104 protein-coding genes (2 of these 104 only partly in view) are annotated in these 112,136 nt (G+C 70.6%); 49 read left to right on the top strand and 55 right to left on the bottom strand.

Annotation, left to right across the window (positions count from 1 at the left end; translation table 11 throughout):
- On the top strand, nt 1-233 hold the 3' portion of the coding sequence (locus ACWD0F_RS03340; protein WP_449872273.1) for a response regulator. Its footprint begins 229 nt before the window's first position; 233 of the gene's 462 nt are visible here — the last part of the coding sequence; its start codon lies beyond the left edge, outside the window; it ends in the stop codon at nt 231-233.
- Here ACWD0F_RS03340 and ACWD0F_RS03335 read toward each other — a convergent pair.
- The 10 genes from ACWD0F_RS03335 to ACWD0F_RS03290 form a co-directional block, all read right to left on the bottom strand.
- A complete protein-coding gene (locus ACWD0F_RS03335) occupies nt 190-1,707 on the bottom strand; it encodes a hypothetical protein (protein WP_449872272.1) in 1,518 nt (505 codons plus the stop codon). The two genes, ACWD0F_RS03340 and ACWD0F_RS03335, sit on opposite strands and share 44 nt — an antisense overlap.
- 28 nt (nt 1,708-1,735) lie before the next feature.
- Complete coding sequence (locus tag ACWD0F_RS03330; protein WP_449872271.1) at nt 1,736-2,425, bottom strand: polysaccharide deacetylase family protein; 690 nt, start codon at nt 2,423-2,425, stop codon at nt 1,736-1,738.
- Nucleotides 2,426-2,493: 68 nt separating this feature from the next.
- A complete protein-coding gene (locus tag ACWD0F_RS03325) occupies nt 2,494-3,192 on the bottom strand; it encodes a class I SAM-dependent methyltransferase (RefSeq protein ID WP_449872270.1) in 699 nt (232 codons plus the stop codon).
- A gap of 3 nt (nt 3,193-3,195) precedes the next feature.
- Nucleotides 3,196-4,401 (bottom strand): glycosyltransferase, encoded by a 1,206-nt coding sequence (locus tag ACWD0F_RS03320; RefSeq protein ID WP_449872269.1) that lies wholly within the window; start codon nt 4,399-4,401, stop codon nt 3,196-3,198.
- A 112-nt stretch (nt 4,402-4,513) separates the two neighbouring features.
- Nucleotides 4,514-6,565, bottom strand: a complete 2,052-nt coding sequence (locus tag ACWD0F_RS03315; RefSeq protein ID WP_449872268.1) for a hypothetical protein — start codon at nt 6,563-6,565, stop codon at nt 4,514-4,516.
- Between the two features lie 158 nt (nt 6,566-6,723).
- Nucleotides 6,724-8,022, bottom strand: a complete 1,299-nt coding sequence (locus tag ACWD0F_RS03310) for an acyl-CoA reductase (protein ID WP_449872267.1) — start codon at nt 8,020-8,022, stop codon at nt 6,724-6,726.
- Nucleotides 8,022-9,047 carry a LuxE/PaaK family acyltransferase gene (locus ACWD0F_RS03305; RefSeq protein ID WP_449872266.1) on the bottom strand — a complete coding sequence of 342 codons (1,026 nt, stop codon included), beginning with the start codon at nt 9,045-9,047 and terminating at the stop codon, nt 8,022-8,024. The genes ACWD0F_RS03310 and ACWD0F_RS03305 overlap by 1 nt, the downstream gene beginning before the upstream one ends.
- Nucleotides 9,044-10,354 carry an AMP-binding protein gene (locus ACWD0F_RS03300; RefSeq protein WP_449872265.1) on the bottom strand — a complete coding sequence of 437 codons (1,311 nt, stop codon included), beginning with the start codon at nt 10,352-10,354 and terminating at the stop codon, nt 9,044-9,046. The genes ACWD0F_RS03305 and ACWD0F_RS03300 overlap by 4 nt, the downstream gene beginning before the upstream one ends.
- Nucleotides 10,351-11,208, bottom strand: coding sequence for an SDR family oxidoreductase (locus ACWD0F_RS03295; protein ID WP_449872264.1), 858 nt, complete (start codon nt 11,206-11,208; stop codon nt 10,351-10,353). Before ACWD0F_RS03295 ends, ACWD0F_RS03300 begins: the two co-directional genes overlap by 4 nt.
- On the bottom strand, nt 11,183-11,431 hold the full coding sequence (locus tag ACWD0F_RS03290) for an acyl carrier protein (RefSeq protein ID WP_449872263.1): 249 nt from the start codon (nt 11,429-11,431) through the stop codon (nt 11,183-11,185). Before ACWD0F_RS03290 ends, ACWD0F_RS03295 begins: the two co-directional genes overlap by 26 nt.
- Nucleotides 11,432-11,593: 162 nt before the next feature.
- Between ACWD0F_RS03290 and ACWD0F_RS03285 the strand changes: the two genes are divergently transcribed.
- The 3 genes from ACWD0F_RS03285 to ACWD0F_RS03275 are packed head-to-tail and all read left to right on the top strand — an operon-like array spanning nt 11,594 to nt 16,050.
- Nucleotides 11,594-12,430, top strand: a complete 837-nt coding sequence (locus tag ACWD0F_RS03285) for a hypothetical protein (RefSeq protein ID WP_449872262.1) — start codon at nt 11,594-11,596, stop codon at nt 12,428-12,430.
- Nucleotides 12,421-14,148: a hypothetical protein gene (locus ACWD0F_RS03280; RefSeq protein ID WP_449872261.1), complete on the top strand. Its 1,728-nt coding sequence runs from the start codon at nt 12,421-12,423 to the stop codon at nt 14,146-14,148. Before ACWD0F_RS03285 ends, ACWD0F_RS03280 begins: the two co-directional genes overlap by 10 nt.
- A 15-nt stretch (nt 14,149-14,163) precedes the next feature.
- Nucleotides 14,164-16,050: a glycosyltransferase family 2 protein gene (locus ACWD0F_RS03275; RefSeq protein ID WP_449872260.1), complete on the top strand. Its 1,887-nt coding sequence runs from the start codon at nt 14,164-14,166 to the stop codon at nt 16,048-16,050.
- A 35-nt stretch (nt 16,051-16,085) separates the two neighbouring features.
- Here ACWD0F_RS03275 and ACWD0F_RS03270 read toward each other — a convergent pair whose 3' ends face one another.
- Together ACWD0F_RS03270 and pseB are read right to left on the bottom strand one after the other, a co-directional pair.
- On the bottom strand, nt 16,086-17,210 hold the full coding sequence (locus ACWD0F_RS03270; protein WP_449872259.1) for a DegT/DnrJ/EryC1/StrS family aminotransferase: 1,125 nt from the start codon (nt 17,208-17,210) through the stop codon (nt 16,086-16,088).
- Entirely contained in the window at nt 17,210-18,187 is a 978-nt protein-coding gene (gene pseB / locus ACWD0F_RS03265) for a UDP-N-acetylglucosamine 4,6-dehydratase (inverting) (protein ID WP_449872258.1), read from the bottom strand. The genes ACWD0F_RS03270 and pseB overlap by 1 nt, the downstream gene beginning before the upstream one ends.
- A 102-nt stretch (nt 18,188-18,289) precedes the next feature.
- Here pseB and ACWD0F_RS03260 point away from each other — a divergent pair, with 102 nt between their 5' ends.
- Nucleotides 18,290-19,021, top strand: a complete 732-nt coding sequence (locus ACWD0F_RS03260; protein ID WP_449872257.1) for a cytidylyltransferase domain-containing protein — start codon at nt 18,290-18,292, stop codon at nt 19,019-19,021.
- Complete coding sequence (locus tag ACWD0F_RS03255) at nt 19,018-19,995, top strand: PseG/SpsG family protein (protein ID WP_449872256.1); 978 nt, start codon at nt 19,018-19,020, stop codon at nt 19,993-19,995. Before ACWD0F_RS03260 ends, ACWD0F_RS03255 begins: the two co-directional genes overlap by 4 nt.
- Here ACWD0F_RS03255 and pseI read toward each other — a convergent pair.
- Both pseI and ACWD0F_RS03245 read right to left on the bottom strand, forming a co-directional pair.
- Nucleotides 19,992-21,035, bottom strand: coding sequence for a pseudaminic acid synthase (pseI, locus tag ACWD0F_RS03250; RefSeq protein WP_449872255.1), 1,044 nt, complete (start codon nt 21,033-21,035; stop codon nt 19,992-19,994). The two genes, ACWD0F_RS03255 and pseI, sit on opposite strands and share 4 nt — an antisense overlap.
- The gene (locus ACWD0F_RS03245; RefSeq protein WP_449872254.1) at nt 21,032-21,553 is read right to left on the bottom strand and encodes a GNAT family N-acetyltransferase; all 522 of its coding nucleotides are present in this window, start codon (nt 21,551-21,553) and stop codon (nt 21,032-21,034) included. Before ACWD0F_RS03245 ends, pseI begins: the two co-directional genes overlap by 4 nt.
- 118 nt (nt 21,554-21,671) lie before the next feature.
- Here ACWD0F_RS03245 and ACWD0F_RS03240 point away from each other — a divergent pair, with 118 nt between their 5' ends.
- From ACWD0F_RS03240 to ACWD0F_RS03230, 3 genes are read left to right on the top strand one after another with little or no spacing between them, the layout of a single operon-like run.
- Nucleotides 21,672-23,105 (top strand): glycosyltransferase family 2 protein, encoded by a 1,434-nt coding sequence (locus tag ACWD0F_RS03240; protein ID WP_449872253.1) that lies wholly within the window; start codon nt 21,672-21,674, stop codon nt 23,103-23,105.
- A 48-nt stretch (nt 23,106-23,153) separates the two neighbouring features.
- Nucleotides 23,154-23,945: a CDP-alcohol phosphatidyltransferase family protein gene (locus ACWD0F_RS03235; RefSeq protein ID WP_449872252.1), complete on the top strand. Its 792-nt coding sequence runs from the start codon at nt 23,154-23,156 to the stop codon at nt 23,943-23,945.
- Nucleotides 23,946-23,966: 21 nt separating this feature from the next.
- Nucleotides 23,967-25,007, top strand: a complete 1,041-nt coding sequence (locus tag ACWD0F_RS03230; RefSeq protein ID WP_449872251.1) for a sulfotransferase family protein — start codon at nt 23,967-23,969, stop codon at nt 25,005-25,007.
- A 30-nt stretch (nt 25,008-25,037) separates the two neighbouring features.
- Here ACWD0F_RS03230 and ACWD0F_RS03225 read toward each other — a convergent pair whose 3' ends face one another.
- The 8 genes from ACWD0F_RS03225 to ACWD0F_RS03190 all read right to left on the bottom strand — a co-directional run bounded on the left by ACWD0F_RS03225 (nt 25,038) and on the right by ACWD0F_RS03190 (nt 35,361).
- Complete coding sequence (locus ACWD0F_RS03225) at nt 25,038-26,102, bottom strand: glycosyltransferase (protein WP_449872250.1); 1,065 nt, start codon at nt 26,100-26,102, stop codon at nt 25,038-25,040.
- Nucleotides 26,099-28,741, bottom strand: coding sequence for a bifunctional glycosyltransferase/CDP-glycerol:glycerophosphate glycerophosphotransferase (locus ACWD0F_RS03220; RefSeq protein WP_449872249.1), 2,643 nt, complete (start codon nt 28,739-28,741; stop codon nt 26,099-26,101). Before ACWD0F_RS03220 ends, ACWD0F_RS03225 begins: the two co-directional genes overlap by 4 nt.
- A 141-nt stretch (nt 28,742-28,882) precedes the next feature.
- A complete protein-coding gene (locus tag ACWD0F_RS03215) occupies nt 28,883-29,596 on the bottom strand; it encodes an SRPBCC family protein (protein ID WP_449872248.1) in 714 nt (237 codons plus the stop codon).
- Between the two features lie 82 nt (nt 29,597-29,678).
- The gene (locus tag ACWD0F_RS03210; protein ID WP_449872247.1) at nt 29,679-30,533 is read right to left on the bottom strand and encodes an FAD binding domain-containing protein; all 855 of its coding nucleotides are present in this window, start codon (nt 30,531-30,533) and stop codon (nt 29,679-29,681) included.
- Nucleotides 30,530-32,959: a xanthine dehydrogenase family protein molybdopterin-binding subunit gene (locus ACWD0F_RS03205; protein ID WP_449872246.1), complete on the bottom strand. Its 2,430-nt coding sequence runs from the start codon at nt 32,957-32,959 to the stop codon at nt 30,530-30,532. The genes ACWD0F_RS03210 and ACWD0F_RS03205 overlap by 4 nt, the downstream gene beginning before the upstream one ends.
- On the bottom strand, nt 32,956-33,438 hold the full coding sequence (locus tag ACWD0F_RS03200; RefSeq protein ID WP_449872245.1) for a (2Fe-2S)-binding protein: 483 nt from the start codon (nt 33,436-33,438) through the stop codon (nt 32,956-32,958). Before ACWD0F_RS03200 ends, ACWD0F_RS03205 begins: the two co-directional genes overlap by 4 nt.
- A 71-nt stretch (nt 33,439-33,509) precedes the next feature.
- Nucleotides 33,510-33,713 carry a hypothetical protein gene (locus tag ACWD0F_RS03195; RefSeq protein ID WP_449872244.1) on the bottom strand — a complete coding sequence of 68 codons (204 nt, stop codon included), beginning with the start codon at nt 33,711-33,713 and terminating at the stop codon, nt 33,510-33,512.
- Nucleotides 33,703-35,361 carry a PspC domain-containing protein gene (locus tag ACWD0F_RS03190; protein ID WP_449872243.1) on the bottom strand — a complete coding sequence of 553 codons (1,659 nt, stop codon included), beginning with the start codon at nt 35,359-35,361 and terminating at the stop codon, nt 33,703-33,705. Before ACWD0F_RS03190 ends, ACWD0F_RS03195 begins: the two co-directional genes overlap by 11 nt.
- Before the next feature lie 113 nt (nt 35,362-35,474).
- Between ACWD0F_RS03190 and ACWD0F_RS03185 the strand changes: the two genes are divergently transcribed.
- The 3 genes from ACWD0F_RS03185 (at nt 35,475) to ACWD0F_RS03175 (ending at nt 38,402) form a co-directional block, all read left to right on the top strand.
- Nucleotides 35,475-36,683, top strand: a complete 1,209-nt coding sequence (locus ACWD0F_RS03185) for an ATP-binding protein (protein ID WP_449872242.1) — start codon at nt 35,475-35,477, stop codon at nt 36,681-36,683.
- The gene (locus ACWD0F_RS03180) at nt 36,680-37,312 is read left to right on the top strand and encodes a response regulator (RefSeq protein WP_449872241.1); all 633 of its coding nucleotides are present in this window, start codon (nt 36,680-36,682) and stop codon (nt 37,310-37,312) included. The genes ACWD0F_RS03185 and ACWD0F_RS03180 overlap by 4 nt, the downstream gene beginning before the upstream one ends.
- Before the next feature lie 136 nt (nt 37,313-37,448).
- Nucleotides 37,449-38,402, top strand: a complete 954-nt coding sequence (locus tag ACWD0F_RS03175; RefSeq protein ID WP_449872240.1) for a L,D-transpeptidase — start codon at nt 37,449-37,451, stop codon at nt 38,400-38,402.
- A 165-nt stretch (nt 38,403-38,567) separates the two neighbouring features.
- On the opposite strand, the gene pcrA is transcribed toward ACWD0F_RS03175, so the two are convergent.
- Nucleotides 38,568-40,790 carry a DNA helicase PcrA gene (gene pcrA, locus ACWD0F_RS03170; protein ID WP_449872380.1) on the bottom strand — a complete coding sequence of 741 codons (2,223 nt, stop codon included), beginning with the start codon at nt 40,788-40,790 and terminating at the stop codon, nt 38,568-38,570.
- A 124-nt stretch (nt 40,791-40,914) separates the two neighbouring features.
- On the opposite strand from pcrA, the gene ACWD0F_RS03165 reads away from it, so the two are divergent.
- Nucleotides 40,915-41,634, top strand: a complete 720-nt coding sequence (locus tag ACWD0F_RS03165) for a PIG-L deacetylase family protein (protein WP_449872239.1) — start codon at nt 40,915-40,917, stop codon at nt 41,632-41,634.
- A gap of 82 nt (nt 41,635-41,716) precedes the next feature.
- Here ACWD0F_RS03165 and ACWD0F_RS03160 read toward each other — a convergent pair whose 3' ends face one another.
- From ACWD0F_RS03160 to ACWD0F_RS03135, 6 genes are all read right to left on the bottom strand, one after another.
- Nucleotides 41,717-42,145 (bottom strand): PIN domain-containing protein, encoded by a 429-nt coding sequence (locus ACWD0F_RS03160; RefSeq protein ID WP_449872238.1) that lies wholly within the window; start codon nt 42,143-42,145, stop codon nt 41,717-41,719.
- The gene (locus ACWD0F_RS03155) at nt 42,127-42,351 is read right to left on the bottom strand and encodes a type II toxin-antitoxin system VapB family antitoxin (RefSeq protein WP_449872237.1); all 225 of its coding nucleotides are present in this window, start codon (nt 42,349-42,351) and stop codon (nt 42,127-42,129) included. Before ACWD0F_RS03155 ends, ACWD0F_RS03160 begins: the two co-directional genes overlap by 19 nt.
- A 224-nt stretch (nt 42,352-42,575) precedes the next feature.
- Nucleotides 42,576-43,259 carry a CPBP family intramembrane glutamic endopeptidase gene (locus ACWD0F_RS03150; protein WP_449872236.1) on the bottom strand — a complete coding sequence of 228 codons (684 nt, stop codon included), beginning with the start codon at nt 43,257-43,259 and terminating at the stop codon, nt 42,576-42,578.
- Nucleotides 43,260-43,415: 156 nt separating this feature from the next.
- The gene (locus ACWD0F_RS03145; protein ID WP_449872235.1) at nt 43,416-43,673 is read right to left on the bottom strand and encodes a WhiB family transcriptional regulator; all 258 of its coding nucleotides are present in this window, start codon (nt 43,671-43,673) and stop codon (nt 43,416-43,418) included.
- Between the two features lie 98 nt (nt 43,674-43,771).
- Nucleotides 43,772-44,407: a neutral zinc metallopeptidase gene (locus ACWD0F_RS03140; protein ID WP_449872234.1), complete on the bottom strand. Its 636-nt coding sequence runs from the start codon at nt 44,405-44,407 to the stop codon at nt 43,772-43,774.
- A gap of 5 nt (nt 44,408-44,412) precedes the next feature.
- Nucleotides 44,413-45,783, bottom strand: coding sequence for a glutamate--cysteine ligase (locus ACWD0F_RS03135; RefSeq protein WP_449872233.1), 1,371 nt, complete (start codon nt 45,781-45,783; stop codon nt 44,413-44,415).
- A gap of 312 nt (nt 45,784-46,095) precedes the next feature.
- On the opposite strand from ACWD0F_RS03135, the gene galE (ACWD0F_RS03130) reads away from it, so the two are divergent.
- A complete protein-coding gene (gene galE, locus ACWD0F_RS03130) occupies nt 46,096-47,073 on the top strand; it encodes a UDP-glucose 4-epimerase GalE (RefSeq protein ID WP_449872232.1) in 978 nt (325 codons plus the stop codon).
- 319 nt (nt 47,074-47,392) lie between these two features.
- On the opposite strand, the gene ACWD0F_RS03125 is transcribed toward galE (ACWD0F_RS03130), so the two are convergent.
- Nucleotides 47,393-48,256, bottom strand: a complete 864-nt coding sequence (locus ACWD0F_RS03125) for a hypothetical protein (RefSeq protein ID WP_449872231.1) — start codon at nt 48,254-48,256, stop codon at nt 47,393-47,395.
- Between the two features lie 81 nt (nt 48,257-48,337).
- A complete protein-coding gene (locus ACWD0F_RS03120; RefSeq protein ID WP_449872230.1) occupies nt 48,338-49,153 on the bottom strand; it encodes a hypothetical protein in 816 nt (271 codons plus the stop codon).
- 273 nt (nt 49,154-49,426) lie between these two features.
- Here ACWD0F_RS03120 and sucC point away from each other — a divergent pair, with 273 nt between their 5' ends.
- From sucC to ACWD0F_RS03100, 4 genes are all read left to right on the top strand, one after another.
- Nucleotides 49,427-50,608 carry an ADP-forming succinate--CoA ligase subunit beta gene (sucC, locus tag ACWD0F_RS03115; protein WP_449872229.1) on the top strand — a complete coding sequence of 394 codons (1,182 nt, stop codon included), beginning with the start codon at nt 49,427-49,429 and terminating at the stop codon, nt 50,606-50,608.
- Between the two features lie 3 nt (nt 50,609-50,611).
- On the top strand, nt 50,612-51,487 hold the full coding sequence (gene sucD / locus ACWD0F_RS03110; protein WP_449872228.1) for a succinate--CoA ligase subunit alpha: 876 nt from the start codon (nt 50,612-50,614) through the stop codon (nt 51,485-51,487).
- A 189-nt stretch (nt 51,488-51,676) separates the two neighbouring features.
- Nucleotides 51,677-53,311 carry a cell division protein PerM gene (locus tag ACWD0F_RS03105; RefSeq protein WP_449872227.1) on the top strand — a complete coding sequence of 545 codons (1,635 nt, stop codon included), beginning with the start codon at nt 51,677-51,679 and terminating at the stop codon, nt 53,309-53,311.
- A gap of 67 nt (nt 53,312-53,378) precedes the next feature.
- Complete coding sequence (locus ACWD0F_RS03100; protein WP_449872226.1) at nt 53,379-54,611, top strand: cytochrome P450 family protein; 1,233 nt, start codon at nt 53,379-53,381, stop codon at nt 54,609-54,611.
- On the opposite strand, the gene ACWD0F_RS03095 is transcribed toward ACWD0F_RS03100, so the two are convergent.
- Nucleotides 54,608-55,027, bottom strand: coding sequence for a hypothetical protein (locus ACWD0F_RS03095; RefSeq protein ID WP_449872225.1), 420 nt, complete (start codon nt 55,025-55,027; stop codon nt 54,608-54,610). The two genes, ACWD0F_RS03100 and ACWD0F_RS03095, sit on opposite strands and share 4 nt — an antisense overlap.
- Nucleotides 55,028-55,103: 76 nt before the next feature.
- On the opposite strand from ACWD0F_RS03095, the gene purN reads away from it, so the two are divergent.
- From purN to ACWD0F_RS03080, 3 genes are all read left to right on the top strand, one after another.
- A complete protein-coding gene (gene purN / locus ACWD0F_RS03090; RefSeq protein ID WP_449872224.1) occupies nt 55,104-55,733 on the top strand; it encodes a phosphoribosylglycinamide formyltransferase in 630 nt (209 codons plus the stop codon).
- Nucleotides 55,730-57,271, top strand: coding sequence for a bifunctional phosphoribosylaminoimidazolecarboxamide formyltransferase/IMP cyclohydrolase (purH, locus tag ACWD0F_RS03085; protein WP_449872223.1), 1,542 nt, complete (start codon nt 55,730-55,732; stop codon nt 57,269-57,271). The genes purN and purH overlap by 4 nt, the downstream gene beginning before the upstream one ends.
- A gap of 120 nt (nt 57,272-57,391) precedes the next feature.
- Nucleotides 57,392-57,568: a hypothetical protein gene (locus ACWD0F_RS03080; RefSeq protein WP_449872222.1), complete on the top strand. Its 177-nt coding sequence runs from the start codon at nt 57,392-57,394 to the stop codon at nt 57,566-57,568.
- Here the strand turns inward: ACWD0F_RS03080 and ACWD0F_RS03075 are convergent.
- On the bottom strand, nt 57,528-58,490 hold the full coding sequence (locus tag ACWD0F_RS03075) for an ROK family protein (RefSeq protein WP_449872221.1): 963 nt from the start codon (nt 58,488-58,490) through the stop codon (nt 57,528-57,530). The genes ACWD0F_RS03080 and ACWD0F_RS03075 overlap by 41 nt on opposite strands.
- A 344-nt stretch (nt 58,491-58,834) precedes the next feature.
- Here ACWD0F_RS03075 and ACWD0F_RS03070 point away from each other — a divergent pair, with 344 nt between their 5' ends.
- From ACWD0F_RS03070 to ACWD0F_RS03045, 6 genes are all read left to right on the top strand, one after another.
- On the top strand, nt 58,835-59,683 hold the full coding sequence (locus ACWD0F_RS03070; protein ID WP_449872220.1) for a bifunctional methylenetetrahydrofolate dehydrogenase/methenyltetrahydrofolate cyclohydrolase: 849 nt from the start codon (nt 58,835-58,837) through the stop codon (nt 59,681-59,683).
- A gap of 116 nt (nt 59,684-59,799) precedes the next feature.
- Nucleotides 59,800-60,537: an SDR family NAD(P)-dependent oxidoreductase gene (locus ACWD0F_RS03065; RefSeq protein WP_449872219.1), complete on the top strand. Its 738-nt coding sequence runs from the start codon at nt 59,800-59,802 to the stop codon at nt 60,535-60,537.
- 25 nt (nt 60,538-60,562) lie between these two features.
- Nucleotides 60,563-61,849 (top strand): MFS transporter, encoded by a 1,287-nt coding sequence (locus ACWD0F_RS03060; RefSeq protein ID WP_449872218.1) that lies wholly within the window; start codon nt 60,563-60,565, stop codon nt 61,847-61,849.
- Nucleotides 61,850-61,860: 11 nt separating this feature from the next.
- Nucleotides 61,861-62,979 carry a C45 family autoproteolytic acyltransferase/hydolase gene (locus ACWD0F_RS03055; RefSeq protein WP_449872217.1) on the top strand — a complete coding sequence of 373 codons (1,119 nt, stop codon included), beginning with the start codon at nt 61,861-61,863 and terminating at the stop codon, nt 62,977-62,979.
- The gene (locus ACWD0F_RS03050) at nt 62,972-63,796 is read left to right on the top strand and encodes a polysaccharide deacetylase family protein (RefSeq protein ID WP_449872216.1); all 825 of its coding nucleotides are present in this window, start codon (nt 62,972-62,974) and stop codon (nt 63,794-63,796) included. Before ACWD0F_RS03055 ends, ACWD0F_RS03050 begins: the two co-directional genes overlap by 8 nt.
- Nucleotides 63,796-64,533 carry an SDR family NAD(P)-dependent oxidoreductase gene (locus ACWD0F_RS03045; protein WP_449872215.1) on the top strand — a complete coding sequence of 246 codons (738 nt, stop codon included), beginning with the start codon at nt 63,796-63,798 and terminating at the stop codon, nt 64,531-64,533. Before ACWD0F_RS03050 ends, ACWD0F_RS03045 begins: the two co-directional genes overlap by 1 nt.
- A gap of 73 nt (nt 64,534-64,606) precedes the next feature.
- Here the strand turns inward: ACWD0F_RS03045 and ACWD0F_RS03040 are convergent, their stop codons facing one another.
- The 6 genes from ACWD0F_RS03040 to ACWD0F_RS03015 are packed head-to-tail and all read right to left on the bottom strand — an operon-like array spanning nt 64,607 to nt 71,422.
- Complete coding sequence (locus tag ACWD0F_RS03040) at nt 64,607-66,400, bottom strand: ABC transporter substrate-binding protein (protein WP_449872214.1); 1,794 nt, start codon at nt 66,398-66,400, stop codon at nt 64,607-64,609.
- A 57-nt stretch (nt 66,401-66,457) separates the two neighbouring features.
- Entirely contained in the window at nt 66,458-68,128 is a 1,671-nt protein-coding gene (locus tag ACWD0F_RS03035; RefSeq protein ID WP_449872213.1) for a thiamine pyrophosphate-dependent enzyme, read from the bottom strand.
- A complete protein-coding gene (locus ACWD0F_RS03030; protein ID WP_449872212.1) occupies nt 68,125-68,895 on the bottom strand; it encodes an ABC transporter ATP-binding protein in 771 nt (256 codons plus the stop codon). Before ACWD0F_RS03030 ends, ACWD0F_RS03035 begins: the two co-directional genes overlap by 4 nt.
- Nucleotides 68,888-69,637, bottom strand: a complete 750-nt coding sequence (locus tag ACWD0F_RS03025; protein WP_449872211.1) for an ABC transporter permease — start codon at nt 69,635-69,637, stop codon at nt 68,888-68,890. The genes ACWD0F_RS03030 and ACWD0F_RS03025 overlap by 8 nt, the downstream gene beginning before the upstream one ends.
- Before the next feature lie 55 nt (nt 69,638-69,692).
- Nucleotides 69,693-70,484 carry an ABC transporter permease gene (locus ACWD0F_RS03020; protein WP_449872210.1) on the bottom strand — a complete coding sequence of 264 codons (792 nt, stop codon included), beginning with the start codon at nt 70,482-70,484 and terminating at the stop codon, nt 69,693-69,695.
- Nucleotides 70,481-71,422 carry an ABC transporter substrate-binding protein gene (locus tag ACWD0F_RS03015; RefSeq protein ID WP_449872209.1) on the bottom strand — a complete coding sequence of 314 codons (942 nt, stop codon included), beginning with the start codon at nt 71,420-71,422 and terminating at the stop codon, nt 70,481-70,483. The genes ACWD0F_RS03020 and ACWD0F_RS03015 overlap by 4 nt, the downstream gene beginning before the upstream one ends.
- A gap of 100 nt (nt 71,423-71,522) precedes the next feature.
- On the opposite strand from ACWD0F_RS03015, the gene ACWD0F_RS03010 reads away from it, so the two are divergent.
- Complete coding sequence (locus tag ACWD0F_RS03010; protein WP_449872208.1) at nt 71,523-72,293, top strand: IclR family transcriptional regulator domain-containing protein; 771 nt, start codon at nt 71,523-71,525, stop codon at nt 72,291-72,293.
- A 5-nt stretch (nt 72,294-72,298) separates the two neighbouring features.
- Here ACWD0F_RS03010 and ACWD0F_RS03005 read toward each other — a convergent pair whose 3' ends face one another.
- Entirely contained in the window at nt 72,299-73,171 is an 873-nt protein-coding gene (locus tag ACWD0F_RS03005; RefSeq protein WP_449872207.1) for a MurR/RpiR family transcriptional regulator, read from the bottom strand.
- On the bottom strand, nt 73,156-74,559 hold the full coding sequence (locus ACWD0F_RS03000) for a glycoside hydrolase family 3 protein (RefSeq protein ID WP_449872206.1): 1,404 nt from the start codon (nt 74,557-74,559) through the stop codon (nt 73,156-73,158). The genes ACWD0F_RS03005 and ACWD0F_RS03000 overlap by 16 nt, the downstream gene beginning before the upstream one ends.
- Before the next feature lie 117 nt (nt 74,560-74,676).
- Between ACWD0F_RS03000 and ACWD0F_RS02995 the strand changes: the two genes are divergently transcribed.
- Nucleotides 74,677-76,206, top strand: a complete 1,530-nt coding sequence (locus tag ACWD0F_RS02995; protein WP_449872205.1) for a glycoside hydrolase family 10 protein — start codon at nt 74,677-74,679, stop codon at nt 76,204-76,206.
- A gap of 297 nt (nt 76,207-76,503) precedes the next feature.
- Here the strand turns inward: ACWD0F_RS02995 and ACWD0F_RS02990 are convergent, their stop codons facing one another.
- The gene (locus ACWD0F_RS02990; RefSeq protein WP_449872204.1) at nt 76,504-77,151 is read right to left on the bottom strand and encodes an FHA domain-containing protein; all 648 of its coding nucleotides are present in this window, start codon (nt 77,149-77,151) and stop codon (nt 76,504-76,506) included.
- A gap of 181 nt (nt 77,152-77,332) precedes the next feature.
- On the opposite strand from ACWD0F_RS02990, the gene ACWD0F_RS02985 reads away from it, so the two are divergent.
- The 4 genes from ACWD0F_RS02985 (at nt 77,333) to ACWD0F_RS02970 (ending at nt 81,185) form a co-directional block, all read left to right on the top strand.
- Nucleotides 77,333-78,454: a citrate/2-methylcitrate synthase gene (locus ACWD0F_RS02985; RefSeq protein WP_449872203.1), complete on the top strand. Its 1,122-nt coding sequence runs from the start codon at nt 77,333-77,335 to the stop codon at nt 78,452-78,454.
- A complete protein-coding gene (locus tag ACWD0F_RS02980) occupies nt 78,451-78,750 on the top strand; it encodes a DUF3017 domain-containing protein (RefSeq protein ID WP_449872202.1) in 300 nt (99 codons plus the stop codon). Before ACWD0F_RS02985 ends, ACWD0F_RS02980 begins: the two co-directional genes overlap by 4 nt.
- Before the next feature lie 52 nt (nt 78,751-78,802).
- Nucleotides 78,803-80,017: an NADP-dependent isocitrate dehydrogenase gene (locus tag ACWD0F_RS02975; protein ID WP_449872201.1), complete on the top strand. Its 1,215-nt coding sequence runs from the start codon at nt 78,803-78,805 to the stop codon at nt 80,015-80,017.
- A 139-nt stretch (nt 80,018-80,156) separates the two neighbouring features.
- The gene (locus ACWD0F_RS02970) at nt 80,157-81,185 is read left to right on the top strand and encodes a polysaccharide deacetylase family protein (RefSeq protein ID WP_449872200.1); all 1,029 of its coding nucleotides are present in this window, start codon (nt 80,157-80,159) and stop codon (nt 81,183-81,185) included.
- Here the strand turns inward: ACWD0F_RS02970 and ACWD0F_RS02965 are convergent.
- Together ACWD0F_RS02965 and ACWD0F_RS02960 are read right to left on the bottom strand one after the other, a co-directional pair.
- Nucleotides 81,182-82,225 (bottom strand): hypothetical protein, encoded by a 1,044-nt coding sequence (locus tag ACWD0F_RS02965; RefSeq protein WP_449872199.1) that lies wholly within the window; start codon nt 82,223-82,225, stop codon nt 81,182-81,184. The genes ACWD0F_RS02970 and ACWD0F_RS02965 overlap by 4 nt on opposite strands.
- Nucleotides 82,222-83,685, bottom strand: coding sequence for a hypothetical protein (locus ACWD0F_RS02960; protein WP_449872198.1), 1,464 nt, complete (start codon nt 83,683-83,685; stop codon nt 82,222-82,224). The genes ACWD0F_RS02965 and ACWD0F_RS02960 overlap by 4 nt, the downstream gene beginning before the upstream one ends.
- Nucleotides 83,686-83,931: 246 nt before the next feature.
- Here ACWD0F_RS02960 and ACWD0F_RS02955 point away from each other — a divergent pair, with 246 nt between their 5' ends.
- Nucleotides 83,932-84,462 (top strand): hypothetical protein, encoded by a 531-nt coding sequence (locus ACWD0F_RS02955; RefSeq protein ID WP_449872197.1) that lies wholly within the window; start codon nt 83,932-83,934, stop codon nt 84,460-84,462.
- Here ACWD0F_RS02955 and ACWD0F_RS02950 read toward each other — a convergent pair.
- Nucleotides 84,459-85,589 carry a saccharopine dehydrogenase family protein gene (locus ACWD0F_RS02950; protein WP_449872196.1) on the bottom strand — a complete coding sequence of 377 codons (1,131 nt, stop codon included), beginning with the start codon at nt 85,587-85,589 and terminating at the stop codon, nt 84,459-84,461. The genes ACWD0F_RS02955 and ACWD0F_RS02950 overlap by 4 nt on opposite strands.
- A 152-nt stretch (nt 85,590-85,741) precedes the next feature.
- Between ACWD0F_RS02950 and ACWD0F_RS02945 the strand changes: the two genes are divergently transcribed.
- Both ACWD0F_RS02945 and ACWD0F_RS02940 read left to right on the top strand, forming a co-directional pair.
- Nucleotides 85,742-87,883 (top strand): serine/threonine-protein kinase, encoded by a 2,142-nt coding sequence (locus tag ACWD0F_RS02945; protein WP_449872195.1) that lies wholly within the window; start codon nt 85,742-85,744, stop codon nt 87,881-87,883.
- A gap of 57 nt (nt 87,884-87,940) precedes the next feature.
- Nucleotides 87,941-88,927 carry a malate dehydrogenase gene (locus tag ACWD0F_RS02940; RefSeq protein ID WP_449872194.1) on the top strand — a complete coding sequence of 329 codons (987 nt, stop codon included), beginning with the start codon at nt 87,941-87,943 and terminating at the stop codon, nt 88,925-88,927.
- A 282-nt stretch (nt 88,928-89,209) separates the two neighbouring features.
- Here ACWD0F_RS02940 and galE (ACWD0F_RS02935) read toward each other — a convergent pair whose 3' ends face one another.
- A complete protein-coding gene (gene galE / locus ACWD0F_RS02935) occupies nt 89,210-90,160 on the bottom strand; it encodes a UDP-glucose 4-epimerase GalE (protein WP_449872193.1) in 951 nt (316 codons plus the stop codon).
- An 86-nt stretch (nt 90,161-90,246) separates the two neighbouring features.
- Between galE (ACWD0F_RS02935) and ACWD0F_RS02930 the strand changes: the two genes are divergently transcribed.
- Nucleotides 90,247-91,560: a hemolysin family protein gene (locus ACWD0F_RS02930; protein ID WP_449872192.1), complete on the top strand. Its 1,314-nt coding sequence runs from the start codon at nt 90,247-90,249 to the stop codon at nt 91,558-91,560.
- A gap of 14 nt (nt 91,561-91,574) precedes the next feature.
- A complete protein-coding gene (trpS, locus tag ACWD0F_RS02925) occupies nt 91,575-92,579 on the top strand; it encodes a tryptophan--tRNA ligase (protein WP_449872191.1) in 1,005 nt (334 codons plus the stop codon).
- Nucleotides 92,580-92,617: 38 nt separating this feature from the next.
- Here trpS and ACWD0F_RS02920 read toward each other — a convergent pair whose 3' ends face one another.
- Nucleotides 92,618-93,361: a bleomycin resistance protein gene (locus ACWD0F_RS02920; RefSeq protein ID WP_449872190.1), complete on the bottom strand. Its 744-nt coding sequence runs from the start codon at nt 93,359-93,361 to the stop codon at nt 92,618-92,620.
- A gap of 49 nt (nt 93,362-93,410) precedes the next feature.
- Here ACWD0F_RS02920 and ACWD0F_RS02915 point away from each other — a divergent pair, with 49 nt between their 5' ends.
- A complete protein-coding gene (locus ACWD0F_RS02915) occupies nt 93,411-94,184 on the top strand; it encodes a TetR/AcrR family transcriptional regulator C-terminal domain-containing protein (RefSeq protein WP_449872188.1) in 774 nt (257 codons plus the stop codon).
- Nucleotides 94,185-94,345: 161 nt separating this feature from the next.
- Complete coding sequence (locus ACWD0F_RS02910) at nt 94,346-94,975, top strand: alpha/beta fold hydrolase (RefSeq protein ID WP_449872186.1); 630 nt, start codon at nt 94,346-94,348, stop codon at nt 94,973-94,975.
- A gap of 74 nt (nt 94,976-95,049) precedes the next feature.
- On the opposite strand, the gene ACWD0F_RS02905 is transcribed toward ACWD0F_RS02910, so the two are convergent.
- The 4 genes from ACWD0F_RS02905 to ACWD0F_RS02890 form a co-directional block, all read right to left on the bottom strand.
- A complete protein-coding gene (locus ACWD0F_RS02905; RefSeq protein WP_449872184.1) occupies nt 95,050-95,334 on the bottom strand; it encodes a hypothetical protein in 285 nt (94 codons plus the stop codon).
- Nucleotides 95,331-95,525: a hypothetical protein gene (locus ACWD0F_RS02900; RefSeq protein WP_449872182.1), complete on the bottom strand. Its 195-nt coding sequence runs from the start codon at nt 95,523-95,525 to the stop codon at nt 95,331-95,333. The genes ACWD0F_RS02905 and ACWD0F_RS02900 overlap by 4 nt, the downstream gene beginning before the upstream one ends.
- Nucleotides 95,526-95,644: 119 nt before the next feature.
- A complete protein-coding gene (locus ACWD0F_RS02895) occupies nt 95,645-96,811 on the bottom strand; it encodes a helix-turn-helix domain-containing protein (protein WP_449872180.1) in 1,167 nt (388 codons plus the stop codon).
- Between the two features lie 106 nt (nt 96,812-96,917).
- Nucleotides 96,918-97,385 carry a MarR family winged helix-turn-helix transcriptional regulator gene (locus tag ACWD0F_RS02890; protein WP_449872178.1) on the bottom strand — a complete coding sequence of 156 codons (468 nt, stop codon included), beginning with the start codon at nt 97,383-97,385 and terminating at the stop codon, nt 96,918-96,920.
- Between the two features lie 51 nt (nt 97,386-97,436).
- Between ACWD0F_RS02890 and ACWD0F_RS02885 the strand changes: the two genes are divergently transcribed.
- The gene (locus ACWD0F_RS02885) at nt 97,437-98,330 is read left to right on the top strand and encodes a haloalkane dehalogenase (protein WP_449872176.1); all 894 of its coding nucleotides are present in this window, start codon (nt 97,437-97,439) and stop codon (nt 98,328-98,330) included.
- Between the two features lie 99 nt (nt 98,331-98,429).
- On the opposite strand, the gene ACWD0F_RS02880 is transcribed toward ACWD0F_RS02885, so the two are convergent.
- A complete protein-coding gene (locus tag ACWD0F_RS02880; protein WP_449872174.1) occupies nt 98,430-98,822 on the bottom strand; it encodes a MarR family winged helix-turn-helix transcriptional regulator in 393 nt (130 codons plus the stop codon).
- 88 nt (nt 98,823-98,910) lie between these two features.
- Here ACWD0F_RS02880 and ACWD0F_RS02875 point away from each other — a divergent pair, with 88 nt between their 5' ends.
- Nucleotides 98,911-100,032 carry a YhjD/YihY/BrkB family envelope integrity protein gene (locus ACWD0F_RS02875; protein ID WP_449872172.1) on the top strand — a complete coding sequence of 374 codons (1,122 nt, stop codon included), beginning with the start codon at nt 98,911-98,913 and terminating at the stop codon, nt 100,030-100,032.
- Here the strand turns inward: ACWD0F_RS02875 and ACWD0F_RS02870 are convergent.
- Nucleotides 100,021-101,133: a D-alanyl-D-alanine carboxypeptidase family protein gene (locus ACWD0F_RS02870; protein ID WP_449872170.1), complete on the bottom strand. Its 1,113-nt coding sequence runs from the start codon at nt 101,131-101,133 to the stop codon at nt 100,021-100,023. The genes ACWD0F_RS02875 and ACWD0F_RS02870 overlap by 12 nt on opposite strands.
- An 83-nt stretch (nt 101,134-101,216) precedes the next feature.
- Between ACWD0F_RS02870 and ACWD0F_RS02865 the strand changes: the two genes are divergently transcribed.
- A complete protein-coding gene (locus ACWD0F_RS02865; RefSeq protein WP_449872168.1) occupies nt 101,217-101,435 on the top strand; it encodes an SCO4848 family membrane protein in 219 nt (72 codons plus the stop codon).
- Here ACWD0F_RS02865 and ACWD0F_RS02860 read toward each other — a convergent pair whose 3' ends face one another.
- The gene (locus ACWD0F_RS02860) at nt 101,436-102,764 is read right to left on the bottom strand and encodes a peptide ligase PGM1-related protein (RefSeq protein ID WP_449872166.1); all 1,329 of its coding nucleotides are present in this window, start codon (nt 102,762-102,764) and stop codon (nt 101,436-101,438) included.
- Between the two features lie 565 nt (nt 102,765-103,329).
- Here ACWD0F_RS02860 and ACWD0F_RS02855 point away from each other — a divergent pair.
- On the top strand, nt 103,330-104,553 hold the full coding sequence (locus tag ACWD0F_RS02855; RefSeq protein WP_449872164.1) for a M20 family metallopeptidase: 1,224 nt from the start codon (nt 103,330-103,332) through the stop codon (nt 104,551-104,553).
- Here the strand turns inward: ACWD0F_RS02855 and ACWD0F_RS02850 are convergent.
- Nucleotides 104,550-106,430 (bottom strand): Xaa-Pro dipeptidyl-peptidase, encoded by a 1,881-nt coding sequence (locus ACWD0F_RS02850; protein WP_449872162.1) that lies wholly within the window; start codon nt 106,428-106,430, stop codon nt 104,550-104,552. The genes ACWD0F_RS02855 and ACWD0F_RS02850 overlap by 4 nt on opposite strands.
- Before the next feature lie 300 nt (nt 106,431-106,730).
- Between ACWD0F_RS02850 and ACWD0F_RS02845 the strand changes: the two genes are divergently transcribed.
- The 5 genes from ACWD0F_RS02845 to ACWD0F_RS02825 form a co-directional block, all read left to right on the top strand.
- The gene (locus tag ACWD0F_RS02845; protein ID WP_449872160.1) at nt 106,731-107,801 is read left to right on the top strand and encodes a BMP family lipoprotein; all 1,071 of its coding nucleotides are present in this window, start codon (nt 106,731-106,733) and stop codon (nt 107,799-107,801) included.
- 86 nt (nt 107,802-107,887) lie between these two features.
- On the top strand, nt 107,888-109,495 hold the full coding sequence (locus ACWD0F_RS02840) for an ABC transporter ATP-binding protein (RefSeq protein ID WP_449872158.1): 1,608 nt from the start codon (nt 107,888-107,890) through the stop codon (nt 109,493-109,495).
- Nucleotides 109,495-110,637 (top strand): ABC transporter permease, encoded by a 1,143-nt coding sequence (locus ACWD0F_RS02835; protein WP_449872156.1) that lies wholly within the window; start codon nt 109,495-109,497, stop codon nt 110,635-110,637. The genes ACWD0F_RS02840 and ACWD0F_RS02835 overlap by 1 nt, the downstream gene beginning before the upstream one ends.
- The gene (locus ACWD0F_RS02830; protein ID WP_449872154.1) at nt 110,634-111,914 is read left to right on the top strand and encodes an ABC transporter permease; all 1,281 of its coding nucleotides are present in this window, start codon (nt 110,634-110,636) and stop codon (nt 111,912-111,914) included. The genes ACWD0F_RS02835 and ACWD0F_RS02830 overlap by 4 nt, the downstream gene beginning before the upstream one ends.
- Nucleotides 111,911-112,136: the 5' portion of a cytidine deaminase gene (locus tag ACWD0F_RS02825; RefSeq protein ID WP_449872152.1), read on the top strand. It continues 170 nt past the right edge of the window; 226 of the gene's 396 nt are visible here — the first part of the coding sequence; the start codon lies at nt 111,911-111,913; the stop codon falls past the right edge of the window. The genes ACWD0F_RS02830 and ACWD0F_RS02825 overlap by 4 nt, the downstream gene beginning before the upstream one ends.

The raw sequence follows: 112,136 nt of genomic DNA, 5'->3' as shown, positions 1-112,136 counted from the left end.
TGCTGGAGCAGGTCAAGGGCGATCCCGAGCTGCGGGCGATCCCCGTCGTCGTCCTCACGACCTCCTCGGCCGAGGAGGACATCCTGCGCAGCTACAAGCTGTTCGCCAACGCCTACGTGACCAAGCCCGTGGACCTGGAGCGGTTCCTGGCCGTCATCCGCCAGATAGACGAGTTCTTCGTCACCGTGGTCAGGCTGCCGGGCCGGACCCGGACTCCGGGCTCGACGAACTAGCGCGCCGGAGTCGCCGCACCAGCGCGCGCGGGAGCCGCCACCTGCCGGCGCGCCGGACCCGCCGCACCAGCGCGCGCAGCAGCCGCCAGACGCTCCCCAGGAGCAGCGGCACGAGCAGCGCCCCTGCGAAGATCGGGGTGGCCATGTAGCGGAAGTCCTGGGCCGAGATGTTGGCCAGGACGGTGAGCTGCTGCCCGGCCACCACCGCCACCACGGCCACCGCATACCGGTTGCGCAGGGCCCACGCCGCCAGCCCCGCGGCCAGGTAACACAGGTAGGACCACAGGGCCCCGCGCCACAACACCCAGTCGTACTCGGGGGCCAGCGCGGAGGTGAGCCAGGGGTCGGCCACCTGGTTCAGCTCCCAGGACAGCGGCCGGAGCGAGAAGACCCACCGCCCGGCGAAGTCCGGCACCTTCTCAGGCCCCACGTAGGTGTCGGCGTTGGGCCGGCGCGACAGCCGGTACGTCATCCCGCCGACGTCCAGGTCGTCCTGCACGGGCCGCCAGGCGATGGACCCCCGGCAGAGCCGGGTATCCACGACCATGCGCGGCTCGGCCAGCAGGAGCCGCCGCCACAGGTCGAGCAGTTCGGTGGCGTGCGCGTCGGCCTGCGCCCAGCTGAAGTCGTTCCGCCAGATCAGCGGGTTGATCGTGTAGCAGGTCCCGCCCCACCACCATCGGTCCAGCGGCGCCACGGTGGCCAGCAACGCCCTGTCCCGGGCGTCGAAGAGCTCGGGATGCTCCTTGAACGCCACGGCGATGTCCCCGAAGGCCGTGTGGTAGACGTACGTCCTGGCCGGGGGCACGATCCCGTACTGGGGGAAGACCAGGTTGGTCAGCGTGAGCGGCAGGGCGGCGGCGAACACGCCGACGAGCAGCAGCCGTACCCGCATGCTCGTGACGATCACCAGCAGCACGACGACGGCGACGCCCACGACGAGGAAGCCGTTCGCGCGGAAGAGCCCGAGCGCCGTCATCAGCAGCCCGAGGCCGATGAGCGCGGGCACGCCGACGGCACGCCTGGCCGCGATCCGCGCGCACACCCCGGCGATGGCGACCGCGCAGACGGTGAACGGCACGTCCTTCCACAACGTCACCGTGAACGCGCCGACAGGCGGCGCCAGCGGCAGCAGCACGGCCACCACGGTGGTCGGCCACCGCGGGGCCCCCAGCGCCTTCAACCCCTGCGCCAGGTACGTGAGCGCCCCGGCCATGGCCGTCGTCTGCGCGAACGTGACGGCCCCCAGGTCGCCCGTCCTGGCATAACTCAGCCACAGCAGCGCGTCGTAGGCCACCGAATGATCGCTCACCCAGGGCCCCACGACGGTGTGGCTGAGGTAAAGAACGGAATCGCGGCTGAACAGGCCAGGGTAGAAGGCCGCCCACCAGCATCCGAGAACCGCCTGGATGATCAGGAAGGTGCCGAGCGCGACCCATGGCCTGGGCCTGCCGACAATGGTGTCGCTCCCCATGGCTCCCAATCCCGCACGTGCCGGGAGGCTATTTGAAGTAGCTGACCCCGGCCGCCGGACCCTTGCCCTGGAGCAGGGTCGGCACTGTCACGAGATGGTAGCCGCGCCGCTTGAGCTCCTGGAGGATCCCGGGCATGGCCCGCACGGTCGCGGGGACCACGTCGTGCATGAGGATCACGCCGTCGCGCTTGGCCAGCCGCAACACCGCCGCCTTGATCTTCTTGGCGTCGCGCGACTTCCAGTCGAGCGTCGTGCCCGTCCACAGGATCTGCGCGAGCTCCGTCTGGTCGGCCAGCCCCAGCACCCGCTCGTCGGTCTGCCCGTAGGGCGGCCGGTACATCGTCGGCCGCAGGCCCGTGGCCTTCCCGATCACGTCCTGCGTCACCTTGAGCTGGTCGAGGATCTCGTCGTCGCGCAGCGACGGCAGCGACGGGTGGGAGTAGGTGTGGTTGCCGATCGCGTGCCCCTCGGCCAGCGTCTGCCTGGCCACCTCAGGCCGCAGCTCCACCTGCCTGCCCACCAGGAAGAAGGTGGCCTTGGCGCCTTCCTTCCGCAGCGTCTTCAGCAGCGCGGGTGTGCGCTCGCCCGGCCCGTCGTCGAACGTCAGCGCCAGGCACTTGACCTTGGCGCAGTCGATCGAGGCGGAGGCCGCGGCCGAGGCGGGGGCGGAAAGAGGCGTCAGAAGCAGAGAGGCCGCGATAAAGGCATGAAGCACCACAGATCACAGCCTAGAGCCATTGCCTGGCGACAGTGCCAAGCCTTTGTCTCGGTCCGAACACGAGCCAATCACTTCCCGAGCCGGGCTCGCAGAAACAGTGTCACACCCTTCAGCGACCGCACCGGCAGATACCGCTCCGCGCGCACGACCGCCGACAGGCCCGCGTTGACCAGCAGGGGCATCCGATGCAGGTCACTGCCCTGGGAACGACGCCGGTGCCGGGCCACCAGCGGGCGCAGGAGCACGTTCCAGCTCCAGACGCGGTCGATCCGGAACCCGGCCTTCTCCACCACCACGGTCAGCGACTCGCGGCCGTAGCGCCGCACGTGGCCGACGGCGTCGTCGTGGGCCGACCACAGCGCCATGTCGCACGGCACCGCGATCAACGCGTGCCCGCCGGGCGCCAGCACCCGGGCGATCTCCTCGACGACCAGGTGATCCTCGCGAACGTGCTCCAGCACGTCGAACGCCGTCACCAGATCGACGCTCCCCGGCTCGAACGGCAACGCCCGCGCGTCCGCGCGGACGGTCCTCAGCCCGCGCCCCCTGGCCAGCCGCACCGCCGTCTCGGAGAAGTCGGTCGCCGTCGCGTCCCAGCCCGCCTCGACCAGCACCCGGGTGTTCCCGCCGCCCGCGGCGCCGACGTCCAGCGCCCGCCCGGGGCGGCCCAGGTCGCGCAACTCCCGCCGCAGGATGGCCCGGCGCTCGCGATACCACCAGTGGGTGTCCTCAAGGGCGATCAGGCGGCGGAGCTCAGTGGTTTCCATCGATCAGTTCCTTGTACGGGAGAAGACCCAGCGGTCCAGCGCCGCGAAGCGGATCAGAGTGAGCAGGCAGTACGCGCCGGCGATCGCGCCCACCTCGGCCGGCAGCCCGGCGCCGGGGGGCACCGAGAGCACGGCCACGGTGGTGAGGGCGTAGTTCGCCAGGAAGAGCACGGCCGCGCGAACGTGCATGGTGGTGCGCCGGACGCGGTGGAACGTCCATCGGCGATTGGCCTCGATGTTCACGAAACCGGTCAGGGCGAGGGCGCAGAGATTCGTCAGGGCCGGCGACCAGAACCCACGCAGGGGCAGGTAGATGAGCGCATACAGGATTCCGGACACCATGCCTATGGTGGCGAAAGAGAGGAATTTCGCCGCCGTCACCGCGCGCGGGCGGGCGACGACCGCGTCCGGATGCGTGGGCGTCGGCTCGGAGCGCCGCACCTCGACCGCGGCCCGGCCCATGGACATCGACCAGGCGACCCTGGCCAGCCCTTTCAGGTCGTCGATCGCGGTCTTGACCACGCGTACGCGGGAGTCGATGTCCTCGATCCAGTCGACCGGCACCTCGTGCACGCGCAGCCCGTTGTGCTCGGCCAGCAACAGCAACTCGGTGTCGAAGAACCAGGCGTTGTCCTCGATCTTGTCCATCAGCGGCCGTACCACGGCGGTCCTGGCCGCCTTGAAGCCGCACTGGGCATCGCTGAACCCGACGCCGAAGCCGTACCTGAGCAGGGCGTTGTAACCCCGCGACACCACCTCGCGCCGCAGCGACCTGCGGGTGCGCGCGCTGTGCGCCAGCCGGGTGCCGATCGCGACCTCGGAATGCCCGCTGGCCACCGCGGCGACCAGCGGGAACAGCGCGCCGAGGTCGGTGGACAGGTCGACGTCCATGTAGGCGACGATGTCGGCCGGGCTGTCCCGCCAGGCCGCGCGCAGCGCCGCGCCCCGCCCCCGGATGTCCAGCCTGCGCGCGTGCACACGCTCGAACTCACCGGCCAGGGCCGTCGCGACCGGCCACGTGCCGTCGGTGCTGCCGTTGTCCACGATCGTGATGCGCCACGGCAGCGGGAAGCCGTCATCGAGGAAGGCGGCCAGCGTACGGACGCAGCCCGGCAGGGCGCGCTCCTCGTTGAGCACGGGGATGACGATGTCCACGCTCGCCAACCGGGTCGCGGTGTCGAGGAGGCGGGGCTCGGCACGCGTGTCCATACAAATCCCCTGGTCGTTTCCCTGGTGGCATGACGTACATAGGGATGTTGCAAGGGACGTCCAGCGGGGCGCGTGCGGTTTCTCCGCACCATTCCATGAACGGGTGAGAGTTTTACCCCGTGGCCAGCTCGTAGACCGAGGAAGTCGCATTTGCGAAGCGCAGTTTGGCGATTGTCCCCAATTGCGGATTGATCCCGGTGAAAAGCCACCGGACGCCGTACTGCCGGGCCAGGCGCCGGGCGTTCGCCGCCGAAGGCGCCACGAACACCGCGTCGTTCGCCGCCAGCCGCGCCTGGTCGGCGAAGGGAACCAGCAGGTAGGGCGTGTTCGTCGCCCGTGACAGCGTGCTCTCGGCGTACCCCCAGCCCTCCACCAGGACCCGCCGCTCGCTGAACCCCGACACCCAGAAATGCCGGCTGTCGCAGGCGATCCAGCCGAGCGGACGGCAGTGCAGATCAGTGGCCACCACGTCGCCGGGCGATGAGTGGTCCCGCAACCACCGCCCCGCCTCCATGGCCCCCTCGGGGATCAGCGGCGCGCGTGTCTCGTCGCCGGGCGCGACGTGCGCGACCACCTCACGGACGGAGGCCGGCACCGCGTACCCGGCCAGCAGCGCGACCACCGCCGGCACGAACCCGCGCCGCCACAACAACACCGCGCCGGACGCGAGCATCAGGTACGGCACCACCACCCGCGCCAACGCGTCACCGGGCACCTCGATCACGGAGGCCGCCACCGCCGCAACGGCCCCCAAAACCACCCAGCCTCCCCGCGCCGCCCATGCCCGCGGCGCCGCCATCACCCCGCACACGGCGGCGATCGACAGATAGGGCCGCGCACCTTCAAGAAAGTAGAGCTGGGAGTGCGAAGGATGCCCGAGCACCAGAGCCGCGCCGATCCCCGCCGCCCCGATCCCCAGCAACAGCAGCAGGGACGGCTCCAGCAACCGCCGCCCCAGCGCCGCCACCCCGCCCCACACACAGACCAGGCAGAACAGGTGCACGGCGCCCAGCACCAGCAGGGTCGCCAGGGAAGCTGCCACGCCCACGCCCGCCGCCGCCTCCCACGCGCCGCGCTCCAGCGAGAGGGGCGCGACCGCCATGCCCTGGGCGCCCCGCCCGAACACCACGAACTGCGCGATCAGCAGGCACACCAGCGTCATCCCCGCCGGCACGGCCCACTCGGCCCGCACCCGTCGCTCCACCATCCCGCGTCCGGCCAGCACGACCAGCAGCCCGGCGAGCAACAACGGCAGGAACGTCGCCTTGGCCCCGGTGAGCGCCAGCAGCAGCAGCCCCAGCACCGCCCACGCCTGGCGACGGCCGGTGAGCAGCAGGATGACGGGAGCGAACAACAACGCCCCCAGCGTCTGCGTCGGGCTCGCCCAGGCGGTGAACATCGACCGCGCCGAGAAGACCACACCCTCCTGAAGAACCGGACTGAACAGGAAGTACGTCACCCCGACCGCCGCGGCGCCGACGCCCCACCGCCCGCCGAGCCGCCGCCCGAGCAGCGCGACCAGCACCACCGTCGCCGCCGTCATCGGCAGCGTGGACAGCCGGTAGACCAGCGTGGCGGGCTCGATGCCGGTGACCCAGCTCGTCGCCGCCATGTCGGCGTAGACGAACCAGTGGTAGGAGAGCCGCTCACCCAGCACGGACGGGAGCGTGGGCGGCAGATGATGCCTGACCTCGCCGACCAGCGACAGGTGGTAGGGCATGTCCACGTACGCGCTCTCGATCGGCACGCGATACAGGGACAGCGTGCTCCACGCGATCAGGTAGGCCACCACCGCCGCGAGCGCCCACGCCAGCCACGCGGGCATACGCTCCTTGACCGCCGCCCCTCGCCAGTGCCGCCGCAACCGGGGCACGCAGAGGAACACGCCGACGGTGGCCACGGGCGGGACCAGCACGAGCAGCGGCGCCCCGGCCGCGCGGGCCGGGAGGTAGGCCAGGACCTCGATCGCATACCCGAGCGCCAGCCCGGCCGTGACGTCCTCGGCCGCCGATCTGCCGCCGCCGGCCAGCGCCCGCCACAGCAGCGTGCCGGGCAGCGCCACCCCGAGCGCCAGATAGACCGCGAAGGCGGCCAGGTCACGGCCGGAGACCCCGCACCACAGGAGCACGACCACCGCCCCGGCGCCGACCACCCCGGCAGGCACCCACCCGGACCCCGGCCGCCGCCGCGCGGGGACCGCCGGACCGGCGAGCGCACTCCCAGCCGCGGCAACCGTCACCTGCTCACCGCCTTCTGGCCCACCCGATCACCGTCACCGGACGAACCATCACCGTCACTGGACGACCCGTCATCTGATCGCCGTCATCTGATCACCGTCACCAGTCGGGTGAACTCGGCCGGCAGATCGACGCCGTCCCACACCCGGTGGAAACTCAGCGCGCTCCCGACAGGCACCATCCGATCGACCCCGCGCCCGGCCAGCCCTCTGGCGAGCTCTTCCAGCTCCCCCCGCCCGAACCCGAAGTGCGTCATCGTCTGATCCCGCCGCTCGACCAGCGAGGCCAGCTCCGCCAGCGACCCCAGCCTGGCGTGCGCGAACGTCCCTGCCCCCAGCCACCGGCGCGGCGCGGCGGCAGCGGCAGCCAAGGTCACGTTCGCCAGCGCGTTGCCCCGGAACTCCACCGCCTCCGCCAGCCCGTCGGCCGCCAGCCCGTAGGTGGAGACCCGCTTCTCCACGGCCATCGCCGCGTCGACCCCCCACCCGCGGACCGCGACCACCCGCGACACGTGCTCGCAGAAGTCGGCTCGGGCAGCGTCACAGTCGCCCCGCGTGCCCACCCAGAAGACGGTCTGCGGCGAGGAGCAGGCGGCCTGGTCGAACCAGTAGGTGTCGTTGACGAACCCCTCGGCGATCGTGACCCGCGCTGCCCGCGGCGCGCACAACCACGCCGTCGAGGACACCACGGCGAACGAAGACCGATCGGGAAAGGCCAGGTCACGGGCGTGCGGTGGCAGCGCGTGGCGGCGCATCTCCAGCACGGTGCGGTCGCCGCCCCACACCACGCGCAGGTCGCAGGCGGCCGACAACGCGGCGGTGACGGTGTCGGAGCGGTCGTAGGAGACGATCCGCTGCGTGGCGCCCACCACGGGATCGGCGTCGGCCAGCGCCTCGTGCAGCGTCTCCAGGATCACCTCGGCGACCACGCCGGAGCGCGGCGAGAGGCGTACGACGTTGCGGTTGCCCATGAGCGCCGACAGGGCCCAGGAGTAGACGAAGACGGTGTCGACGTTGGCGGGCGGGATGTGGAAGACCAGGCCGCGCGGCACGCGTACGTGCTCGCCGGCCAGGCTGTCGAGGGTGCGGCTCAGCTCGCTGGGCCGCAGGAAGAAACCGAGCGAGCCGAGCTCGGGATGCCGCCGCGCCAGCGCCGGCCGCAGCAGCCGCCTGCCGAACGCCGCGAGAAACGCCCGCACCCGCTCATCGCCCATCTCCAGCGGACTGTGCGCGTGCATCTCCAGCGGGCCGCGCACCTGGCCGAGCAGTGTGTCGACGGGTACGTCGGGCGCGGCCGGGAACCTGACCCGCACCATCGCCTCGGAGGCGGGATGGTCGAGCGCCGCCGAGGTGCCGAGGTCGTTCAGCTTCGGGTTGTCCAGCATCAGCCCTGCCCAAAGGTGTCACTGCAGCCGCGCGCCTCAGCTCGCGGCAACCTGCCGAGGACCTCGAACCGCTTACCAGGCCAAGCCCCGTCATCGACACCGCGCACCACGCCCAGATCCTCGGTCAGCAGCACGTGACCGGGATAGGACGTCGGCAGCGTGCTGACCACCTCGATCAGCCCCGGCACGCCGGTCGGCGCCTCCAGCCAGGTCTCCGGATCGCGGATCACGACATTGGCGAAATCGGGGCAGTAAAGCCCATCTCCATCCGGCCCTTCCAGGAAGATGGTCCCGATCTGCTCGACCATCCCGTAGAAGTTGTGCACGCTGCTCAGCCCGCACTCATCGGCCAGCCGCCGCCGGAACTCGGCATTGCCCACTGCCTGCTCGGCCAGCCGCTTCCAGCCGCCGGAGTGGATCAGCACCCCCTGTGACAGGTCGGCGCCCAGGTCGCGCAGATAGAGCCAGGCCATGAACGTGAACCCGAAGATCAGGAACCGCTCGCTCCCATACCTGGACAGGAAGCCCTTGACCGCTTCCGCGTCCACCCGCCCGTGCTCGTCGAGCACGAACGTGTGGTCCCTGCCGAAGTTCATCATTCCGAGCACGCCCGCGCCGCGCGCGCTCAGTGTCGGGTCGCGCACCACGGACCGGCTGTCGACGATCAGCATCGGCAGCCGCCGCTCGCCCAGCACCGCCTGCACGGTGGCCGACAACATGCGCGGCTGGGCCGCCGCGGCCTCGCGATCGAGATGGATCCGGCTCGGCCGCTGCCCGGTGGTGCCGCTGGAGGTCAGCACCCGGAACACCTGGTCCTCCGGCACGCTGCGCAGCTCGTGCGTCTTGAACAGCCGCACCGGCAACCACGGCAGATCCACCACCCGCTCGTAGGGCGGCGCCGCGCCGATGGCGTCGAGGATCCTGCGGTAGGGCGCGCACGCCTGCCGGTGTCGCTCGGTCAGCGCCGCCAGCTCGGTGGCCAGCGCGGCCTCGCGCCGGGCCTCCGTCAGAGTGAAGACGCTCATCCGCGCGACTCCAGCGCCCGGTAGTCGACCTTGCCCGTGGCCAGCAGCGGCAGCCGCTCCACGCTCCGCACGTCGAACCCGCTCCAGTGCACCCGCATCTCGGCCCCCAGCCGCCGCGCCAGACCGGCGCAGCCGGCCGCGTCGAGCCCTTCGGCCCACACCGTCACCCGATCGTCCCCGCTCGTCGCCGCCATCGGGACCGCGCCGCGCAGCAGCCCCTCGACGTCGTCGAGGTTGACCCGCACGCCGAAGATCTTGGCGATGCGCTTCATCCGGCCGGTGAGATAGAGGAACCCGTCGTCGTCGAGCCGGCCGAGGTCGCCGGTGTGCAGCACGCCGCCGAGCTGGTCGCCGAGTGCCAGGTCCGCGGCCGTCTCCGCGTAACCCATCATGACGTTGGGGCCGTGGTAGACGACCTCGCCGTCCTCGACGGTCAGCCGCCCCCCGGGAACGGCCGGGCCCACGGATCCGGGCTTGTCGGCCAGCCGGTCGGGCGGCAGGACGGCGATGCGCGCGGTGGCCTCGGTCTGGCCGTACATGACGAAGAACCGGTCGGCCTGTCCGGCGAACTCCGTGACGAGCTCCGGGTCGAGCCGCCCGCCCGCCTGCGTGAGCGTGGTGAGCGCCGGATGCTCGGCGCGGTCGAAGCGGAGCCTGCGCAGCATCTCGTACTGGTAGGGGACGGCGGCCAGGGACGTGCACCGATGCTCGTCCAGATGTGCCCAGAACGAGCGCTCCAGCAGCCCGGCCTCGGTCAGCACGACGGTCGCGCCCGCGGCCAGATGGCTGTTGAGCACCGACAACCCATAGCTGTAGTGCAGCGGCAGGCTCGTGGGCGCGATGTCGCCGGGCCCGATGGACAGCGCGCCGGCGATGGCCGCGGCGTTGGCCTGAACGGCTTGGCGTGACAGGCGGACGAGCTTGGGGTTGCCGGTGGAGCCCGAGGTGGCGAGAAGGATCGCCAGGTCGGGATGTGGCGCCAGAACCTCGTGCCGCGCCGGTGGAGAGCCGTCGGCCGCGTGCGTGAACCCGAGCAGCGCCGCCGGCCTGAACCGGCCGCTCAGATCGGCCAGCGCGCCGGCGGACAGGTCGGGATCGAGCAGCGCGATCGGCCGGCCGGCCTGCCAGGCGGCCAGATAGCGCAGCACCGACGCGAGATTGTTGCGCATGCCGCAGAACAGCGGCCCCGGCCGCAACCGGCCCAGGGCGTCAGCGGCGCGCGCGATGCGGTGGATCAGCTCGTCGCCGGTGAGGCCGGTCGGCTCGCCAGCGACGACGATCCGGGCGTGCGAGTGCGGGAACCTCACGGCACCAGCCCGCCGTCCACGCCGATGACCTGGCCGGTGATGAAACACGCGTCGGACGAGAGCAGGAACGCGACCGCGCGGGCGACGTCGCCCGGCTCGCCGAGGCGGCCGAGGGGTGTGGCCGCGACCGTGGCCGCGCGGGCCTGATCGTCGAGCGTGGCGAGCAGGTCGGTACGGATGAAGCCGGGGGCCACCGCGTTGACCCTGACCCCGCTGGGCCCGAGCTCCTTGGCCGCGGCCAGGGTGAGACCGATGACCGCCGCCTTGGTGGCGGAGTAGACGGCCTGTCCCGCGCCGCCGGCACGGCCCATCACCGAGGAGACGAGCACGACGGCGGGGTCGCCGCCCCGGCGCAGCAGCCGCAGGGCGGCCTGCAGGGTGTGGGTGGCGCCCATGGCGTTGACCTCGAAGAGCCGGCTGATCGTGTCGTGGCTGACCATGCCGAGCAGCCCCGCCGCGTGGATGCCCGCGTTGACGACGAGGGCGTCGAGCCGGCCGTGCCGCCGGTAGATCTGCCGCATCATGGCCGCCACGAGCGCGGGGTCGGCCACGTCGCCGTGGACCGAGTCGGTCAGGCCGCCGGTCTCGGCCGCCACCTCGGCGGCGGCCTTGCCGGCCCGCTCCTCGTCGCGACCGTGCAGCACGACGACGTGGCCGCTCGCGGCCAGCGTGGCGGCTACAGCCCGGCCGATGCCCTTCGTCGAGCCGGTGACCAGGGCGACCTTGGTTTCAGACGGCGGTGGTGCTGATGCCGTGCCGGTGGCCAGAGCGACCCTGGTCTCAGACTGCGGCGCTGATGCCGTGCCGGTGTCCAGGGCGGCCCTGGTCTCAGACTGCGGCGGCGCCGATGCCATGCTTCTCCAGCAGCGCCGTCGCCTCGGTGAACGAGCTCATGTCGATCATTTCGTCCGTGTCGATCATGACGGAGAACTCGTCCTCCATCGCGGCGATCAACGCCATGTGCGCCAGCGAGTCCCACTGCGGGATGGCACGGTATTCAAGGCCGTCGACGTCGGCGTCGGCCGGAAGGTTGAGCGCCTGGCGGAAGACGGCCCGCAGGCGATCGAGATGACTCATGATCACTCACTCCCTGTTCTCAAGCCACGACGCAGTGTAGCGGGAATTGGGCGGCTAGGAAAAACCAAGCCCCCGTCCCGGGTAATGGAACCGTATAACGGCGCGTGGCGCACCCTGTCGGCTGGGAATGTCGGATGGGGCACGCCAACCGCTACGGGGGGAATGATGGACGAATCCAATCACTGGTACGGGCATTCCCGCATACTCGGCGGATATTGCGGCCTGACCGACGAGGCGCCGAAGCGCATCCAAGGATTCCTCCAGCACGGCTGGAACTATCTGCACGGATTTCCACCGAATGATCACTGGTGTAGCCCGGGTTATCCCCGTTTCGTGTGGTCAGAGGTGCTGCGCAACCGAGGCTGGTCGATGGGCCGCAGAGGTCACTATCTGATCGGCGCTCCCTGGATCTACCTCCTCTATCAGGAGCCCGAACTGGGCGTGGTGCCCGAGCGCAAGGGCACGATCTGGTATCCCTTTCACGGATGGGAAAAACATTCCGTGACCGGCGACCACGCCCGACTTGCCGACGAAATCCGAAATATCGAGAATGATCAGGTCACGGTCTGTCTTTATTGGCTGGAATTCGCAAATCCGGACATTCGGCAGGCGTACGAGTCGAGAGGATTTCGGGTCATCTGCCATGGCGAGCGCGGCTCGCGATGGGAGGGGAAGGGGCGCGACTTCCTGCGCAAGCAGCTCGTCCAGTTGCGGCGCCACCGCAGGGTGGCCTCCAACCGGCTCGGCAGCGCCCTGTTCTACGGCGCCTCGGTGGGCTGCGAGGTGGCCGTGTACGGGGATCCGATGCAGTTGGAGGACGAGCGCCCCGAGTACGGCGGCACGGCGCGCCGCAAGCGCCTCTGGCCCGAGCTGCACGGCACGCACGTCGATCCCGGACTGGCGGCGGAGGTGGCGCGGCGCGAGCTGGGATTCGAGTATCAGGCGACACCTGAGGAGCTACGGCGAATGTTCGGATGGAAGCGGGTGCGATGCGCATGACGGACGCGCGCAAGACCGAGGCGCGAACGTCCGGCGCACGCACGACCGAACCGCCCACGAGCGAGGCGCGCAAGGCCGAGGCGCGCAAGACCGAGGCGCGGACGTCCGGCGTGCGCATGACCGAGGTTCCCGGGAACGTCCGGTTGATCGGCGGGGAGATGCTGCTGTGGTCCGACATGTCCAACATGGCGGGCATCACGGACTGGCGCGGCGCGGCCCTGGAGCTGATCAGGCGGATGATCCCGGAGAGCGGCCGGGTCCTGCTGGTCGGGCCGCATCCGCAGGTGCTGGTGGACGACGTGGCGGCACGGGCCCCTTCGGCCGCCGTGCTGCTGCGCTCCTACCCTGACGCCTGCGCGCTCGGCGAACGGCATCCGGGCCTGGAGGTCTCGTGCGGCCGGCTGGAGGTGTTCGCCGCTGACGAGCCGTACGACCTGGTCCTGGCCCTCGACGGGCTGCTGCGCACCCACTCGGCCGAGGCTCCGGCGGCGGCCTGGAGCGAGTCGCTCGGCGCGCTGGCCGGCCTGGTCGCGCCCGGCGGGCGGCTGGTCCTCGGCGTCCGCAACGACCTGGGCGTCGACCGCTTCCTGGAGGCCCGGCCCGCCGACCGTGCGCGCGGCGACGACCAGTGGGCGCCGCACGGCTTCGACCCGAGTTACCCCGGCGGCCCGGCAGCCCTGGACGGCGGCCTGGAGGCGGCGGGGCTGAGCGTGCAGCGGTGTTACGCGGCCTATCCCGACCGGCAGGCGCCCAGGGCCCTGCTGGCCCGCGAGACGCTGGCCTTCGACCTGCCCGACGCGCTCACGTTCCCGCTGAGCGCCAGGGACGGCGACCGGATGCTGGTGGCCGATCCGCTGCGGCTGACGCGGCTGATGTTCCGGCACCGGCTGGGGGAGGAGCTGGCCCCGCTGTGGCTGGCGGTGGCGACCCGCCCGCCGGGCACGGCGGGGACGACGGCGCTGCCGTTCGGGCTCGTCGAGGAGGGGTCGGCGGTGCACGAGCTCACCCACGTGGGCCTGCGGCGGCTGCCCGACGGCGACGAGCGGCCGATCCCGGCGGGCCGGGTGGTCGAGGAGATCCTGGTCGAGGCGTGCGCCCGCGAGGACGTGCGGGTCGTGCGGAAGCTGCTCGGCGAGCTGGCCGCGTGGGTGGAGGCGGGCGGCGACGTGCCGGCCGCGACCGACAGCCTGGTCTACGACGGCGAGCGTTTCGAGGCCATCAGCCCCGGCGCGAGCCCGTCCATACCGCCCGCGCCGCGCATCGTGCTCTGCCGGATCCTGTGGCGGTTCGCGGTCCGGCTGCTGGCGGCGGGTCACCACCATCCGTGGCCGTGGCCGCTGGAGGCCGACCAGCTCACGCTGACCCTCTGCGGCATGGCCGGGCGCCCCTGCGACCCCGGTGACCTGGACCTGGCCCGCAAGTTCGACGCCGAGCTCGGCCGGCCGGCGGAGCTGGCCGAGCAGGCGCCGACCTACCGCGACCTGCTCGGCGCCCGCGACCGACTGGCCGACCAGCTCACCGCCGCCCTGGCCAGGATCGCGCGCCTGGAGACCAAGCTCTCCTACCGCGAGCGTGAGCTGGTCAGGAGCAAGGCCAAGCTGAAGAAGACCCAGCGCAAGACCACGGCCTACCGCCGGACCCTCGGCTACCGGCTCTCCCGCCGCCTGGCTCGCCCGCGCAGGGTCGCTCGCCGGGTCATCCGCTTGTTGTCCGGCTGAGAAAGAGGAGTGCCTGTGCCGGTTCTTTCGGTGATCGTCCCGTTCTACAACGTCGAGAAGTACATCGGGCCCTGCCTCGACTCCATCGCCGCCCAGAAGACGGAGGACATGGAGGTGATCTGCGTGGACGACGGCAGCGACGACGGCGGCCCCGCCGTCGTCCGGGCCAGGCAGGACGGCGACAGCCGGATCCGGCTCGTCCGGCAGGACAACACCGGGGTCGGACGCGCCCGCAACGTCGGCGTGGCCCTGGCGAGCGGCCGCTACCTGGCCTTCGTCGACGGCGACGACACCGTGCCGCCCGACGCGTTCGCCCGCCTGGTGTCCTCGCTCGAATCCACCGGCTCCGACCTGGCCTGCGGCAACGTCATGCGGCTCTACAACAACCTGCTCGTCCCGTCGTGGGCGCACCGGGAGGCGTTCGCCCGGCCGATCAAGCGCACCCACATCACCCGCCACCCGCTGCTGATCCGCGACCGCATGTTGTGGAACAAGGTCTACCGCCGCTCCTTCTGGGACCGGCTCGGCCTGAGCTTCCCCGAGCGCATGTACGAGGACCAGCCCGTCGCGATGGCCGCCCACGTGGGCGCGACCTCGGTGGACGTACTGGCCAGGATCGTCTACCACTGGCGGCAGCGCGACGAGCCCGGCGCCTCGATCACCCAGCGCCGCCTGGAGCCGGGCAACCTGCGCGACCGGCTCCTGTCGGTGCTGGAGACCGCCGACCTGCTCGCTCGCTGCGCGCCCAAGCTCAAGACCGACTTCGACCGCGACACGCTGGACATCGACATGGGCGTCGCCGTCGAGGCCATGGCCGCCATGGGCTCGGCGGCGGATCCGGAGCTGGCCGGCCTGATCGTCCGCTATCTCGACGGCGTGTCCAAGGAGGCCTGGCAGAGCATCCCGTACGCGCACCGCCTCCAGGTCCACCTGATGCACCGGCGCCGCCTGGACGAGCTGGCCCAGGTCTTCTGCCAGGACCGCTGCGGGCGGTTGCAGCCCCAGGTCGGCTCGGCCGGGATCCTGCGCCGCCGCTGGTACGGCCGGCACCCCGCGATGCCAGGACACCTGTCGGACGTCTCCGACGAGCTGGGCCTGCAGGCCAGGCTGGTGAGCCTCGACTGGCGCGACGGCGTGCTCAGCGGCGCGGGCCGGGTGGCCGTCGGCAGGTTCGACCTCGGCGAGCTGCGGCGGACGCGGGTGCGCCTGTGGATGGAGGAGCGCAGGACGGGGGAGGTCGTCCGGCTCTCCGACATGGAGACCGCGCCGACCTGGGAGACCGTGGTGCAGGAGGACGGCGGCGCGCTGCCCGAGCACGCGTTCCCGTTCACGTTCGCCTTCGATCCGGCCACGCTGACGCCGGCGCGGCTGGCCAGGCGCGGCCACTGGGACCTGTGCGTGCAGCTCCGCGGCCAGGGGCTGCGGCTGGACGGCAGGGTCGCGGGGCCGCGCTGGTTGCCGCCGCTGATCCCCGCGCCGCGGCGCAGGTCGGGCGTGTGGCTGGTGCCGGTGCGCAATGCCAAGGGCGCCTGGGGCCTGCGGTTGCGCCTGGCGCAGGCGGTCATCGGCGAGTGCCGGGTGGACGGCGGCGACCTGCTGTTCTCGGGGGAGCTGTCGGACGTCGGCGACGGCGAGCCGGTGGTGCGGCTGCGGCGCAAGAGCGACGGCGAGGAGATGTACTTCCCCGTGGCGCTGGCCGGCCAGGACTTCCACGCGCGCGTGCCGCTGGCCGACATCGACCGGCGCGTCGGCCACGAGTCGTGGTGGGAGGTCGTCATCGACCAGGGCAAGGCCATCCGCCCGCTGGTACGGACCCGGGAACATCCCATGGCGACCGTCGCGGACCGCCGCTTCCTCATCGACAGGGCAGAGGACGGCTGCCTGCTGCTCGCGGAGCGCTGATCAGGACAAAATGCCGGTCAGCGTTGCCACGACGTTCAGGACAGGATGCCCGCCAGCGTCGCCACGACGCGGTCCTGCTGGGTGTCGGAGAGGCCGGGGAAGAGCGGCAGCGACAGTTGCCCGGCGTAGTACGCCTCGGCCTCCGGGCACATCCCGCGCCGGTAGCCGAGGTCCTCGAACACCGGATGCCAGTAGACCGGCACGTAGTTGACCTGCACGCCGATGCCGGCCGCCCGCATGCGCTCGTACACCTCGCGCCGGCGTCCGTCGCGGATCCTGACCGGGTAGAGGTGCCAGCTCGGCCGCACGTATGCCCGCTGGGCGGGCAGCGTCAGCCCCGGCACGTCGCGCAGGAGCGTGTCGTATCGGGCGACCAGCTCGGACCTGCGCGCGCGGAAGTGCGCCAGCCGCCGGAGCTGGCTGGTGCCGAGCGCGCAGAGCACGTCGGGCAACCGGTAGTTGAGGCCGAACGCGTGCACCTCCTGGTGCCAGCCGCCCTCGCCGGGATGCCGCTGCTCGGCCGGCTCCCTGACCAGGCCGTGGTTCCTGAAGGCGGCGGCCCGCCGCAGCAGGCCGGGGTCGGCCGCCGCCACCGCCCCGCCCTCGGCCGTCGTCACGGTCTTGGTCGGGAAGAAGGAGAACGTCGTCAGGTCCGCCAGCGCCCCGACCGGCCGGTCCTTGTACGCCGCGCCGATCGAGTGGGCCGCGTCGGCCATCAGCGTCGCCCCGGCCCGGTCGGCGACCGTCCGCAGCTCGTCGTAGTCGGCGGGATGGCCGGCGTAGTCGACCGCCGTGATCACCCGGGTCCCCGGCGTGACCAGCGCCGCGACGGCGTCGGGGTCGATGTTGCCCGTGTCGGGCCGCACGTCGGCGAAGACCACCCGCGCGCCGAGCAGCGCGGCCGTGGCGGCGGTGGCCGCGAACGTCAGCGGCGACGTGACGACCTCGTCGCCCGCCCGCACCCCGGCCGCCACGTACGCGACGTGCAGCGCGGCGGTGCCCGAGGTGACCGACACGCACGGCACGCCGCCCGTCCAGCGGGCCAGCTCGGCCTCGAAGCCGGCGACGGCGGGCCCGGTGGTCAGCCAGTCGCCGCGCAGCACCTCGGTCACCGCCTCGACGTCGGAGTCGGCGATCGACTGACGTCCGTAGGGGAGCATCAGCCGGCCACCATGCCCCGCAGGTCGTCGACCGAGAGCCACTGCTCGTTGGTGTCGGAGCGGTAGGCGAAGCCCTCCGGCAGCAGCTCGCCGGTCTGCGGCGGCGCGTAGCCCCAGGTCGCGATCGTGGGCTGGACCACGTAGCGGTCGGTCAGGCACAACGTCCTGCGGCCGTCGTCGGGGCCGATCATCTCCTCGTGCAGTTTCTCGCCCGGCCGGATGCCGATCTCGTAGATCGAGCTGTGCGGCGCCAGCGCCTCGGCCAGGTCGGTGATGCGCATGCTGGGGATGCGCGGCACGTAGAGCTCGCCGCCCTGCATCAGGTCGAAGGAGTCGACCACGAACCTGACGGCCTGGTCGAGCGTGATCCAGAACCTGGTCATGCGCTTGTCGGTGATCGGCAGGCTGCCGCCCTGCTCGGCCAGCCGCTGGAAGAACGGCACCACCGAGCCCCTGCTGCCGACGACGTTGCCGTAGCGGACGACGGCGAAGCGGGTCTCGTGCGCGGCGGCGTAGTGGTTGGCCGAGACGAACAACTTGTCGGCGACCAGTTTCGTGGCGCCGTACAGGTTGATCGGGCTCGACGCCTTGTCGGTGGAGAGGGCGACCACCTTGCGCACGCCGCAGTCGATGGCCGCCTCGACGACGTTCTGGGAGCCGGCGACGTTGGTGCGGACGTACTCGAACGGGTTGTACTCGGCGGTGTCCACCTGCTTCAGCGCGGCCGCGTGGACCACGTGGTCGATGCCGTGCATGGCCCGGGTCAGCCGGTCGCGGTCGCGGACGTCGCCGATGAACCAGCGCAGCCGCTCGTCGTCGGCGAAGAGCTGCCTGGTCTCGTACTGCTTGAGCTCGTCGCGGGAGAACACCACCAGCCGCCGGACGCCGAGCGAGTCGAGAGCGTGGCGGATGAACGCCTTGCCGAAGGACCCCGTTCCTCCGGTGACCAGAATGGACGATCCACTGAGAATGCTCATGTGGCCCCCTGAAATCTGCTTACGCACGGTAGTCGTCACGCCGGGCTGTAGCATAACGCGATCGATCGATGACGCACTGTCACACGGGGGAATGGGGCTTCTGTGCGTATTGTCGGGATTATTCAGGCCCGAATGGGCTCGACACGGCTGCCGGGCAAGGTGCTGCGCGAGCTCGGCGACCACTCCGTGCTGGGCTGGGTGGTCCGCGCCGCCCGCGAGGCGCACGTCCTCGACGACCTCGTGGTCGCGACCACGACGGAGGCGGCCGACGACGCGGTGGCCGCCGAATGCCGCGAGCTCGGCGTGGCCTGCCACCGGGGGCCCGTGGACGACGTGCTGACGCGGTTCATGGAGGCGATGGCGGGGCGGCGCGCGGACGCCGTGATGCGGTTCACGGCCGACTGCCCGCTGCTCGACCCCGCCGTGATCAGGGAGGCGGCGCTGGTCTTCCGTGCCGTGCGCCGGCTCGACTACCTGAGCACCGGCCTGGCGCGCACGCTGCCGCGCGGGCTCGACGTGGAGATCGCGAGCAGGCCCGCGCTGGAGCGGGCGGACGCGGAGGCCACCGGGTTCCACCGCACCCACGTGACCTCCTACCTCTACGAGCACCCCGGTGACGCGCGGCTGCTCGGGCTGGCCTACCAGCCGGTCGCCGCCGACCTGCGGGTCACGCTGGACACCGAGGACGACTGGCGGGTCATCTCCCGCGTGGTGGCGGACCTCGGCGGCGACCGGTGCCTGCCCGTCAGGACCCTGGTGAGCTGGTTGCGGCTGCGGCCCGAGGTCAGCGGCCTCAACGCCCACGTACGCCAGAAGGCCCTGCAGGACGCGTGACGGCGGACGTGCGCCGGGTGGGTTTCCGCTGCGACGCCGGGGTCCGGAGCGGGGTCGGGCATCTGGTGCGCTGCGTGGCGCTGGCCGAGGAGTTGTGCTCCAGAGGGGTCGAGGTGGTCTTCCTCGGCGAGGTGTACGGCTCGGAGTGGGCGCGGGCGCAACTGCGCGAACGCGGGTTCACGCTGGTGGCCGCCCCCCAGGAGCCGCCGCGACTGGCGGCCCTGGCCCGCGGCCTCCGGCTGGACGCCGTGGTGCTCGACTCCTACGACCTGCCGGAGCGGACGGGCGCGGTCCTGCGCGAGGCGGGCCTGGTGGTGCTGGCCATCGTGGACGGCGATCCGCTCGGCCAGGAGGCCGACCTCTACCTGGACCAGAACCTGGGCGCGGACCGAAGCCCCGAGCCCCCGGGCCGGCGGCTGGCCGGAGCGCGTTACGTGTTGTTGCGCGACAGCGTGCGGCGCCGCCGGCGGGTGGTGCGCCGGGAGCCGGTGCCGCGGGTGTTGTGCTTCTTCGGCGGCACCGACAGCGCCGGCGTCGCTCCCGCGTGGGCGCGGGCGCTGCGCGCGACCGGGGTGCCGTTCGAGGGCACGGTCGTCAGCCCGGAGCCGTTCGACCCCGGCGGCCCGATCACCGTCATCCCGCCCACCGACCGGCTGCCGGAGCTCATGGCCGGCGCCGACCTCGTGGTCACCGCGGCGGGCTCGGCCATCTGGGAGCTGCTCTACCTCGGCGTGCCCACGGCGCTGAGCTGGGTGGCCGGCAACCAGCTCATCGGCTACCGGGAGCTCGTGGGCCGGGGCGTCGCGGCCGGGCTCGGCCGCGACGCCGACGCGGCGGCCGTCGGCGCGCTGGCCCGCCTGCTCGCCGACCCCGGCGCGCGTGAGGAGCACGGCAGGCGGGGCCGCGGCCTGGTGGACGGCAAGGGCAGGGAACGCGTCGCCGCCGCGTTGTTGTCGCTGCCCCGCCGCGACTAGATCAGGTCCCAGCTCAGGGGCGTGCCGGAGGAGGTGTCCCGGGCGAAACGCCGGCCCATCACCTCGCGCGCCGCCTCGGGAGGCAGGCCGCCCGCCGGCCGGATCGAGCGCACGTTCTCCGGGGTCACGGGCTCGCCCGCGCGCACGTCGCGCACCACGTACAGGGATCGGCGGAAGCGCAGCCCCTCACGCTCGGAGGGGCGCGGCCCGATCACCGGCAACCCCAGCGCCGCCCAGGCGCGCTCGCTCTCCACCACCAGCGCCGCCAGCTCGTGCGGCTCCAGCGAGAAGGCCGCGTCCACGCCGCCGTCGGCCCGCGACAGGGTGACGTGCTTCTCGATCAGGCAGGCCCCCATCGCGACGGCGGCCAGCGCGGCCCCCAGGCCCGGCGTGTGGTCGGACAGGCCCACCACGTGCCCCGTGAGCGCCGACAGCAGCGGCAGCGCCCGCAGGTTGCTCTCGGACGGGTCGGCGGGGTAGGAGGCCGTGCACGCCAGCACGGCGAGCTGGGCGCACCCCGCGTCGCGGGCGGCCGCCACGGCGCTGTCGATCTCCGCGATCGACGCCATGCCCGTGGAGATGATCAGCGGCTTGCCGGTGGACGCCGCGAGCCGGATCAGCGGCAGGTCCACGATCTCCGAAGAGGCGATCTTGTACGCCGGCGCGTCCAGCTTCTCCAGCAGCTCGACGGCCGTCGGATCGAAGGGCGAGGAGAAAGCGGTGATCCCGTGCTCGCGGGCCCGCTCGAAGATCGGCTCGTGCCACTCCCAGGGTGTGTGGGCACGTTCGAAGAGCCGCCAGAGGGTCTCGCCGCCCCACAGCGCGTGATCGTCGCCCAGCCGGAACGCGGGCCCGTCGTCGTCGATGGTCAGCGTGCCGGGCCGGTAGGTCTGCAGCTTCAGCGCGTGCGCGCCGGCGGCGGCCGCCGCGTCCACGATGGCCAGCGCCCGCTCCAGGCTCCCGTTGTGGTTGCCGGACAGCTCGGCGACGACGTACGGCGGATGCGCGGCCCCGATCGGCCGCCCGGCGATGGAGATCATGCCGTTTCCCTTCTGAGCTGGATGGCCACGACGTCGCGCGGCGCGCCGTCCACGTCCCGCCGGCGCACGCCCACCTCGGCGAACCCGAACCGCCTGTGCAGCAGCCGGACCGGCTCGTTCTCGGCCAGCACCTCACCGTGCAGCTCCGACAACCCGAGCGGCCCGAAGGCGTGGTCGATGGCCGCCCGCTCCAGCCCGAGCCAGGCCCGCAGCAGGGACCCCGACTGCTCCAGCCCGTCCAGGTCCAGGTAGAAGCCCCAGGACGGGTGCGCCGACGACAGGCCCGTGTAGGACACCACGCCGGCGGCGACGCCCTGGTGGTCGTAGATCAGCACGAGCCGGCCCTTGTCGGTGCGGGTGGCCGCCCACCAGCGGGCGTGCTCCTCCTCCGCGATCTCGTGGGTGGTGAAGCTGGCGGCGCGCACGCGCGGGTGGTTCCGCCATCGGCGCATTACCGGCAGATCATCGTCCCGGACCCCTCTCAGCACCACGCCCCCTACTATTCGTGCTCGATCCATTGCACAACGTAGCGGATTCCACGTCCGGTAAAGAGCTCATCAGGGACAGACATCGGAAGCGGACCGCACGGCATGCTGCCCCCGAGAGCCAGACCCACGAACTTAGGAGCGATCCGGCATGATCCCCCTGCTCAGCGTCGTCGTCCCGGTCCACAACGTGGAGCCGTACATCACGGAATGCCTGAAGTCGCTGGCCGCCCAGACCCTGGACGACATCGAGGTCATCCTGGTCGACGACGGCTCCACCGACGGCAGCAGGCGCACGGCCGAGGACTTCGCCGCGCGAGATCCCCGGTTCGCCCTGATCGAACAGCGGAACGCGGGGCCGGGCCCGGCGCGGAACGCGGGGGTGCGGCAGGCGCGCGGCACCTATCTGGCCTTCGCGGACAGCGATGACGTCGTGCCGCCCGAGGCGTACGAGCGGCTGGTCGGCAAGCTGGCCGAGACGGGGTCCGACCTCGCGTGCGGCGCGGTGGGGCGGCTGGTCGACGGCGCGCTGGAGGAGTCGACGCTGCACGAGAAGGTGTTCAGGCGGCCGGAGTTGTGCACCCACATCACCGACAAGCCGGTCCTGGTCAGGGACCGCACGGTGTGGAACAAGGTCTACCGGCGCGACTTCTGGGAGCGCAGCGGCCTGGCCTTCCCCGCGGGGATCTACGAGGACGTGCCCGTCGCCATGCAGGCGCACGTGCTGGCCACCAGCGTGGACATGCTGGGCGAGGTGGTCTACCACTGGCGCAGACGCGAATCCTCGATCACGCAGCGCCGTTCGGAGCTGCCGAACCTGCACGAGCGGCTGGTCGCCATCCGGGCGGTGCGGGCCTTCCTCGACGAGCGGGCCCCCGAGCTGCTCGACGGCTTCGACGCGCTGGTCCTGGAGAAGGACATCGTCTTCCTGTTCCAGGCGCTGGAGGGCGAGGAGGGGGGCGGGGCGCTGCTGGCGCTGGCGGGCGCCTGGCTGAGCGAGCTGAGCCCGCAGGTGCTGGCCACCGCGCCCTCGCTGCGCCGCCTGGAGCTGCACCTGCTCAGGCGCGGCCTGGTGGCGGAGCTGCGCGAGGTGCGCGACTTCCGGCGTACCCGCGAGAACGGCACGCGCATCGTCCCGCGCGGGCTGCGCACCACCGGCTGGTACGGCGACTACCCCTTCTTCCGCGACCGGCGGCTCCGGATCCCGGACGAGGTCTTCGACGCCAGGGACGAGCTCAAACTGGTCGCCAGGGTCGGGGAGTGCGAGTGGACCGGCGCCGAGTTCCGCCTGCGCGGAGAGGTGGCGATCCACCGCGTGGACCGCAAGGTCGGCAAGCTCGACGTGTGGCTCAGCGACGGCCGCCACCGGGTGCCCCTGGACGTGCGGCGCTCCGGCCGGTACGGCGTGGTCGCCACCATCGATCCGGGGCGGCTCGAAGGCGGGGGCCCTAGCTGGCGGCTGCAGGCCCGCACCGAGACGCGCGGCCTCGTGCTCAAGGGCTGGTTCAGGGACGGGGACGCGAATTCCGCGTGGCGCTTTTCCGTGCCGGGTTGGTCAAGAAGCGGCATGGACATGCCCCAGTAGTTCCAGACAGTAATCGCGCGGACGCGAGCCGTGTCCATGCTGGAATCCATGAGGACCTATTCGCTCGATGACGTCCACGAGACACGCAAGCGGAGAGATTCCTGGTGGACCGTGTATTTCGTGGACCCGGTCGCCTGCCGGGTCGCCCTTCCCGTCGCCAACCACACTCGCCTCACGCCCAATGGGCTCACGGTGTTCTCGCTGGTCCTCGGCATGATGTCGGCCGCCTTTTTCGCGGTGAACATGCTCATAGCGGGCGCCTGTGTCTTCTATCTGAGCTTCATGATCGACTGCGTGGACGGCAAAATAGCCCGTCTCAAGGGCACGGGGACGCCCTTCGGGCTCTGGCTGGACTACGTGGGGGACCGGATCAGGGTGGTCCTGTGTGCCGGGGGGCTGGCACTCGGGCAGTACGCCGTGACCGGGGATGTCCGCTTCGTCGTGCTCGGCGCGGCGGTGGCGGTGCTCGACCTGTTCAGGTATGTCAACGCGCCGCAGATGAAGCGGGTGCGCGAGGCCGTCAGGGAGGAATGCGGGCTGCCGGACCCGGACGAGGAGCCCGGGCTGCGGCTGCCACGGGGACGCAGTTTCCCCAAGCGGCTCAACCGGTATCTGGCCCGGCGCCGGGTCCGGTCCCATCTGGTCAGCGGCATCGAGTTCCACGCCGCGGTGTTCGTGATCGCGCCCTTCGCGGGGGCATGGGCGCTGATCCCGGTCGCCGTGCTGGCGGGGGGCCTGCTGATCGCCAACGAGGTCTTCCTTGTGTACCGGATGTGGCGGTTCACGCGCAGGCACAGCGTGGCCGTGTCTCAGGAGGAACGAGAGCACGTTCTCGTCTAGTTTTTCGGGGGTTAGTACAACATGTCAGACCGGCCAGTCTTCGTCATCGGATGCCCGCGGTCCGGCACCACGATGCTCCAGCTCATGCTTCACTCGCACCCGCGCATAGCGGTGCCGCCCGAGACGCGCTTCCTCGTTCCCGCTTATTACCGGCGTCGCACCTGGGGCGACCTGCGGGCGCCCCAGCGCCGCCGAGCCCTGGCGCAGTGGATCGCGACCGACCGCAGCACGAAGTTCCGCGAGCTCAAGATCGACAAGGACGAGTTCATCGACCAGGCGGTGGCGGGGCCGGGCTCGCTGGGCTCGGTGATCGGCACGGCCTTCCGCATGTACGCAGAACGCTTCGACAAGGCCCGCTGGGGCGACAAGCGGCCCAGCTACGTCAAGCAGGTGGACCTGCTGCTCAGGCTCTTCCCCGACGCCCAGTTCGTGCACCTCATCAGGGACGGCCGCGACTGCGTGGCCTCGCTGAAGGAGATGCCCTGGTACACGCTGGACTCCTTCCACGCCGTCTCCACCTGGGCCGAGGCCATCGACGCCGGCGGCCGGCTGAAGCGCACGCTGGACCAGGACACCTACTACGAGCTGCGCTACGAGGACCTCACCGACGACCCGATGACCGAGCTCAAGAAGCTCTGCCACTTCCTGGAGGAGGACTTCTCGGCCTCCATGGTCTCCCCGCGCGAGGCGGCCAGCGTGGCGGTGCCGCAGCACAAGGTCTGGCACAGCAACACGCACGGCGAGGTCATCCGTAGCCGGGTGGGGAGCTGGGCGAGCCGGCTCGACGACTGGGAGATCGCCCTCTGCGAGCACATGCTCGGCGACCGCCTGGAGTCCATGGGGTACGAGCTCACCGGGGCGCCCAAACCGGCCAAGGAGCACGTGACGGCCTGCCAGAAGACCATGCAGAAGCGCAAGGCCAGCCGCATGCGCAAGGGCATGCGCGACCGGCTGAACCGGCTGCGCGAGCCGAGCCCCGTGGGCGCGATGCTGACCGCCCGGCAGCGGTCCATGGCCGGCATGCCGCAACAGCGGGTGGCGGAGCTCACAGAGCCCGTCTAAGAGCCTCTGAGAGCACGTTCAGAGCGTTCTCTAACGCTCGATGTGCGCGAACATCGACTCCCAGCGGTCCAGCACGTGGTCGAGGCGGAAGGCCTCGGCCCGTGCGCGGGCGTCGGCCCCCAGCCGCCGCCGCTCCGCCACGGAGCCGGCCAGCCCGGCCAGCGCGGCCCCGAACGCCGCCACGTCCCCCGGCGGCATCAGCACGGGCCCCGCGGAGCGCACGCCCCCGGACACGTCGAACGCCACCGACGGCACCCCGTGCGCGGCCGACTCCAGCAGCACGACGGGCAACCCCTCGTGCTCGCTGGTCAGGCCCAGGATCGAGGCGCCCAGGTACTCCTCGGGCATCCGCGCGGCGGGCACCAGCCCCCGGAAGACCACGCGGTCGGCGACGCCCTCCCCGGCCGCGTGCGCGCGCAGCCGCTCGCGCTCGGCGCCGTCGCCGATCAGATGCAGCTCCCACGGCGGCGGCGCGCCCGAGCGGGCGAACGCGCTGATCAGCCGGTCGAACCGCTTGACGCCCTCCAGCCGGCCCACGCCGAGCACGCGGGGGGCGTCCAGCGCGGACATCCGCTCGGGCCAGCCGTTGAGCGGGTTCGGCAACGTCCAGGCGTTGGGCAGCAGCGCGTGCTCGGAGAACAGCCGGGCGTCGTCCTCGCTGAGGAAGACCGCCTGGTCCAGGCGGGCGTAGTGCTTCCTGATGGAGCCGAGGTGCCAGCAGCCGCGGGCGTGGTCGTACGAGCCGTGATACTGCCCGATCGGCCGGAACCCGCCGGGCAGCGACTTCGACAGCCGGGCGACCACCGACGGCGAGGTCATGATCGCGTAACCGGGCTCGATGCCGGCCAGCAGCTCACGCAGGCGCCGGTCGGCCCGCCCGCTCGCCAGGCGGCCCTGCGTGCCCGCGGGCGCCCGGCTGATGACGTGGTGGTGGTAGCGCGGGAGGTCCACGTACCGGAACGGCGTGACGGCCCGGTGCAGCCCGATCACGTGCACCTCGTGCCCGCGCTCGGCCAGGCCCTGGGCCAGGGTGTGGGTCACCTGCTGGATGCCGCCGAGCGTGTCGGCGTCCAGGCAGGTGAAGACGACGCTCATCGGAGCGCCGCCTCGGCGAAGAAGTCGGCCACGATCCGCGCCGCCGCGTCCCCGTGCTCGTCGGCGCACCACAGGTCGCGGAAGGCCGCGTAGCGCTCGGCGAAGGCCGCGTGCGCGGCCGGCAGGTTCCGCAGCGCGGCGACCAGCTCCGGGGTCGTCGTCACGCACGGCCCCGGCGCGATGGCCGGCAGGTCGTGGTAGACGCCGCGCTCCGACAGCCGGTAGTCGTCCCAGTCGTCGATGAAGAAGAGCATCGGCTTGCCGGTGAGCGCGTAGTCGCACATCACCGAGGAGTAGTCCGTCAGCAGCGCGTCGGAGGCCAGCATCAGGTCGTTGACGTCGGGATAGGACCCGGCGGACCGGACGAAGTGCAGCAGGTGCTCGGGCGGGTGGTAACGCTCGACCGGATGCGTCCGCAGGAGCAGCACCCACTCGCCGGCCAGCTCCTCGGCCAGGAGCTCCAGATTCACTCGTACGGACTGGCCGCTGCCTTTCATGCGATCCCGGTAAGTAGGCGCATAAAGCAGCACCTTTCGCCCGGGAGGGACCTCCAGCCGCCGCAGGACCTCCGCCGCCCGGTCGCCCTCGGCCTTGACGAGCGCGTCGCACCGGGGCGTCCCGCACCGGTAGACCTTGCCCGTGTAGCCGTTCGACGGCAGGAACACCCGCGAGAACTCCGCGCTCGGCGACACCAGCGCGTCCCAGCGCGCCACGGCCGCCCGCCACTGCGCCCGCGGCTGGTCGAAGTCGCCGCGCAGGTCGGGCGCGTCGAACCCGATCGACTTGATCCCCTGCCCGTGCCAGGTCTGCAGGTAGCGGGTGCCCGGCGGCTTCGGATAGTCCAGCGGGAACCCGTGGCTGTCCACCCAGATCCCGGCGCGGGCCATCGCGAAGAGGTAGCGCCAGCTTCCCCGGCGGACGAGCCGCACGTCAGAGGGGAAGTTCTTGCGACCCTTGGCCACCGACCAGACCACCTCGACCGGCAGCGAACGACGCCGCAGCTCCTCGTAGATGGCCCGGGGGCTGCCGCTGTAGCCCTTGCCGACGTCGGACTCGAACAAGGCCAGGTTCCGGCGCCGGGGCAGCACCCTGATCAGCAGCTTGTAGACCCGCAGCTTGGCCGCCGGGGTGTTGAACCGTCGCATCAGCGCCCGCTTGACCCGCCGCGCCGGCGATTTCGGCGTGGGGTCGGGACGCACGCACAGATACCCGGCGTGGCCCTCGACCCGCAGCGTGCACCCGGGCAGCTCGACCGGCTCGGTGCGCGGATCGGCGATCAGCCGGTCGGTCGTGGTGTGCCCGTCGGAGGTCCTGGTGAAGCCGATGCGCGGCTCGCACTTGCGCGCGGGCGTGAAGACGATGTCGCTGACGTAGCCGCCCTCGCCCGACGGCTCCGGCTGGATGGGGATCCGCTCCTTGCCGGCCTGCAGGAACGCCGTCCAGTCCACCGGCAGCGCCCCGAACGGATCGTAGGTCCGCACGGTCATGCGCACCCGCTCGCCGTCGGAGTCGAGGTGGCGGACCTCGTGCCGCAGCCTGGAGGCGGTGTAGGGCAGCTCGGCCAGCCGCAACCGGGTGATGTCCAGGCCGGGCTCGACGGAGGTGCCCCAGTACGTCCGCCCGTCGAGCTGCACGGCCGCCCGCGGCGGCGCCTTCGGCCCGGTGAGCGAACTGGCGGCCACCCGCAGGTCCTCGATGCGGTCGTCGAGGATGAGCTGACAGCAGACCCGGTCCATCGGCTCGATCCCGGCCAGCGCCTCTTCGGACATCTCCGCCAGATAGGGGCGCACCACCGAGGCGAACTCCTTGGCCCACACCAGGTCGTGCGCCGGCAGCGGGTTGAGATAGACCCGCAGGTCCTGCCGCAGGAACCGGATCTGCCGGTACGGCACCAGGTCGCCGGCCCCGTGCTCCCGCAGGATGTCGTCGCTCAGCCGGGCCGCGATGACGCGCTGGCGGGCGTTCTCCACGTCGTCGATGCTGAGCGAGATCGACTCGTTCGTCGGCGCCCGGTGCCAGTGGTAGACCACCCACGGCACGATCGCGAACCTGCGCGAGAGCGCGTACAGCTCGGTCGCGAAGACGTGGTCCTCGTAGTGGATGTCCTCGGGGAAGCGCAGCACCTTGGCGCGCAGCCAGCCCACGTCGTAGATCTTGTTGGTGCTGAAGGAGTCGAGGAAGAGCTCCGGCTCCTCGCGGATGCCCTCGACCACCCGCCGCTGGGCGAACAGCGTGGGATAGTACGGGCGCAACCGCCCGTTCGCCTCGAACAGCCGTGAGATCTGCCCCGACACGAAGTCGGCCCCGGTCCGCTCGATCTCGGTGAGTAGGCTCTTGCAGGCGTGTCTCGGCAGCTCGTCGTCGCTGTCGAGGAACATCACGTACGGCGCCGCCGCCGCGTCGATCCCGTCGTTCCGCGGCGCCCCGCAACCGCCGCTGTTGTGTCGCCTGCGCAGATAGCGCACCCGCGGATCGCCCGCCACGAGCCGGGCCGCCACCTCGGGCGTGCCGTCCGTGCTGGCGTCGTCGGCGATGATCACCTCGACGTCGCGCAACGACTGGCGCAGCACCGACCGCACGGCTCTGGGCAGGCGGGCCGCGTCGTTGTACGTGATCACGACAACGGTGCAGTCCGGCATACCCGCATCCCCCCATTAGCCCTGCGGGAATGGCACTGCCCCTTACCAGGGGGAAGGATCCGGACTTGATCGAGTATTTGCCGAAAATCAGCGCGTAAGCCGACAAATCACCGGACAAGGATCAGCGTGTGACCCGACGAATCACCCGGACGAGGATCGGCGGGTGAGCCGACGAATCACCCAGACGAGGAGCAGCAGCGCCGCGATCGCGCCCGCGACGGGCGCCAGCCGCTTGAGCAGCGGCTGCCCGGCGAGCTCCAGCAGGTCGAGCGCCTCCTCGTCGGGCGTGCGCGAGGTGCGCAGCGTGCCCACCGGATGCGCGTCCTGCTCCGGCACCGGCGGCACCGCGCTCAGATGCCGCTCGTCCTCGTCCTCCGCCGGTGCCGCCATCGGCTCCACGGTCGGCTCCGACAGCAGCGCCGCCAGGTTGCCCGCGAACTTGTCGATCAGCTTGCCGCCGACCTCGGCCATCACGCCCCGGCCGAACTGGGCCGGCCGCCCGGTCACGTTGAACGTCGTCTCCACGACCACCGTGGTCGTGCTCTCACCGGCGGCCGCCATCCGCGCCTTGACGGTGGCCGCGGCCGTGCCCGAGCCCCTGGCCTCCTTGCCCGTCGCCTGGATGGTGAGCGTGTTGGAGTCCTTGTCCACGTCCTCGAACTTGGCGGAGCCCTTGTAGGTCACCACGATCGGGCCGACCTTGACCTTCATCCGGCCGGTGAACTCGTCACCCTCGAAGATGTCGAGCGTCGCCCCTGGCAGGCACGGCGCCACCCGCTCCACGTCGAGCAGCACGGCCCACGCCTGCTCGACCGGAACGGGAACAGTGAACTCGTGCTCGAACCGCATGGCCATCGATCCGCTCCTTCTCCCGGTGGCCCCGACACTACGTCGGAGCGGGGGCGCCCCGGAAGAGGGCGCCCCCAGGGTTGGACGGTCAGGGTGCGCCGGACGCCGTGCGTACCGCACGGTGGGTCAGGACCCTGGCCAGATGCCGGCGGTAGTCCGGCTGCGCGTGCAGGTCGGGCGCCGGCGAGGTGCCCGCCGCCGCCTCCGCGCACGCCGGCCGCAGTTGGTCGCCGAGCTCCATGCCCTGCAACGCGTCCTCCGTCGCGCGGGCGCGCAGCGGTGTCGGGCCCATGTTCGTCAGCCCGATCCTGGCCTCGGCGATCGAGCCGTTGGAGCGCTTGACGGCCGCGGCCACGCCGACGATCGCCCACGCCTGCGCGGTCCGGTGGAACTTCTCGTAGTGGAAGCCCCAGCCCGGACCGAGCTTCGGGATCTTCACCCCGACCAGGAGCTCGCCCGCCCCCAGCGAGGACTCCAGGTAGTCGACGAAGAACTCGCGGGCCGGGATCTCCCGCTCGCCCTGCTCCGACCTGGCCACGAACACGGCGTCGAGGGCCAGTGCGACGGCCGGCAGGTCGCCCGCCGGATCCGCGTGGGCCAGCGAGCCGCCGAACGTGCCCCGGTGCCGGATCGCCGGGTCGGCCACCGTGGCGACGGCGATCGACACCAGCGGGCAGGCGTCCTTGACCACGCTGGAGCGCATGACCTCGTCGTGCGTGGCCATCGCGCCGATGAAGACGTGGTCGCCGCGGTCGTGCACGCCCTTCAGCTCGGCCAGCCTGCCGACGTCCACCAGCGTCGACGGGTACGCCAGCCGCAACCGCAACAGCGGCAGCAGCGACTGGCCCCCCGCCAGCACCTTGGCGTCCTCGTCGGAGCCGAGCGCCCGGCAGGCGTCGGCCAGTGAGTCCGGCCGCACGTACTCGAACTGCGCGGGGATCATCGCCGCACTCCTTCCGGCGCCCGCTCCTGGGGCGACCGCTCTTCCAGGGCCCGCCAGATGCGCTCCGGCGTGCACGGCATCTGGACGTCGTCGACGCCGCGCGGGCGCAGGGCGTCCACGATGGCGTTCACGACGGCCGGGGTCGAGGCGATCGTGCCCGCCTCGCCGACGCCCTTGGCCCCCAGCGGGTTGCTGGTCGCGGGGGACTCGGTCCTGTCGAGGGTGAAGTTCGGCAGATCCGCAGCCGAGGGCAGCAGGTAGTCGGCCATCGTGGTGGTCAGCAGGTTGCCCTCGGAGTCGTACACGGCCTCCTCGAACAGCGCCTGCGCGATGCCCTGGGCGATGCCGCCCTGCACCTGGCCCTCGACGATCAGCGGGTTGACGACCTTGCCGACGTCGTCGACCGCCACGTACGAGCGGATCTTCACCATGCCCGTCTCGGTGTCCACCTCCACCGCGCACAGGTGGGTGCCGTGCGGGAAGGAGTAGTTGTCCGGGTCGAACGTGGCGTCGGAGTCGAGCCGCGCCTCCACGCCGTCCGGCAGATCGTGCGCCGTGAACGCGGCGTAGGCCAGCTCCTGGATGGTCTTCTGGGTGTCCGTGCCCCGCACCTTGAACGCCCCCGCCGCGAACTCCAGGTCCTCGGGTGAGCACTCCATCAGGTGCGCGGCCAGCTTGCGCGCCTTGTCCTTCACCTTGTCGCACGCCTTGAGCACGGCCACGCCGCCGACGACCAGCGAGCGCGAGCCGTAGGTGTCCATGCCCTTGTGCGCGATAGCCGTGTCGCCGTGCAGCACCGTGATGTCGTCGAACGGCACGCCGAGCGCGTCGGCCGCGATCTGGCTCCACGACGTCACGTGTCCCTGCCCGTGCGGCGAGGTGCCGGTGATGACCTCGACCTTGCCCGTGGGCAGCATGCGCACCGCGCCGTGCTCCCAGCCGCCGGCGCCGTAGTTGGCGGCGCCGAGCATCCTGGACGGGGCCAGACCGCACATCTCCGTGTACGTGCTGACGCCGATCCCGAGCTGCACCGGGTCGCCCCTGTCACGCCGGTCGGCCTGCTCGGCCCGCAGCTTGTCGTAGCCGAACAGGGACATCGCCTTGTCCGTGGCCGCCTCATAGTTGCCGGAGTCGTACGTCAGCCCCGAGATCGTGGTGAACGGGAACTCCTCGTGCTTGATCCAGTTGCGCCTGCGCACCTCCAGCGGATCCATGTTCAGCTCGGCGGCCAGCTCGTCCATCATGCGCTCGATGCCGAACGTCGCCTCCGGCCGCCCCGCGCCGCGGTAGGCGTCGGTGGGCATCTTGGTGGTGAACACGCCCGTGCAGCCGAACTCGTAGGCGTCCATCTTGTAGATCGCGTTGAACATGGACGCGCCCAGCATCGGCACGCCCGGTGTCACCAGCATCAGGTAGGCGCCCATGTCGGCCAGCAGCTTGACCTGCAGCCCCCGGAGCCGCCCGTCGGCGTCCGCGGCCAGCCGCAGGTGCTGGATCTGGTCGCGGCCGTGATGCACGGTGAGGTTGCCCTCGGAGCGGGACTCCGTCCACTTGACCGGCTTGCCGAGCTTGCGGGCGAGCAGCAGGCAGAGCACCTCCTCCGCGGTCACCTGCAACTTCGAGCCGAACCCGCCGCCCACGTCAGGGGCGATCACCCGGATCCGGTGCTCGGGGATGCCGGTCACCACGGCCAGCATGACCCGCAGGACGTGCGGGATCTGCGTGGCCGACCAGAGCGTGAACGACTCGCCGTCGGTGTCGGCCAGGACCGCCCGCGGCTCCATGGCGCTCGGGATGAGCCGCTGCTGGACGAAGGTCCGGTCGATGACGACGGGGGCGTCCCTGAACGCGGCGTCGAGGTCACCGGCGTTGATCGTCACGCTGAACGCCTTGTTGCCCGCCTCGTGCACCTTCGGGCTGTCCGCCGTGAGTGCCGCGTTCATGTCGAGAACCGCGGGCAGCGGCGCGTACTCGATGTCGATGGCCTCCAGGGCGTCCGCCGCGCGGTAGCGGTCGGTCGCGATCACGCAGGCCACGGCCTCGCCGACGTAGCGCACCTCGGACACGGCCATCGGCGGGTGGTCGGGGATGACGATGTCCTCGCTCACCGGCCACGCGCACGGCAGACTGCCCTGCTCGGCCGCGAAATCCTGGCCGCTGAACGCCGCCACGACCCCCGGCAGGTCACGGGCCCCCGACACGTCGACCCGGGTGATCCTGGCGTGCGCCATCGGGCTGCGCAGGAACATCACGTGCAGGACCCCGGGACGCGTGAGGTTGTCGGTCCACTGCGTGCGCCCCGTCAGCAGCCGCGCGTCCTCCTTGCGCCGCCGCGGCCTGCCCACCTCGGAGGTCCCCGTCGGCTCGTTGATCTGGTCGCTCTGCGCTATCTGCTCGGCGACCAGGCCGGCGTCGATCTCGCTCATGGGGTGCTCACCGCCTGGCCCATCTCCTGCGCGCCCCGCCGTACGGCGCGGACGATGTTGCAGTAGCCGGTGCACCGGCAGAGATTGCCCTCCAGGCCCTGCCTGATGGTCTCCTCCGACGGATCCGGATCCTCCCTGAGCAGGTCGATCGCGGCCATGACCATGCCGGGCGTGCAGTAGCCGCACTGCAACGCGTGCTCTTCGTGGAAGGCCTGCTGCATCGGGTGCATCGACCCGCTCGCGCCCAGGCCCTCGATGGTGACGATGTCACAACCATCGGCCTGGACCGCGAGCACGGAGCAACTCTTCGCGCTCTTGCCGTCGAGCATGACCGTGCAGGCGCCGCAGTTGCTGGTGTCGCAGCCGACAGGGGTGCCGGTCTTTCCCAGCCGTTCTCGTAGCAGATGGACGAGCAGGAGTCGCGGCTCGACGTCCTCCTCGTACTTGATCCCGTCGACCGTGACGGCGATTCGGGGCATGCGTCCTCCCTCAGGAGCAGGGGAAAGGCGGACACACGCAAACCTACGCCGGTGTTTTTCCCGGTCAAGGGTTACTTACCGCGGACCGCCCTGGCGATGATCGCCACCAGTCCCGCGAACGCCAATCCCAGCACCATCACACCCGCGAGGACCAGCGGATCCCGAACCGCGCGTGTCACGATCAAAATGCCCAAGACGACGAAGAGAACACCGCTGAGCAGGGCCATCCAGTCCGTCCTGTGCAGCCGCCGGGGCCGCTCGACCTCACGCGGCACGCCGCACCTCCATGTCGCCGACGCCGCCCTTCAGGTTGAGGACGATGGTGGAAATCTTGCCCTTGGGGGTCAGCTCCGGCTCCAGCACCTTGTCCAGCCGGATGTCCACACCGCCCTTGAGGGTCTGCTCCAGCGTGATGTCGCCGACCTTGTTGGTGGCGTGCACCTCGACCCTGGCCGTCGGCGGCACGATCACCGTCAGCTCCCCGACGGAGACGGCGGCGTTGAACGTCACCGTCGAACCCGGCGTCAGCGTCAGCTCGGACAGGTCCAGCCGGCCGTCGCCGATGCCCACGTCGTAACGTGTGGCGGCCTCCGCGACGCTGGTCGGGGTCCAGTCCGAGGTGCCGATGTTCCTCGGGAGGCCGCCCAGCATGAATCCCATGGCCACGACCAGCGTGATCATGGTGCCTACGGCCACCAGGCCGGCGCCGCGGCCCCACCAGGCGGCGATCAGCAGACCCGCGCCGACGGTGATGAGCATGGCGCCGCCGACGATGGTCGGACTCACTCCGGCGGCCGAACTGGCTTGGACCGCCACGACGATCCCTCCCGTGATGATTGCCAGCAAGAACGTGATGACGCCGATGAACGACTTCGGACGCCGCTTGCGCTCCCGCTGCTGCTGCGGGGGAAGCGTGCGGCCGAAGTGGGCCGGGTCGTAGGGCGAGTAGCCGCCTGGTCTCCTGGCCGGGTCGAGCGGCTGGTAGGGGCCCTTCGGGGCGAAGGGCTCGCCGTAGGCGGTGTAGTCGACGGCGGTCCTGGGCTCGGGGCCGTAGGCGGAGGGACGGTGTTCAGGGACGGGGTGGGCGGCGGTCACCGCGGCGTCGTCCGCGAAGGCGGGCTGAGGCGCCGGCTCCTGCGCGCGGGGCGGCTGCGCGACCGTCGACGGCGCCGCGGCGGTGTCGCCCGCTGCCGCTGCGCCGGCTGCCGTGCTCGCTGCTGTCACGTCTGCGGGCGTGCCGTCTGCTGCGGGCGTTTCGCCGGGCTTTGTGATGACCGGCGGTGTTTCGTGCGGCGGGACGGCTTCCTTGGCGTGGGCCGTCTCGGCAGGCCCTTCCGCGACGGGTGTCAGAGTCGCCTCCTCGGCCCGGGGCCGCGCCGGCTCCGCCGCAGGCCAGGCCGGGGGCGCGGAGCGTACCGGAGGGGTGGGCTCTGGGCTGTTGTAGGACGGCGCGGCCCATTCGCCGGACCGCCGCCTGGTCAGCCGCTCCGGCATCGACCGGGCCAGCGCGAGCAGGTCCACCCCGCTGTTGTGGGCGGCGAGCAGCGAGATGGCCAGGACGACGCCCACCACGAGGGTGCCCGTGTCGAGCCACACGGTCGCCAGGTTGAGCGCCAGCCCGAACGCCAGCACCGCCGTCAGCAGCGCCATCACGGCGTCGGCGTCCAGGTCGCGGCGGGTCCACTGCTCGACGATGCCCGGCTTGCCGTTCGGCTCCTTCATCAGCAGGAACGCCGCCAGATAGAGGAACAGGCCGATGCCGGAGCCGAGCAGGAGCACCGCGAAGCCCACGCGGAACACCACGGGGTCCATGCCCGTGTGCCGCCCGAGACCGGCGCAGACACCCATGAGGAAGCGTCCCTCACTGCTGCGTCGCAGCACTCTGGGAGGGGCGGCCGGTTCCCTGGGCGGAGCTTCTGTCATGCGACCATCGTGGACCTGCCCGCGGCGCGTTCGCATCCGGGACACCCCTGACCCGACCCGGGGGTTGTTCCCTGATGCCGGGGATGCCCCCGTCATGTGACTATGGCCATGTTATGGCTGACCAGAAGACACTTGCCGAGCCCAGCGGCGACCTGCCCTATCGCCGGATGATGCGCCCCATGGAAGGCCGCCTGCTCGGCGGCGTGGCCCACGGGCTGGCTGCGCAGCTCTCGCTTGACCCCGTGGTGGTCAGGCTCATGTTCGTGCTGCTCAGCGTCGTGGACGGGGTCGGCATGGTGGCCTACGCCGTGCTGTGGATGATCACGCCGCGGCAGCCGTACGAGGGGCAGCCGCCGCAGCGCGACTGGAGCCAGCTCGCCGCGTTCAGCGCGATCGGGGTGGCGCTGTTCGCGTTCGGCTGGCTGACGGGGGCCTCCCAAGGAGGTATCGGCATGCTGCCGTTCGCCGTGGGCGGGATCGGCGCGCTGATCCTCTGGCAGCAGGCGGATCCCGAACGGCGCCGTACCTGGATGAGCGGCGCGGCGCTCAGCATCAGGAAGAACCGGGTGCGCACGTTGCTCGGTGTGGCGCTCGTCGTCATCGGCGCGATCGGCTTCCTGGCCGCGGAGGGGGAGCTCGCCCAGGCCAGGCCGGGGCTGCTGTTCACCGTCGTGGTGGTCGGCGGGCTGGCCGTCATCGCCGCGCCCTGGCTCGCCGGCCTGTGGAAAGAGCTGCAACTGGAGCGGCGCGAGCGCATCAGGCAGGAGGAGCGGGCCGAGGTGGCCGCCATGGTGCACGACTCGGTGCTGCACACGCTCACCCTGATCCAGCGCGTGGCGCACGACCAGCGCGAGGTCACCCGGCTGGCCCGGGCCCAGGAGCGCGACCTGCGCAACTGGCTCTATCAGCCCGCCCAGGACGCCGACGCCACGCTGGCGGCCGCCGTCCGCCGGATCGCGGCCGAGGAGGAGGACGCGCACGGCGTGCCCATCGAGGTCGTCTGCGTCGGGGACGTCGCCCTCGACGCGACGGGCCGGCTGGCGGCGATGCTCAAGGCGTCCAGGCAGGCGATGGTCAACGCGGCCAAATACTCTGAGAGTCCCTCTATTTCCGTTTACGCCGAAGTAGAGGGTGAAGAGGCGACGATTTTCGTGAAGGATCGGGGCAAGGGGTTCGACATTGAGTCGGTGCCGCTCGACAGGATGGGGATCAGGGAGTCCATCATCGGGAGAATGGAACGTCATGGCGGCACGGCCAGGATGCGGACCTCCGTCGGTGAGGGCACGGAAGTGATGTTGACGATGAAGGTGGAGAAGGCATGACGCGCGTACTGATCGTCGATGATCATCGTCTGTTCCGCTCCGGTGTTCGGGCCGAGCTGGGCGACTCGATCGAGGTGGTGGGCGAGGCCGAGGACGTCGAGACGGCCGTCAAGGCGATCGCCGAGCACCAGCCCGACGTGGTGCTGCTCGACGTGCACATGCCCGGGGGCGGCGGCCAGGAGGTGCTGCGCCGGGTGCTCGGGTCGGGCTCGCAGGTCCGTTTCCTCGCCCTGTCGGTGTCCGACGCCGCCGAGGACGTCATCGGCGTGATCAGGGGCGGGGCCCGTGGCTACGTCACCAAGAACATCAGCGGCAAGGAGCTGACGGACGCCATCCGGCGGGTGGCGGACGGGGACGCGGTCTTCTCGCCGCGGCTGGCCGGGTTCGTGCTGGACGCGTTCGCCTCGTCGGAGGCGCCGTCGATCGATCCGGAGCTCGACTCGCTGACGCAGCGGGAGCGGGAGGTGCTGCGGTTGATCGCGCGGGGGTACGCGTACAAGGAGATCGCCAAGGAGCTGTTCATCTCGGTCAAGACCGTGGAGACGCACGTGTCGTCGGTCCTGCGCAAGCTCCAGCTCTCCAACCGGCACGAGCTGTCCCGCTGGGCCACCGCCCGCCGCCTGGTCTGAACGGTCCCCGTGCCCAGCCGCACGTCGTGGGCATTTTGGACCGTTACACGAAAGTTATCACTTATCTGCTCACGAAACACCCGACTCGGTTGTCACACATGGAGGAGATGAACCACATAGTCCAGGAGTAACCCCTTTGAATCGCGTCCCCCGGATGCTGCCGGCCCTCATCGCGCTGGTCACCGTGACGGCCTGTGCGGCGGAAACCGTCCCTGCCCCTCAGGTCCCGGCGATCAAGCCGGTGGTCCCCGTTGCCGCCGCCGCCGCGGTCGCGGCCCCGGCGAAGAAGGCCAAGCTCGACATCGCCGACATCACCCCCATGGGGGAGAAGGAGGAGAAGGTCGGCGTCGGCTTCCCGATCATCGTCACGTTCGACCGTGACGTGAAAGACCAGGCCGCCGTGGAGGCGTTGCTGGAGGTGCAGGCGGACAGGCCGGTCGACGGCGCCTGGCGCTGGGTGTCGAAGCGCAAGGTCATCTATCGCACCAAGACGTACTGGAAGCCGCACCAGAAGGTGCTCTTCACCGCCCGGCTGTCAGAGCTTCCCGGCAACACCGCCGCCAAGGACGTGTCCCGCCGCTTCGCCGTGGGCACCTCGAACATCTCCGTGGTCGACACCCGCAAGCACGTCATGAAGGTCTACCGCGACGGCAAGGTCACCAAGAAGATCCCGATCAGCGCCGGCCGGGGCGGCCTGCCGCGCAACGGCGTGGACGTCTACCTCACCACCAGCGGCGTGCACCTCACCATGGGCAAGAAGGCCGTGGAGACCATGACCTCCTCCTGGATGGGCGTGACGGATCCCAAGGATCCGCGCTACTACAAGGAGGAGATCCCGTGGGCGGTGCGCATCTCCGACAGCGGCGAGTACGTCCACCAGAGCGCCGGCTACTACCAGTATCTCGGCCGCTCCAACCAGAGCCACGGCTGCGTCCGGGCGACTCCGGCGGGGGCGAAGTGGTTCTACACGATCGCCCAGCGCGGGGACGTCGTCAAGATCACCGGCACGAAGCGCAAGCTGGACTGGCGTAACGGCTGGAGCTACTGGCAGCTCAACTGGACCCAGTGGAAGCAGGGCAGCGCCCTCTAACCTCCAGCGCCCCTCCGGCTCGGGCCCTCCGGCGGACCTTCCGGCTCGGGCCCTCCGGCGGCCCTCCGCCCGGATGTCCATCACCCGGCCCCGCGCTCCCCGCCGCAACTCTCGGCTTGGGGAGCGACGGGGCCGGTCACGCCCGCGTCTCGTTGTCGCGCGCGGTTACAACTTGTCCAGCGGCGCGTACGCCAGCAGCAGCGTCTTCTCCCCGCCCGTACCGAAATCGATCTTGACCTTGGTCTTCTCCGCCACTCCGTCGACGGACACCACCGTGCCCAGCCCGAACGCGTCATGCGTGACCCGATCGCCGGGCGTCAGCGACGGCACCTTCCGCCCGCCGCTCTTGGCCGGCGCCGGTCGCGCGGCGGGCTCCCGCCGCGTGGCCGCGCTCCAGGCGGACTTCTCCGGGTCGGAACGCCAGTCGATGAGCGGCTGGGGCACCTCGCTCACGAACCGCGAGGCCGGGTTGAACGACGGCGCGCCCCACGAGCTGCGCACGGCCGCCCGCGTGAGGTAGAGCCGCTTCTGGGCCCGCGTGATGCCCACGTAGGCCAGCCGCCGCTCCTCCTCCAGCTCCTTCGGCTCGCCCAGCGACCGGATGTGCGGGAACACCCCGTCCTCCAGGGCCGTCAGGAAGACGACGGGGAACTCCAGCCCCTTGGCGGTGTGCAGGGTCATCAGCGTGACGACCCCCTGCCCGCCGTCGGCGTCGGGGATCTGGTCGGCGTCGGCCACCAGCGACACCTGCTCCAGGAACTCCACGAGAGTCCCGTCCGGATTGGCCTCCTCGAACTCGGAGGCCACGGAGATGAGCTCGTTGAGGTTTTCCAGGCGCGACTCGTCCTGCGGGTCCTCGGAGGCCTCCAGCTCGGCCCGGTAGCCGGTGGCGACCAGGATCTCCTCGGCCAGGGCCGACGGCGGCATGCCCGCCGCCTTGGCGATCAGCTCGTCGATGAGCGCGACGAACTCGCGTACGGCGTTGAGCGAGCGCGTGGCCATCCCGTACGCCTCGTCGGCGCGGCGCAACGCCTCCCAGAACGGGATGCGCTCGCGCGACGACAGCGCCTCGATCATGGCCTCGGCCCGCTCGCCGATGCCGCGCTTGGGCACGTTGAGGATGCGGCGCATCGACACCACGTCGACCGGGTTGGCGAGCACGCGCAGGTAGGCCAGCAGGTCCTTGACCTCCTTGCGCTCGTAGAAGCGCACGCCCCCGACCACCTTGTAGGGCAGCCCGGTGCGGATGAAGATCTCCTCGAACACGCGGGAGGCCGCGTTGGTCCGGTAGAAGACGGCGACGTCGCCCGCCTTGACGTCCTCCTCGTCGCTGAGCCGGTCGACCTCCTGGGCCACGAACATGGCCTCGTCGTGCTCGTTGTCGGCGACGTAGCCGACGATCTTGGAGCCGTCGCCCTGGTCGGACCAGAGGTTCTTCGGCTTGCGCGACTCGTTGCGCGAGATCACCGCGTTGGCGGCGGCGAGGATGTTCTGGGTGGAGCGGTAGTTCTGCTCCAGCAGGATGGTCCGCGCGTCGGGATAGTCGCGCTCGAACTCCATGATGTTGCGGATCGTCGCGCCACGGAAGGCGTAGATGGACTGGTCGGCGTCGCCCACCACGCACAGCTCGGACTGGTCGGCGCCGGACCGCACGACGTCGCCGTCCGCCGTCCGCAGCTCGGGCCGCCCGACCAGCTCCCTGATCAGGATGTATTGGGCGTGGTTGGTGTCCTGGTATTCGTCCACCATCACGTGCCTGAACCGCATCCGATAGTGCTCGGCCACCTCGGGGAAGATCTGGAACAACGTCACCGTGTTCATGATGATGTCGTCGAAGTCCATCGCGCCGGCCTCGGTCAGCTTGAGCTGATAGGCCTTGTACGCCTGCGCGAGCGTCTTCTCCAGATGCGACCCCGCCCGGTCGATCGCCGTCTCGTAGTCGATCAGCTCGTTCTTGAAGTTGCTGACCTGCGCCGAGAACGAACGGGGCGGATAGCGCTTCGGATCGAGCTCCATCTCCCTGCAGACCATCGCCATGAGCCGCTGCGAGTCGGCCTGGTCGTAGATCGAGAAACTGGACGGGAACCCGAGCCGCTTGGCCTCCCGCCGCAGGATGCGCATGCAGGCGCTGTGGAACGTCAGCACCCACATCGCCTTGGAACGCGGCCCGACCAGCTTGTCGACGCGCTCCTTCATCTCACGGGCGGCCTTGTTGGTGAACGTGATCGCCAGGATCTCGCCCGGATGCACCTTCCGCTCGGCCAGCAGATAGGCGATGCGATGGGTCAGCACCCGCGTCTTGCCCGAACCCGCCCCCGCGACGATGAGCAGCGGACTGCCATGATGGATCACGGCCTCGCGCTGCTGGGGGTTGAGGCCGTCGAGCAAGGGATGGTCAACAGAGACTTGGGTCGGCACGCACCTAGGTTAAGACGCTCCACCGACAGTCGGCGCCTGGAATGCCCTCTGCGGGGTGACGGTTGTCCTCCATGAGCCATCCGGAAGGGGAGCCATGCTGGCGGAATCCGAGATCAACAGGGTGCTGGTGGTGACCGCCCATCCGGACGACGCCGATTTCGGTTCTGCCGGAAGCGTGGCGTTGTTCGCCGACCGGGGGGTGGAGGTCACCTATCTGGTGGTCACGGACGGTGACGCCGGCGGCAACGAGCGTACTCTCGACAACTCCGGCATGGCCGAGCTCCGCAGGGCCGAGCAACGGGCGGCGGCCAAGGCGGTCGGCGTCACGGACGTGCGCTTCCTCGGCCTCTCCGACGGGCAGGTGGTGCCCTCGCTGGACCTGCGGCGTTCCATCGCCAGAGGCATCCGCCAGGTCCGGCCGGACCTCGTCATCACCCACCACCCCGACCGCAACTACCGGTTCATCGCGCCCAGCCACCCCGACCACCGTGCGGTGGGCGGCGCCACGCTGGACGCGGTCTACCCCGACGCCCGCAACCCCTACGCCTTCCCGGAGTTGCTGCGGGAGGAGGGGCTGGAGGCGTGGACCGTACGTGAGGTGTGGCTGAACGGCGGCATGACCCCCAACCACTGGGTGGACATCACCGAGGCCATGGACCGCAAGCTCGCGGCCTTGCGATCACATGTGAGCCAGGTGTCCCACGTCGAGGGCTTCGCCGATTTCGTCAAGTCCCACTTCGCCGCGCTGGCCGAGCAGGCCGGGTTCGGTGAGGGCCGCTACGCCGAGGGCTTCCAGGTCGTCTCGACCGCCTGACCCTCGTGGTCGTCTCGACGGCCTGACCGTCCTGACGGTCCTGGGCTTCCTGAGCGGCTGGACCGCCTGACCGTCCTGGCGGCTAGGGCACCGAGCCGGGCGGCACCACCCAGAGCGAGGGCTGCCCGGTCACCTCCGAGATGATGTCGAAGTCCCGGTCGTAGTGCAGGATCGTCGCGCCGTGCACCTCGGCGCAGGCGGCGATCAGCAGGCCGTTCGTCCCGATGCCCCGATGTTGGGAGATCTCGATGAGCTGCCGCTGCACCTCCATGGCGCGCCGCTGCACCTCCTGATCCACCGGCAGCAGCACGCACTGCCGCTGGGCGCCCATCATGCGCTGGTAATGGGCGAAGTCGCGGGCGCTGTAGAAGACCTCGACGTCGACGACGCTACAGGTGGCCACGACCCGCGCGGCGTAGAGCGGATAGAGGGCCTTGGCGACCACCTCGCTGGTGCGGATGCGGGCCAGCACGCTCTTGTCGAGCAGATACATCAGTCCTGTCGTCGCCACGCATGCTTCATGACCTCCGGATCGAGCAGATCCGGACTCCCCTCCGTACGCCAGAACTCGAACGCTTCGATGGCGCTCGCTTTTTCCTCGTCCCTGTCGAGCACCGCCTGCAGAGCGGCGTGAACCGTTTCCTTCAAGGTGGCGGCACCGAGTTTCCTCTGGGCCGCTAGAAGGAGCTCCTTGTCGATGTCGATTACCGTACGCATGCAACACCACCTCCGTACCTCCAGCGGATATCAGAACGCGCGATCGTGACGGACGTACCTCCCGGGGCGGCGCGGTCTCGGGGGAAGCGTCCCGGTGAAGTTAAGGCATCCGGGCCGGAGCGTTTGGAACGTTCCCTGCTGCGGTGGAGGATTTTCATCCGGCGGGATGAGAACTCTGATACGCGAGCTGATCGATGCACTCGCGGCGGCGCCGGAGGTGCGGCTTACTTCCGCTTGGCGGCGATTCGAGCAAAGAGGTAGCCGAAGGAGTTCGTGGCCAGATGGAGCAGGACCGGCGTCAGGAGACCGCCCCGGCGGCGCAGCTCGCAGAACAGGACCCCGGCCGCCGCCGTGGACACCACGCTGCCCGCCACCACCCGGGCGACGTCCAGACGGGCGGGGGACTCGCCGGCCGTCAGAGCGCCGAGCGCCGGGTTGGCGCGGGCCATGTCGATGGCCGGCAGGATGTGCCAGAGCCCGAACAGGCCGGAGGAGATCGCCGTGGCGGCGGCCATGCCGTGACGCCGGCGCACCATGGCGTGCAGGGCGCCCCTGAACCCCACCTCCTCCAGCAGAACCGTGCCCAGGGGGACCTGGACGAGGGCCTCCTCCAGGACGCGGGCGCGGGAGAGCGACAGGGCGCGCTGGTCGTGGAAGAGCGGTCTGGTGCGCGGCATGGCGATGCCGACGGTGTAGACGGCGGCCACCGCCGCCGCTAAGGCGCCGCCCGCCAGCGCGCCCCGGCGGCCGTGCTCGAAGCCGAGCTCCTGCCAGGAGTGGCCGGACCTGCGAGCCATCGCCACCAGGGCGGTCGTCGCGACGACGGAGGTCAGGGGGCCCAGGCGGGGGGCGACCTTGTTGTTCATGATGTTGGCGGCGGCGAGGATGGCGATCGAGCGGAGCAGCACCCTTGCAGGCTACGCCGCCCCCACCCGATCGCGCGGCCCGGCAAGGCCGGCAGGCCCGCAGACCCGCAAGGCCGACAAGGCCCGGCAAGGCCCGGCAAGGCCCGGCAAGGCCCGCAAACCTCGCAAGGCCCGCAACCAGACCCCGTGGCGCGGCGGTCAGGAGGCTGCCGGGCGGCGCCAGCCTTCGGGGAAGCGGGTGCGGCGGCGTTCCTCTGGGGTGAGGCCGCCCCAGATGCCGTCCGACTCGCCCGCGCGTAAGGCATAGGTGCGGCAGTCGTCGATGACCTGACAACCCGCGCAGACCGCTTTGGCGCGGCCCTCCTGCAAGGGCGAGGGGGCGAGCGGGAAGAAGAGGTCAGGGTCGCTGGATCTGCATGCCCCCCTGCGCAGCCAGCCGATCTCCTCCAAAGGCATGGACCCACGGTAAGGCGTGGTCATGATCAGACGCATCATCCTGAGGGTTGACCCGGCAATACATCCCCGGGGAGCCCGTGTCGTGGCCGCGTACGACCTCAGCAGGCCATCGCCCCGTTCGTGTATCCCGTCACGAACGACTGCTGCCGTTGCTCCGCAGTGCCGTGGGCCTGGGGGTTCAGCCAGTCGTCCGTGGGGTCGCCGGCGGCCTCCAGGCTGGTGAACAGCTCGTTCTCGTCGCCCGCCTGCGCCTGCAACGCGCCTGAGCCGACCAGGGCCGACAGGGTGCCGCCCGCGTAGCAGTCGGCCTGGAGCTCGGCCTGCACGTTCAGCTCGAAGGCGGCCTGGAGCTGCGCCTGCACCGCATGCCCGAACTCATGCGGAATGATCACATAGACGGATCCGTCCCCCATCTCCGTCCACAGCGCCTCCATCCAGTCCTGGTCGTAGGCGATGAAGTGCCCCGCCGAGCAGTAGAAGGCGTTGTTCGGCACGGCGGGCTCACCGCCGCAAACGGGCCCGCCGCTCCCTGAGTAGGGGATGAAGTCGTTGATCGGCCGATAGGTGCGGCCCAGCCGGCCGAACTGCTGCTTCCAGAACTCCTCCGACAATGTCCGCGCCGTGCGGACGTCGTCCTCGAACGAGTCGGCGCCCTCCGTGTCCATCGAGGGCGGTCCGATCACTCCGCAGGCGGTGACGAGCAGGACCAGGGCGACGATCAGTAAACGTCTCACGGTCCTCACACGTCCCAGGTGTGCACGGGCTCGTTGTCGTGCATGCGCTGGATGTAATCGAGCGTCATGGCGCGTAACGCCTCATGCCGGTCTCCTCCTTGCGCGTGTACGCGTTCGACCTGCCAGGTGGCTCCCGTACGGCCGGTCAGGCAGCGGCCCTCGATGATGCCGAGCAGCCGGTCGGCGACGGGCCGGTGCACGCCCCACCTGGCCAGTCCCTCGTGCGCCATGGGCAGCAGACGGCGCAGGATCAGCTCGGCCGCGGGCACCTCGCCCATTCCCGGCCAGTACAGGCGCGCGTCCAGGCCGTGTCGCGCCGCCGCGCCGAGATTGTCCTCCGCCGCCCGGAACGACATCTGGCTCCAGACCGGCCGCTCGGTATACGGCAACATCCGCATCAGCCCGTAGTAGAAGGCGGCGTTGGCGGCGATGTCGGCCACGGAAGGCCCGGCGGGCAGGACGCGGTTCTCGACACGGAGATGCGGTACCCCGTTCACCACGGCGTACACCGGCCTGTTCCAGCGGTAGATCGTGCCGTTGTGCAGGGTCAGCTCGTGGAGCTCCGGAATGCGCCCCCGTTCCAGCTCGGCGCGCGGGTCCTCGTCCTCGCAGAGCGGCAGCAGCGCCGGGTAGTAGCTGACGTTCTCCTCGAAAAGGTCGAAGACGCTCGTGATCCACCGCTCCCCGAACCACACCCGAGGTCGTACGCCCTGCGCCTTCAGCTCCGCGGGCCGCGTGTCCGTGGCCTGCTCGAACAGGGCGATCCTGGTCTCCTGGTGCAGCTCCTTGCCGAACAGGTAGGGGGAGTTGGCCGCCACCGCGACCTGCGGCCCTGCGATGGCCTGGGCCGCGTTCCAGTGTGCGGCGAACGCCTCGGGGCTGACCTGCAGATGGAGCTGGACGCTGGTGCACGCCGCCTCGGGGGCGACGCTGTCGGCGTGCGTGTCGAGGCGTTCGATCCCGTCGATCGCCAGGTGCAGGTCCTCGCCGCGGGCCGCGAAGATCTGCTCGTTGAGCAGGCGGTAGCGGGGGTTCGCGGAGAGCGTGCCCTCGCCGATGTCCTGCTCGCGGAGCGTGGGCAGGATGCCGACCAGGACCAGGTGGCCGTCCTGGGAGCGGGCGCGTTCCTCCGCGTGGTTGAGGCGCGCTCTGACGTCGTTCTCCAGGTGGAGCGGGCCGTCGCCGGCCAGTTCCTGGGGCTCGATGTTGATCTCGATGTTGAACTGGCCCAGCTCCGTCGCCCAGTCCGGCGCCTCGATCGCGGAGAGCACCTGGGCGTTGCGCATGGCGGCCTCGCCCCGCGCGTCGACGATGTTGAGCTCGATCTCCAGGCCGGCCAGCGGGCGTTCGAGTTCGAAGCGGGATTCACGCAGCATCTGCGCGAAGACGTCGAGGCATCGACGTACCTTTTCCCGGTAGTTTCGACGGTCTTCACGGCTGAAAACGACGACTGGCACGTCCCTGCCCATACGAGGAAATGTCGCACGGCAACGGCGACTAGACCAGAGGGCTGCCGGGGCCGCGGTGTGTGCCATAACGGGCGGCTTGCCCGCTGATGGGCGCTGGAAGGTCCTCGGCCGACGTGCGGTGGGTTCCGGGCCCGGAGCCGTAATGAGGGTTATCCACAGCCCTGCTGAGTTATCCACAGCCCGGTCATCCACTGGCCCGCTTGAAGTTAAGGTTCTGGCATGCGTGTACTGATCACCGGTGGGGCGGGATATATCGGCAGCACCATCGCGTCTGCGTGTCTGGACGCGGGGATCTCTCCCGTGATTCTCGACAGTCTTGTGACCGGTCGGCGGGAGTTCGCCGAGGGAAGGGTGTTCTATGAGGGGGATATCAGCGACGGGCCGCTGATTGACAAGATATTCGCCGAAAATCCGGATATCGAGGCTGTCATCCACTGCGCGGCGCTCATCGTGGTTCCGGATTCCGTGGCCGATCCCCTCGGCTACTACCGGGCGAACGTCGCCAAGAGCCTCGACTTCGTCGACCATCTGCTGCGTAACGGCCGCACTCGAATGATTTTCAGTTCCTCGGCCTCGATCTACCGCGCGGCTGCGGATCACACCGTGACCGAGGAGTCGCCGCTCGATCCGCAGAGCCCGTACGCGCGGACCAAGGCGGCGTGCGAGGCGATGTTCTCCGACATCGCGGCCGGCAGCCCCCTCAGGATTCTTTCGCTGCGTTACTTCAACCCGATCGGCGCCGATCCGAAGATGCGCACCGGGCTGCAGTCACGCCGCCCCAGCCACGCCCTGGGCAAGATGATCGAGGCGTACGACGACCGCGTCCCCTTCCAGATCACCGGGACCCACTACCCGACCAGCGACGGCACCGGCATCCGCGACTACGTGCACGTCTGGGACCTGGCCACGGCGCATGTGGCCGCCCTGCGGCGGTTCGACGAGCTGGACGCCGACGTGATCAACCTGGGCACCGGTGCCGGGACCACCGTCCGTGAGCTGGCCGAGGCGTTCAACCGCGTCGTCGACCGGCCGATCGAGGTCGTGACGGCCGCCCCGCGTCCGGGTGACGTGGCCGGGGCCTATACCCGCAGCGATCGGGCCGACCGGATGCTGGGCTGGCAGGCCCGCCACTCGATCGAGGAAGGAATCAGGCACTCGCTGGAGTGGGCGGGCCTGTGGGCTTCTCGCCTGGGTTAGCTCGCCGGCCGACCCGGTGGTGACGAGCAGCCGCGCCTCTCCCGCCCAGGATGCGGGAGAGGCGCGGCCGCCGGACTCACTTGGCGACGCCGGCCAGCGCACATCGCGCGGCCGGCCAGCGCGTCCCGCGCGGCTGATCAGCGCACATCGCGCGGCCGGCCAGCGCGTCCCGCACGGCTGATCAGCGCACATCGCGCGGCCGGCCAGCGCGTCCCGCGCGGCTGATCAGCCCACGTTGCGCGGCCGGCCAGCGCGTGCCGCGCGGGCTGGCCAGCTCATGTTGCGTGGCCGGCCAGCGCGTGTCGTGCGGCTGATCAGCTTACTTGGCGAGGTTGCCGAGCGGGATGTCCAGGCTGGAGATGTCGCTCTCCCCGTCCTCGAACGTGCCGGAGACCTCCGCAGCCGGCGGCGCCTTGATCGACACGGCGGTGCCCCAGCCGGTGTAGCTGGTGTCGACGGTCGCGCTTCCCGAGCCGCTGCCGAGCACGCTCCCCGAGAACGTCGTCACGAGCCGAGTCGGCAGGCCCGCCTTGTCCACGGTGAGCCGCCAGGTGATCGTGCTCTTCAGCCCCTTGGCGGAGGGCTTCTCCAGCAGGCTGGCGCGGAGCCAGGGGGAGACCTTCCACACGTCGCCGACCCGCGTCTTGCCCGTGTAGCCGATGCTGGTGGGCTTGGCGCCCTTGAGCAGCGTCTTCAGGGTGGCGGTCTCGGCCAGGTTCAGGGGCTGGCCGTACGAGCCGAGCAGGCCGCCGGCCGGACCCTTGGGCGCCTTGAACCAGGTCTTTCCCTCAGGCAGCAGGCTCGACCAGATGTTGCCGGACAGGTACGACGTGGTGCCGACCCTGACCGTGCGCTCCGGCTTGGCCATCGCCTTGATCATCTCGCCGAACTCGTCGTCGGGCAGCTCGCCCAGGTCGCTCAACTGGATGTTGAGCTTGCCGGTGACGTCCGAGGCGGCGATCCCGCTCTTGCTGAACTGCAGGGTGCCGCTGCGCCGGCTGAACACCTCACGCTTGTTGCCCTCCGTGATGGTGGTGCGCTCGGTGAACTTCACCCCCTTGCCGGGGGCGAGCTGCTTCTTGACGGCCGTCAACGGGTTCTTGGGCGCGGCCGCCAGCGCGGGGGTGGCCGTCACGAGTGCCGCGGTCGTGGCTAATGCCACGCCCATCAGAATGCGCTTCATGAAATTCCTTTGTGGTTTGAGGGGAATCGGTCCGCCAAGGTCCATGGACGGCCTTGCGGATCGGCTCGGCGGTCCCGAGGACTACGGGGTCCGGCCGAGCGAGTTCAGCGAGCCGTTCGGAATCTCCTGGGGCACGGGGGTGTCCGCGCCGAGCTCGCTGATGTCGATGACTTGGTCCGCGGGCGGGGCCTTAATGGTGATCTTCGCGCCCCATCCCGTGTAACGAGTGTCAACGGAGGCGGTGGTCTTTCCGAGAATTCCGTAGTCCAGCGAATAGGTGCTGCGGATTCGGGTGACCAGGCCCTTGGAGTTCACGCCGAGCACATAGTGGACGCTGATCTTACTCGTCCGCTTGTCGACGCGCTCGCCGTAGATCTTGCTCAGGTCGCCGAAGGTGAGCGAGCCCTGGTATGTCCCGCCCTTGAAGCTCTTGGCGTGCGAGACGAGCGCCTTCAGCACCTTGGGCTCGAAGATGTCGAGCGTCTGGGCACCGGTGCCGGGGCGGGCGGTGGTCTCGTCGTAACTCACCCATTTCTTGCCTTCGGGCAAATCCTCGCTGAACACTCCACCCTGGACGTAGGCTTGCCCGCCCACCACGATCATTTGGGGCGGCGACAGAAGTGTGGTGAAGATGAGCCCGGAGCCGCTGGTCCCCCGGTTGCGCTGGTTCCAGGCGACGATTCCGCGCTTGCCGAATCCGAGGGCGCCGGTCGATCTCAGCGTGGACCCCTTCCCGTCGGTCCGGGTGCTGGCCGTTTCCGAGAAGCGGACCCCGTTCCCCGCCGCATACTGCTTCTTCAGTGCCTTCGCCGGATCCACCGGCGCGGCCTGCGCGGGCGCGGCGGTCATGAGCACTGCCGCCGAAGCCAGTGCCAGTCCCGCGAGAATTCGCTTCATACGTTTCCTTCGACATAAACAAGGGGAGAGCAAGCCTGCCCATTGAAGATCACGACCGTATATCGAAGATCGGTACGTTCGTCGTCAAAACCGTGCAATTGTTGTGCAGAGGTCATCGTGGACTAGTGAGATGACCGTCACATATCGGGAGAACCCCGACCCGATGACCAGGGCAGGTCAAGCTTCGGGCTAGGCTTCACTGGCGGAAACGCCCGGCACGCACGGGTTGCCCGGGCCGTCGAACATCAGTCGGATAAGCAAGGACGGACCCTCGTGGACCTGTTCGAACATCAGGCGAAGGAACTCTTCGCTGACTACGGCATCCCGGTGCCACGCGGCATCGTCGCTCACACCGTGGAGGAGGTGCGCGCGGCCGCTGAGCAACTGACCGGCCGCGTTGTCGTCAAGGCCCAGGTCAAGACCGGTGGCCGCGGCAAGGCCGGTGGCGTGAAGGTGGCCGACGACGCCGCCGACGCCGTCGCCAAGGCCGAGGCCATCCTCGGCATGGACATCAAGGGCCACACGGTCCACAAGGTGCTCGTGGAGGAGGCCAGCGCGATCGCGGAGGAGTACTACTTCTCCTTCCTGCTCGACCGCGCGAACCGTACCTTCCTCGCGATCTGCTCCGCCGCGGGCGGCATGGACATCGAAGAGGTCGCCCACACCTCTCCCGACAAGGTCGCCAAGGTGCCGGTCTCGGCGCTGACCGGGGTGGACCGGGCCACGGCCCGCGACATCGCGGTGGCCGGCGGCCTGCCGGAGAAGGCGCTCGACGGCGCCGCCGAGCTGATCGAGAAGCTCTGGTGCGCGTTCGTCGACGAGGACGCCACGCTCGTCGAGGTCAACCCCATGATCCTGTCGGCTGACGGCCAGGTGAAGGCCCTCGACGGCAAGGTCACCCTCGACGAGAACGCCGCCTTCCGCCAGTCGGAGCACGAGGCGCTGGCCGACAAGGCCGCCGAGGACCCGCTTGAGGCCAAGGCCAAGGAGAAGGACCTCAACTACGTCAAGCTCGACGGCAACGTCGGCATCATCGGCAACGGCGCCGGCCTGGTCATGTCCACGCTCGACGTGGTCGCCTACGCCGGTGAGGCGTTCCCGGGCAAGCCGTCGCCGGCCAACTTCCTCGACATCGGCGGTGGCGCCTCGGCCGAGGTCATGGCCGCGGGCCTGGAGATCATCATCTCCGACCCGAGCGTCAAGTCGATCTTCGTGAACGTCTTCGGCGGCATCACCGCCTGCGACGCCGTCGCCAACGGCATCGTCTCGGCGTTCAAGCTGCTGGAGAGCCGCGGCGAGGCGGTGACCCACCCGCTGGTGGTCCGCCTCGACGGCAACAACGCCCTGCTCGGGCGGCAGATCCTGGCCGACGCCGCACTCCCGCGGGTCGAGCTGGTAGACACGATGGACGAAGCGGCCAAGCGGGCCGCCGAGCTCGCTGCGGTAGGTGCGTAACTCATGGCCATCTGGTTGACAGAGAACAGCAAGATCATCGTTCAGGGCATGACGGGCGGCGAGGGCACCAAGCACACCCGCCGCATGCTCGCCTCCGGCGCCCGGGTCGTGGGCGGCGTCAACGCCCGCAAGGCCGGCACGACGCACGAGGGCCTGCCCGTGTTCGGGACGGTCAAGGAGGCCATCGAGCAGACCGGCGCCGACGTGTCGGTCGTGTTCGTGCCGCCGGCGTTCACCAAGGACGCGGTCAAGGAGGCCATCGACGCCGAGATCCCGCTCGTCGTGGTGATCACCGAGGGCGTTCCGGTGCACGACTCCACGGAGTTCTGGGCGTACGCGGTGGCCAAGGGCAACAAGACCCGGATCATCGGCCCCAACTGCCCGGGCATCGCCTCTCCCGGCGCCTCCAACGCGGGCATCATCCCCGCCGACATCACCACCGCCGGCCGCATCGGCCTGGTCTCGAAGTCGGGCACGCTCACCTACCAGCTCATGTACGAGCTGCGCGACTTCGGCTTCTCGACGGCTGTGGGCATCGGTGGCGACCCCGTCATCGGCACCACGCACATCGACGCGCTGCAGGCGTTCCAGGACGACCCCGCCACCGACGCGATCGTGATGATCGGTGAGATCGGCGGCGACGCCGAGGAGCGGGCCGCCGCCTACATCGAGCAGCACGTCTCCAAGCCGGTCGTGGCCTACGTGGCGGGCTTCACCGCGCCCGAGGGCAAGACGATGGGGCACGCGGGCGCGATCGTGTCCGGCTCCGCCGGCACCGCGCAGGCGAAGAAGGAGGCCCTGGAGAAGGTCGGCGTCCGCGTCGGCAAGACCCCCTCCGAGACCGCCCGCCTGATGCGCGAGATCATGCAGGCGCGCTGACCAGCACCCCCGGTCAAGCCCCGCGCACCGCGCGGGGCTTTTCCATGGGGTGGTTCGCCCCATGCGGTGCCTTTCCGCGGCGCATCAGGTGCCCCTGGGACAAATCACACCCCTATTGGTCCGACAAAGTGGATCGTCGGCGGCGCGTCAACCAAGCGCTGGTCGGGAAACCTTGAGAAAATCCCTACTGTGACGGCGATTCTCGACCAGTTGCGCACTGCCCCCCGGTCAGTGCTCAGCAGGCTGCCCGGGGTGTCGAGCGACGACGACGATACGAGGCGGCCGCTACCCGTGTCGGGGATGCTCGCCGCCGCCTGCACCCTGGGCGTCGGTCTGGCCGCCCTCACCACGCTGACCCTGGTCGGCTGGATCGCCGCGCCGCGCGGCACCCTGGGCGCGGGGCTGCCAGGCGTGTTCCGTACGGCGGCGCAGCTCTGGCTGGCCGCCCACCACGCCGGGTTCGCCATCCCCAGCGGGCGGGTCGGGCTGCTGCCTCTCGGGTTGATGATCCTGCCGGCCATGCTGCTCTACCGGGCCGGCCGCTGGATGGCCCGCGACGCCGACCTGCGGCTCCGGCTGCCCGAGCGGCTGCCCAAGAACAGCCCGCGCGAGAAGGCCCAGGCCCGCCGCCGTGCGCAGCTCATCGTGGTGGCGCAGGCGGGGGTGTCGCTGGCGGCCCCGTACGCGCTGCTCGCGGGCCTGATCGCGCTGGTGGCGAGCAACGACATCACCCAGCCGTTCATCGGTGAGGCGCTGTTCAGCCACTTCGTCCTGGCGTTCCTGGCGGGCGCGCTCGCCACGGCGCGGATGATCGGCCCCTGGCGGGTGATGTTGCGGCTGCTGCCCGAGCGTGTCCGCGCCCTCACCGTCGGCACCGCGGTCGGCACGGGCGTGCTGCTCGTGGCCGGGCTCGCGCTCGTGCTGGTCGCCATCGTGCTGAACTTCTCGCAGGTCAAGGAGCTGTCCAGCGTCCTGTCGCCCGGGTTCGTGGGCGGGGTGCTGCTGTTGCTGCTGCAACTCCTCTACCTCCTCAACGTCGTCGTCTGGGCCTCCTCCTACATCGCCGGTCCCGGGTTCGCCATCGGGGCCGACACCCTGGTCGCGCCCACGGGGGTGCAGCTCGGCACGGTGCCGAGCCTGCCGCTGCTGGGGGCGTTGCCGGAGAGCGGGCCGGTGCCCGCGTGGATGATGGCGGTGATCGCGCTGCCGTTCGCGGCTGGGGCCGTGGCCGGGGTGATGGTGGCCAGGATCTCGCCGTCGCACTCCTATGAGGCCGCGCCGTTGTGGGGTTTCCTCACCGGGATCTCCACCGGGCTCGTGGCGGGGGTGCTGGCGGCGCTGTCCGGCGGGCCCATCGGCGGCGGGCAGCTCGCCGCGGTCGGGCCGTCGCCCTGGGAGGTGGCGCTGTCGGTGGCGCTGGAGGTCGGGGTGGCCGCGGGCATCTCGGCCGGCGTGACCAACCTGCTGCTGGTCAACAAGCGCGCCCGCGCGCCACTCGACAAGGCGGCCGCGCCGGTGCGTAAGGCAGGGGCCGCGCTCGCCAAGGCGGCGAGCAGGGTGGGGCTCGCGGAGTCCGACCCGCGCCCGCTGCCCGGCCACTGGATGGACGCCACCGAGGCCGACACCCAGGAGATCCCGGTCATCAGGGACGACTGGCAGGACGAGCACGCCTCGGCCGAGGCGGAGACGCTGGCGCAGGCCCGCCCCACTGCGCCGGAGCCCGAAGTGACGGCCAGACCGCCCCGCAAGGACATCGTGGACGAATCCGACGACCGTGGCGGCCACGTCATCTACGTCGACCCCTACGCCTGGGACCGGGACTAGCCATCCACCGGCCTTCGCGTCCGGGTGGGTGCTGGTCTTTGGCGGGCCGCTGGCGGAGCATGTCCAGGTGACCACCGAGATGACCCCCGTCCTCGTCGGAACGCCCGAGTTCAAGGCGAACGCCCACGCCCGCTATGCCGAGCTGCGGCGACAGGCCCCCATTCACCGCGTCCGCTCCGCCGACGGCTCGGCCACCTGGCTGGTCGTCGACTACGAGCTGGGCCGCCAGGCGCTCGCCCATCCGCAACTGAGCAAGAACCCCGAACCCGCCGCCGCGAAGCTCCGCGCCGCCGGCCGGCACATGTTGCTCGCCGGCTCCGGTCTGGGCGGCAACATGCTGACGGCCGATCCGCCCGAGCACACCCGGCTGCGCCGCCTGGTCTCCACGGCCTTCACCGCCCGCGCCGCCGAACGGCTCGCCCCGCGCATCCGGCAGCTCTCCCACCGGCTGATCGACGCCATCGAACCCGCGGGCACGGCCGACCTGGTCGCCTCCTTCACCGGCCCGCTGCCGATGGCGGTCATCTGCGAGTTGCTGGGCGTTCCCGAACGGCGCCGCGCCGACCTCCAGCGCTGGACCCGGGAGGGCATCGGCAACCCGTCGTCCGGCCAGCGTGCCGCCCTGCTGGCCCTCAACGCCTACCTCCAGGAGCTGCTGGCGGAGAAGCGGCACGCTCCCGCCGGCGACCTGCTCTCAGAGCTGATCCGGGTCCACGACGACGACCAGGACCGGCTGTCCGACACCGAGCTGCTCGGCACCGCGGTCCTGCTGGTGGTCGCCGGCCACGAAACCACGGTGAACCTGCTGGGCAACGCCATCGCCGCCCTCCTGGACCATCCCGGGCAGGCCGCGTACCTGAGGGCTCATCCCGAGCGCCTCCAGGGGGCGGTGGAGGAGTTTCTGCGCTACGACGCGCCCGTGGAGCTGACGCCGCCGCGTTTCGCCGCCGAGGATCTCACGCTCGGCGGGCGGCACATCAAGCGCGGGGAGACCGTCACGATCGCCCTCACCTCGATCGGCCGCGACCCCGGCAGACCCAAGGACGCCGGGGCGTGCGAAGAGGCTGAGCGGCTTGACGTGGCGCGCTCCGAGCCGCGGCACCTGTCCTTCGGCCACGGCATCCACTACTGCCTGGGCGCGCCTCTGGCCAGGCTGGAAGGCGCCATCGCCCTGGGCGTGCTGCTGGACCGGCTGCCCGATCTGTCCTGGGCCGATCCGGTGGCCGAGCGCCGCTGGCTGCCCGCGGGCATCACCCGCGGCCCCGTCGAGCTGCCCGTACGCTTCACCGCGGCACGCTAGGGCTGCATGGCGCCGAGCATGTCCAGCACGTCGGCGGGCAGTTTGCGCTGGGCCGCGTCCCTGAACTGGGTGAAGCACTCGCCCTGCGACGAGACCGTGCCCGCGCCCTTCATGCAGTCCTGGTAGGCCGAATATTCGTCCATCAGGTAGAGCTGCATCGCCGTCGCCAGGGCGGACAGCGCCAGCGCGATCGAGGAGACGGTGATCCCGCCCACGGCCACACCCGTCGACCTGCCCGCGCCCTTCAGCAACGGGAGCGCCCGGATGCCGGCCATGAGCGCGAACAGCGCCATGATCAGGCCGGCGAGCGGCAACATGAACGTCATGGCCAGCGCTGCGATGGACAACCAGATCGCTCGGCGGCCCGCGGATTCCGCGGGCTGCTGGCCTGCCGGTGCCTGCACCGGTGTCGACACCTGACCTCCTCTGCGTCGCCGGGCGAGGAACGGATACCCTTGTCACCCCCACCCTGTTTCCTCTTGGAGAGTGTGCGTGTCAAAGGCTGGGCGGCTCGTCGTCCTCGTCTCCGGCTCTGGAACCAACCTACAGGCCCTGCTGGACGCTTCCGCCGACCCGTTGTACGGGGCTCGCGTGGTAGCGGTCGGCGCGGACCGGGATGGGATCGAAGGGCTGGTCAGGGCATCGAGGGCAGAAGTCCCGACATTTGTTGAAAAATTGAGCGATTATGCGACGCGGGCGGACTGGGATGCCGCCCTCGCGGCCAAGATCGCAGCGTATTCTCCGGACCTGGTCGTGTCGGCCGGGTTCATGAAGATTCTGGGCGCGCCGACGCTCGACGCCGTCCCCGTGCTGAACACCCATCCGGCCCTGCTGCCGTCGTTCCCCGGCGCCCACGGTGTGCGTGACGCGCTGGCGCACGGGGTCAAGGTGACCGGCTGCACGGTGATGCTGGCCGACTCGGGCGTCGACAGCGGCCCGATCGTCGCCCAGGAAGCAGTGCCCGTACTCCCAGAAGACGACCAGGCGGTGCTGCACGAGCGGATCAAGACCGTCGAGCGCCGCCTGCTCGTCGACATCGTCGGCCGGATGGCCCGCGAGGGCTGGACGGTCAGCGGACGTTCCGTCCGAATCGGCAACCAAACAGGAGGGGAAACCACGTGACTCGCATCGCCATCCGGCGCGCGCTGATCGCTGTGTACGACAAGTCCGGGCTCGAGGAGCTGGCCAGGGCTCTCGACGGCGCGGGGGTGGAGATCGTCTCGACCGGTGGCACGGCCGCCGCGATCTCGTCCTACGGGATCCCGGTGACGAAGGTCGAGCAGCTCACCGGGTTCCCCGAGTGCCTCGACGGCCGGGTCAAGACGCTGCATCCGCGCGTGCACGCCGGGCTGCTGGCCGACGTCACCAAGCCGCACCACGTGGCCCAGCTCGAGGAGCTGGAGATCGACCCGTTCCAGCTCGTCGTGGTCAACCTCTATCCGTTCCAGGAGACGGTGGCCTCCGGCGCGTCCGACGAGGAGTGCGTCGAGCAGATCGACATCGGCGGGCCCGCCATGATCCGGGGCGCCGCGAAGAACCACAACACCTGCGCCGTCGTGGTCGACCCGAGCTCCTACGGCGACGTGCGCGACGCGCTGGCCGAGGACGGCTTCACGCTGACCGAGCGCAGGCGGCTCGCGGGCATCGCGTACGCGCACACGGCCTCCTACGACGTGGCCGTGGCGAGCTGGTTCGCGCAGGCGTACGGGAACGAGGAGGAGTTCCCCGAGTTCTCGGGGGCCACCCACCAGCGCAAGGCGACGCTGCGCTACGGCGAGAACCCGCACCAGCGCGCCGCCCTCTACACCTCCGGCGCCGGCGGCCTGGCGAACGCGGAGCAGCTGCACGGCAAGGAGATGTCCTACAACAACTACCTGGACGCCGACGCCGCCTGGCGCGCCGCCTGGGACTTCTCCGACCCCTGCGTGGCCATCATCAAGCACCAGAACCCGTGCGGCATCGCCATCGCCGCCGACGTGGCCGACGCCCACCGCAAGGCGCACGCCTGCGACCCCACGTCGGCCTACGGCGGCGTGATCGCCGTCAACCGCGCGGTCACGGTGGAGCTGGCCCGGCAGATCGCCGACGTGTTCACCGAGGTCGTCATCGCGCCGGGCTACGACGCGGAGGCGCTGGAGGTGCTGCGGGTCAAGAAGAGCCTGCGCCTGCTGCACTGCCCGGAGGGCCCGTCGCGGCGGACGGAGCTGCGGGAGATCGACGGCGGCCTCCTGAAGCAGAGCGTCGACCGGGTGGACGCCTCCGGCGACTCGGCCGCGCAGTGGGAGCTCAAGACCGGCGCGCCCGCGACGCCCGAGCAGCTCGCGGACCTGGAGTTCGCCTGGCGCGCCTGCCGCTCGGTGAAGTCCAACGCCATCCTGCTGGCCAGCGATGGCGCGACCGTGGGCGTGGGCATGGGCCAGGTCAACCGGGTGGACTCGTGCCGCCTGGCGGTCTCCAGGGCGGCCGATCGGGCGGTCGGGGCGGTCGCGGCCTCCGACGCGTACTTCCCCTTCCCCGACGGGGCACAGGTGCTGATCGACGCCGGAGTGCAGTTCATCGTCGAGCCCGGCGGCTCGATCCGGGACGAGATGGTCGTCGAGGCCGCCGCGCAGGCGGGCATCACCCTCTACTTCACCGGCACGCGGCACTTCTTCCACTGATCGTTAACCAAAGGGCGACATGGACGATCATGTCGCCCCTTGGGCGTTTTGGGGGCGAGCATCAGGCCCCTGCGGTTAGCCTGGTGGCTCCCCGCTCTCGCTCGCCCCCTGGAGCCCTCCTTGCTCGATCCGATGCTGCAGGCCTTCGTGACCATGAACGGCTTCGCGACCAGCCCCTTCGTTCTCCTGGTGCTCGCCTTCGCCGGCGCCTATCTGGGCAGCCGCGTGGTCGAGCTCATCCCGTTCACCCGCCGGATCATCGAGCGCCGCGAAGCCCAGTTCGCCGAGCGCGAATAGGGGCATCCGACGGGTGCAGCCGCCAGGCCAGGTTGGCCGCGCCCGCGAGGCTGGCACGCACCCCGAGAGTGCTCTGCCGCACCTGGACCGCCCTGACGAAGGGCAGACCGGCCACGTCGTCGAGAGCTCGTTCGAGAGGCTCGAACAGCACCTTGCCGGCGGCCGACACGCCACCTCCGATGACCACGGTCGTGACCTCGGCGATGGCGGCGGTGGATGCGATCATGCCGGCCAGCGCCCGGGCGCCGCGTTCGAAGGCCGCCAGCGCGATCGGGTCTCCCGCTGTGGCGTCACGCGCGAGCATCCGCGCGTCCGGCTGCTCCTCCTGCCGGCTTCCTCCCGGCGACCAGCCGTTCTCCAGCGCCCACCGAACCAGGTTCGGGCCGCTGGAGTAGCGCTCCACGCAGCCCCGCCCGCCGCACTCGCACCGTTCGCCGCTGGGGTCGATGCTCATGTGCCCGACATGCCCGGCGTTGCCGGTGGGCCCCAGGAGCGGGGCGCCGTCGATGACCAGGCCACCGCCGATGCCCGTGGACACGACGACCCCGAGCAGCGACGCACTGCCGCGCCCCGCTCCCAGCCAGTGCTCCCCGAGCGCGAAACACTGCGCGTCGCCCGCGATCATGGTGGGCAGGCCGGTCAGCTTCCGCACCTCGTCACGCAACGGGAAGCCGCGCCAACCGGGCATGTTCACCGGGCTCACGGTGCCGGTGGCCAGGTCCAGCGGCCCCGCGCAGCCGATGCCGACGGCCGTGGGCGGCGGGCCCCCGTCCGTGACCTCCGCGATGAGGGCGGCCAGGGCGCTCATGACGTCCGTACGCGGGGTGGGCCGGGTGGCGGAGCACAGGACGGACCCGGCCTCGTCCACCAGCGCGGCGGCGAGCTTGGTCCCTCCGATGTCAACGGAAAGTACGCAGGCCATCAGTGCGCGCAGTGGTCGATGGGCTGGTGGGTGAAGGACAAGGCGAACCTCCGTGAGCGTGGCGCCGGCGCCACGCAACGCCGTCGTGAACGTGTTCCTGGCGCCCGTAACACTAAGCCCTTCCAAGATCAATGACAACGATGTCAGTAACGGACTGTGGATAACTTGGCACCGACTGCCTGGGCCCTGTGGATAACCGCGCGCCGCCTCAGGACGACCGCCTGGCGGCGGGACGGGTCGCGGGCGGTGATGGGGAGGTCTTGGGAAGGTCGTGCCGGTCAGCGTGCGTGACCTTCGGGGACGCGTGTGCCGGACGCGGGAGGAGGCATGGAAGGATTGCGGGCATGAGCGCAGTGAAACTCGATGGCAAGGCGACCGCCGCCAAGATCAAGGCAGACCTCAAGGCCCGGGTGGCCGCGCTCAAGGAACGCGGCGTCAACCCCGGCCTCGGCACCGTGCTCGTGGGCGACGACCCCGGCAGCCAGATCTACGTCGCGGGCAAGCACCGCGACTGCGCCGAGGTGGGCATCGCCTCCCTCCGCGTCGACCTGCCGGCCACCGCCGCCCAGGCCGACGTCGAGGCGGCCATCGACGAGCTCAACGCCTCCCCGGCCTGCACCGGCTACATCGTCCAGCTCCCGCTGCCCAAGCACCTCGACACGATGGCCCTGCTGGAGCGCATGGACCCGGCCAAGGACGCCGACGGCCTGCACCCGATCAACCTCGGCCGCCTCGTCCACATGGTCGACGCGCCGCTCCCGTGCACCCCGCACGGCATCGTGCTGCTCCTGCAGGAATACGGCGTGCCGATCAAGGGCGCGGAGGTGGCCGTGGTCGGCCGCGGCATCACTGTGGGCCGCTCGCTCGGCCTGCTGCTCACCCGCCGCAGCGAGAACGCGACCGTGACCCTCTGCCACACCGGCACCCAGGATCTGGCCGCCCACGTGCGCCGGGCCGACATCGTGGTGGCGGCCGCCGGCGTGCCCGACCTCATCACGGCCGACATGGTCAAGCCCGGCGCTGCCGTGCTCGACGTGGGCGTCTCCCGGGTGCACGGCAAGATCGCCGGGGACGTGGCGCTGGACGTCGAGGACGTCGCGGGCTTCCTCACGCCCAACCCGGGCGGCGTCGGCCCCATGACCCGGGCGCTGCTCCTCTCCAACGTGGTGGACGCCGCGGAGCGCCAGGCGTAAGCAACTCCCAGCGCATCCGTCATTTGACGGAGGTCGCGGGCGGCACATCGGCTCAGGATGGTCCTCAAGGGCCCTACCAGCGCATATGCGGTAGGGCGGCCCGAGAGGAGTGGTCCATGGAGCTGGACGGCCTGGTCGCCGTCGTGACCGGCGGAGCCGCCGGCCTGGGCGCCGCCATCGTCGACGCCCTGCACGCCGAGGGCGCGCAGGTCGTCTACGGCGATCTGCACGATCGGCAGGACAAACCCTGGTCCGGCCCGGTCTACCAGCGGCTGGACGTCCGCGACCGCGACTCGTGGGACCTCCTGGCCGACACCGTGCGCACCACGTACGGCCGCCTCGACATCCTCGTCAACAACGCCGGCGTCAGCGTGCGCAAGGACCTGCTCGACACCGACGACGCCGACTGGGACCGGGTGCTGCGCACCAACCTGTGGGCCCCGTGGACGGGCATCCGCACGTTCGTCGGCGAGCTGACCGCCAGCCCGCACGCCAGCGTCGTGAACATCGGCTCCATCTACGGCCACCTCCCGCCCCCACCCCCGCCCGCACCGCCGTCGACGGTGGCCTACCAGGTCAGCAAGGCCGGCCTGCACATGCTGACCAAGACGGCGGCGGTGGAGCTGGCGGACCGGGGCATCCGGGTCAACTGCGTGCTGCCGGGGGTGTTCATCACCCCGCTGCTCCAGCAGCTCTCCGACGAGCAGTTGCGCCCGCGGATCCAGCGGGCCCCGATGGGCCGCGCCGGCGATCCCGCCGACGTGGCCGTGGCCGTGACGTACCTGGCGTCTCCCAAGGCGTCTTTCGTGACCGGCGTGCTGCTGCCGGTGGACGGCGGATACACCGCGTCCTGACACCCCCTGAGAGCGAGAGGCCACGATGAGCACCACCACGACCCTCACCAGAACCTCGAACATGCGCGCCGTCCTCGCGGGCAGCTTCGGCAACATCATGGAGAACTACGACAGCATGGTGTACGCCTACACGGCTGTCACGCTGGGCAAACTGTTCTTCCCCGAGTCCGACGCCCTGGTCGGCACCCTCTACACCTTCGCCGTGTTCGCCGTCGGCTTCCTGATGCGCCCGCTCGGCGCGATCGTGTTCGGCCACGTGGGCGACAAGTTCGGCCGCAGGACCGCGCTGGTCGTCAGCGTGCTCATGATGGGCGCGGCCACGACGTTGATCGGCGTGCTCCCGGCGTACGGCAGCATCGGCGTCGTCGCGCCGCTGCTGCTGGTGGTCCTGCGCATGGTGCAGGGCTTCTCGGTGGCGGGCGAGTGGGCGGGCTCGGCGGCCTTCCTGGTCGAGTACGCCCCGGAGCGCAAGCGCGGCTTCTTCGGCAGCTTCAACCAGGTCTCGACGGCGGGCGGGTTCCTGCTGGCGTCGGGCGTCGTCGCGCTCAACACGACGATCTTCACCGAGGAGCAGGTGCTCGCCTGGGCCTGGCGCATCCCGTTCCTGCTGGCGGCGCTCACCGCGGCCGCCGCCCTGTGGTTGCGGTACGGCATGGCGGAGACGCCCGCGTTCGCCGAGGAGCAGCAGAAGGGCGCGACCGCGAAGAGCCCGCTGCGTGAGGGACTGCGCACCCAGTTCGCCGGGATCGCCCGCGGTTTCGGCTTCACCATGCTCTGGACCGTCGCGTACTTCTTCTTCCTCACCTACCTGCCCACCTGGCTCACCGACGTCGCCGGGGTGGACGCGGGCGTGGCCCGCGCGTCGAACCTCGTCGGCCTGGTGACGCTGACCGTGTGCATCGCGGGCTTCGGCGCGTTGTCGGACCGGATCGGGCGCAAGCCGCTGCTGCTGGCCGCCGCCGCGGGCTTCCTGGTGCTGAGCTGGCCGGTCATGCTGCTGCTCAGGGACGGGGGAGCGGCAGGCGTGTTCGCGGGCCAGATCGTCATCGCGGTCATCCTGGCCATGTTCTCCGGCCCGGGCCCGGCCGCCTTGTCGGAGTTGTTCCCCACCAAGCTGCGCTATACGACGATGTCCATCGGCTACAACTTCGCGGTCATGGCCTTCGGCGGCACGGCTCCGTTCGTGGCCACCGGGCTCGTCCAGCTCACCGGCTCCGCGATGGCGGTCGCCCTGCTGCCGATCGTCTCCGCCGCCGTCACACTCACGGTCGTGGCGGGCATGCGGGAGAGCGCGCACCGGCGCCTGCACTAGGGAGGATGACCATGAACCCACCACTGATCGCGGTCGAGGGCACGTACGAGGAGATGGGCGCCGAGCTCGGCCGCCGCACCAGCCCGCTGGTCGAGCGGAGCCTGGCGACCTACCTGCGCCGCTTCCGCGACGAGGCCGGGCTCACCGACGCGGACGTGCGCCGCTGGGGCACGATCTACCTCGACGTGGCCAGGCGGTACGACACGCGCATCGCCGCCATGCTGGAAGGTCTCGCGGCGGGCGCCGGCCAGCCCATCGAGCACATCACCGCGCTCAACGCCCGCACCGAGATGTTGTACGGCACCGGCTACCGCGACGAGGGCTGCACCTCCGTGGCCGTGCTGCCCAAGCACACCAGGGACCGGCACACGCTGCTCGCCCAGAACTGGGACTGGCAGCCCGAGCAGGGCCCGGTCACGTTCCTGCTGGCGACCAGGGACACCGAGGGCTTCTCGGTGCTCACCCTGGCCGAGGCGGGGATGCTGGCGAAGTCGGGGCTCAACTCGGCGGGCCTCGGCGTGTGCGCGAACCTCCTGGTCTCCGACCGCGACACCGGCGGCCCCGGCGTGCCGTACCACTATCTGCTGCGCGGCGTCCTGCAGTCGAAGACGATGGCCGAGGCCCACCGCAAGGTGCTGGACGTGCGGCGCATCTCGTCGGGCAACCTGCTCATCGCGGACGCCGGCGGCGAGGCGATCGACCTGGAAGTGGCGCCCGACGTGTTCGGGACGCTGCTGCCGCAGGACGGGATGATCACCCACTCCAACCACTTCCAGTGCGCGCTGCCGCTGACCGACAAGAAGGCCGCCACCTCGGCGCTGACCCTGCTGCGGCCCACGCGGGCCAGGCACCTGCTGGAGGACGCCGCCGCGGCCAGGACGCTGGAGATCGCCGACATCGTGGGCGCCCTGCGTGACCACTACTCCTACCCCGACGGCATCTGCCGCCACGTCAACCCGGACACCGACGCGATCGTGTCGGTCTACTCCGTCGTGATGGACCTCGACCAGCGTGACCTGTACATCGCCGCGTACCCGCCGTGCGAGCGCCCGTACGAGCGGTGGCGCCTGGACGACGCCTTCGCGCCGGACGCGGTGCCGGAGATCCACTTCAAGGAGGACCATGCCTGAGACGATCTGCCTCACGTTCGACTTCGACGCGATCTCGCTCTGGCAGGCCCGCGGGATGACGACCCCCGGTCCCGTCTCGCGGGGCGAGTTCGGGGCGCACGCCGTGCCCCGGATCCTGAAGATGTTGCGTGCGCGCGGCATCACGGCGACGTTCTTCATCCCCGGGCACACCGTGGACACCTATCCGGCCGAGTGCGCCGCCATCGCCGAGGCGGGCCACGAGATCGCCCTGCACGGCTACCTGCACGAGCCGGTCTCCAAGCTCGACCGGGACGGTGAGCTGCGCGCGGCCACCAGGGCCCGCGACTCCATCAGGAAGGTCACCGGCTACGAGCCCCGCGGCAACCGCACGCCGAGCTGGGACTTCACCACCTCGACCGTGGACGTGCTGCTGGAGCTCGGCTGCGTGTACGACTCCAGCCTGATGGCCACCGACTACACCCCCTACTACGCCAGGCGCGGCGACGTGGCCGACCCCGACGGGCCCTACCGGTTCGGCGAGCCGACGCCGCTGGTCGAGCTGCCGGTGTCGTGGTCGCTCGACGACTACCCGCAGTTCGAGTATCTGCGGACGGACACCGGGATCATGCCGGGGCTGCGCGACCCGGGATCGGTGTTCGGCAACTTCCTCGACGACGTCGACTACATGATGCGGGAGGAGCCCGGCGGGGTGTGCGTGCTGACCTTTCATCCGCAGGTCATCGGGCGCGGGCATCGCATGCTGGGCCTCGAACGTTTCCTCGACGCCTGCCTCGAACGGCCGCTCGCCTTCCGTACCTGCCTGGACACCGCCCTGGCGTTCAACGGCGGTGCCTGATGCGGGTGCTCGTGCTGGGCGCCTGCGGCGGGATCGGCGCGGCCGCCTGCGCCGCGCTGGCCGCGGCCGGCCACGAGGTGGTGGCGGTGGACTCCCCGCGCTCCGCGGTCGCGCAGGACTATTCCGCGCATGTGGTGGCCGACCTGGGCGAGCCGGGCGCGGCGCGGGCGGCGGTCCTGGCGGCCTGGGAGTCGTACGGGCCGCTGGACGCGCTCCTGCACGTGGCCGGCGTGTTCCCGGCGCGGCGGGCGCTGGAGACGACCGAGGAGCTGTTCGACACGGTGCTGGCGGTCAACACGCGCTCGGCGCTGATGGCCGCCACGACCCTGGCCGAGCTCTGTGTACGGGCGGCGCGCCCGGCGGCGATCGTGTTCACCAGCACGGGCGGCGCCCAGCGGCCCCGGCCGGGCACGATGGTGTACGCGGCCTCGAAGGCGGCCCTGGAGGCCGTGACCCGGGGGCTCGCGCTGGAGCTGGGGCCCCTGGGCGTGCGGGTCAACGCGGTCGCGCCCGGTTACGTGGACGTCGGCTCGGCGCTGAACCCGGTGCCGGACGCCTACGTCGAGGCCGTGCGGGCCGCCAGCCCGGCCGGCCGGGTGGCCGTCCCGGCGGACATCGTGCCGAGCCTGCTCTGGTTGTGCTCGCCCGAGTCGGCCTGGGTCAACGGGCACGTGCTCGCGGCGGACGGCGGCGCGGGCCTCGGCCCGGTCAACGCGCCCTCCTGGCTCGGGCCCTAGACCTCGGGCCCCAGACCAGCGCGTCTCCGGCCCCAGACGGCGCCCCTCGGGCCCCGGACGGCGTGCGGAGGGCTCAGAACGGCGCTCTGAAGGCGTGCCCGGCCAGCTCCGTGGGGGCGATGACCCGGCTCTTGCCGTCCTGCACCTGGTGCACCAGGTGGGCGTGCGCAAGGGAGGCGTCGAAGGTGTCGTCGGGATAGGCCAGCGCCCGCTGCCCACGGCCGCCGAAGTAGTAGGGCCCGGCGGCCCCGCGATGCACACCTTCGCGCAACGACCGCACCACGGCCTCGAAGTCCCACGGCCGCCCGACCGTGGCCCAGGCCCCGGCCAGCATGTGGATCATGTCGTAGTGGATGGCCGCGCTGCCGCTGCCCGGCTCGTCCCCGAACGCGTGCCGGTAGCGCCGCATGAACCGGGCGCTCACCGGGTCCCCGTACGTGCCGATGACCGTGGACCACAACAGTCCTTCCGCCAGCCCTTCCATCCGCCGCTCGAAGTGCGGGATCGTCGGCGTCCACACCGTGTGCACGAGCGCGCGGCCACCCTGCCGGCGCAGCTCCCGCAGGAAGCTCCTGAGCTCGTCCTCCACGTACGTGCACACCAGGATCGCGGCCGGATCGCCGGCCAGCACGGAGGCGACCACGTCGGCCCACGGCACGCCCGTGTCCTGGATCGGCACGGTGGCGGTCAGCTCCCAGCCGTGCTCGTCGGCCAGCCGGTCGAGGCCGGGGTCGTAGTCGTTCTCGCGCATCAGCGCCACCAGTCGCCGGTTGTCCGGCCGCCACTGCCCCGACCGGACGAGCAGATCCAGCGTCCTGACGAACCCCGACAAATAGGCCGTCTCAGTCGCGCACACCTGGAAGGTCTGCCCCAGTACGGCGGGATTGTCGTGGACGTGCTCGGTGATCGTGGGGGAGACCATGGCGTGCATGAGCGGCGCGCGGTACTCGGCGGCCAGCGTGATCGCGCCGAGGTGGAAGGGCGGGCTGACGTTGCCGAGCGTGATGGCGTCCACGTCGTGCGAGCGCAGGTACTCCACCGCCCGCAGCAGGTCGGCGCCGGTGTCGCCGGAGACCTCGATGGCGAGGTGGTCGACCCGCCGCCCGGCGACGCCGCCCCTGGCGTTGAGCTCGTCCACGGCGATGGCCGCGCCGCGCCGCATGGCCTGCGCGTCGAAGCGCCTGGGGCCGTCGAGCGGGTAGATCGCCCCCAGCCGGATGGGCCGCCGCGCCTCCCCACGGCTCTCGACGCGGCCCGCGCCGGGCGCCGTCGCGCCACGGCCCGCGACCTGCGCCGTCGCGCCACGGGCGGCGGCGAACGCCGTCTCGGCGCCGCCGGGCGCCGTGGTCACGGTCTCCGTGGCCCGCGTCACCCGGCCCACGGCGGTGATCCGCTCGGGCAGCGGCGCCAGCAGCGCGTCCTCCGCCACGGCCAGCGCGGCGGCGGCGGCCCTGGTCGGCGCGCCCAGCTTGGCCAGCACGTGCTCCACGTGGGTCCCCACGGTACGGATGCCGCAGCTCACCCGATCAGCCGTCTCGGGGTTCGTCAGGCCGAGGGTCACGCAGGTCAGCACCTCGTGCTCGCGCTGGGTCAGCCCCCACGGCGGCTCGCACCGCAGCGCCTCCAGCCCGGTCACGGGCCCGCGCTCGGTGCCGGAGATCTCGATGGTCACCCGGTAGAGAAGCTGGTCGGCGGCTCGCCAGTAGTAACGCAGCACGCCGGGCCCCTCGGCGGCGGCGCGCCTGGCATGGTCGATCAGCGGCCGGTTGCGCGCGAAGAACTCCATGGCGCCCGTGACGACGCGCTGCCCGGCGTCCACCGTGAGCCGGGCTCGAAACGCAGGCTCGGCTTCGAGACGTTTCCCCATTCAAGGACGATACCGGGCATTTGCTCTGACCTGCCCCTTTCCAGCTCTGGACGGCGTCTAGGGCTGGAAATCCGGGTCCACCGTCACGGTCACGTCGAGCAGCAGGGGCTCCTCGCGGGCGGACAACGACGGCAGAACCTTGTCGAGCACGGCCGTCAGCTCGTCGTAGGCGTCCACCCGCCGGGCCGGGCAGCCGAGCGATCTGGCCAGGCCGCCCATGTCCACCTCGGTGAACGGCGGCCACGGGGCCTTGCCGCCCTGCTTGTCGGCCAGGCGGTCCATGACCGCGTACCGGCTGTTGGCCAGCACGACGAAGAGCGCACCCACGCGGTAGTGCGCGGCGCTCCACAGGGCGTGCAGGCCGTAGAGCGCCGATCCGTCGCCCACCACCGCCACCACGGGCCGGCCGGGCAGCGCCATCCGCAGGCCGACCGCGGCCGGCACGGCGAACCCGAGGCCGCCCATGGCCGCCGACAGGAACCCGAGCGGGGTTCGCGCGGGCACCAGGCGGTGCAGGTCGGGGCGCGAGGACGGGGTCTCCTCGACGAGTACGGTGTCAGCGGGCAACCGCGATGCCAGCTCCCGCAGCACATGCGCCGCCCGCAACGGCCGCCCCTCGGACGGCACGGCGGGAACAGTGGGTACGTCCCCTGCAACGCCCGCACCCGACGGCACACCTGCAACGCCCGCACCCGACGACACACCAGGAACGCCGGAGACGCCCGCACCCGACGGCAAGGTCGCGGCGGGCCGGGGTGGGAGCAGGGTGGTCAGGCGGGCGCAGACGGCCGACGGCGACGCCAGGTAGGCCAGCCCGGCCGGGCTCCGATGGGCCTCCGCCGGATCGTCCGTCACCACCGCGACCGACGTCCCCGGCGCCACCAGCGGCCCCGGCGCGTACGGATACTGCCGGAAGACCGGCGCGCCCACCGCGAGCACCACGTCATGCCCGGCCAGCGCCTCCCGCAGCCGCGCCCGGTCGGCGGGCAGCACGCCCGCGTACTGCGGATGATCCTGCGGGAACCCGGCCCGAGCCCCGAACGACTCCTGGAACACCGGGCACCCCAGCCGCTCGGCCAGGGGGACCAGCGACTCCCACCCGGCTCCCGCGCCCGCGACGATGGCCGGCGACCGGGCCCCGGCCAGCAGCTTCACCAGCGGCGCCAGATCGCCGTCGGCCACGGCGGCAGGCCGCAGCAGCCGCCCCGGCGCCGCCACCGTCTCCTCGTCCCCGAACGGCTGCGCCCAGTCGTCCATCGGCACCACCACCAGCGCGGGCCCACGGAAGGTGGTCGCCTCGTGGAACGCCCGTGCCACCGCCCCGGGAACGTCCTGCGCCCGCACCGGCTGCCCCACCCACACCGGATAGTCGCCGGCCAGCCCGTCCAGCCGCCCGGCCAGGAACGGCTCCAGCGCCAGATGCCGCCGGTCCTGCTGCCCCACCACGATCACCAGCGGCGCCCGGTTGACCCGGGCCGTGGCGATGGCGCCCACCGCGTTCCCGAGCCCGGCGGTGGTGTGCAGAATGGCCAGCGCGGGGGCCTCGTGCCCGATCGCCCATCCCGTCGCCATGCCCACCACGGATCCTTCGTGCAGCGCGAGTACGAACCGCAGGTCGTCCGGCAGCCCGGTCAGCAGCGACACCTCCGTCGAGCCGGGATTGCAGAAGATCGTGGTCAGCCCGTACCGCCTGAGCACCTCGAAGACCGCGTCCCTGACCGTGCTCATCGCGCCCCCCTGGCCCGCTGGATCTGCCGGTAGACATGCCCCCGCAACTCCCCGAACCGCGGCAGCGACCGCGTCGCGAGCTGATCCCGCTCGGGCGGCAGGTCGATCTTCAGGTCCTCCATGACCGTGGTGGGCGAGGAGGACAACACGACGACGCGCTGTCCCAGGTAGACGGCCTCGTCGATGTCGTGGGTGACGAACAGCGTGGTCACCCCGAGGTCCCGCCACAACCGCAGGATCAGGTCCTCCAGGTCCGCTCTGGTCTGCGCGTCCACGGCGGCGAACGGCTCGTCCATCAGCAGCACCTGCGGCTCGTACGCGACCGCCCTGGCGATGGCCACCCGCTGCTGCATGCCGCCGGAGAGTTGCCACGGATGGGCGCCGGCCACGTCGCCGAGCCCGACCGCGTCCAGGGAGCCGGCGACCAGCTCCCCGCGCCGCGCGGCGGGCACCCGCTTCTCCTTCAGCGGCAGCTCCACGTTCTGCCGCACGGTCATCCAGGGGAACAGGCTGCGGCCGTACTCCTGGAAGACCACGGCCATCCGCGGCGGCGGCCCGGTGACGGGCACGCCGGCCACCCGCACCTCGCCCCCGCCGACCGGCAGCAGCCCCGCGACGCAGCGCAGCAGCGTGGTCTTGCCGCAGCCGGAGGGGCCCACGACGCACACCAGCTCGCCGGCACCGACGGCGAAGCTGATCGACCTGATCGCCTCCACCCGGCGCCCCGGGCTCTCATACGCCTTGCTCAGCTCGGAGATCTCAAGCACGGGCGGCTCCACTGCCGTAGTACCAGGACAACACCCACCGCTCCAGACGGCGGAAGAGCAGGGACAACCCCAGGCCGAGCAGCCCGAGGAGCAGGATCCCGCTCCACATCTCGGCGATCTGGAACTGCCGCTGGAAGAGCACGATGGTGAACCCGAGCCCGCTGGAGCTGGCGAACATCTCGCTGATGACCATGAGGATGATCCCGATCGACAACGCCTGCCGCAGCCCGGTCATGATCTGCGGGCTGGCGCCGCGCAGCACGAACCGCCGCATCCTCGACGCGCCGCGCACGCCGTACATGCGGCAGGTGTCGGCGAGGACCTCGTCCAGGGCGCGTACGCCCTCCACGGTGTTGAGCAGGATCGGCCACACGCAGCCGGAGACGATGACCAGCACCTTCATGGGCGTGTCGATGCCGGCCAGCAACATGATCAGCGGCACCAGCACGGGCGGCGGGATGGCCCGGAAGAACTCCAGCACCGGCTCCAGCGTGGCCCGCGACCGCCGCGACGACCCGATCAGCACCCCCAGCCCCACACCGAGCAGCCCCGCCAGCGCGTAACCGGCCAGCAGCCGCCCGACGCTCGGCAGCACGTCCGCGGCCAGCCGCTCGGAGAACCACGTCTCGGCGAACGCCCGCCCCACCTCGACCGGCCCCGGCAGGTAGAACGAGCTCCCGCTGACCGCCCACCAGAGCAGCACCAGCACCACCGGCAGCGCCACCAGCCGCACGCCCCTCACCTGGCCACCTCCGACCGCCCGCTTCTCACCCGAGCCGCCCCCGACCGCACGCCCCTCACCCGGCCACCTCCGACCGCACGGCCGGATGCCAGGCCAGCACCTTGCGCTCCAGCAGCCGCACCGCCGCGTTCACCGCGATGCCCACCAGCCCGGCCACCACGATCAGCGCGTACACCGCCGGCACCGCCCCGCTGCTCTGCGCCACCTGGATCTCGGCCCCCAGCCCGGGGCTGCCGATCACCAGCTCGGCCGTGACCGCCAGGATGAAGGCCACCGCCGCCGCCAGCCGGAGCCCGGTCATCACGTAAGGCAGCGCGGTCGGCCACACCAGGTGCCGCACCCGCGACCAGGCCGACAGTCCGTACGACCGCGCGGTGTCGAAGGCGACGGAGTCCACGGCCGCCACGCCGTACAGGACCTGGATGAGCACCTGCCAGAACGAGGCGTAGACGACGAGCAGCAGCGTCGAGCCGAGCGAGGGGCCGAACAACAACGTGGCCAGCGGCACCAGCGCGACCGACGGGATCGGCCGGAGGAACTCGACGGTGGAGCTCGTCAGCGCGCGCATCCCCGGCACGATCCCGATGACGACCCCGGCCACGACCGCCGCGCAGAACGCGATCGCCAGTCCCAGCGCCCAGCCGCGCAGGGTCTCGCCGAGCGCGATCCACAACTCCGGCGTGGTCAGCTCCGTGGCCAGCGTGCCGAGGATCGCCGAGGCGGGCGGCAGGAACCGCGCGTCGACCAGGCCCAGCTTCGGTACGGCCTCCAGCAGCACCAGCAGCCCGCCGAGTCCGGCGACGCCGTAGCCCAGCCTGGCCGGCGCACCCGAGCGCGTACGGGTCACGGCACCAGCGCCGACACGTCGATCTTCTCCTTGAGCACCCCGTCGGCCACCGCCAGGTCGGCGATGGTCTGCACGGACGCCTTGTTCACCTCGACCGGCCACTTCGGCAGATAGATCTTCGCGATCACCTCGGGCGCGATCTTGGTGTAGGTCTTCAGCACCTCTCTGACCTCGTCGGGATGCGCGTCGGCATACTCCAGCGCCTTGCGCATGGCCGTCGTGAACCGCTTGGTCAGGTCGGCGTCGGTCTTGCTCGTGGTGAAGTACATGGCGACGGTGAGGTCGGGGGCGGCGTCGGCGAAGTTCCAGGCCACGGGGCGCGCTCCCTGGCTGATCGCCTGGCTGACGAACGGCTCCACCACCCAGATAGCGTCCACCCGGTCGCTCTGCAGCGCGGCGGGCGCGTCGGGGAAGGGCAGCTCGATGAACTCGATGCCCGTCGGGTCGCCGCCGGCGTTGCGCACGGAGGCGCGTACGGTCGTGTCGCCGATGTTCTTGAGCTGGTTGACCGAGATCTTCTTGCCCGCCAGGTCCTTGGCCGTCTTGATCGGGCTGCCGGGCTTGACCAGCACCGCGCTGAAGTCCTTGCCCTGCTCCCCGGTCGAGGAGACGCCGTTGGCGACCACCTTGACGTCGAGGCCCTGCTGCTTGGCGGTCAGCAGCGAGGTCGTGTTGGCGAAGGCGAACTGGAACTGCCCGCTCACCGCCCCCGAGATGCTGGCCGCGCCGCCCTGGACGGGGGTGATCGTCAGGTCGATGTTCTGCTCGTCGAAGAAGCCCTTGGCCTTGCCGAGGTGGATCGGAGCGGTGTCGACGATGGCGATCACGCCGGCGTTGACCTTGGTCTTGCCGCTCGGGGCCTGGCTGGTCGCCGCAGGCTGGGTGCCGCCGCACGCGGCCACGAGCAGCGCGGCGAAGAGTAGGGGGGCACGACGCACGGCTGCTCCTATTTGTTCGCGATGCGCACATGTATTCTCTGACCGAACGACCCCGTATCGCGGAACCTACGCCTTTGTCGGCTCGTGTCAAGGGATCACCATGGTCGATCATGTGCAGTCGCTGGCCCGAGGACTCGCGGTGATCCGGGCGTTCAGTGCCAAGGATCCGGAGCTCACGCTCAGCCAGGTCGCCCGCGCGACCGGGCTCAGCCGGGCCGCGGCCCGGCGGTTCCTGATCACGCTCGCGGAGCTCGGCTATGTGCGCAACGACGGCCGGCTGTTCGCGCTCACGCCCCGGGTGCTGGACCTCGGCTACGCCTACCTGTCCAGCCTGTCCCTGCCCGAGGTGGCCGGGCCCCATCTCGAACGCCTGGCCGCCGAGGTGCACGAGTCGGCCTCGGTCGCGGTGCTCGACGGGGAGGACGTCATCTACGTGGCGCGGGTGGCCACCGCCCGGATCATGCGGGTGACGATCAGCATCGGCACCCGGTTCCCGGCCTACTGCACCTCGATGGGCCGGGTGCTGCTCGCCGGCCTCGCGCCCGCGCAGCTCGACGACTATCTGGGGCGGGCCGACTTACAACGGCTCACCTCCCGGACGATCGTGTTGCCCGCCGCCCTCCGCGCCGAGCTGGAGCAGGTGCGCGGCCGCGCGTGGGCCATGGTGGACCAGGAGCTGGAGGAGGGGCTGCGCTCGATCGCGGTGCCGATCAAGGACCGCTCCGGCCGGACGGTCGCGGCGGCCAACCTCTCGACGCACGCCAGCCGGACGAGCCTGCAGGCGGTCCGCCGCGACCTGCTGCCCCCGCTGCAGGCCACGGTGGCCAAGATCGAGGCCGACCTCACCTCCCTGTCGGCCGCCCCCGCCTGAGCCCGTCAGCGCCGCCGGTAGCGGTCGGTGGCGTCGCGGGTGGCCCGGATGGCGGCGTCCGCCTTGTCGTACGTACGCTGCGCCAGCCCCACGAAGATGCAGTCCACGATCAGTAACTGGCTGATCCGGCTGGCCAGCGCCCCGGGCCGGAAGGCGGTCTCGCGTCCCGCCGACACCAGCGTGTGGTCGGCCAGCTCCGCCAGGGACGAGCGCGGATTGTTGGTGATCCCCACGATCATCGCCCCGGCCTCGGAGGCCGTCCGCGCGGGCACCAGCACGTCGGGCGTCTCGCCGCTGCAACTGATCGCGACCGCCACGTCCCCTTCCCGGAGCAACGCCGCACTGGTCAGAGCCAGGTGCGCGTCACTGAACGGATGGCTGGACAGCCCGATCCGCAACAACTTCTGCGACATGTCGGCGGCCACCAGCCCGGAGGCGGCGACGCCGTACACGTCCACCCGCCGGGCCACCGCGATGGCCTGGACCACCTCGCCGAGCTGGTCCGGGTCGAGCTGGGCCGCGGTGTCGGCCAGCGCCTCCGACTCGGCCCGCGCCACCTTGGCGATCACGTCGGTCAGCGGGTCGTCGGGCGCCAGGTCGCCGGGCACCAGCCGCTCGGGCTCCTTGGCCACGGCCGCGGCCAGCGCGAAGCGCATCTGCGAGTATCCGGCGAACCCCAGTGCCCGCGCGGTGCGCACGATCGTCGCCTCACTCGTTCCCGACACCGCGCTGAACTCGGTGATCGTGCTCCGCACGACCAGCCCGGGGTCGTCCAGGATGATGCGGCCGATGGCCTGCGCTGCGGGGGTGAGCGACGGCAGGACGGCGCGCACGGTCGCGACCGGGTTCGCGGGCTCGGCGATCACCGGGTCAGCCATTCCGCCGCGGCCTGCGCGGACACGCGGGAGATCCCGTGCGTGGCCACGTGCGTGGCGCCGCCGGGCGGCGCCGGGACGCCGGTGTCGACCACGATCACGTCGGGCCGGAGCGCGAGGGCCTTGGCCACGGTCTCCCGCACCCACGCGTGCCGGGCGCCGTCGTGCACGACCAGCACGACCGGCCGGTCGTCGAACGCGGGCAGCTCGCCCCCGGCCTCCATGCGGATCATGGCCGTGTCCGGCAGCCGGGAGGTGAGCGCGGCCGTGATGCCGGTCACCGTGGCCGGATCCACGGCCTTGTTCAGGCGGCTGTTGACCTCGATCACCAGCGGCGCCCGGCCGAGCGCGGCGGAGCCGGCCGTGGTCAGCGCCGCCCTGGCCGCCTCCAGGCCCACGCCGAGATCGACGTCGTGGCGGGCCTTGTCGCGCAGCGCCTGCTGGGCGGCGTACCAGCCGGACAGCGTGCGCACCCGCGCGGCGGCCTCGGCCAGGCGCTCCTCGGGCAGGACGCCCGTGCGGACCGCCGCCACGATCGCGTCGCGGATCTCGTGCAGGCTTTCCTCGGTGGACAATCCCACGCAGATGGCGTCCACCCCCGCGTTGAGCGCCCGCACCGCGATCTCGCCGGGGCCGAACATGGCGGCCACCGCCCGCATCTCGATCGCGTCGGTGACGAGCATGCCATCGAAACCGAGCTCGCCCCTCAGGAGCTCCGTCAGGATGGTACGGCTCAGCGTCGCCGGCACCGCCGGATCGAGTGCGGGAATCAGCAGGTGGCCGGACATGATCGACCGCACCCCGGCGTCGATCGCGGACCGGAACGGCGGCAGGTCGCGTTCGAGGAGGACCTCGCGGGGGGCGTGCACGGTCGGCAGCGCCAGATGGGAGTCGGTCACCGTGTCGCCGTGGCCGGGAAAGTGTTTGGCGCAGGCCGCCACACCCGCGCCCTGCACGCCGTTGACGTAGGCGACGGTGTGGCGGGCGACCAGATCGGGCGTGGGGCCGAACGAGCGGACGCCGATCACGGGGTTGGCCGGATCGGCGTTCACGTCGGCGGAGGGCGCGTAGTCGAGCGTGATGTCCAGCTCGGCGAGCATCCGGCCGATCTGGCGGCCCACCCGCTCGGTGAGCTCCACGTCGTCGACCACGCCCAGCGCCCGGTTGCCGGGGAAGGAGCTGCCCGCCGCGACCTCCAGCCGGGTGACCGTGCCGCCCTCCTCGTCGATCGCGACGACCGTGTCCGGGTTCTCGGCGCGGAAATGCCGTACGAGCTGGTCATCGACGGCGTTGCGGGCGAACAGCACCACTCCGCCCAGCCCCTCACCCAGCGCCCGGCGCAACCAGTCGGGAGCGGACGTGCCCTCGTAGCCTGGCTGCAGTACCGTCATCGCCAGTCTGTACAGGTCAACACTCATTCGGCATTTTCCTTCACGGTTGTTGATCTGAAGGTAATTTTCTGTCATCGTCGCCCTCGATACAACCCGCTTCCGAGAGAGGCACCCCCCATGCCCAGCCGAAGGACTCTCCTGAAGGGTCTCGCCCTCGCCGCCGCCGCTTCCGTCGTCCCGCTGCCCGCCTTCGCCCAGGACGGCTACGTTCCGCCGCTGCGGCAGATGCGCGGCATGTGGATCGCCTCCGTGGTCAACATCAACTGGCCGTCCAAGCCGGGACTGACGGCCGACGAGCAGAAAGCCGAATATCTCGCCTGGCTGGACGTGGCACAGCAGCGCGGGCTCAACTCGGTGTTCGTGCAGATCAGGCCGACGGCGGACGCGTTCTGGCCGTCGCCGTTCGAGCCGTGGTCGCAGTATCTGACGGGCACGCAGGGGCAGGATCCCGGCTACGACCCGCTCGGGTTCGCCGTGGCGGAGACGCACAAGCGCGGGCTGGCCTTCCACGCGTGGTTCAACCCGTACCGCGTCTCGATGCAGGCCGACCCGGCCAAGCTGCACCCCGACCACCCCGGGCGCAAGCACCCCGACTGGATCCTGCCGTTCGGCGGCAAGCTCTACTACAACCCGGGCCTGCCGGAGGTGCGCAAGTTCAGCCAGGACGCGATGATGGACGCGGTCACCCGCTACGACATCGACGGCCTGCACTTCGACGACTACTTCTATCCGACCAACACCACGGCCTTCGACGACAGCGCCGCCTTCGCCCAGTACGGCGCCGGCTTCCCCGACCTGGCCACCTGGCGGCGCAACAACGTCGACCTCATGGTCCAGGAGATGCAGCAGCGCGTGCTGGCCGCCAAGCCGGAGATCGCCTGGGGCATCAGCCCCTCAGGCATCTGGCGCAACAAGGCCACCGACCCGCTCGGCTCGGAGACCAACGGCGGGCAGTCCTACGACAACCTGCACGCCGACACCCGCGGCTGGGTCAAGAAGGGCTGGCTCGACTACATCGCGCCGCAGCTCTACTGGTACATCGGGCAGCCACCCGCCGACTACTCCAAGCTCGTGCCCTGGTGGTCCGACGTCGCGAGCGGCACGAACACGCTGCTCTGGATCGGGCAGGCCGGCTACAAGGCGGGCGACCCGGCCCAGGCGGCCGAGTGGCAGGTCCCGGGCGAGTTGTCCCGGCACCTCACGCTCAACCGGAACCACCCCGAGATCGGCGGCGACATCTGGTACAACGCCAACGATGTCAAGGTCGACCGGATCGGCTCCATCTCGACCGCCGTGAACGATCACTATCAGCGGCCCGCGCTCGCGCCCGTGCTGCCCAGGCTGGCGGGCGGCGAGGCGCCGAGGCGGCCCGTGCTGGCCTACGCGCTGCGCCGCTCCGGCGGCGTCGAAGTGCGGGCGGTGGCGATCGGCAGGGACGAGCCGTTCCAGTTCGCCATCTTCCGCTTCGACGGTCACGCCTCGTCGAACGCCTTCGCCGACGCCCGCAACCTCGTCGCCGTCGTGCCGGGTGATCGGCAGGTGCGCTGGACGGACCCGAACGGCAAGCGCGGCCACCACTACTACGTGGTGGCGGTGGACCGGGCCAACCGGACGAGCAAGCCGAGCAACGGATTCAGAGTCCTCTGATCGTCGCCGCCGGCGAAACCAGGGTCATCTGATCGTGGCCGGCGACGGAGTCAGGGTCAGGCCGGCGACGGACTCGGGGTGATCATGGCTGGCGACGTGTTCGTGAGCGTGCTGCGCTCACGCACGTCGCCGGCCGTTTCCTGACCTGCGACAAGCCCGGCGATCGCCCAACGGGCGCTCGCCGCTGCTCGTAACCGTGTCCGCGCCTGCGCGTGGGCACTTGCACGGGGGCACGGTCATGCCCAGGCTCCGACGCTGCCGGAACCCCTCGCCGAAGCCCCGGTCGCGATCCGTTTCCTATGAAGCCCTGCGGCCGGCAGCCGAGGGCTGCTCGGTCGTAGCTCCCGATGACCGTTGTGGTGGCACCACGGGGGTCGGGCGGACCAGACCGAGCGCGACGACCTCATTGGCCAGCCGTGTGCGCCGGTTGGTGCCCTCGGGAATCCGGAACTTCTGGTAGAGCCGCAGCAGATGCTGCTTGACCGCGGCTTCGGTCACGACCAGATCGTCGGCGATCTCGCGTGCGGTCGCCGGAGCGACGAACGCCTCGTCGGACAGCGCCGGCCGGCAGAGCGAGGTCAGCACGTCGACCTCGCGTCTGGTCAGCTCGGGCGCGGCCGCCCTGCGCAGCTCGACTTCGGGAGCGAAGTCCTCTCGGGGGACTCCGCCGATGCGACCCCGCGCCGCGCCAAAGGAGACGACGTCGCCGTCGTCAAGGACCCTCCGGGCGATCGGCCTGCCATTCACCCGCGTGCCGTTCCTGGACAGTCCCAGGTCCACGACATACAGGTAGGGTCCTCGCCTGACGAACTCGGCATGGAGTCGAGACACACTCGGGTCGGTGAGCCGGATGTCAACACCCCGGCCTCTCCCCACCGTCGTGATCTCGGGGCGCAACGGGACCACCTCGCCAGTGTCCTCGATGCGTATGAACGGCCCCTCCACGGCAGTTCCTCCCCAGGTAGCCCGCCGTAACTATTACTACAGCTCCGGCTTACCCAGACGTGGGGTAGCGGAATCGCCTTTGCCGAAAGCAGAATCCGGCGTGAAATTGGTCTGGACCTTCGCGGACGGTTTTGCCTGCTCACGGGTAGACTTCGGACGAAGATAAGCGGAGGAAACACTCATGGCGGACAAGCCAACGAAAGGCCTGGCCGATGTCGTAGCCGCGTCCACAGCGCTGAGCGACATTGACGGAAAGGCTGGTCGGCTCTTCTATCGCGGATACGACATCCACGACCTGGCCGGCCGAGCGACGTTCGAAGAGACCGCCCACCTGCTCCAGCGAGGCAAGCTGCCCACCCGCGCCGAGCTGGACGAATACGGCGAGGAACTGGCGCGCGGCAGGGAGCTCGGTGCCCTCGTGTCCGCGAACATCGCCGAGATCGCCGAGAAGCAGAAACCCATGGAGGCCCTGCGCTCGCTGGTCTCCCTGCTCGGCGCGGACGATCCGGACAAGGACTCCATCGCCCCCGAGGCCAACCTGGGCAAGGCCGCCCGGCTGGTGGCGCAGCAGCCCCTGCTGGTGGCCCGTTACCACGCGGCCCGCACCGGCGCCGGCGTCCCCGAGCCCGACCCCTCCCTGAGCATCGCGGCGAACTTCCTGCTCCAGGTGACCGGTCGCACTCCCGGAGCGCGCGAGGTCGAGATCTTCGACGAGTGCCTGGTGCTGCACGCCGACCACACCATGAACGCTTCCACGTTCGCCGCCCGCGTCTGCGCCGCGACCCTGTCGGACATGCACTCCGCCATCGTCGCCGCCATCGGCACCCTCAAGGGCCCGCTGCACGGCGGGGCGAACGAGCAGGTCATGAAGACGCTGGAGTCGTTGTCCCCGGGCGGAGTCGCCCAGGCCGTACGCGACAAGCTGGCCGCCGGCGAGAAGATCATGGGCTTCGGGCACCGTGTCTACAAGACCGAGGACCCGCGCGCCACGCATCTGCGCAGGGTGTCGGCCGAGCTGGCCGAGTCCACCGGTGACGACACCTTCTACCGGATGTCGAAGGAGATGGAGGAGGTCGTCTTCGAGACGAAGGGCCTCTACCCGAACGTCGACTTCTACGCGGCGTCGGTCTATCACTACCTCGGCATTCCGACCGACCTGTTCACGCCGGTATTCTCCATCAGCAGGATGTCCGGCTGGACCGCTCATGTGATCGAGCAGCACGCCGACAACCGGCTGATCAGGCCCGACAGTGAGTACATCGGTGAGACCGACCAGAAGTGGAAGCCGATAGAAGAGCGTTGAGCCAAGGGACAGAACGTGAGAGCTGGGGGCCGTACCCGCTGATTCTGGCGGGTGCGGTCGTCGGCGTGCTTGTGATCTTCGTCGCGGACCCGCGCTGGGGCGGGTTCGCACTGGGCGCCGTCATCATGGTCGCGGCCGCGCTGCGCTTCGCCGGTTACGGCGGGCAGATGTCCATCCGGAGCAAGAGCATCGACGTCGTCACCCTGGGCGGGTTCGGCTTCGCGCTGGTCCTCACCTCGCTCCTGCTGGACAACAGCGAGCTCAAGGCGCTCATCCTGTCCCTTTTCGCCCGTTGAGCGGGCAGTCGGATAGCCTCAACGCATCAATACATGAAGGGGAACCATTAGCATGCCCAAGATCAAGGTAGAGGGTCCTGTCGTCGAGCTTGACGGCGACGAGATGACCCGGATCATCTGGCAGTTCATCAAGGACCAGTTGATCCTTCCCTACCTCGACGTCGACCTGAAGTACTACGACCTCGGCATCGAGCACCGCGACGCCACGGACGACCAGGTCACCATCGACGCCGCCAACGCCATCAAGAAGTACGGCGTCGGTGTGAAATGCGCCACCATCACCCCGGACGAGGCGCGGGTCGAGGAGTTCGGACTCAAGAAGATGTGGAAGTCCCCCAACGGGACCATCCGCAACATCCTTGGCGGCGTCATCTTCCGCGAGCCCATCATCATGTCGAACGTGCCGCGGCTCGTCCCTGGCTGGACCAAGCCGATCGTCGTCGGCCGTCACGCCTTCGGCGACCAGTACCGCGCGACCGACCTGAAGATCCCCGGCGAGGGCAAGCTGACCCTGACGTACACGCCGAAGGACGGCACCGAGCCGATCGAGCTCGACGTGTACGACTTCCCCGGCAGCGGCATCGCGATGGCGATGTACAACCTGGACGAGTCGATCCGCGACTTCGCCCGCGCGTCGTTGCGGTACGGCCTCAACCGCAACTACCCGGTCTACCTCTCCACGAAGAACACGATCCTCAAGGCCTACGACGGCCGCTTCAAGGACATCTTCGCCGAGATCTTCGAGACCGAGTTCAAGGCCGAGTTCGACAAGGCCGGCCTCACCTACGAGCACCGCCTCATCGACGACATGGTCGCCGCCGCGATGAAGTGGGAGGGTGGCTACGTCTGGGCCGCCAAGAACTACGACGGCGACGTCCAGTCCGACACGGTCGCCCAGGGCTTCGGCTCGCTCGGCCTGATGACCTCGGTCCTGATGACCCCCGACGGCCAGACCGTCGAGGCCGAGGCCGCCCACGGCACGGTGACCCGCCACTACCGCGAGCACCAGAAGGGCAACCCCACCTCCACCAACCCGATCGCCTCGATCTTCGCGTGGACGCGTGGCCTGGCCCACCGCGGCAAGCTCGACAACACCCCCGCCGTGACCGACTTCGCCAACACGCTGGAGCAGGTCTGCGTCGAGACCGTCGAGAGCGGCCTGATGACCAAGGACCTCGCGCTCCTGGTCGGCGGCGACGCCAAGTGGCTCACCACGCAGGACTTCCTGTCGGCGCTGGACGAGAACCTCAAGAAGAAGATGGCTTGATCCTGCCTGCTGAAAGGGCCGCCTGAGGGCGGCCCTTTCGCATTGTCTGCCCAGGTCTTGACGGTGCGGCGGCGTGGCGTAGTTGATCAGTTGGGTAGGAGCCCCCACGTAACAGTCGTACGTGTCTCGGGGGGTTCGGATGCGACTGCGTATTTTGAGTGGGCTGGGAGTGCTCGCGGCCACCGCGATCCTCACCGGATGCGACTCGCAGCCCGAAACCACCAAGTTGACCGACACCAAGGCCAACGTGGCCGCGAAGGTCAAGGCGAGCAAGGCCGCCAAGGTCGCGGCCGCCGCCAAGGTGAAGGCCAACGAGCTGGGGCAGATTCCGGTGCTGATGTTCCACCGGATCGTCCCCAAGCCGGCGACCACGGACGACAGGTCGCCGCAGCAGTTCAAGGCCGACCTGGAGCGGCTGGTCAGGGAGGGCTACGTGCCGATCACGGCCGCCGAGATGGTGGCCGGCAAGATCGCCATCCCGGCGGGCAAACATCCCGTCGTGCTGACCTTCGACGACTCTTCGCCGTCGCAGCTCACGTTGAACGAGATGGGCGTCCCGCAGAAGGACACCGCCGTCGCCATCCTCAGGCAGGTGGCCGCGGAGCACCCGGGCTGGCGCCCGGCCGCCACGTTCTACGTGACCCGCGACATGTTCGGCAAGACCGTGCGCGAGGAGCAGGCCCAGGCGCTGCTGTGGCTCAAGGACAACGGCTTCGAGATCGGCAACCACACGCGCGACCACATCAACCTGCGCGGCCGCTCGCAGAAGGAGGTCGAGGAGCAGATCGGCACGATCGCCAAGCAGATCAACTCCTTGTCCTACACCAACCCGACCACGATCGCCCTGCCGTACGGCAACCAGCCGCGCCAGAAGAACTGGGCCCTGCGCGGAAAGCTCTACAACCACCAGGGCGCCTTCCTGGCGGGTTACACGCCCGCGCCCGCGCCGTTCAGCAAGGCGTACGACGCGGCCGGCATCCCGCGCATCAAGGCCATGGAGAAGAAGGGCGACTGCGCCCAGTTCTGCTCGCATGCCTGGCTCGACTGGTTGAAGAACAACCCGGACATGCGTTACACCTCGGACGGCGACGTCAGCACGGTGGCCTATCCGAAGTACAAGGCCCCATACCTGCGTAAGAGCTTCACCACCTGGAGCCTGCCCTACTAGCGCACGGATCCCACGACCACGCTCAGGCCGGCCGGAGCCCGGAACGGGTCCGTCACGTCCGCCATCTCGACGCCGAGCGGCCGCGTGCCGCCGGTGGCGAGGTCGAGGACGTGGAGGGCGATCTCGCCGGCCGGGCCGCGCGTCCGGACGACGAGGCCGTCCTCGCCGTCCCACCGGATGATCTCCGTGAGGTGCCGGCCGGGCGGCAGTCGCGGGACGACCGTGCGCGCGAGCCGGCCCGCCGACGCGCCGACCAGGTTGACGCCAAGGTGCGCGACGTCTTCCGGGGTGATCTCCTGGGCGAGCGCGGCCAGCGTGCGGCCCGAAGGGGACGGCACGCCCGCGCCGAGATTGCCCGGCAGCGTGAACGTCCTGACCGTCTCGCCCCGGGGCGAGTGCACGGTGAACGAGGCCGACGTGACGTGCCCGGGCAGGCTGTCCGTGCGCCTGGTCGACACCGTGACCAGGCCGTCGGAGGTCCAGCCGGCCACCTCGCCCGCGGTGGCCAGGCGGTGGACGGCGCCCCGGTCGATGTCGACGATCAGCCGGTCGTCCGGCACGACCTCGTCGTCCTCGTCCAGATGGTCGAACTGGATGAGCAGGTGGCGGCCGTCCAGGGAGAAGAGCGGCTCGCCCGCAGGGTCGCCCTTGTGCCGCACGGGCAAGGGCTTCAGCGTGCCCGTCGTCAGGTCGGCCACGACGTACGTGTCGTCGCGCAGGTAGACCGCGCGGGTGCCGTCGCCGCTGAGCGACAGGTCGCCCCCGGCGTCGGCGCCGGGCAGCCAGCCGTGTTCGCCGCCTGCCGTGACCAGGTTCCAATGCGTGCAGGGGCCGGATTCGTCCTGGCAGGCGGGCTGGTACGCGTACCGGACGGGGGAGGCGTACCTGGACAGCGCGGCGGGTGGGGGAGCGGCCGCCGGGGTGGCCGACGGGCGGAGGAACGTGACGGGCGGCTCAGCCGGGGGCGGATCGAGCACCCACACGACGGCCGGCACCGCCGCCACCACGGCCACGGCGGCCCGCCACGGAAACCGCCTCATCGCATGCTGCCGAACACCATGGTGGGCTGCTCGCCGGGCATGCCCGGCACCGGCTCCGTCCGGCCCGTCCGGGGATCGACCAGGTGGTAGGCGTCGTCGCGGTCCCCGACGAGGAGCCGGCCGTCTCGCGCCCAGGTGAGCGCCCGCGGCTCGCCGTGGTCCGCGGGCAGGCGCATCTTCGCGTGCCCGCGGACCTTCCCCGTGCGCGGGTCCATCGTCAGGACCTCGTCGCCGGTGACCACGGTCAGGTCGCGGCCGTCGGGAGTCAGCAGCACCTCCAGCGTCGGATCGAACGGCACCCGCGTGCGCACGACCCCCCGCAGGTCGAACGTCAGCAGCTCGGTGTCGGGAGCGCCGGGCGTCGCGCGGCGGCCGGTGGTGGCCACCACGCCGTCCGGCCCGAAGCCGATCACCCGCCCGACGCCCGCCAGGCGGGTGCGCACGCCGGTACGGGTGTCGATCACGTCCGCGTCCAGGCTCACGTAGCGCCCGTCGCGCGACAGGACCACTTCCCCGGGCACGTCCGCGCCCGCCAGCGGCCCGGTGAGGTCGCGGCGCTCGGCGGATGACACGTCGTGCAGGACCAGCCGGCGCGTCTCCTCGTGCAGGTAGACGACGTGTGTGCCGTCGCCGCTGAGCGCGAAGGGCGCCGGCGCTCGCGTGGCGGCATGCTCCAGGGTGATCCGGTCCTCCAGGCCCAGCAGCACCCAGGTACGGGGCGTGCCGTCCGTCGCCGCGTACCGGAAGGGCCGTGGGGTCGAGTCGGTGAGATCGGGCTGGGAGAAGGGAGCGGCTTCGACGGGCCTGGCGTCCAGGGCGTACCAGCCTGCGGCCAGCCCGGCGCCGGTCAGCACCACGCAAGCGGCGGCCCAGGCCCACGTCCGCCTCGTCCCCGCCGTCGGCACCGGCCAGGGGACACCCGCCTTGAACCACGCCACAAGCGGGAGGCCGATGAGGAGCGGCAGCGCGAGCACACCCCAGTCGCCGGGCAGCGGATCGGGCAGCAGGCTCGCGGACGCGCCCAGCGCCACGGCCGTGCCCGCTCCAAGCGCCGAGCGCGCGGTCCTGGAGCGCGTGGCCAGCTCCGCGCCGACCAGGTCCGCCGGTCCCGCCGGCAGCGGCCGCCGGTGCAGGTCGCTCACCACCGTCTGCACGACCGCCACTACGGCGAACGTGGCCACGGCGCCCAGGCGCTGCGCTGCCGTGACCTCATGGGAAAAAGCTCGCAGAAAAGTGCTGAAGGCGATCCCGGACGAGACGGCGGCGGCGGCCGTCCACAGGGCGGTGAGCGCGGGATTGGCCAGCCGCATGCCCAGTGCCCGCCGGGTGCGGCCTTTCATCCGGCCGAAGGCGATTTCCCCGGCGATGACACCGGCCAGCCAGCCGGCCACCACGAAGAACGGCATTATGGCCCAGGGTTGCGCCAATGCCGCCGCGATCAGGCCGGCGGTGGTTCCCATCCACCGCCACCGCCGCGTGACCTGGAGGTACCGGACGATATGGGCCCCGTTGAACGCCGTGACGTCCACCATTTGACGAAGCGCGAAACGCGTCGCTTCGACGCGGTGCAGGGGCGAGTTCGCGGCTGCGCCGGCGATGGGTATCGCGACGGACGCGAGGATCAATAACCCGATCAACAACAGGAGCCGTCTTTCGTCACGCCGGAAAAAGTAGCAGAATGCCGAATCGTCAAACAGGGGGCTTCAGTGATTTCCGACGATATATGGCTGCGGATCGATCCGGGCGCGGGAATGACGGCGAAATTCGGCTACGGCCGTTGGTTGCTCGCCGGGCTCGCGGCCGTCCTCGTCGCGGTGGCCTGGTTCGCCGGCACCCCCCACCTGTCGTGGGAATCGGCCGGCACCGACGAGTACGGGATTCACAGGGACGAGATTGGCCGGCCGGAGACGGTGACGGCCCACGTCACGCAGACTTACGTCAACGACGGCTGGTTGCCCGTCACCGTGACCGGCGCGGGGTCGCAGCCCCGGGACGCCTACACGACCGGGGGCCTGCGGCCCGACGGCGACGGCGGCTTCCCCCGCACCATCCCGGCCGGCGGGTCGATGAAGATGGTGTTCGACGCGGTGGTGACCGACTGCGCGGCCGCCGTGAGCGAGACCATGCCCGTCGTGTTCGAGGTCGAGACGTGGTGGGGGCGCACGATCGCCGATCCCGAGATCGACGAGGACGCCCAGGTCGAGTGGTTCATCTCGACCATGGCCAGGACCTGTTAGCCGGCTCTCTCCGTGAACGTGATGCCCGCGCGGTGCAGGCGGTCGATGAGCGGCTGCCCCATGGCCGCCGCCGTGGTGAGCTGCCCCGCCCGATCCGGTACGTCGTCGAAGGCCAGGCAGAGGGCCGCCTCGCCGAGCATCTTGGAGGTCTCCCCATAACCGGGATCGCCGCCCGCGACCTCCGTGACCACCCGCGCACCTCCTCCCTGGCCCAGGAACGTGACCTTGAACCAGCTCCTGGCCCGCCGCTCCGGAGACGGCCCCTCGCCGGGCTTCAGACGGCCCTGGATCCAGTCGCGCGCGGGCGGGATCATGGCGAGCCCCGTGAGGGCGCCCGCGCCCGCCACCATGGCCAGGGCGGCCGGCAGGGTCCTGACGGCGTAGTGCTGGCGGTAGGTGAAGTCCGGGCCGTAGCGGTCGAGGAGACGGGCGGAGTAACCGACGACGTGCGGGTCGACGGTGGGCATCGGCAGCGCCCAGCCGCCCACGTAGCGCAGGCCGCCCGGCCGGGAGCTCACCCTGCGGCCCACCGGCCGCGGCTCGGCGGCACGTCGCTGCGTGCCCTGCTGGACCGTCTCGCGGGCGCGGCCCGCGATGGTCATCATCGAGGCCAGCGTGCCGCCCGACGGGCTTCCGTTCGCCCGCAGGAAGCCGCTGATCTTGAGCGGGACGTCCTCGGGCAGCAGGCCGACCGTGTAGAGGACGCCCAGGTCGTAGGGGATGGAGTCGAAACCGCAGGCGTGCACGATCTTGGCGCCGCTCCTGGCCGCCCGCTCGTGGTAGCGGACGTAGACCCGGTCCACGAACTCCGCCTCGCCCGTCAGGTCCAGATAGTGGGTGCCGGCGTCGGCGCAGGCGGCGACGAGCGGCTCCCCGTACGTGACGTAGGGGCCGACGGTGGTGGCGAGGACGCGCGTGCTGCGGGCGAGCTCGGCCAGCGAGGCGGGGTCGGCGGCGTCGGCGACCAGGATCGGCACGTCCAGGCCGAGTCGCTCCAGCTTGGCGCGGTCGCGTCCGGCCACTGCCCAGCGGGTGCCGGGCTCGGCGGCCTTGGCCAGATAGCCGGCCGTCAGCGCGCCGGTGAACCCGCTCGCTCCGAAGAGCACGATGTCGTAAGGGCGGTCCATGATCCTGAGCCTGCTCGCGACGGCCCGGCGGCGCAAGTGTCACGGCCTATGAGGCGAACCCGTGACGTCACGAACTTTTAACGGATCCCTGTGAAGTTGCTGAGCGTCGTAAAGTTTGCGTCGTTGGGGTTCAGAACACGTGGGGATGACGAATGCCGCAAATCTCGCCGCTGGTGACCGGCGATCCCCCAGAGCTGGGGTCGTTCCGGTTGACCGGACGGGTTGGAGAAGGTGGGCAGGGCATCGTCTACCTGGGCGTCAACGACAAGGGCGACCGAGCCGCGATCAAGCTCCTGCACGTCAAGTTCACCGGCGACGTCAGCGCCCGGTCGCGCTTCGCCAGGGAGCTGAAGGCGGCGCAGCGGGTGGCGTCGTTCTGTACGGCCCGGGTGATCGAGGCCGACCTGGACGGCGACACGCCCTACATCGCCAGCGAGTACATCGACGGCCGGCCGCTCAGGGAGCTCATCGAGACCGACGGGCCGCTCAGCGGCACCGTGCTCGACCGGCTCGCGATCGGCACCGCCACGGCGCTCACCGCCATCCACCACGCCTCGATCGTGCACCGGGACTTCAAGCCCGACAACGTGCTGATCGCCGCCGACGGGCCGCGCGTGGTCGACTTCGGGATCGCCCGGATCATCGACTCCACCGGCACGATCACCAGCCGGGCGATCGGCACGCCCGCCTACATGGCGCCCGAGCAGATCGCCGGAGACGAGATCGGGCCCTACACCGACGTGTTCTCCTGGGGGGCGACCATCGCCTACGCGGCCACGGGGAAGACCGCGTTCGAGGGCAAGTCCATCGCGATGGTGCTCAACCGGATCCTCAACCACGAGGTCGACGTCGGCATGATGCCGGAGCCGCTGCAGGGCGTGGTGCGTTCGGCGCTGTCCAAGTCGCCCGCCGAGCGGCCGTCGGCCGACCAGATCCTGCTGCGGCTGCTCGGGCAGTCGTCCACGGTCGGGGCCTCCACGGCCGTGCTCACCCGGGGCGTGCAGGTGGCCGGCGACGACACCACGCCGTTCACCAGGGTGTCGGCCGGGTCCATCACCGAGAAGCCGGGATCGGTGATCCCGCCCGGACCCCGCACGGGACCGCAGCCAGCCGACCGGACCGGCCAGCAGACGGCGGGCCAGCAGCAGGCGACGGGCCAGCAGGCGACGGGCCAGCAGACGGCCGGGCGGGCCACCGGACACCAGAGCACCGGACACCAGAGCACCGGACAGAGCACCGGACACCAGAGCACCGGACACCAGAGCACCGGCCAGCAGACAGGCGGCCAGCGGACCGGTGAGCGGACCGGGCAGCAGCTGGCCGGGCCGACCGGTGAGGGCGCGAGCAGGCAGGCCATGACCCGGCCGCCCGGCGGCCCGATGGCGCCGCAGGGGGCGGGCGAACCACCCCACCCGGCGCGACGCCGCCGGATGAAGGTGCTGATCACCCTGGCCACCGCGCTCGTCCTGCTCGCCGCCGCCGTCTTCGCGCTGATGCGGAGCGGCTGGCCGCAGGCCACCTTCACCGGCGGGGCCGATGCGACCGAGACGGCGGGCGTGCCGGCACCGTTCGCCACGGTCGTGGACAAGGTGGCGAAGACCGGAAAGATCGTGATCGGCGTGAAGGGCGACCTGCCCGGCGTCGGGTTGCAGAACGGCGAGGAGTTCGAGGGGTTCGACGTCGAGGTCGCCCGGCGCGTCGCCGCCGAGCTGGGAGCCGGCGACGTCACCTTCGTCAAGGTCAGCAGGGACGACCGGGCGGGTGCCCTGGCCGACGGCGAGGTGGACCTCGTCGTCGCCACCTACTCCGTCGACAAGAGCGCGACGCAGTTCGCCGGGCCCTACTACGTGGCCCACCACGACGTGCTGGTGCGGTCGGGCAGCGGCATCGAGTCGCTGGAGGACCTGGCGGGCAAGAAGATCTGCGCGCTCAACAGCCCGTCGGTGGGCGAGGTGCAGGACAAGGTGAAGGTGGAGCCCGTGGCGGCCGGCAACTACGCCGCCTGCATGGATCTGCTCAGGGCCGGCAAGGTGGACGCCATCCCGGGTGAGGACCTGATCCTGGCCGGCTTCGCCAGCCGCGAGAACCTGCGCTACAAGATCCTCGGCGCCAAGCTCAACAACGAGCGTTACGCCGTCGGCATCAGGGACGGCGACGTGAAGACCTGCAAGGCGGTGAAGGCCGTCATCGCCGACCTTTACCGCACGGGCACGATCAAGCAGCTCCTGGCCAGCCACTTCCCCAAAGTCGACTTCGAGCCCGAGCTGAAGGTACCCGCGATGGAAACTTGCTGATGACAAGCGGGTAACATCCCAACGTCAATGATTCCTGCAGCGAGTTAGGGGAAGGCCATGGCGCCGTCAGCCACTGTTCCCGTCAAGGTGACCGTCACCGGAGCCGCCGGCCAGATCGGCTACGCGTTGCTCTTCCGCATCGCGTCGGGGCAACTGCTGGGCGCCGATGTCCCGGTCAAGCTGAGCCTGCTGGAGGTCCCGGCGGCGGTCAAGGCGGCCGAGGGGACCGCGATGGAACTGGACGACTGCGCGTTCCCGCTCCTGTCCGGCATCGAGATCACCGACGACCCCAACGTCGCCTTCGCCGGCGCCAACGTCGCCCTGCTGGTCGGCGCCATGCCGCGCAAGGCCGGCATGGAGCGCGGTGACCTGCTCGGCGCCAACGGCGGCATCTTCGGCCCGCAGGGCAAGGCGATCAACGACCACGCCGCCGACGACATCAAGGTCCTCGTCGTGGGCAACCCGGCCAACACCAACGCGCTCATCGCCCAGCGCAACGCGCCCGACGTGCCGGCCGACCGCTTCACCGCGATGACCAGGCTCGACCACAACCGCGCGCTGTCCCAGCTCGCCACCAAGCTGCAGGTCCCGGTCAGCGAGATCAAGAAGATGACGATCTGGGGCAACCACTCCGCGACCCAGTACCCCGACCTGTTCCACGCCGAGGTCGGCGGCAAGGTCGCGGCCGACCAGGTCGACGCCGAGTGGCTGCGCGAGACCTTCATCCCGACGGTGGCCAAGCGCGGCGCCGCCATCATCGAGGCCCGCGGCGCCTCCTCGGCCGCGTCGGCCGCCAACGCCGCGATCGACCACGTTCACGACTGGGTCAACGGCACCGACTGGACCTCGGCCGCGGTCGTCTCCGACGGCTCCTACGGGGTGCCCGAGGGCCTCATCTCGTCGTTCCCCGTGCGCGCGGCCAACGGCGCGTTCGAGATCATCCAGGGCCTGGAGCTCGACGCGTTCTCCCGCGAGCGCATCGACGCCAGCGTCGGCGAGCTCGTCGAGGAGCGCGACGCGGTGAAGGAGCTCGGTCTCATCTGACCGCGAGGCGATCATTCTGACCGCGAGGCGATCATTCTGACGTCGCCGGCGACGCCCCCCGTTCCCTCATGGGCGGGGGGCGTTCACTTTTTGGTGGCGGGGGCGCCGGAGATCGGGCAGGGCGGCGGCTGGACGCCCGGCGGCGGCTGCGGGGTGGCGAAGACCACGCCCGCGGCGGCGGTGAGGCTGCCCACGGTGATGAGGGCACCGAAGAGCAGCTTCGTGACCCTTGGTGAAAAGCTCCTCACATTTGGGTATCACAGCACATATTTCAGCTCCGCATCACGCGTTTCCGGAAAGCGCTCCCCAGGCGTCGGAAACGATGTCGCGCAGGGACGCCCGCTCGGCCTTCCAGCCCAGCTCGCCCTGGATCTTCGCCGACGACGCGACCAGCACGGCGGGATCGCCGGGGCGGCGCTCGCCGACGACGGCCGGGATCTCGTGGCCGGTGACGTCGCGGCAGACCGAGATCACCTCCTGCACGCTGAACCCGGTGCCGCTGCCCAGGTTGTAGATCTTGTGCTCGCCGGGCGTGACGGCGGCCAGCGCCAGCAGGTGCGCCCGCGCCAGGTCGGACACGTGCACGTAGTCGCGCACGCAGGTGCCGTCCTTCGTCGGGTAGTCGGTGCCGAACACGCTCACCGACTCGCGCTCGCCGGTCGCGACCTTGAGGATGTTCGGGATGAGGTGGGTCTCGATCGCGTGCCGCTCGCGGTAGCGGCCGTAGGCGCCGGCCACGTTGAAGTAGCGCAGGCTCACCGCGCCCAGCCCGCGCACCTGGGCGAACGCGGTCAGCGCGGTGTCCACGGCGAGCTTGGACGCGCCGTAGGGGTTGGTCGGGCGCGTTGGGTCGCTCTCCTCGATCGGGGAGCGCTCGGGCTCGCCGTACGTGGCCGCCGTCGAGGAGAACACGATCCGGCCCACGCCCTTGTCCCGCATGGCGTCGAGCAGCGCCAGCGTGCCGCCCAGGTTGCTGGCCCAGTAGAGCCCCGGCTTCGCCACCGACTCGCCCACCAGCGACTTGGCCGCGAAGTGCAGCACCGCGTCCATGCCGTCGAGCGCGTCACCGGCCTCGGTGATGTTCGCCTGGACGAAGCGGGCGCCCGCCGGCACCGCGTCCCGATGCCCGGTGGACAGGTCGTCGAGCACGGTCACCTCGTGTCCCGCCTCGACGAGCTGCGCCGCGACGACACTGCCGACGTATCCGGCCCCCCCGGTGACCAGTAGCCTCACGTTTACTCCTGTTCAAATATGTTTGATTTTGTACGGCTCGCCGTTCAGCATACGCGGCAAAGCCCGCGAGTACGCTGCCAACCACCATGTTTGACACCGTCGTGGCCAACATCGCCCTGGTCCTGCTCTTCATCCTGATCGGGGGGTTCTTCGCCGCCGCCGAAATCGCGATGGTCTCCCTCCGCGAGAGCCAGGTTCGCAAGATCTCCCAGCAGGGACGCCGGGGGGAGCGCGTGGCCAAGCTCGCCCGCGACCCCAACCGCTTCCTGTCCGCCGTGCAGATCGGCGTGACCGTGGCCACCATGCTCTCGGCCGCGTTCGGCGCCGACCGGCTCGCCGCGCAGCTCGTGCCCGTCCTCGAACGGTGGGAGCCGCTGCGGGCCGTCGCGCCGGTGCTCGCACTGGTGCTGGTGACGCTGGCGATCTCGTACGTCTCGCTCGTCCTCGGCGAGCTCGCGCCCAAGCGCCTGGCGCTCCAGCGGGCCGAGGGCCTGTCGCTCTTCGTGGCCCCGTTCCTGGACCGGATCGCCTCCCTGTCGCGCCCGATCATCTGGGGGCTCTCGAAGTCCACCGACGGCGTGGTCAAGCTGCTCGGCGGCAACCCCGGGGCCGACCGGGAGGAGGTCAGCACCGAGGAGCTGCGCGACATGGTCGTCGGGCACACCGACCTCACCGCCGACGAGCGCAAGCTGATCGCCGAGGTGTTCACGGCGGGTAAACGGCAGCTCAGGGAGGTGATGCTGCCGCGTACGGAGGTCGAGTTCATGGAGGTGGACAGGCCGCTGGACGACGCGGCGCGGCTGGCGGCCCGGCTCCCGCACTCGCGCTTCCCGGTCTACCGCGAGTCCTACGACGAGATCGTCGGTTTCGTCCACGTGCGCGACCTGCTCGATCCGGAGCTCATCGGCCGCACCGAGCCGATCAGCGCGGTGGTGCCGATCCGCCCCGCCAAGTTCGTACCCGCCTCCAAGCGCCTGCTCACCACGCTGAACGAGATGCGCGACGAGGGCCAGCACCTGGCGATCGTGGTGGACGAGTACGGCGGCACGGCCGGCATCGTCACCATGGAGGACCTCGTCGAGGAGCTGATCGGGGACATCAGGGACGAGTACGACGTCGAGGAGGACGTCGTCGTCCTGCCCGCCGGCGAGATCGAGATCGACGGCCTGACGAACCTCAACGACTTCGCCACCGAGACCGGCATCCGGCTCCCCGACGGCCCCTACGAGACGCTGGGCGGCTTCGTGATGGCCATGCTCGGACACGTCCCCGCGGTCGGCGAGCGGGTGGACGCGGCGGGCGCCGAGCTGGTCGTCACCGAGCTCGACGGCCGTCGTATCGCCAGAGTGAGAGTGAAACGCCGACCGGTGGCCGAGTCGCCTCCCGAGCAGGATTCCTGACACAATTGCCTGCTATGGCCAGACCTCGTGTACTCTCCGGCATCCAGCCCACAGCGGACTCTTTCCACCTGGGCAACTACCTGGGTGCGGTCCGCCAGTGGGTCACCTTGCAGGAGACCCACGACGCCTTCTACTGCGTGGTCGACCTGCACGCGATCACCGTGCCGACCGAGCCCGCCGCCCTGCGCCGCCGCAGCCGCGTGGCCGCCGCGCAGCTCTTCGCCGCCGGTCTCGACCCGGAGCGTTCCACGGTCTTCGTGCAGTCCCACGTACGCGAGCACACGGAGCTCGCCTGGGTGCTGATCTGCCTCACCGGCATGGGCGAGGCCGCCAGGATGACGCAGTTCAAGGACAAGTCGGCCAAGTTCGGGGAGAGCGCGGCCAGCGTCGGCCTGTTCACCTACCCGGTCCTGCAGGCCGCCGACATCTTGATCTACCAGGCCAACCGCGTTCCGGTCGGAGCCGACCAGAAGCAGCACCTGGAGCTCACCCGCGACCTCGCACAGCGCTTCAACCACCGCTTCGGCGACACCTTCACGCTGCCGGAGCCGCACATCCTGAAGGAGGTCGAGAAGATCACCGATCTGCAGGACCCGACGGCGAAGATGTCGAAGTCGTCGTCGAGCCCCGCGGGCATCCTCGACGTCCTGGAGCAGCCGGGCCCGCTCCGCAAGAAGATCATGCGGGCGGTCACGGACACGGGGTCGGAGGTGCTCTTCGACGAGGAGAACAAGCCCGGCATCTCCAACCTGCTCCGCATCCAGTCCGCGCTGACCGGCACGCCCATCCCCGACCTGGTCGCGCGCTATGAGGGGCAGGGCTACGGCACGTTCAAGAAGGACGTGGCGGAGGCGGTCGTCGACGCCTTCGGTCCCATCAGGGAGCGCACGGAGAAGTTGCTGGCGGACGAGGCCGAGCTCGACCGCCTGCTGGCCATCGGGGCCGAGCGGGCGTCGGTGGTGGCCAAGCAGACCATGGCCGAGGTTCGCGACCGCGTGGGCTTCCTCCCCAAGCTGTAGGCCGCCGCCGTCAGGGGCGCTGACATATCCGGCGGAGGCTACGGCCTGTCGGCTGTCGGCTCCGCTCGTCCATTCGCCGGCAACTCGGCTGAGAGCTCGGCCGCCGTCGCGAGCTCTCCGGCGAGCGATTCGCGCTCGGCCGCGGACAACTCCAGCGCCCCCACCTCGCCGAGCAGCGCGGCCGCGGTGTCGTACGCGCCCGTCCGCAGCCGTAACTCGGCGAGGTAGACGAGTGCGGGCAGTCGCTGGGCGGGCGGCGCGTCGGCGTGCCGGGCGAGCCCGTTCTCCAGCACGCGGATGCCCGCCTCCTCGTCCCCATGAGAGTCGGCCTGGCGCGCGGCGGTGGCCACCACCCGCGCCAGCCGCCCCTCCGCCGGGGCCGGCTCGTCACCCGTGTCCTTGTGCCCGCTGATCCGCAGCCAGTTCCCGCCCGGATCGACCACCGAGAACCCGCTGGGAGTCCCCTGCCGGCGCCGGGGCCGGGTCATGCGCGGGATCCCCGACACCGGCACCTTTCCGAAGTCCGCGCGCAGCCCCGCCGCGAACGCCGCGTACAGCGCCTCCGTGTCCGGGACGATCAGGACCACGGTGCCCATGGAGTCGGCGGGATCGAACTCGGGCAGGGCGAAGAAGTGCAGGTCGATGCCGCCTCGGCGGACGGCGGCGAACGGGTTCGGGCGCTGCTGGCGGTAGGTCACCTCAAATCCGAGCGCGGTGTAGAAGGGCAGGACGTCGTCGAGGTCGCGGCAGGGCAGGCCGGGGATGACGGTCTCGGTACGCATGGAAACATCGTACGCTGTTCGGAGTATTTGACGCAGGAGGGTTTCCGGCATGGAGTACGCGGGGCGCGGTGACGCGGCGCGCACGATGGCGCTGCTCTGGGATGGCCTGCCCGCCCCCAGACGCGGGCCACGGCAGCGGCTCGACCTGCCGCGCATCGTCGACACCGCCGTCGCGCGGGCCGACCGCGCCGGGCCGGACGCCCTGTCGATGCGGACCCTGGCCCAGGCCCTCGGCATCGGCACGGCCTCGCTGTACACCTACGTTCCCGGCAAGGCCGAGTTGCTGGAGCTGATGGTCGAGCGGGTCGTGAGCGCGCAGCCCCTCCCCGCCGCCGGCGCCGGGTGGCGGGCGGGGCTGCTCGACCTGGCCACGTGCGATCTCGCCGCCCTGCGCGCCCACCCGTGGTTGCTGCAGGTGGCGACCTCGCGGACCGTGTTCGGGCCGCACGTCATCGCGCGCTACGACGCGGCGCTGGCCCTGCTCGACGGGTACGGCCTGGCGGCGATCGAGGTGGCGAACTGCGTGGCGGCCGTGGAGTCGTACACGCGGGGCGCCGGGTCGGTGGTCGTCGAGGCCGAGCAGGCGCCGGACCGCACCGGGAGCAGCGACGACGAGTGGTGGGAGCGGCGGGCCCCGCTCCTGGACGAGCGCATGGACGGGCGCTTCCCACGGCTCGCCGCGCTGAACGAGGCCGGGGCGTTCGCGGTGTCGGGCACCGCGCTGCCGTACACACTGCAACGCGCGCTGGACCGCTTCACCTTCGGCCTCGACCTCGTCCTGGACTCCATCGGCGCCCGGATCACGGCGGCCCACGAGTCCTGATCCAGAACTCCATCGGCGCCCGGATCACGGCGGCCCACGAGTCCTGATCCAGAACTCCATCGGCGCCCGGATCACGGCGTCCGGGGAGTCCTGACCCCGGCCCATTGCCATCTTCTCCTTAGCGGCGCTAAATTCGCCTTAGCGCTGCTAAGGAGCGAGTCATGAAACTGACAGCCATGGCGTCCGACGGCACCGAGGCCCGCGCCGCCGACGAAGGGGCGGGGCCGATCATCCTGGCCCTCCATCCGGGCCTCGACGACGGCGCCTCGTGGGGAAAGGTGGCCGCGCTGCTGGCCCCGCGCTTCCGCGTCGTGCGCCTGCACCGCCGCCGCTACCGGCTCGACCTCGCCGCGGACTCCTGCACGTTCGCGCAGGAGGTCGAGCACGTGCTCGCGGTGGCGCGAGCGCTCGGCGGCGGGCCGATGCTGCTCGTCGGCCACTCATCCGGCGCGGTGCCGGCCCTGGTGTCGCTGCTGGCCGGCGTGGGCGTGGCAGTCGTTCCGCGGATGCGCGCGCTGGTTCCCGCACAGATCGGGGACAGCGTGGCGATCGACGCGCTCGGCATCCGGCTCGGCGCCTACGCGCGGATCGAGGCGCCGGTGGTGCTGCTGGGCGGCGATCGCAGCCCAGCCCATCTGGGGGAGCGTCTCGACGCTCTGGCCAAAACGCTCCCGCAGGTGGAAAGGGTGGTGCTGCGCGGGCAGGGGCACGGGGCCCATGCCAAGGCGCCCGGCCGGGTCGCCGCCGTCATCGAGACGCTGGCCACCGAAGTCCTCGGCCCCGCCCGCTAGCGCGCCCGGCGAACCTCGCCGCCAACCGGGTGGCGGCCGGGCCCGGGGGTCGCGCTGGAGCGCTTCTCAGGGCCTCAGTTGCCGACCGGGTGGCGGTGGATCAGTGATGCCTGATGAGCCAGGGCTGAGGCCAGCGTGATCGCGTCCGGACTGCAGACACGCTCGCGGACCCCCGCCGCGCTCATCAGCGCCGTGACCGGCCGCCGCAACTCGGCCGTCCACCTGGCGACGCACGGCCCGTCCACCCGGACCTGGATCTCCCACGCCGGATACGTGCTCCGCAACACGTCGAGTTGCCGCGCGATGAGCAGGAGATCGACCTCGGCGGGGGCGCCGCCCCGCTCCTCGAACGAGATCATCTACGCCGCACCGCCCGGTGCAGGCGCAGCAGCGCCCGCAGCGAGGCGAGGCTGGGCCTGGTCAGCCGGGTCGTGTCCTGGATGGCTGTCCATCCTGACTGATCTCGCTCGAACGCCCACTCCGGGAATTCCCTGACGGCCTCTTGAAGTAGTCGTTCCATGACGAAATCGGCACTCGGCGCTGTGGTCATGAACGCAGAGTCGCACTCACGTGCCGGTCCGTGACGAACTCGGGCGACAGATCTCCCTGTTCGCGCGGACCGAACTCCGTGTTCGCTCAGCCCTGTGCTCGTTCAGGCTCCGTGTTGGCTCAGATCAGGATGCCGTGGCGTTCGGCGAGGTAACGCACCTCGGGAGCCCACGACGGCCGCGCCCGCCGCGCCAGAGACCGGACCATCTCTCTGAGCAGCAGCTTGTGGTCGAGCTCCTCCGGACACTCGCGCTCGATCCGCAGGAGGTGCAGCAGGCTGGCCGCGTCGTCGCCCAGGTCCTCGCACGCCCTGGCGACGTGGCCGAGGTGGGTGGTGCGCCGCTCGATCGACGGCGTGCGCCGCAGATCGATGTCGTCGGCGATGCGCAACACGGCCTCGGGGTGGCCGGTGTCGTTCTCGATGCTGGCCATGTGGATGGCGACGTTGGTGGGGCCGAAGAAGGCCAGGTCGTAAATGGCCGACCCGTCCTCGACGCGTTCGGCGAGTTGCGCCGCCGGTCCGCGTACCGTCTCTCTGGCCTCGTCGTCGTCACCCATGCGGGCCGCGCCGATCGCGGCGAGCAGGTGCAGCGCGCCGTACGCCTTGAGATGGCGCTCGTCGCCGTCGCCGACGTGCGGTTCGAGCGCCTCGAGGCCGCGCCGCGCGACGTCGTAGGCGATCTCGTGCATGTCGTCCGACAACATCGACTGCCCCAGGTTCCAGTACGCCCACGCGAGCATCAGCGGATCGGCCGACTCCTCGGCGAAGCGCATGGCCCGGTCTGCCGCGAGATGCGCGAGATCCACCCGGCGCAGATGCTTGAGCACCCCCCTGGCCAGCATGTACGCGTCCGTGGCGACGCTGTAGGCGGCCGGTGTGCGCTCCAGCGCGAGGTTCTCGGCGTCGGAGACCAGGGACGGCAGCGCCGCCATCAGGATCGAGTAGCGGCGCGTCGAGGTGAACCAGGCGTTGCGGGCCGCCGCCACCCGCTCCGAGAGCTGCTCGGCGTCGGGCGGCTCGATGTCGGGCGCCATGGACCTGCAGGTGAACAGGGCCCGTTCGATATCGCTTATCTGCGGCCGGCTCGGCTCGTGGGAGTCGCGCGGGGTCTCGCCTAGCAGCACGGCGGTGCGGACGCCCAGCACTTTGGCGATCTCCCGCAGGAGGGGCAGCGAGGGTGTGCGTTTGCCGTGCTCGATCAACTCGATGTGCCTGGGGGTGCAGCCGGACTGGGTCGCCAGCGCGGTGGTGCTCATGCCTCTGCGTTCGCGCTGGAGTCTGACCATTTGTCCGGTGCTGATTTCGGCCATGGGCAAGGAAGCCTCTCGGATTGGTCTGGACACTGCAAAGGCTAGGGCCCACCGGAGATCACCTGCATGGTTTCGGCCCTGCTCAGGAGGCGCCGCGTGGCGAATGGTGGGCCAGGAGGCGGGCCAGCAAACCGGTCAGTTGCTCGCGTTCCGGCCCGGTCAGCGGTGCCAGCAGGTCGTCCTGGAGCGAGTCGATCAGCTCGTGCAGCCGGCGCAGATGCCGCCGTCCCGGCGTGGTGATGGTGATGACGTTGCGGCGGCGGTCGTCGGGGTCGGCCGCGCGCTCGACAAAGCCGCGCTCCGCGAGCTCATTGATCACGGAGACCAGGTCGCTGCGGTAGATGCCGGTGAGTCTGCTCAGGCCGGCCTGGCTCACCGGACCGGCCTCGCGCAGGGCGACCAGTGCGGCGTAGTGCCACTTGCGCGCGTCCGCGCCGGCCAGCCCCTCGCTGACCAGGCGGTCGGCCTGCATCGCGACCAGCGACAACATCCGGCTGGGGAGCAACCGCAGCGGCGCGGGCGTGACCTGCTCGTCCATGGGGTCTGTCATGGCGGCGATCCTATCCGTTGCGTTAGTCGCACTAACGATGTAAGTTCGTTAGTGCGACAAACGTTAGTTACGCGAACGAAAGAGAAACGCATCATGTCCACGCTTGACGTGCTCGACTCGTCCCTTTACTACGAGGACTCCGGCGACGGCCGCCCCTTCGTCTTCCTGCACGGCAACCCCGCCACCTCCCACCTGTGGCGCAACGTGCTGCCGGGCGTGGCGGCGCCGGGCCGCCGGCTGCTCGCGCCCGACCTCGTCGGCATGGGCCGCTCGGGCAAGCCCGTCTCGCCGTACCGGTTCGGCGACCACGCCCGCTATCTCGACGCCTGGTTCGACGCCCTCGCGCTGGATGAGGTGGTCCTCGTGGGGCACGACTGGGGCGGGGCCCTCGCCTTCGACTGGGCGGCGCGCCATCCGGGGCGGGTGCGCGGGGTGGCCTTCATGGAGACGTTCGTCCGTCCCATGACCGGCAGCGACCTGAGTGAGGGCGCCCGCGCCCGCAGCGAGACCATTCGCGGGCCCGAGGGGGAGTCGCTGGTGCTCGATCAGGACTTCCTCGTGCGGACGGCGTTCACGGGCGGGGTGCGCACGGCTCTGAGCGCGGCGGAGATGGAGCCGTACCTGGCGCCCTACCCCACGCGCGAGAGCCGGCGCCCGCTGCTGGAGTGGGCGCGCTCGTTCCCGATCGACGGGGAGCCCGCCGACGTGTCCGAGCGGGTCGAGCGCTACAGCAAATGGCTCACGAGCAGTGACGACGTGCCCAAGCTGCTGCTCACCTTCGACTCCTCCCCGACGCTGCTGATCGGCCCCGAGATGGCGGCCTGGTGCGCGGAGAACGTCGCCGCCCTGCGGACCGTGCACTGCGGCCCCGCCGGGCACCACGCACCCGAGGACGCGCCGGACGTCATCGCCGCGGCGATCACCGCCTGGGCGGAAGGGCTCTGACCAGGGCGGATCCACTCAGGGCGGATCCACTCAGAGCGGATCCAACCGGCGGATCCAACAGGAGCGGATCCGACCGAAGCGGATCCGACCCAAGCGGAGTCAGCGGAAGCGGCGGCGGCCCATATGGGACATGACCTCGCGCAGGCTGTCCGCCGCCGCCCGCAAGGACTCCTCCGGCACCCCGGCCGCCACCTCGGCATAGGCTCGCCCGGAGGCCTGGACGGCCACCCCGGCCAGACGCAGCCCCTCGCCGGTGAGCTGGACCCACCGGCTGCGCGCGTCGCCCGGGTTGGCCTCCCGCTCCACGTATCCCGCGCTCTCCAGCCGCTGCAACACGTTGCTGATGCCCCCGAGGTCAGGAACAACGCCTTGGACAGCCCGGCGGCTCACGACCCGATCGGCGCCGTCGTGCTGAACGCCGACACCGCCTCGGTCGAGGCCGTCTTGGTCGGAGGGCGTGTCGTCAAGCGTGGTGGGCAGTTGATCCACCATGACGTGGCGTCGGTCCTCGCGACCCTGGCAGCATCGGCCGGCATGGTCGTGAGAGAGTGACCGGGCTCCGGCGGCAGAAGAGGGCGTGATGGCGAGTCTGGGAAGGCGGATCGAGTCGGTCAAAGCCTGGGGCCGGGCCAAGGTGGCCTACTGGCGGGTCCGCAGGCCGGCCGTCGACCATCTCATCAGGGCGGTCCAGCGCTACCAGGTCCAGACCGGCGACCTGCTGGCGGGCGCGGTCACCTACTTCGCCTTCCTGTCCTTCTTCCCGCTGCTGGCGCTGTCGTACGCGGTGCTCGGCTACGTGGCGGCGGCCAGCGAGCCCACCAGGATCGCCCTGGAGGAGGCCATCGTCGACCGGCTGCCGGGCATCACCGAGCAGCTCGACATCGACTCCATCTTCAGGGCCAAGGAGACCGCCGGGATCATCGGCCTGCTCGGCCTCCTCTACGCCGGGCTCGGCGCGATCGACGCGCTGCGCTCGGCGTTGCGGCAGATGTCGATGACCACCGAGCCGCCGCTCAACTTCTTCGTCGGCAAGGCGCGCGACCTCGTCTCGATCGTCCTGATCGGGATCACGATGATCACCTCCGTGCTGGTCGCGGGGTTCGCCACCACGGCCACGGACAAGGTCCTGCACTTCGTCTTCGGCAGCGAGTCGGCGCTGGCCACCCTCGGCCTGCGGGTCCTCGGCGTGGTGGCGGGCGTGGGGGCCGACTGGCTGCTGTTCGTGATCCTGCTCGGCTGGGTGGCCCGGCTCACCCAGCCGTTCCGGACGATCGCCAGGGGGGCGTTGCTGGGCGCGATCGGATTCGGGCTGCTCAAGCAGGTGGCCACGCTGTTGCTGGCGACGACCCTGGGCAATCCGGTCTATGGCGCGTTCACCGTCATCGTCGGGCTGCTGATCTGGATCAACTTCTCGGCGCGGCTGGTGCTCCACGTGGCCGCCTGGACGGCCACAGCCGGGCTCTGCCCGCCGCCCGAGCCGACACCGCCCCCAGGCCTGGAGATCCAGCCTGGCGCGGCCTCAGAGCCGCCCACGCCACGCCCGGCCTCGGAGGGCGTCGCGCCGGGCTCGGAGCCTGCCGCGCCGCGCCTGGCGTCAAAGTCCGCCGCGCCGGACTCGGAGTCCGCCGCGCCGCGCCAGGACCCAGAGTCTGCCGCGCCGGGCTCGGAGTCCGCCACGCCACGCCCGGCGTCAGGGGCGTGACGACCTGCTGCGCCGGCGGCGGATGCCGAACGCCAGCCAGACCAGCCCGAACAGCAGCCCGCCGCCGATCACCACCGAGCCGACCGTCCTGGTCGAGTCGGTCTGCTTGCGGGCGGCGGAGTCCAGCAACGGCGGCTGGGCCGCCGGGGTGACCGAGGTGCCGGGCGAGGCGGGCGGCGGTGCGGCCTGCACGTCGGGCAGCGGGTTGACCAGCGTGCCGACGGGCGCGACCTTGCCCCTGACGGAGAAGCCCCAGTCGAGCAGGTCGGCCACCTCCTCCCAGAAGTAGCCCTCGTGCCGCATGATGCTGACCACGATCGTGTGCCCGCCGCGGGTGGCCGCGCCGACGAAGCTGCCCTGCGCCTTCGACGTCCAGCCGTTCTTGACGCCGATCATCCCCTTGTACCGCCAGAGCAGCTTGTTGTGGTTGCTGATCTCGTAGTGGCCCTTGGGCGCCGGGAACGTGGAGGTCTTCGTGCTGATGTAGCGCTTGAACTCCGGGTTGGCCAGCCCGGCCCGGGCGATCAGCGCCAGGTCGTACGCCGAGCTGCTCTGCCCCGGCTTGTCCAGGCCGCTGGGCGTCTTGGCCACGGTGTCGTTGGCCTGCAGCCGCTTGGCCTCGGCGTTCATGTCCTGCATGGTCTTGGGGACGCCGCCGTTGGTCTCGGCCAGCGCCATGGCCGCGTCGTTGCCCGACGACATCATCAGCGCCTTGAACAGGTCGTCGATCTTGTACGTCGCCTTGACCGACAGGCCGACCGCGGTGCCCTCCTGGTTGCAGGCGTTGTGGCTGGGCCGGATCTTGCGGTTCTTGTCGAGCTTGGGTATCAGCGTCAGCGCGGTCAGCGCCTTCAGCGTGCTGGCCGGCAGGTAGCGCCCGTGGGCGTCCTTGGCCGCCAGCACCTGACCCGTGTCCACGTCCGCGATGACGTAGGACGTAGCCTGGGTCTTGGGCGGCTTCTTGGCGCCTTCGGGTGTCACCAGGCCGCGGCTGCCCAATGCCTCGCCACCGACGGGCGTCGTCGGTGCGGCGTACGCGGTCCCGCCGGTGAGCGAGACCGAGGCGATGAGTGCCGTGACCGGCACGATTTTCGTCCACATGGCGGTCTCAGCGTAGCTTCGTGTTCGTGCCCATGTGGCGTCACATCCCCCGAAGATCCACCTTCGATACTAGAGAGACGGGCATGTCGCGAAAGATCGCCGGATTCCTCATCATCCTGGGCGCGTTCATGATTTTCGAGTGGGTGCAGCTTGGGTTTAACTTGGCCGACGGGCATCCGACCAGCTTCTACGTGGTGCACGGGATCCTGATCGCGGTGAACATCATCCTCGCCATCGTCCTGGGAGTCATCGGCTGGCGCGCCCTCAGGGCCCGCCGGAAGGCCGGGGACGCTCGCGGATGATCAGGCGGTCTCGGGGCCGCAGAGCAGCCGGCGGGTGAGGGCGTGGAGTTCGTCCGCCTCCTCGCGTGAGTCGCCGATGGAGGTGAAGCCCAGCTTCCCGTGCTCCGGGATGGCGCCGAGCAGGTGGAAGACGTTCCCGGTGCGCCGCTGCGCGTCGAACCCCACCCCGAGCCGGTCCGCCATGCGCATGACCTCGCCGGGGGAGCGGCCGAGCAGGCAGGAGGCGGCGCAGTTGTCGGTCGCGGTGTAGTACTTCGGCTGGTCGCCGGTCTTGAGCAGGCCGTCGGCCGGATCGTAGGTCGCCCCGGTCGTCAGCACGGCGGCGCCGAACGGATGCGTGGTGCCGCCGATGCGCAGGTTGATCTCGCACAGCAGCGCCGCGTACCCGGCGTCGGCCTTCAGCGCGAAGAAGTCCATGCCGAACAGCCCGACCACGCCCCTGTCGGCCAGGATGCGCGCGATCCGGTCCGCCGACGCGCCCACCTCCGCGCGGTACTCCGGCGCGGCGGGGAACGTGCAGCCCTGGTAGACGTGGCCGTTGTTGCCGCCGAGCACCTGGTCGTGCGTGGCGAGCACCTGTGCCTGCCCGCCCGGCGTGACCTGGGCCAGCGCGCTCGGATAGTAGAGCGGGCGATGCTCGATGAACTCCTCGACCACCGCCCCCCGTTCCCGGATCTTCGCGGTGTAGCTGCTCCAGGTCTCCCCGGCCGCGGAGAAGCTCGTCTGCGATCTGTCGGCCTTGGCGACGATCGCGTTGCCGAGCCCGGAGTAGCCGTCGTTCAGCTTGACGATCACCCGCTCACCCGGCAGGGCCTCCATCGCCTCCTCGATCTCGAGCACCGTGCGCACGTCGGCGAAGCCGCGCGCCATCGGCACGCCCGCCTCCCTGCCCACCTCTCTGGCGCCGCTCTTGGAGCCGTAGTAGGCCAGAGCGGTGGCCGGACCGTAGACGGGGACGCTGAGTGACGCGGCGAGCTCCTCCTCCAGCTCGCTGAGGACGAACGGCACCAGGCACGCGTCGCCGTCGATGGCCGTGCGCACCTGCTCCAGAACGTCGGGGCGGCGGAGCAGGTTTCTGGTCAGCGGCTGGGACCAGGGGTCGTCGAGCGTGATCAGCGTCAGGCGCTTGGCGGCGTCATCCGGATCGGGCAGGAACGCGAAGTAGTACTCGACGATGTCGGGATCGATCGGCGCGGAGGAGAGGTAGATCACCTTAACTCCGGGCTCGCGGAGGGTGAGCAGGAGGAACAGCAGGCGTTCCTCGTACGATCTGGCCGCCGTGATGCGGCGGAGCTCATCCTGCGGAAGGGAGAGCGAGGGTACGACCACCAGGGTCCCCTCGCCCGGCTCGAAGAGGCTTAACCCAGCACACTTCTCCCCGAACGGGATATTAGTGATCATACAGCGAGTGAAACACGCATTCTTCTCAGATGCAGCCATCGTTGAAGTGTGATGACCATGACATAAGGTGACAGGATTCGGAATCGCTGACCACGTTTGGAAGTGGCGACAACGGGTCACCATCTAATGATCCCTTGTGACTATTTCCGGGTCAGCCAGACCTTCACTGACCGTGACGACCTGCGGTTACGGTCAGGCTGTCGGCTAGCTTTCGGAGTATCTGTCGGCGCGAAGCCGCACAGGGGCGATAAAGTCGAAGCATCGCCATCGGGCTCACGGCCAACCGCTGTGCGCTCGGGCAGCAGCGGCACTCGCGACCGATAACGCAAGGCCCGTGCTGACGATCTCGCGCACCGAACCCAGCGGGTGTGTCTTTTGATTCGCCGAGCGGCCGCTCGACCGGGTGGGCCACCGCGGGATGGACGACCAGTGACAGCGATGAGCCGCGATGGCCAGCACGTGGGGCGGGCGGCATGGGACGGGATGGTGACATATGCGGGGACGTGAGCTTCGGGGGGAACTCGACGCGTTCCTGGCGGAGACCGAGCAGGATCTCGTGGCGTTCCGCCGCGACCTCCACATGCACCCTGAGCTCGCCTTCGCCGAATATCGCACGACACAGCGGATCGCCGAGCGGCTCACCGCCGCCGGGCTGACCCCTTCGGTGCTGCCCCGCGGCACCGGGCTGATCTGCGACGTGGGCACCGGCGACGGCCCGATCGTCGCCCTGCGGGCCGACATCGACGCGCTGCCGCTGCAGGACGAGAAGGACGTGTCCTACCGCTCGACCGTGGCCGGGGCCTGCCACGCGTGCGGTCACGACGTGCACACCACGGCGCTGCTCGGCACCTCGATCTTCCTCGCCCAGCAGGCCGCCGCGGGCCTGCTGCCCGGCCGGGTGCGGCTGATCTTCCAGCCCGCCGAGGAGTTGCCCGGCGGCGCGCTGGAGGTCATGGCCCAGGGCGGCATCAGCGGCGTCGACCGCATCTTCGGCCTGCACTGCGACCCCCGGGTCGACGTCGGCCAGGTCGGGCTCAGGTCCGGCCCGATCACCTCGGCCTGCGACAAGCTGACCATCCGGGTCTCGGGCCCCGGCGGCCACACCGCCAGGCCCCATCTGACCGCCGACCTGGTCTTCGCCCTGGCCAAGATCCTGACCGAGCTGCCCGCGGCCCTGTCGCGCCGCGTCGATCCGCGCTCCTCGCTCAGCCTCGTCTGGGGCCGGGTCGAGGCCGGCTCGGCGGCCAACGCGATCCCCGACGACGGCATCGCCCAGGGCACGATCCGCTGTCTCGACGAGAACGCCTGGCACGCCGCTCCCGACCTGATCAAGTCCCTCCTGGAGTCGGTGGCCGGCGCCTACGGCATCGAGGCCACGATGGACTACACCCGCGGCGTGCCGCCGGTGGTCAACGACGAGGTCAGCGTCGAGATGCTGGCCGAGGCCACCGAGCGGGCGCTGGGCGCGGGCGCGGTGGTCCCGACCCAGCAGTCGCTCGGCGGCGAGGACTTCGCCTGGTATCTCGAGTCGATCCCCGGCGCGTTCGCGCGCCTGGGCACCCGCTCTCCCGACGGCGTCACCTACGACATCCACCAGGGCACGTTCGACGTGGACGAGAAGGCGATCCCGATGGGCGTGCGGGTCCTGGCCACCACCGCGCTCACCGCGCTGTGGGACGTCGGCCCGCTCGACTCGATCACCAGCGCCATGGCCTAGAGCAGCTTGCCGAAGACCACGGGCAGTCGCAGCGACGACTGCCCGGGGGCGACCGTGATCCGGGTGCCCGGCGGATAGCGCAGCGTGTAGTCGTAGTCGGTCGAGATGATCACCAGGCCCAGCCGGTGGCCCTTCTTGAACACGTAGTCCGTCGGCTGGAAGTCCCAGGTGAAGCCGTAGTCCCGGCCGGCCGCCACCGGCTCGGTCCGGTCCGCCCGGTGCCGGTTGCGCACGTCGAGCCAGCCCCTGGTGACGATCTTGTACGGCGTACTGGCCGTGCCGAGCGTCCTGAGCGCGGTGCAGCCCGTGTCACCCGGGATGCCCTGCCCGTAGCAGTAGGTCTGGCCCGTCGGCACCAGGGTGCCGTTCGGGCGGACGTCCGTGCCGTAGTCCACCAGCAACGCCGTCAGGTACGGCGACGCGCCGCCCGCCAGCGAGGCCCGCACCGACACCGTCGGCGTGCCGGAGATCCGCACGTCGGCGGGGAGCGCCCCGGTCAGGTACGCCAGCCGGTTCGGATCCGCCCCCGTCGCCTCCACCAGTTGCTCGGCCGTCCTGGCCTTCTGGTCGGTGAACGTCTCCTTGGCCGACCGCGGGCGCGGGAACAGGTCGAGTTTCGAGCCCGAGCCCAGCCAGAGCGGCACCGTGGCCGTGCCGGGCAGCGGCCACGAGGCGTGCTGGGCCCACTGGCCGGCCGCGATCTCCACGTCCGCCTGCGGCTCGCGCATGATGCCGGAGTCGATGCCGTACAGCCAGTGGTCGAACCAGCCGTGCAGCTGGCGCAGCCACTCGGTGGTGCGCAGGTTGAAGGGGTTCATGTGGGTGCCCTGGTGCAGCCAGATCTTGCGCGGTACGTGCCGCTTGGACAGGGCGTACCACCACTGGGCGAACTGCTTGGTCTTGACGTTCCAGTCGTTGAGCCCGTGCACGAGGAAGACGCTGGCCTTGACCTTGTGCACGCCGTTGAGGTAGTTGCGGGCGTCCCAGAGCGGGCTGTAGTCGCCGGTGACGCGGTCCTGGGCCGCGGTGATGCCGTCGATCAGCGCGCCGCAGACCTCCTCGCCGTCGTCCCTGGTCAGCACGTATTTGGCGAGCACGTCCAGGTCCTCGCCCTGGAAGCCGCCCGGGGCCAGGACGCCGCCGTTGGCGCGGTAGTAGTCGTACCAGCTGGAGATGGAGGCGATCGGGACGATCGTCTCCAGGCCCTTGACGCCCGTCGCGGCGACCGCGTTCGGCAGTGTGCCGTTGTAGGAGACGCCGATCATGCCGACCTTGCCCGTCGACCAGGTGGCCTCGACCGCGGCGCCGGCGGCGTCGAAGCCCTTGGCGCGGCCGTTCAGCCAGTCGATCGCGGCCTTCGGCCCGGCCGTCTCGTTGACGTCGCCGGAGGTGGGGCAGCCGGTGGCGCGGCCGCTGCCGAGGTTCTCCACCAGTGCGATGGCGTAGCCGCGGGGGAGGAAGTAGTTGTCGTAGTAGCCGTCGAACGGCTCGGCGGCCAGCTTGGTGGCGAGCGCGCTCATGGCGGGCAGCGGGTTGCCGTTCTCGTCCACGTCCACGGGATGGTTGGCGACGTCGTTGCCGCCCGCGTAGTAGGGGCTGGCCTCCATGATCACCGGGACCTTCAGTCCCTCGTCGGTCTCCTTGGGCCGCAGGATGTCCACGGCGACCCGGTCGGGCTTGCCGTCGTTGTCGCTGTCGGTCCCCTCCACCTCGACGAACACCGTCTGCGTGATGGCGTCCGCCCGGGAGAAGACGGGCTGGGTGGCGTTGTTCTCGACCTTGATCGCGGGGGTGCCTGCCGTGGCCGGAGTGGTGCCGGTCAGCGCCACGACAAGTAGCGCGGCCAGCGGCACGGCCAGTGCCTTGCGAGGATGCATGCGGGGCTCCGATACGAAAATTCCACCGTCGCAGGGAATGTCTGCCATGATCGAGCCTCCGGCAAGGGGGGACGCTGCCCCAAAATTGGGCAAAATTTTCCGCGAATGCCGGAGTGCCGGAACCTGCATTCAGGTCACGGACGCGACTGATGTCGATAACGGAGCGGTTGCGACCCTGTGTGCCGGTTTGGTTCGCCCTGGTCAAGCAACTATCTTCCGTGCAGATGCCGTACGTTTCTTCGCGCCTGCGATGAAGTTTCGCCAGCGGCGGAAGCGGCGGGGACATGGAAGGGAGTCGCCTTGCTCGGCAAGCGATTCAACAGGATGACGCTCGGCTCGGTGGCCGGCGTCATGCTCATGGCAGTGGCCGCATGCGGCGGCAGTGGTGGCGGTACCACGGCCAGCGAAGCGCCGAGCAGTGCCGGCGCGAGCAGCGAGGCTACGAAGAGCGCGCTCAAGGTGGGGCTGGCGTTCGACGTCGGCGGGCGGGGTGACAAGTCCTTCAACGACGCCGCGTACGCCGGTCTGGAGAAGGCCAAGACGGACCTCGGCGCGGAGATCAAGGAGCTGAGCCCGGCGGCCGACGGCTCCAACCGCGGTGACCTCCTGCGTCAGCTCGCCGACGCCGGCTACAACCCGATCATCGGTGTCGGCTTCGCCTACGGCGAGGACATCAAGAAGACCGCGACCGAATACCCGGACATCGAGTTCGCGGTCGTCGACTCCGCGTCCAACGGGCCGAACGTGACCGGCCTGCTGTTCGCCGAGGAGCAGGGCTCCTACCTGGCGGGCGTCGCCGCGGCGCTCAAGTCGGAGAGCGGCCACGTCGGCTTCGTCGGCGGCGTCGAGAACGACCTGATCAAGAAGTTCCAGGCCGGCTACGAGGCCGGTGTGAAGTCGGTCAAGGCGGACGCCAAGATCGACGTCAAGTACCTCACCCCCGACGGTGACTTCACCGGCTTCAAGGCCCCCGACAAGGGCAAGGTCGCGGCGGAGAAGATGTACCAGGACGGTGCGGACATCGTCTACCACGCCGCCGGCGACTCCGGGCTCGGCGTGTTCCAGGCGGCGGCCGCGGCCAAGAAGCTGGCCATCGGCGTCGACTCCGACCAGCGTCAGACCGTCAAGGAGGCCGACCTCCAGCCGGTCATCATGACCTCGATGCTCAAGCGCGTCGACGTCGGCGTCTTCGAGTTCATCAAGGCGTTCCAGGGCGGCACCAAGGGCGGCAGCAACGTGACGTACGACCTCAAGGTCGACGGCGTGGGCCTGTCCACCACCGGTGGCGACATCGATGACATCAAGGACAAGCTCGACGCTGCCAAGCAGGGCATCGTCGACGGCAAAATTACGGTTCCGGCTAAGCCTTAACCTGGGTAGGACAAACGACCGAGGGCCCGGAGTCGGCAAACTTCGGGCCTTCGGCTTATCCCCGCCCTGCTCTTTGGAGAGGCGAAATGAGTGCTGACACCCTGGCCACGGCGAAACCCGCCGTAGAGCTGGAGGGCATCACCAAGCGTTTCCCCGGCGTCGTCGCGAACCACGACATCCGCATCACCGTCGAACCCGGCACGGTGCACGCCATCGTGGGAGAGAACGGCGCGGGCAAGTCCACCCTGATGAAGATCCTTTACGGCATGCAGAAGCCGGACGAGGGCACCATCAAGGTCAACGGCGCGGAGGTCGGCTTCCGCACCCCCAGCGACGCCATCGCCGTCGGCATCGGCATGGTCCACCAGCACTTCATGCTGGCCGACAACCTCACCGTGCTGGAGAACATCATCCTCGGCGCCGAGCCGACGAGGGCCGGCCTGCTCGACACCGCCGCGGCGCGCAGGCGCATCGAGGAGCTGGCGGCCGGTCACGGCCTGCGCGTCGACCCCGACAAGCTGGTCGAGAGCCTCGGCGTCGGCGACCGGCAGCGCGTGGAGATCCTCAAGGTCCTCTATCGCGGCGCCCGCATCCTCATCCTCGACGAGCCGACGGCCGTGCTGGTCCCCCAGGAGGTCGACGAGCTCTTCCAGAACCTGCGTGAGCTCAAGGCCGAGGGCCTGACCGTCATCTTCATCTCCCACAAGCTCGACGAGGTGCTCGGCATCGCCGACGCGATCACCGTGATCCGGCGGGGCACCACGGTCGCGAGCGTCGACCCCCGCGACGTCACCGCCCGCCGCCTCGCCGAGCTGATGGTCGGCAGCGAGCTGCCCACCCCGGAGACCCGCGAGTCCACGGTGACCGACCGCGTGGCGCTGCGGATCGAGCACGTCACCATGGAGGCCGACGGCCACCGCCCGGTCCCGAAGGGCACCCCCGTCACCGCCTACGCCGAGACCTTGCGCGCCGAGGGCAAGCGCCTGCTCCTCGACGACGTGTCCTTCGACATCCACGAGGGCGAGATCCTGGGCGTCGCGGGCGTCGAGGGCAACGGCCAGTCCGAGCTGATCGAAGCGATCATGGGCATCCGGCCCGCCCACGGCACCATCACGCTGGGCGCGCAGGACATCAGCTCCTGGTCCACGCTGAAGCGCCGCGAGTCCGGCATCGGCTACATCCCGGAAGACCGGCACCGCCAGGGTCTGTTGCTGGAGGCGTCGTTGTGGGAGAACCGCGTGCTCGGCCACCAGACCAGGAAGCCGGCCCGCCGCGGCATCTGGATCGACCGCCGCGCCGCCAAGGCCGACACCCAGCGCATCGTCGAGCAGTACGACGTGCGCACGCCGGGCGTGGAGACGCTGGCCCTGGCCCTGTCCGGCGGCAACCAGCAGAAGCTCATCGTGGGCCGCGAGATGAGCGGCGAGCCCAAGTTCCTCATCGCCGCGCACCCCACCCGGGGCGTCGACGTCGGCGCGCAGGCCGCCATCTGGGACCACCTGCGTGACGCCAGAGCGGCCGGGCTGGCCGTGCTGCTCATCTCCGCCGACCTGGACGAGCTGATCGGCCTGTCCGACTCCCTCCAGGTGATCTACCGGGGGCGCCTCGTGGCCGCACTCGACCCTTCCGACGTCACGCCCGAGCAACTGGGCGGCTACATGACCGGCGCCTTCGCCGGTACTGAGGAGACGTGATGCCCGCCGGGCTCAACCGGGCGCTGTTCACCGTGGCGGGCGCCGTCATCGCCATCATCCTGGCGATCGCGATCTGCAGTGTGGCGATCGTCGCGGCGGGCGGGGGCCCGCTGGACGCGCTGGCCGGCTTCTTCGACTTCGGCATCTCCCCGAGGGCGGAGTCCAACTCCGTCGCGGCCTTCCTCAACCGGTCGGTGCCGCTGTTCATCGCCGGCCTGGCGGTGGCCGTCGGCTTCCGGATGAACCTCTTCAACATCGGCGTGGAAGGCCAGTACCGGATCGCCGCCATCTCGGCGGCGTACGTCGGCTCGACCTTCACCGCGCCGGCGCCGGTGCAGATCGCCGTGATCATCGTGGTCGCGGCGCTGGTCGGCGGCCTGTACGCGCTGATCCCCGCGGTCATGAAGGTGACCAGGGGCGTCAACGAGGTCATCGCGACGATCATGCTGAACTACATCGCGATCAACCTGACGTCCTACCTCGTGCGCGGCCCCTTCGCGGGCGAGCGGGTGGACAAGGTCCTCACCACGACCACCCCCAAGCTGCCCGATTCGGCCATGTTCCCCGACCTCAACTTCGTCTTCGGCTGGTTCGGCCTGCTCCCGCCGACGCGCAACGGCGGTGTGTGGGGCTTCCTCATCGTCGCGATCGTGCTCGGCGTGGTCCTGTGGGTGGTCCTGGAGCGCACCCGCTTCGGCTTCAACGTCAAGGCCACCGGCCTCAACGCCCCGGCGGCACTCGCCTCGGGCGTCAACCCCAAGAAGATGATCATCGCGGCGATGGTCCTGTCCGGCGCCATCGCCGGGCTCATCGGCCTGCCGGAGATCCTCGGCGACAAGGGCGCCTTCAACTCCAACTTCACCGCCGGCCTGGGCTTCCTGGGCATCGCGGTGGCCCTGCTCGGCCGGAACAAACCCGTCGGCATCGCCATCGCCGCGCTGCTGTTCGCCTTCCTGGACCGGGCGCAGGGCCCGCTGCAGATCGCGGAGATCCCGGCGTCCGTCATCACGATCATCCAGGGCATGATCGTCCTGCTCGTCGTCATCGCCAACGAGGTCACCAACCGGCTGGCGCTCAGATTCGAAGAGCGCCGGGCGGCCCAGCAGCTCGGCAGGAACACCCCCGTTGAGGTGGCAGCATGACCAGAGTCGGCAAGTATCACGTGGGGCTCGTCGTCGCCGCCGCGCTCATCCTGCTGATGTCGCTCGTCCGCATCGTGTCGGGTCAGGACGACATCACCTCCTCCGGCACCTTCGCCGCGGCGCTGCTGCTGGCCGTGCCGATCGGACTGGCGGGCCTGGGCGGGTTGTGGTCGGAGCGGGCCGGCGTGGTGAACATCGGCCTCGAAGGCATGATGGTGCTCGGCACCTGGTTCGCCGGCTGGGCCGGCTACCAGTGGGGCGCGGTGGCCGCGCTGGTGGCGGGGCTGCTCGGCGGCGCGATCGGCGGCCTCATCCACGCCATCGCCACCGTGTCGTTCGGCGTGGACCACATCATCAGCGGCGTCGCGATCAACCTGCTCGGTCCCGGCGTCACCCGCTTCCTGTCCGAGGTGCTCTACAAGGAGGGCACCCCGGCGGCCGACGCGGGCGCCGGCATCACGACCTCACCCGCGATCGGCTCACCGGCGCCATCGGTCAGCCTGCCGGTGTTGTCGGACGGGCCGGACGTGCTGGGCTGGCTGGAACGCACCCACTGGTTCCTGCTCTCCGACGTCGCGGGCATCGTGCGCGGCCTCACCCACAACGTGAACATCCTCGTGGTCCTGGCCGTGTTACTGCTCCCCCTGACCTTCTTCGTGCTCTGGCGCACGGCCTTCGGCCTGCGGCTGCGCTCGGCGGGCGAGAACCCCTGGGCGGCCGAGTCGCTGGGCGTGAACGTCTACCTGATCAAGTACATCGCCGTCGTCATCTCCGGGGCGTTCGCCGGACTCGGCGGGGTGTTCCTGGTCTTCGTCTCCACCAAGTACGTCGAGGGCCAGACGGCCGGGCGCGGCTTCATCGGCCTGGCCGCCATGATCTTCGGCAACTGGCGTCCCGGCGGGCTCGCGGCGGGCGCGTCGCTGTTCGGCTACGCTGACGGCCTGCAACTGCGCAGCTCGGGGGCGGTCACGTCGTTCTTCCTGTTCGGCGCGGTGTTGCTGGTCGGCTATCTCGCGCTCCAGGTCCACCGGGTCATCGGATCGGGCCAGCCCGCCGAGGCGGTCACCAGGGGCACCAAGGAGTACACCCAGATGGCCCTCGCCATGATCGGCGCGGTCGTGCTGGTCTGGCTCTGGCTGACCGTCGAACAACTGCCGAACGAGTTCGTCTTCATCACACCACACCTGCTCACGCTGCTCGTGCTCCTGGTGGCTTCGCAGCGTCTGCGGATGCCCAAGGCCGACGGCGTCAGCTACCGCCGGGGGGAACAACATTGAGCATTGACTGGGACGGTCTGCGCGGCGCGGCCGAAGAGGCCATGCACCACGCGTACGCGCCCTACTCCAAGTTCCCCGTGGGGGCGGCGGCGCTGGTCGAGGACGGCCGGATCGTCACCGGTTGCAACGTCGAGAACGCCTCCTACGGCTTGGGCCTGTGCGCCGAGTGCGGGCTGGTGTCGGCGCTGCAGCGCTCGGGCGGCGGCCGGCTGGTGGCCTTCA

This window comes from Nonomuraea sp. NPDC002799 (genome assembly GCF_053592075.1).
The sequence above is the reverse complement of the archived record's forward strand: the minus strand, read 5'-3'. Positions and strand labels throughout refer to the sequence as shown.

What these genes read in the sequence shown, in the direction of transcription:
- ACWD0F_RS03335 (WP_449872272.1), bottom strand. Translation starts at nt 1,707, where the DNA reads ATGGGGAGCGACACCATTGTCGGCAGGCCCAGGCCATGGGTCGCGCTC.
- ACWD0F_RS03325 (WP_449872270.1), bottom strand. Translation starts at nt 3,192, where the DNA reads ATGGAAACCACTGAGCTCCGCCGCCTGATCGCCCTTGAGGACACCCAC.
- ACWD0F_RS03320 (WP_449872269.1), bottom strand. Translation starts at nt 4,401, where the DNA reads ATGGACACGCGTGCCGAGCCCCGCCTCCTCGACACCGCGACCCGGTTG.
- ACWD0F_RS03310 (WP_449872267.1), bottom strand. Translation starts at nt 8,022, where the DNA reads ATGCTGGACAACCCGAAGCTGAACGACCTCGGCACCTCGGCGGCGCTC.
- ACWD0F_RS03305 (WP_449872266.1), bottom strand. Translation starts at nt 9,047, where the DNA reads ATGAGCGTCTTCACTCTGACGGAGGCCCGGCGCGAGGCCGCGCTGGCC.
- ACWD0F_RS03295 (WP_449872264.1), bottom strand. Translation starts at nt 11,208, where the DNA reads ATGGCATCGGCGCCGCCGCAGTCTGAGACCAGGGCCGCCCTGGACACC.
- ACWD0F_RS03290 (WP_449872263.1), bottom strand. Translation starts at nt 11,431, where the DNA reads ATGAGTCATCTCGATCGCCTGCGGGCCGTCTTCCGCCAGGCGCTCAAC.
- ACWD0F_RS03285 (WP_449872262.1), top strand. Translation starts at nt 11,594, where the DNA reads ATGATGGACGAATCCAATCACTGGTACGGGCATTCCCGCATACTCGGC.
- ACWD0F_RS03280 (WP_449872261.1), top strand. Translation starts at nt 12,421, where the DNA reads ATGCGCATGACGGACGCGCGCAAGACCGAGGCGCGAACGTCCGGCGCA.
- ACWD0F_RS03270 (WP_449872259.1), bottom strand. Translation starts at nt 17,210, where the DNA reads ATGCTCCCCTACGGACGTCAGTCGATCGCCGACTCCGACGTCGAGGCG.
- pseB (WP_449872258.1), bottom strand. Translation starts at nt 18,187, where the DNA reads ATGAGCATTCTCAGTGGATCGTCCATTCTGGTCACCGGAGGAACGGGG.
- pseI (WP_449872255.1), bottom strand. Translation starts at nt 21,035, where the DNA reads ATGATCTCCATCGCCGGGCGGCCGATCGGGGCCGCGCATCCGCCGTAC.
- ACWD0F_RS03245 (WP_449872254.1), bottom strand. Translation starts at nt 21,553, where the DNA reads ATGGATCGAGCACGAATAGTAGGGGGCGTGGTGCTGAGAGGGGTCCGG.
- ACWD0F_RS03240 (WP_449872253.1), top strand. Translation starts at nt 21,672, where the DNA reads ATGATCCCCCTGCTCAGCGTCGTCGTCCCGGTCCACAACGTGGAGCCG.
- ACWD0F_RS03235 (WP_449872252.1), top strand. Translation starts at nt 23,154, where the DNA reads ATGAGGACCTATTCGCTCGATGACGTCCACGAGACACGCAAGCGGAGA.
- ACWD0F_RS03230 (WP_449872251.1), top strand. Translation starts at nt 23,967, where the DNA reads ATGTCAGACCGGCCAGTCTTCGTCATCGGATGCCCGCGGTCCGGCACC.
- ACWD0F_RS03225 (WP_449872250.1), bottom strand. Translation starts at nt 26,102, where the DNA reads ATGAGCGTCGTCTTCACCTGCCTGGACGCCGACACGCTCGGCGGCATC.
- ACWD0F_RS03220 (WP_449872249.1), bottom strand. Translation starts at nt 28,741, where the DNA reads ATGCCGGACTGCACCGTTGTCGTGATCACGTACAACGACGCGGCCCGC.
- ACWD0F_RS03215 (WP_449872248.1), bottom strand. Translation starts at nt 29,596, where the DNA reads ATGGCCATGCGGTTCGAGCACGAGTTCACTGTTCCCGTTCCGGTCGAG.
- ACWD0F_RS03210 (WP_449872247.1), bottom strand. Translation starts at nt 30,533, where the DNA reads ATGATCCCCGCGCAGTTCGAGTACGTGCGGCCGGACTCACTGGCCGAC.
- ACWD0F_RS03205 (WP_449872246.1), bottom strand. Translation starts at nt 32,959, where the DNA reads ATGAGCGAGATCGACGCCGGCCTGGTCGCCGAGCAGATAGCGCAGAGC.
- ACWD0F_RS03200 (WP_449872245.1), bottom strand. Translation starts at nt 33,438, where the DNA reads ATGCCCCGAATCGCCGTCACGGTCGACGGGATCAAGTACGAGGAGGAC.
- ACWD0F_RS03190 (WP_449872243.1), bottom strand. Translation starts at nt 35,361, where the DNA reads ATGACAGAAGCTCCGCCCAGGGAACCGGCCGCCCCTCCCAGAGTGCTG.
- ACWD0F_RS03185 (WP_449872242.1), top strand. Translation starts at nt 35,475, where the DNA reads ATGGCTGACCAGAAGACACTTGCCGAGCCCAGCGGCGACCTGCCCTAT.
- ACWD0F_RS03180 (WP_449872241.1), top strand. Translation starts at nt 36,680, where the DNA reads ATGACGCGCGTACTGATCGTCGATGATCATCGTCTGTTCCGCTCCGGT.
- ACWD0F_RS03165 (WP_449872239.1), top strand. Translation starts at nt 40,915, where the DNA reads ATGCTGGCGGAATCCGAGATCAACAGGGTGCTGGTGGTGACCGCCCAT.
- ACWD0F_RS03155 (WP_449872237.1), bottom strand. Translation starts at nt 42,351, where the DNA reads ATGCGTACGGTAATCGACATCGACAAGGAGCTCCTTCTAGCGGCCCAG.
- ACWD0F_RS03145 (WP_449872235.1), bottom strand. Translation starts at nt 43,673, where the DNA reads ATGCCTTTGGAGGAGATCGGCTGGCTGCGCAGGGGGGCATGCAGATCC.
- ACWD0F_RS03135 (WP_449872233.1), bottom strand. Translation starts at nt 45,783, where the DNA reads ATGCTGCGTGAATCCCGCTTCGAACTCGAACGCCCGCTGGCCGGCCTG.
- galE (WP_449872232.1), top strand. Translation starts at nt 46,096, where the DNA reads ATGCGTGTACTGATCACCGGTGGGGCGGGATATATCGGCAGCACCATC.
- ACWD0F_RS03125 (WP_449872231.1), bottom strand. Translation starts at nt 48,256, where the DNA reads ATGAAGCGCATTCTGATGGGCGTGGCATTAGCCACGACCGCGGCACTC.
- ACWD0F_RS03120 (WP_449872230.1), bottom strand. Translation starts at nt 49,153, where the DNA reads ATGAAGCGAATTCTCGCGGGACTGGCACTGGCTTCGGCGGCAGTGCTC.
- sucD (WP_449872228.1), top strand. Translation starts at nt 50,612, where the DNA reads ATGGCCATCTGGTTGACAGAGAACAGCAAGATCATCGTTCAGGGCATG.
- ACWD0F_RS03075 (WP_449872221.1), bottom strand. Translation starts at nt 58,490, where the DNA reads ATGGCCTGCGTACTTTCCGTTGACATCGGAGGGACCAAGCTCGCCGCC.
- ACWD0F_RS03070 (WP_449872220.1), top strand. Translation starts at nt 58,835, where the DNA reads ATGAGCGCAGTGAAACTCGATGGCAAGGCGACCGCCGCCAAGATCAAG.
- ACWD0F_RS03065 (WP_449872219.1), top strand. Translation starts at nt 59,800, where the DNA reads ATGGAGCTGGACGGCCTGGTCGCCGTCGTGACCGGCGGAGCCGCCGGC.
- ACWD0F_RS03060 (WP_449872218.1), top strand. Translation starts at nt 60,563, where the DNA reads ATGAGCACCACCACGACCCTCACCAGAACCTCGAACATGCGCGCCGTC.
- ACWD0F_RS03055 (WP_449872217.1), top strand. Translation starts at nt 61,861, where the DNA reads ATGAACCCACCACTGATCGCGGTCGAGGGCACGTACGAGGAGATGGGC.
- ACWD0F_RS03050 (WP_449872216.1), top strand. Translation starts at nt 62,972, where the DNA reads ATGCCTGAGACGATCTGCCTCACGTTCGACTTCGACGCGATCTCGCTC.
- ACWD0F_RS03045 (WP_449872215.1), top strand. Translation starts at nt 63,796, where the DNA reads ATGCGGGTGCTCGTGCTGGGCGCCTGCGGCGGGATCGGCGCGGCCGCC.
- ACWD0F_RS03040 (WP_449872214.1), bottom strand. Translation starts at nt 66,400, where the DNA reads ATGGGGAAACGTCTCGAAGCCGAGCCTGCGTTTCGAGCCCGGCTCACG.
- ACWD0F_RS03035 (WP_449872213.1), bottom strand. Translation starts at nt 68,128, where the DNA reads ATGAGCACGGTCAGGGACGCGGTCTTCGAGGTGCTCAGGCGGTACGGG.
- ACWD0F_RS03010 (WP_449872208.1), top strand. Translation starts at nt 71,523, where the DNA reads ATGGTCGATCATGTGCAGTCGCTGGCCCGAGGACTCGCGGTGATCCGG.
- ACWD0F_RS03005 (WP_449872207.1), bottom strand. Translation starts at nt 73,171, where the DNA reads ATGGCTGACCCGGTGATCGCCGAGCCCGCGAACCCGGTCGCGACCGTG.
- ACWD0F_RS03000 (WP_449872206.1), bottom strand. Translation starts at nt 74,559, where the DNA reads ATGACGGTACTGCAGCCAGGCTACGAGGGCACGTCCGCTCCCGACTGG.
- ACWD0F_RS02995 (WP_449872205.1), top strand. Translation starts at nt 74,677, where the DNA reads ATGCCCAGCCGAAGGACTCTCCTGAAGGGTCTCGCCCTCGCCGCCGCC.
- ACWD0F_RS02985 (WP_449872203.1), top strand. Translation starts at nt 77,333, where the DNA reads ATGGCGGACAAGCCAACGAAAGGCCTGGCCGATGTCGTAGCCGCGTCC.
- ACWD0F_RS02975 (WP_449872201.1), top strand. Translation starts at nt 78,803, where the DNA reads ATGCCCAAGATCAAGGTAGAGGGTCCTGTCGTCGAGCTTGACGGCGAC.
- ACWD0F_RS02970 (WP_449872200.1), top strand. Translation starts at nt 80,157, where the DNA reads ATGCGACTGCGTATTTTGAGTGGGCTGGGAGTGCTCGCGGCCACCGCG.
- ACWD0F_RS02965 (WP_449872199.1), bottom strand. Translation starts at nt 82,225, where the DNA reads ATGAGGCGGTTTCCGTGGCGGGCCGCCGTGGCCGTGGTGGCGGCGGTG.
- ACWD0F_RS02960 (WP_449872198.1), bottom strand. Translation starts at nt 83,685, where the DNA reads ATGGGAACCACCGCCGGCCTGATCGCGGCGGCATTGGCGCAACCCTGG.
- ACWD0F_RS02950 (WP_449872196.1), bottom strand. Translation starts at nt 85,589, where the DNA reads ATGGACCGCCCTTACGACATCGTGCTCTTCGGAGCGAGCGGGTTCACC.
- ACWD0F_RS02945 (WP_449872195.1), top strand. Translation starts at nt 85,742, where the DNA reads ATGCCGCAAATCTCGCCGCTGGTGACCGGCGATCCCCCAGAGCTGGGG.
- ACWD0F_RS02940 (WP_449872194.1), top strand. Translation starts at nt 87,941, where the DNA reads ATGGCGCCGTCAGCCACTGTTCCCGTCAAGGTGACCGTCACCGGAGCC.
- ACWD0F_RS02930 (WP_449872192.1), top strand. Translation starts at nt 90,247, where the DNA reads ATGTTTGACACCGTCGTGGCCAACATCGCCCTGGTCCTGCTCTTCATC.
- trpS (WP_449872191.1), top strand. Translation starts at nt 91,575, where the DNA reads ATGGCCAGACCTCGTGTACTCTCCGGCATCCAGCCCACAGCGGACTCT.
- ACWD0F_RS02920 (WP_449872190.1), bottom strand. Translation starts at nt 93,361, where the DNA reads ATGCGTACCGAGACCGTCATCCCCGGCCTGCCCTGCCGCGACCTCGAC.
- ACWD0F_RS02915 (WP_449872188.1), top strand. Translation starts at nt 93,411, where the DNA reads ATGGAGTACGCGGGGCGCGGTGACGCGGCGCGCACGATGGCGCTGCTC.
- ACWD0F_RS02910 (WP_449872186.1), top strand. Translation starts at nt 94,346, where the DNA reads ATGAAACTGACAGCCATGGCGTCCGACGGCACCGAGGCCCGCGCCGCC.
- ACWD0F_RS02905 (WP_449872184.1), bottom strand. Translation starts at nt 95,334, where the DNA reads ATGATCTCGTTCGAGGAGCGGGGCGGCGCCCCCGCCGAGGTCGATCTC.
- ACWD0F_RS02900 (WP_449872182.1), bottom strand. Translation starts at nt 95,525, where the DNA reads ATGACCACAGCGCCGAGTGCCGATTTCGTCATGGAACGACTACTTCAA.
- ACWD0F_RS02895 (WP_449872180.1), bottom strand. Translation starts at nt 96,811, where the DNA reads ATGGTCAGACTCCAGCGCGAACGCAGAGGCATGAGCACCACCGCGCTG.
- ACWD0F_RS02890 (WP_449872178.1), bottom strand. Translation starts at nt 97,385, where the DNA reads ATGACAGACCCCATGGACGAGCAGGTCACGCCCGCGCCGCTGCGGTTG.
- ACWD0F_RS02880 (WP_449872174.1), bottom strand. Translation starts at nt 98,822, where the DNA reads ATGGTGGATCAACTGCCCACCACGCTTGACGACACGCCCTCCGACCAA.
- ACWD0F_RS02875 (WP_449872172.1), top strand. Translation starts at nt 98,911, where the DNA reads ATGGCGAGTCTGGGAAGGCGGATCGAGTCGGTCAAAGCCTGGGGCCGG.
- ACWD0F_RS02870 (WP_449872170.1), bottom strand. Translation starts at nt 101,133, where the DNA reads ATGTGGACGAAAATCGTGCCGGTCACGGCACTCATCGCCTCGGTCTCG.
- ACWD0F_RS02865 (WP_449872168.1), top strand. Translation starts at nt 101,217, where the DNA reads ATGTCGCGAAAGATCGCCGGATTCCTCATCATCCTGGGCGCGTTCATG.
- ACWD0F_RS02855 (WP_449872164.1), top strand. Translation starts at nt 103,330, where the DNA reads ATGCGGGGACGTGAGCTTCGGGGGGAACTCGACGCGTTCCTGGCGGAG.
- ACWD0F_RS02850 (WP_449872162.1), bottom strand. Translation starts at nt 106,430, where the DNA reads ATGCATCCTCGCAAGGCACTGGCCGTGCCGCTGGCCGCGCTACTTGTC.
- ACWD0F_RS02840 (WP_449872158.1), top strand. Translation starts at nt 107,888, where the DNA reads ATGAGTGCTGACACCCTGGCCACGGCGAAACCCGCCGTAGAGCTGGAG.
- ACWD0F_RS02835 (WP_449872156.1), top strand. Translation starts at nt 109,495, where the DNA reads ATGCCCGCCGGGCTCAACCGGGCGCTGTTCACCGTGGCGGGCGCCGTC.
- ACWD0F_RS02830 (WP_449872154.1), top strand. Translation starts at nt 110,634, where the DNA reads ATGACCAGAGTCGGCAAGTATCACGTGGGGCTCGTCGTCGCCGCCGCG.